General features: G+C 71.4%; 97 protein-coding genes, 1 tRNA gene and 1 pseudogene (2 of these 99 only partly in view). 32 read left to right on the top strand and 67 right to left on the bottom strand.

Going from position 1 to position 115,343, the window contains the following annotated elements; all coding sequences use genetic code 11:
• The 7 genes from cobT to ACH4FH_RS21800 form a co-directional block, all read right to left on the bottom strand.
• Positions 1-4,060, bottom strand: the 5' portion of a protein-coding gene (gene cobT, locus ACH4FH_RS21770) for a nicotinate-nucleotide--dimethylbenzimidazole phosphoribosyltransferase (protein ID WP_398557518.1). Its footprint begins 218 nt before the window's first position; the window shows 4,060 of its 4,278 coding nt (coding positions 1-4,060); it begins with the start codon at positions 4,058-4,060; its stop codon lies off the left edge, out of view.
• Between the two features lie 235 nt (positions 4,061-4,295).
• Positions 4,296-5,516, bottom strand: a complete 1,221-nt coding sequence (gene cbiE / locus ACH4FH_RS21775; protein WP_398557519.1) for a precorrin-6y C5,15-methyltransferase (decarboxylating) subunit CbiE — start codon at positions 5,514-5,516, stop codon at positions 4,296-4,298.
• Between the two features lie 141 nt (positions 5,517-5,657).
• Complete coding sequence (locus tag ACH4FH_RS21780) at positions 5,658-6,293, bottom strand: GNAT family N-acetyltransferase (protein ID WP_398557520.1); 636 nt, start codon at positions 6,291-6,293, stop codon at positions 5,658-5,660.
• A 222-nt stretch (positions 6,294-6,515) separates the two neighbouring features.
• Complete coding sequence (locus tag ACH4FH_RS21785) at positions 6,516-7,370, bottom strand: MetQ/NlpA family ABC transporter substrate-binding protein (protein WP_398557521.1); 855 nt, start codon at positions 7,368-7,370, stop codon at positions 6,516-6,518.
• A 114-nt stretch (positions 7,371-7,484) separates the two neighbouring features.
• Positions 7,485-8,225 carry a methionine ABC transporter permease gene (locus ACH4FH_RS21790; RefSeq protein ID WP_398557522.1) on the bottom strand — a complete coding sequence of 247 codons (741 nt, stop codon included), beginning with the start codon at positions 8,223-8,225 and terminating at the stop codon, positions 7,485-7,487.
• Complete coding sequence (locus ACH4FH_RS21795) at positions 8,222-9,334, bottom strand: methionine ABC transporter ATP-binding protein (protein WP_398557523.1); 1,113 nt, start codon at positions 9,332-9,334, stop codon at positions 8,222-8,224. The genes ACH4FH_RS21790 and ACH4FH_RS21795 overlap by 4 nt, the downstream gene beginning before the upstream one ends.
• A gap of 388 nt (positions 9,335-9,722) precedes the next feature.
• Positions 9,723-10,370, bottom strand: coding sequence for an HAD family hydrolase (locus ACH4FH_RS21800; RefSeq protein WP_398557524.1), 648 nt, complete (start codon positions 10,368-10,370; stop codon positions 9,723-9,725).
• A 117-nt stretch (positions 10,371-10,487) separates the two neighbouring features.
• On the opposite strand from ACH4FH_RS21800, the gene ACH4FH_RS21805 reads away from it, so the two are divergent.
• Both ACH4FH_RS21805 and ACH4FH_RS21810 read left to right on the top strand, forming a co-directional pair.
• Positions 10,488-10,856 (top strand): hypothetical protein, encoded by a 369-nt coding sequence (locus ACH4FH_RS21805; RefSeq protein ID WP_398557525.1) that lies wholly within the window; start codon positions 10,488-10,490, stop codon positions 10,854-10,856.
• Positions 10,849-11,295 carry a hypothetical protein gene (locus tag ACH4FH_RS21810; RefSeq protein ID WP_398557526.1) on the top strand — a complete coding sequence of 149 codons (447 nt, stop codon included), beginning with the start codon at positions 10,849-10,851 and terminating at the stop codon, positions 11,293-11,295. The genes ACH4FH_RS21805 and ACH4FH_RS21810 overlap by 8 nt, the downstream gene beginning before the upstream one ends.
• Before the next feature lie 70 nt (positions 11,296-11,365).
• On the opposite strand, the gene ACH4FH_RS21815 is transcribed toward ACH4FH_RS21810, so the two are convergent.
• Together ACH4FH_RS21815 and ACH4FH_RS21820 are read right to left on the bottom strand one after the other, a co-directional pair.
• Positions 11,366-11,881: a GNAT family N-acetyltransferase gene (locus tag ACH4FH_RS21815; protein WP_398557527.1), complete on the bottom strand. Its 516-nt coding sequence runs from the start codon at positions 11,879-11,881 to the stop codon at positions 11,366-11,368.
• Between the two features lie 314 nt (positions 11,882-12,195).
• Positions 12,196-13,332, bottom strand: coding sequence for a glycerophosphodiester phosphodiesterase (locus tag ACH4FH_RS21820; RefSeq protein WP_398557528.1), 1,137 nt, complete (start codon positions 13,330-13,332; stop codon positions 12,196-12,198).
• A gap of 282 nt (positions 13,333-13,614) precedes the next feature.
• Between ACH4FH_RS21820 and ACH4FH_RS21825 the strand changes: the two genes are divergently transcribed.
• Complete coding sequence (locus ACH4FH_RS21825; protein ID WP_398557529.1) at positions 13,615-14,286, top strand: lysophospholipid acyltransferase family protein; 672 nt, start codon at positions 13,615-13,617, stop codon at positions 14,284-14,286.
• Between the two features lie 75 nt (positions 14,287-14,361).
• On the opposite strand, the gene ACH4FH_RS21830 is transcribed toward ACH4FH_RS21825, so the two are convergent.
• From ACH4FH_RS21830 to ACH4FH_RS21855, 6 genes are all read right to left on the bottom strand, one after another.
• A complete protein-coding gene (locus tag ACH4FH_RS21830) occupies positions 14,362-16,335 on the bottom strand; it encodes a bifunctional metallophosphatase/5'-nucleotidase (RefSeq protein ID WP_398557530.1) in 1,974 nt (657 codons plus the stop codon).
• 323 nt (positions 16,336-16,658) lie between these two features.
• Positions 16,659-18,284, bottom strand: a complete 1,626-nt coding sequence (locus ACH4FH_RS21835) for an MFS transporter (RefSeq protein WP_398557531.1) — start codon at positions 18,282-18,284, stop codon at positions 16,659-16,661.
• Positions 18,281-18,832 (bottom strand): TetR/AcrR family transcriptional regulator, encoded by a 552-nt coding sequence (locus ACH4FH_RS21840; protein WP_398557532.1) that lies wholly within the window; start codon positions 18,830-18,832, stop codon positions 18,281-18,283. The genes ACH4FH_RS21835 and ACH4FH_RS21840 overlap by 4 nt, the downstream gene beginning before the upstream one ends.
• A gap of 122 nt (positions 18,833-18,954) precedes the next feature.
• Positions 18,955-20,403: an argininosuccinate lyase gene (gene argH / locus ACH4FH_RS21845; RefSeq protein WP_398557533.1), complete on the bottom strand. Its 1,449-nt coding sequence runs from the start codon at positions 20,401-20,403 to the stop codon at positions 18,955-18,957.
• A 115-nt stretch (positions 20,404-20,518) separates the two neighbouring features.
• On the bottom strand, positions 20,519-21,712 hold the full coding sequence (locus ACH4FH_RS21850) for an argininosuccinate synthase (protein ID WP_398557534.1): 1,194 nt from the start codon (positions 21,710-21,712) through the stop codon (positions 20,519-20,521).
• A gap of 117 nt (positions 21,713-21,829) precedes the next feature.
• A complete protein-coding gene (locus tag ACH4FH_RS21855) occupies positions 21,830-22,204 on the bottom strand; it encodes a DUF488 domain-containing protein (protein WP_398557535.1) in 375 nt (124 codons plus the stop codon).
• A 143-nt stretch (positions 22,205-22,347) separates the two neighbouring features.
• Here ACH4FH_RS21855 and ACH4FH_RS21860 point away from each other — a divergent pair.
• Positions 22,348-22,421 (top strand) — tRNA-Pro (locus ACH4FH_RS21860).
• Positions 22,422-22,548: 127 nt separating this feature from the next.
• Here the strand turns inward: ACH4FH_RS21860 and ACH4FH_RS21865 are convergent.
• The 6 genes from ACH4FH_RS21865 to ACH4FH_RS21890 form a co-directional block, all read right to left on the bottom strand.
• A complete protein-coding gene (locus ACH4FH_RS21865) occupies positions 22,549-23,091 on the bottom strand; it encodes an arginine repressor (protein WP_398557536.1) in 543 nt (180 codons plus the stop codon).
• 8 nt (positions 23,092-23,099) lie between these two features.
• Entirely contained in the window at positions 23,100-24,317 is a 1,218-nt protein-coding gene (locus ACH4FH_RS21870; protein WP_398557537.1) for an acetylornithine transaminase, read from the bottom strand.
• Complete coding sequence (gene argB / locus ACH4FH_RS21875; RefSeq protein WP_398557538.1) at positions 24,314-25,231, bottom strand: acetylglutamate kinase; 918 nt, start codon at positions 25,229-25,231, stop codon at positions 24,314-24,316. The genes ACH4FH_RS21870 and argB overlap by 4 nt, the downstream gene beginning before the upstream one ends.
• Entirely contained in the window at positions 25,228-26,406 is a 1,179-nt protein-coding gene (argJ, locus tag ACH4FH_RS21880) for a bifunctional glutamate N-acetyltransferase/amino-acid acetyltransferase ArgJ (protein ID WP_398557539.1), read from the bottom strand. Before argJ ends, argB begins: the two co-directional genes overlap by 4 nt.
• Positions 26,407-26,491: 85 nt before the next feature.
• Positions 26,492-27,520 (bottom strand): N-acetyl-gamma-glutamyl-phosphate reductase, encoded by a 1,029-nt coding sequence (argC, locus tag ACH4FH_RS21885; protein ID WP_398557540.1) that lies wholly within the window; start codon positions 27,518-27,520, stop codon positions 26,492-26,494.
• 109 nt (positions 27,521-27,629) lie between these two features.
• Entirely contained in the window at positions 27,630-27,821 is a 192-nt protein-coding gene (locus ACH4FH_RS21890) for a DUF1059 domain-containing protein (protein WP_398557541.1), read from the bottom strand.
• 411 nt (positions 27,822-28,232) lie between these two features.
• Here ACH4FH_RS21890 and ACH4FH_RS21895 point away from each other — a divergent pair, with 411 nt between their 5' ends.
• The 3 genes from ACH4FH_RS21895 (at position 28,233) to ACH4FH_RS21905 (ending at position 30,496) form a co-directional block, all read left to right on the top strand.
• On the top strand, positions 28,233-28,979 hold the full coding sequence (locus ACH4FH_RS21895; protein ID WP_398557542.1) for a LuxR C-terminal-related transcriptional regulator: 747 nt from the start codon (positions 28,233-28,235) through the stop codon (positions 28,977-28,979).
• A 154-nt stretch (positions 28,980-29,133) separates the two neighbouring features.
• Positions 29,134-29,604 (top strand): YybH family protein, encoded by a 471-nt coding sequence (locus tag ACH4FH_RS21900; RefSeq protein ID WP_398557543.1) that lies wholly within the window; start codon positions 29,134-29,136, stop codon positions 29,602-29,604.
• 121 nt (positions 29,605-29,725) lie between these two features.
• Positions 29,726-30,496, top strand: a complete 771-nt coding sequence (locus ACH4FH_RS21905) for a hypothetical protein (RefSeq protein WP_398557544.1) — start codon at positions 29,726-29,728, stop codon at positions 30,494-30,496.
• A 25-nt stretch (positions 30,497-30,521) separates the two neighbouring features.
• Here the strand turns inward: ACH4FH_RS21905 and ACH4FH_RS21910 are convergent, their stop codons facing one another.
• The 4 genes from ACH4FH_RS21910 to ACH4FH_RS21925 form a co-directional block, all read right to left on the bottom strand.
• Positions 30,522-31,370 (bottom strand): hypothetical protein, encoded by an 849-nt coding sequence (locus tag ACH4FH_RS21910; protein WP_398557545.1) that lies wholly within the window; start codon positions 31,368-31,370, stop codon positions 30,522-30,524.
• Positions 31,371-31,640: 270 nt separating this feature from the next.
• A complete protein-coding gene (locus ACH4FH_RS21915; protein WP_398557546.1) occupies positions 31,641-32,210 on the bottom strand; it encodes a histidine phosphatase family protein in 570 nt (189 codons plus the stop codon).
• Between the two features lie 43 nt (positions 32,211-32,253).
• Positions 32,254-32,706 (bottom strand): GNAT family N-acetyltransferase, encoded by a 453-nt coding sequence (locus ACH4FH_RS21920; RefSeq protein WP_398557547.1) that lies wholly within the window; start codon positions 32,704-32,706, stop codon positions 32,254-32,256.
• A 90-nt stretch (positions 32,707-32,796) separates the two neighbouring features.
• Positions 32,797-34,296, bottom strand: coding sequence for a PLP-dependent aminotransferase family protein (locus tag ACH4FH_RS21925; protein WP_398557548.1), 1,500 nt, complete (start codon positions 34,294-34,296; stop codon positions 32,797-32,799).
• Between ACH4FH_RS21925 and ACH4FH_RS21930 the strand changes: the two genes are divergently transcribed.
• On the top strand, positions 34,295-35,269 hold the full coding sequence (locus ACH4FH_RS21930; protein ID WP_398557549.1) for a DMT family transporter: 975 nt from the start codon (positions 34,295-34,297) through the stop codon (positions 35,267-35,269). The genes ACH4FH_RS21925 and ACH4FH_RS21930 overlap by 2 nt on opposite strands.
• Before the next feature lie 208 nt (positions 35,270-35,477).
• On the top strand, positions 35,478-35,687 hold the full coding sequence (locus ACH4FH_RS21935; protein ID WP_393894295.1) for a DUF1918 domain-containing protein: 210 nt from the start codon (positions 35,478-35,480) through the stop codon (positions 35,685-35,687).
• Positions 35,688-35,726: 39 nt separating this feature from the next.
• On the opposite strand, the gene ACH4FH_RS21940 is transcribed toward ACH4FH_RS21935, so the two are convergent.
• Positions 35,727-37,001 carry a glycoside hydrolase family 10 protein gene (locus ACH4FH_RS21940; protein ID WP_398557550.1) on the bottom strand — a complete coding sequence of 425 codons (1,275 nt, stop codon included), beginning with the start codon at positions 36,999-37,001 and terminating at the stop codon, positions 35,727-35,729.
• A gap of 159 nt (positions 37,002-37,160) precedes the next feature.
• Between ACH4FH_RS21940 and ACH4FH_RS21945 the strand changes: the two genes are divergently transcribed.
• A complete protein-coding gene (locus ACH4FH_RS21945) occupies positions 37,161-38,018 on the top strand; it encodes a 3-hydroxybutyryl-CoA dehydrogenase (protein ID WP_398557551.1) in 858 nt (285 codons plus the stop codon).
• 507 nt (positions 38,019-38,525) lie between these two features.
• Here ACH4FH_RS21945 and ACH4FH_RS21950 read toward each other — a convergent pair.
• A pseudogene (locus ACH4FH_RS21950) lies at positions 38,526-39,219 on the bottom strand (hypothetical protein); the annotation flags it as partial.
• Positions 39,220-39,616: 397 nt separating this feature from the next.
• Between ACH4FH_RS21950 and ACH4FH_RS21955 the strand changes: the two are divergent.
• The 5 genes from ACH4FH_RS21955 to ACH4FH_RS21975 all read left to right on the top strand — a co-directional run bounded on the left by ACH4FH_RS21955 (position 39,617) and on the right by ACH4FH_RS21975 (position 50,492).
• Positions 39,617-40,087: a hypothetical protein gene (locus tag ACH4FH_RS21955; protein ID WP_398557552.1), complete on the top strand. Its 471-nt coding sequence runs from the start codon at positions 39,617-39,619 to the stop codon at positions 40,085-40,087.
• Positions 40,088-40,314: 227 nt separating this feature from the next.
• Positions 40,315-40,626, top strand: coding sequence for a hypothetical protein (locus tag ACH4FH_RS21960; protein ID WP_398557553.1), 312 nt, complete (start codon positions 40,315-40,317; stop codon positions 40,624-40,626).
• Positions 40,627-40,901: 275 nt separating this feature from the next.
• A complete protein-coding gene (locus ACH4FH_RS21965; RefSeq protein WP_398557554.1) occupies positions 40,902-47,663 on the top strand; it encodes a toxin glutamine deamidase domain-containing protein in 6,762 nt (2,253 codons plus the stop codon).
• A 12-nt stretch (positions 47,664-47,675) separates the two neighbouring features.
• Positions 47,676-47,963, top strand: a complete 288-nt coding sequence (locus tag ACH4FH_RS21970; protein WP_398557555.1) for a hypothetical protein — start codon at positions 47,676-47,678, stop codon at positions 47,961-47,963.
• 306 nt (positions 47,964-48,269) lie between these two features.
• The gene (locus ACH4FH_RS21975; protein WP_398557556.1) at positions 48,270-50,492 is read left to right on the top strand and encodes an SUKH-4 family immunity protein; all 2,223 of its coding nucleotides are present in this window, start codon (positions 48,270-48,272) and stop codon (positions 50,490-50,492) included.
• A gap of 30 nt (positions 50,493-50,522) precedes the next feature.
• On the opposite strand, the gene ACH4FH_RS21980 is transcribed toward ACH4FH_RS21975, so the two are convergent.
• From ACH4FH_RS21980 to infC, 12 genes are all read right to left on the bottom strand, one after another.
• Positions 50,523-52,736: a hypothetical protein gene (locus ACH4FH_RS21980; protein ID WP_398557557.1), complete on the bottom strand. Its 2,214-nt coding sequence runs from the start codon at positions 52,734-52,736 to the stop codon at positions 50,523-50,525.
• 46 nt (positions 52,737-52,782) lie between these two features.
• Positions 52,783-53,055: a DUF6406 domain-containing protein gene (locus ACH4FH_RS21985; RefSeq protein WP_398557558.1), complete on the bottom strand. Its 273-nt coding sequence runs from the start codon at positions 53,053-53,055 to the stop codon at positions 52,783-52,785.
• 28 nt (positions 53,056-53,083) lie between these two features.
• Positions 53,084-54,403 (bottom strand): SUKH-4 family immunity protein, encoded by a 1,320-nt coding sequence (locus tag ACH4FH_RS21990; RefSeq protein ID WP_398557559.1) that lies wholly within the window; start codon positions 54,401-54,403, stop codon positions 53,084-53,086.
• Between the two features lie 174 nt (positions 54,404-54,577).
• Positions 54,578-56,728, bottom strand: coding sequence for an ATP-binding protein (locus ACH4FH_RS21995; RefSeq protein WP_398557560.1), 2,151 nt, complete (start codon positions 56,726-56,728; stop codon positions 54,578-54,580).
• A gap of 499 nt (positions 56,729-57,227) precedes the next feature.
• Positions 57,228-58,478 (bottom strand): PP2C family protein-serine/threonine phosphatase, encoded by a 1,251-nt coding sequence (locus tag ACH4FH_RS22000; protein WP_398557561.1) that lies wholly within the window; start codon positions 58,476-58,478, stop codon positions 57,228-57,230.
• 294 nt (positions 58,479-58,772) lie between these two features.
• Positions 58,773-61,298 carry a phenylalanine--tRNA ligase subunit beta gene (pheT, locus tag ACH4FH_RS22005; protein ID WP_398557562.1) on the bottom strand — a complete coding sequence of 842 codons (2,526 nt, stop codon included), beginning with the start codon at positions 61,296-61,298 and terminating at the stop codon, positions 58,773-58,775.
• Complete coding sequence (gene pheS, locus ACH4FH_RS22010) at positions 61,298-62,422, bottom strand: phenylalanine--tRNA ligase subunit alpha (RefSeq protein WP_398557563.1); 1,125 nt, start codon at positions 62,420-62,422, stop codon at positions 61,298-61,300. Before pheS ends, pheT begins: the two co-directional genes overlap by 1 nt.
• A gap of 189 nt (positions 62,423-62,611) precedes the next feature.
• Positions 62,612-63,772: an ATP-binding protein gene (locus tag ACH4FH_RS22015; protein WP_398557564.1), complete on the bottom strand. Its 1,161-nt coding sequence runs from the start codon at positions 63,770-63,772 to the stop codon at positions 62,612-62,614.
• Between the two features lie 82 nt (positions 63,773-63,854).
• The gene (locus ACH4FH_RS22020) at positions 63,855-64,709 is read right to left on the bottom strand and encodes a TrmH family RNA methyltransferase (protein ID WP_398557565.1); all 855 of its coding nucleotides are present in this window, start codon (positions 64,707-64,709) and stop codon (positions 63,855-63,857) included.
• Positions 64,710-64,838: 129 nt separating this feature from the next.
• Positions 64,839-65,222, bottom strand: a complete 384-nt coding sequence (gene rplT / locus ACH4FH_RS22025) for a 50S ribosomal protein L20 (RefSeq protein ID WP_329152794.1) — start codon at positions 65,220-65,222, stop codon at positions 64,839-64,841.
• Positions 65,223-65,326: 104 nt separating this feature from the next.
• Positions 65,327-65,521, bottom strand: a complete 195-nt coding sequence (gene rpmI / locus ACH4FH_RS22030) for a 50S ribosomal protein L35 (protein ID WP_398557566.1) — start codon at positions 65,519-65,521, stop codon at positions 65,327-65,329.
• 124 nt (positions 65,522-65,645) lie between these two features.
• Positions 65,646-66,368, bottom strand: coding sequence for a translation initiation factor IF-3 (gene infC, locus ACH4FH_RS22035; RefSeq protein ID WP_398557630.1), 723 nt, complete (start codon positions 66,366-66,368; stop codon positions 65,646-65,648).
• A 328-nt stretch (positions 66,369-66,696) separates the two neighbouring features.
• Here infC and ACH4FH_RS22040 point away from each other — a divergent pair, with 328 nt between their 5' ends.
• Positions 66,697-67,089 carry a DUF1844 domain-containing protein gene (locus tag ACH4FH_RS22040; RefSeq protein WP_398557567.1) on the top strand — a complete coding sequence of 131 codons (393 nt, stop codon included), beginning with the start codon at positions 66,697-66,699 and terminating at the stop codon, positions 67,087-67,089.
• 123 nt (positions 67,090-67,212) lie between these two features.
• Here ACH4FH_RS22040 and ACH4FH_RS22045 read toward each other — a convergent pair whose 3' ends face one another.
• From ACH4FH_RS22045 to ACH4FH_RS22060, 4 genes are all read right to left on the bottom strand, one after another.
• A complete protein-coding gene (locus ACH4FH_RS22045; RefSeq protein WP_398557568.1) occupies positions 67,213-67,962 on the bottom strand; it encodes an aquaporin in 750 nt (249 codons plus the stop codon).
• A 117-nt stretch (positions 67,963-68,079) separates the two neighbouring features.
• Entirely contained in the window at positions 68,080-68,811 is a 732-nt protein-coding gene (locus tag ACH4FH_RS22050; RefSeq protein WP_398557569.1) for an SseB family protein, read from the bottom strand.
• 9 nt (positions 68,812-68,820) lie between these two features.
• Positions 68,821-70,026, bottom strand: coding sequence for a type VII secretion-associated serine protease mycosin (gene mycP, locus ACH4FH_RS22055; protein ID WP_398557570.1), 1,206 nt, complete (start codon positions 70,024-70,026; stop codon positions 68,821-68,823).
• Positions 70,023-71,381, bottom strand: coding sequence for a hypothetical protein (locus ACH4FH_RS22060; RefSeq protein WP_398557571.1), 1,359 nt, complete (start codon positions 71,379-71,381; stop codon positions 70,023-70,025). Before ACH4FH_RS22060 ends, mycP begins: the two co-directional genes overlap by 4 nt.
• Positions 71,382-71,583: 202 nt before the next feature.
• Between ACH4FH_RS22060 and ACH4FH_RS22065 the strand changes: the two genes are divergently transcribed.
• Entirely contained in the window at positions 71,584-72,816 is a 1,233-nt protein-coding gene (locus ACH4FH_RS22065; RefSeq protein WP_398557572.1) for an amino acid deaminase/aldolase, read from the top strand.
• 43 nt (positions 72,817-72,859) lie between these two features.
• Here ACH4FH_RS22065 and ACH4FH_RS22070 read toward each other — a convergent pair whose 3' ends face one another.
• From ACH4FH_RS22070 to ACH4FH_RS22085, 4 genes are all read right to left on the bottom strand, one after another.
• Complete coding sequence (locus ACH4FH_RS22070; RefSeq protein WP_398557573.1) at positions 72,860-74,176, bottom strand: haloacid dehalogenase-like hydrolase; 1,317 nt, start codon at positions 74,174-74,176, stop codon at positions 72,860-72,862.
• A 161-nt stretch (positions 74,177-74,337) separates the two neighbouring features.
• Entirely contained in the window at positions 74,338-75,150 is an 813-nt protein-coding gene (locus ACH4FH_RS22075) for a 3-oxoacyl-ACP reductase (RefSeq protein ID WP_398557574.1), read from the bottom strand.
• A 1-nt stretch (position 75,151) separates the two neighbouring features.
• Complete coding sequence (locus ACH4FH_RS22080; RefSeq protein WP_398557575.1) at positions 75,152-76,528, bottom strand: aldehyde dehydrogenase family protein; 1,377 nt, start codon at positions 76,526-76,528, stop codon at positions 75,152-75,154.
• 10 nt (positions 76,529-76,538) lie between these two features.
• Entirely contained in the window at positions 76,539-77,906 is a 1,368-nt protein-coding gene (locus ACH4FH_RS22085) for a glutamine synthetase family protein (protein ID WP_398557576.1), read from the bottom strand.
• Positions 77,907-77,979: 73 nt separating this feature from the next.
• Between ACH4FH_RS22085 and ACH4FH_RS22090 the strand changes: the two genes are divergently transcribed.
• The 4 genes from ACH4FH_RS22090 (at position 77,980) to ACH4FH_RS22105 (ending at position 82,109) form a co-directional block, all read left to right on the top strand.
• Positions 77,980-78,711 (top strand): FadR/GntR family transcriptional regulator, encoded by a 732-nt coding sequence (locus ACH4FH_RS22090; RefSeq protein WP_398557577.1) that lies wholly within the window; start codon positions 77,980-77,982, stop codon positions 78,709-78,711.
• 100 nt (positions 78,712-78,811) lie between these two features.
• On the top strand, positions 78,812-80,284 hold the full coding sequence (eat, locus tag ACH4FH_RS22095; protein ID WP_398557578.1) for an ethanolamine permease: 1,473 nt from the start codon (positions 78,812-78,814) through the stop codon (positions 80,282-80,284).
• A gap of 61 nt (positions 80,285-80,345) precedes the next feature.
• Positions 80,346-81,032: a gamma-glutamyl-gamma-aminobutyrate hydrolase family protein gene (locus tag ACH4FH_RS22100; protein WP_398557579.1), complete on the top strand. Its 687-nt coding sequence runs from the start codon at positions 80,346-80,348 to the stop codon at positions 81,030-81,032.
• 57 nt (positions 81,033-81,089) lie between these two features.
• Entirely contained in the window at positions 81,090-82,109 is a 1,020-nt protein-coding gene (locus ACH4FH_RS22105) for a methyltransferase (RefSeq protein WP_398557580.1), read from the top strand.
• 28 nt (positions 82,110-82,137) lie between these two features.
• Here ACH4FH_RS22105 and ACH4FH_RS22110 read toward each other — a convergent pair whose 3' ends face one another.
• Positions 82,138-82,716 (bottom strand): helix-turn-helix domain-containing protein, encoded by a 579-nt coding sequence (locus ACH4FH_RS22110; RefSeq protein ID WP_398557581.1) that lies wholly within the window; start codon positions 82,714-82,716, stop codon positions 82,138-82,140.
• A 97-nt stretch (positions 82,717-82,813) separates the two neighbouring features.
• On the opposite strand from ACH4FH_RS22110, the gene ACH4FH_RS22115 reads away from it, so the two are divergent.
• On the top strand, positions 82,814-83,935 hold the full coding sequence (locus tag ACH4FH_RS22115; RefSeq protein ID WP_398557582.1) for an arylsulfotransferase family protein: 1,122 nt from the start codon (positions 82,814-82,816) through the stop codon (positions 83,933-83,935).
• 3 nt (positions 83,936-83,938) lie between these two features.
• Positions 83,939-85,240 (top strand): uracil-xanthine permease family protein, encoded by a 1,302-nt coding sequence (locus tag ACH4FH_RS22120; protein ID WP_398557583.1) that lies wholly within the window; start codon positions 83,939-83,941, stop codon positions 85,238-85,240.
• A 62-nt stretch (positions 85,241-85,302) separates the two neighbouring features.
• Here ACH4FH_RS22120 and ACH4FH_RS22125 read toward each other — a convergent pair whose 3' ends face one another.
• Positions 85,303-86,331 (bottom strand): LysR family transcriptional regulator, encoded by a 1,029-nt coding sequence (locus tag ACH4FH_RS22125; RefSeq protein WP_398557584.1) that lies wholly within the window; start codon positions 86,329-86,331, stop codon positions 85,303-85,305.
• Positions 86,332-86,418: 87 nt separating this feature from the next.
• Here ACH4FH_RS22125 and ACH4FH_RS22130 point away from each other — a divergent pair, with 87 nt between their 5' ends.
• Positions 86,419-87,561: a TDT family transporter gene (locus tag ACH4FH_RS22130; RefSeq protein ID WP_398557585.1), complete on the top strand. Its 1,143-nt coding sequence runs from the start codon at positions 86,419-86,421 to the stop codon at positions 87,559-87,561.
• A gap of 12 nt (positions 87,562-87,573) precedes the next feature.
• On the opposite strand, the gene ACH4FH_RS22135 is transcribed toward ACH4FH_RS22130, so the two are convergent.
• Complete coding sequence (locus ACH4FH_RS22135; RefSeq protein WP_398557586.1) at positions 87,574-88,311, bottom strand: helical backbone metal receptor; 738 nt, start codon at positions 88,309-88,311, stop codon at positions 87,574-87,576.
• 83 nt (positions 88,312-88,394) lie between these two features.
• A complete protein-coding gene (locus ACH4FH_RS22140; RefSeq protein WP_398557587.1) occupies positions 88,395-88,829 on the bottom strand; it encodes a hypothetical protein in 435 nt (144 codons plus the stop codon).
• A 334-nt stretch (positions 88,830-89,163) separates the two neighbouring features.
• On the opposite strand from ACH4FH_RS22140, the gene ACH4FH_RS22145 reads away from it, so the two are divergent.
• Positions 89,164-90,390 (top strand): cation:proton antiporter, encoded by a 1,227-nt coding sequence (locus ACH4FH_RS22145; protein WP_398557588.1) that lies wholly within the window; start codon positions 89,164-89,166, stop codon positions 90,388-90,390.
• Positions 90,391-90,540: 150 nt separating this feature from the next.
• Here ACH4FH_RS22145 and ACH4FH_RS22150 read toward each other — a convergent pair whose 3' ends face one another.
• Both ACH4FH_RS22150 and ACH4FH_RS22155 read right to left on the bottom strand, forming a co-directional pair.
• Complete coding sequence (locus ACH4FH_RS22150) at positions 90,541-93,147, bottom strand: ABC transporter permease/substrate binding protein (RefSeq protein WP_398557589.1); 2,607 nt, start codon at positions 93,145-93,147, stop codon at positions 90,541-90,543.
• Positions 93,140-94,336 carry a glycine betaine/L-proline ABC transporter ATP-binding protein gene (locus tag ACH4FH_RS22155; protein ID WP_398557590.1) on the bottom strand — a complete coding sequence of 399 codons (1,197 nt, stop codon included), beginning with the start codon at positions 94,334-94,336 and terminating at the stop codon, positions 93,140-93,142. Before ACH4FH_RS22155 ends, ACH4FH_RS22150 begins: the two co-directional genes overlap by 8 nt.
• 227 nt (positions 94,337-94,563) lie before the next feature.
• On the opposite strand from ACH4FH_RS22155, the gene ACH4FH_RS22160 reads away from it, so the two are divergent.
• Both ACH4FH_RS22160 and ACH4FH_RS22165 read left to right on the top strand, forming a co-directional pair.
• The gene (locus ACH4FH_RS22160) at positions 94,564-95,478 is read left to right on the top strand and encodes a 5'-3' exonuclease H3TH domain-containing protein (RefSeq protein ID WP_398557631.1); all 915 of its coding nucleotides are present in this window, start codon (positions 94,564-94,566) and stop codon (positions 95,476-95,478) included.
• Positions 95,479-95,529: 51 nt separating this feature from the next.
• Positions 95,530-96,387: a siderophore-interacting protein gene (locus tag ACH4FH_RS22165; protein ID WP_398557591.1), complete on the top strand. Its 858-nt coding sequence runs from the start codon at positions 95,530-95,532 to the stop codon at positions 96,385-96,387.
• Positions 96,388-96,426: 39 nt separating this feature from the next.
• Here ACH4FH_RS22165 and ACH4FH_RS22170 read toward each other — a convergent pair whose 3' ends face one another.
• Positions 96,427-97,089: a MerR family transcriptional regulator gene (locus ACH4FH_RS22170; protein ID WP_398557592.1), complete on the bottom strand. Its 663-nt coding sequence runs from the start codon at positions 97,087-97,089 to the stop codon at positions 96,427-96,429.
• 191 nt (positions 97,090-97,280) lie between these two features.
• On the opposite strand from ACH4FH_RS22170, the gene ACH4FH_RS22175 reads away from it, so the two are divergent.
• The 3 genes from ACH4FH_RS22175 to ACH4FH_RS22185 all read left to right on the top strand — a co-directional run bounded on the left by ACH4FH_RS22175 (position 97,281) and on the right by ACH4FH_RS22185 (position 99,821).
• Positions 97,281-98,195 carry a hypothetical protein gene (locus ACH4FH_RS22175; RefSeq protein WP_398557632.1) on the top strand — a complete coding sequence of 305 codons (915 nt, stop codon included), beginning with the start codon at positions 97,281-97,283 and terminating at the stop codon, positions 98,193-98,195.
• Positions 98,192-98,653, top strand: a complete 462-nt coding sequence (locus tag ACH4FH_RS22180) for an ABA4-like family protein (RefSeq protein WP_398557593.1) — start codon at positions 98,192-98,194, stop codon at positions 98,651-98,653. The genes ACH4FH_RS22175 and ACH4FH_RS22180 overlap by 4 nt, the downstream gene beginning before the upstream one ends.
• A 235-nt stretch (positions 98,654-98,888) precedes the next feature.
• Positions 98,889-99,821, top strand: coding sequence for an ADP-ribosylglycohydrolase family protein (locus ACH4FH_RS22185; RefSeq protein ID WP_398557594.1), 933 nt, complete (start codon positions 98,889-98,891; stop codon positions 99,819-99,821).
• A gap of 24 nt (positions 99,822-99,845) precedes the next feature.
• On the opposite strand, the gene ACH4FH_RS22190 is transcribed toward ACH4FH_RS22185, so the two are convergent.
• Entirely contained in the window at positions 99,846-100,169 is a 324-nt protein-coding gene (locus ACH4FH_RS22190; protein ID WP_398557633.1) for an L-rhamnose mutarotase, read from the bottom strand.
• Positions 100,170-100,597: 428 nt separating this feature from the next.
• On the opposite strand from ACH4FH_RS22190, the gene ACH4FH_RS22195 reads away from it, so the two are divergent.
• Positions 100,598-101,758, top strand: a complete 1,161-nt coding sequence (locus tag ACH4FH_RS22195; protein WP_398557595.1) for an LLM class flavin-dependent oxidoreductase — start codon at positions 100,598-100,600, stop codon at positions 101,756-101,758.
• A gap of 66 nt (positions 101,759-101,824) precedes the next feature.
• Here the strand turns inward: ACH4FH_RS22195 and ACH4FH_RS22200 are convergent, their stop codons facing one another.
• The 12 genes from ACH4FH_RS22200 to ACH4FH_RS22255 all read right to left on the bottom strand — a co-directional run bounded on the left by ACH4FH_RS22200 (position 101,825) and on the right by ACH4FH_RS22255 (position 114,152).
• The gene (locus ACH4FH_RS22200; protein WP_398557596.1) at positions 101,825-104,641 is read right to left on the bottom strand and encodes a DEAD/DEAH box helicase; all 2,817 of its coding nucleotides are present in this window, start codon (positions 104,639-104,641) and stop codon (positions 101,825-101,827) included.
• A 119-nt stretch (positions 104,642-104,760) separates the two neighbouring features.
• Positions 104,761-105,657: a diacylglycerol kinase gene (locus tag ACH4FH_RS22205; RefSeq protein ID WP_398557597.1), complete on the bottom strand. Its 897-nt coding sequence runs from the start codon at positions 105,655-105,657 to the stop codon at positions 104,761-104,763.
• 123 nt (positions 105,658-105,780) lie between these two features.
• Positions 105,781-106,737 (bottom strand): twin-arginine translocase subunit TatC, encoded by a 957-nt coding sequence (gene tatC / locus ACH4FH_RS22210; protein WP_398557598.1) that lies wholly within the window; start codon positions 106,735-106,737, stop codon positions 105,781-105,783.
• Positions 106,738-106,801: 64 nt separating this feature from the next.
• The gene (tatA, locus tag ACH4FH_RS22215) at positions 106,802-107,089 is read right to left on the bottom strand and encodes a Sec-independent protein translocase subunit TatA (RefSeq protein WP_398557599.1); all 288 of its coding nucleotides are present in this window, start codon (positions 107,087-107,089) and stop codon (positions 106,802-106,804) included.
• Positions 107,090-107,293: 204 nt separating this feature from the next.
• Positions 107,294-107,497, bottom strand: a complete 204-nt coding sequence (locus tag ACH4FH_RS22220; protein ID WP_398557600.1) for a hypothetical protein — start codon at positions 107,495-107,497, stop codon at positions 107,294-107,296.
• A gap of 85 nt (positions 107,498-107,582) precedes the next feature.
• Positions 107,583-107,840: a hypothetical protein gene (locus ACH4FH_RS22225; RefSeq protein WP_398557601.1), complete on the bottom strand. Its 258-nt coding sequence runs from the start codon at positions 107,838-107,840 to the stop codon at positions 107,583-107,585.
• A gap of 39 nt (positions 107,841-107,879) precedes the next feature.
• Positions 107,880-108,830, bottom strand: coding sequence for a helix-turn-helix transcriptional regulator (locus ACH4FH_RS22230; RefSeq protein WP_398557602.1), 951 nt, complete (start codon positions 108,828-108,830; stop codon positions 107,880-107,882).
• Between the two features lie 17 nt (positions 108,831-108,847).
• Positions 108,848-109,813, bottom strand: coding sequence for a helix-turn-helix transcriptional regulator (locus ACH4FH_RS22235; protein ID WP_398557603.1), 966 nt, complete (start codon positions 109,811-109,813; stop codon positions 108,848-108,850).
• Positions 109,814-109,930: 117 nt separating this feature from the next.
• Positions 109,931-110,305, bottom strand: a complete 375-nt coding sequence (locus ACH4FH_RS22240; protein WP_393894342.1) for an FKBP-type peptidyl-prolyl cis-trans isomerase — start codon at positions 110,303-110,305, stop codon at positions 109,931-109,933.
• Between the two features lie 92 nt (positions 110,306-110,397).
• A complete protein-coding gene (locus ACH4FH_RS22245) occupies positions 110,398-111,387 on the bottom strand; it encodes an FKBP-type peptidyl-prolyl cis-trans isomerase (protein WP_398557604.1) in 990 nt (329 codons plus the stop codon).
• A 134-nt stretch (positions 111,388-111,521) separates the two neighbouring features.
• Complete coding sequence (gene pafA / locus ACH4FH_RS22250) at positions 111,522-112,883, bottom strand: Pup--protein ligase (protein ID WP_398557605.1); 1,362 nt, start codon at positions 112,881-112,883, stop codon at positions 111,522-111,524.
• Between the two features lie 9 nt (positions 112,884-112,892).
• Positions 112,893-114,152, bottom strand: coding sequence for an MFS transporter (locus ACH4FH_RS22255; RefSeq protein WP_398557606.1), 1,260 nt, complete (start codon positions 114,150-114,152; stop codon positions 112,893-112,895).
• Positions 114,153-114,276: 124 nt separating this feature from the next.
• Here ACH4FH_RS22255 and ACH4FH_RS22260 point away from each other — a divergent pair, with 124 nt between their 5' ends.
• On the top strand, positions 114,277-115,343 hold the 5' portion of the coding sequence (locus tag ACH4FH_RS22260) for a LacI family DNA-binding transcriptional regulator (RefSeq protein WP_398557607.1). The gene runs 64 nt beyond the window's last position; the window shows 1,067 of its 1,131 coding nt (coding positions 1-1,067); it begins with the start codon at positions 114,277-114,279; the stop codon falls past the right edge of the window.

Genomic DNA, 115,343 nt, shown 5'->3' on the forward strand with positions numbered 1-115,343 from the left:
GGGCGATGGCGCGGGCGACCAGCGCCGCGGCGCCGGCGCTGACGCCGTCCAGGATGACCGGGGTGCGCAGCGAGGCGCCACCGAGGATCAGACCGACGAGGGCGGCGTGCTCCAGGCCGCCGACCGCGGCGAGGACGCCGATGGGGTCGGCCGGGTCGGGCTGGTGGAGTTCCAGGGCGCGGCGGACCACATCGACCTTGCGGGCGTGCGTCTCGTCGTTGATGCCCGTGCCCCGGCCGGTGACCTCGACCGGGTCGACGCCGGTGTAGACCGCGATCAGCGCCGCCGAGGTGGTGGTGTTGGCGATGCCCATCTCGCCCGTCAGCAGCGCCTTGTTGCCGGCCGCGACGAGGTCACGGGCGGTGTCGATGCCGACCTCGATCGCCTTCAGCACGTCCTCGTGGGACATCGCCGGGCCGACGGTGAAGTCGTCGGTGCCGGGGCGGACCTTGCGCGGCAGCAGCCCCGGCGTCGCGGGGAGGTCACCCGCCACGCCGACGTCCACCACGCAGACCTCGGCGCCCACCTGGTTGGCGAAGGCGTTGCAGACAGCGCCGCCGCCGAGGAAGTTGGCGACCATCTGGCCGGTGACCTCCTGCGGCCACGGCGTCACGCCCTGGGCGTGCACCCCGTGGTCGCCGGCGAAGATCGCGACGGCGGCCGGCTCGGGGATCGGCGGCGGGCACTTGCGGGACAACCCGCTCAGCTGCGCGGAGATGATCTCCAGCATGCCCAGCGCCCCGGCGGGCTTGGTCATCCGCTTCTGCCGCTCCCACGCCTCGCCGAGCGCCTTGGCGTCCAGCGGGCGGATGCCCTGCAGGGTTTCCTGGAGCAGATCGTGCGGGGCCTCGCCGGGCAGCGCACGGCGTCCGTACGTCTCCTCGTGGACGACCCAGGACAGCGGGCGGCGCTTGGCCCAGCCGGCCTGCATCAGCTCCGGCTCGTCCGGGAACTCGTCGACGTAGCCGATGCAGAGGTAGGCGACGACTTCGAGGTGGTCGGGCAGGCCCAGTTCGCGGACCATCTCCCGCTCGTCGAAGAAGCTCACCCAGCCGACGCCCAGGCCCTCGGCGCGGGCCGCGAGCCAGAGGTTCTCCACGGCGAGCGCGGAGGAGTACGGGGCCATCTGCGGCTGGGTGTGCCGGCCGAGGGTGTGCCGGCCGCCGCGGGTGGAGTCGGCGGTGACGACGATGTTCACCGGCGTTTCGAGGATCGCCTCGATCTTCAGCTCGCGGAACTGCTTGGCGCGCGCCTTGGGCAGCGACTTGGCGTACGCCTCCCGCTGCGCCATGGCGAGCTGGTGCATCTTCTCGCGGGTCTCGTCCGAGCGGATGACGACGAAGTCCCAGGGCTGGGAGTGGCCGACGCTCGGCGCGGTGTGCGCCGCTTCCAGGACGCGCAGCAGTATGTCGTTGGGGATGGGGTCGCTGCGGAAGCCGTTGCGGATGTCACGGCGCTCGCGCATCACGCGGTGCACCGCGGCGCGCTCGGAGTCGTCATATCCGATGGCCGGAGCCGGGATCGGGAGACCGCTGGGGTCCGTGCCGTTGTCCACGAGCGAGCCGTCCTGGTGCTGGGGCTGGGTGGGAAGCAGAACCTGAACGGGGGTGCCGGGGGCACCGAACTCGTCGGAAGGGGCCGCGGGGTCGGCCGTGTCGGCGTCGGCGGGCTGCTGAGCGGCGGTCGCGGCCGCGCGGCCGTCCTGCTCGACTTCCCCGGGACGGTCCTGGTCCTGGGCGTCCTCGTAGCCCTCGCCGAGCTGGACGAGTTCGGCGCCGTCCTGGTCCCGGTGCGGCGCGTCGGCCGAAGTGTCGTCGGCCGGCTCGCCGGCCAGGACCTCCGTCTCGGTGACGGCCGGTTCCTGGACCGGGTCGGCGACGGGCTGCTCACCGGTGGCCTGGGCGGGGATGTGCACGACCACGGGCCGGACTTCGGCGGCCGGTTCGACGTCGACGGGCGCCGCGTCCGCGGTCTCGTCGGCCGGGGCCGTCACCTCGTCCGGGGCGGCCGGCAGCGGCTGCTCCTCGCCCGTCGGGTTCTGCGGCGCCGCCTGCTCCTCGGCGGCCGCGGGGGCCTGGTCGGCCGAGTTCTGCTGCCCTTCGGCGTCCTCGGGGGCGCCGGGCTGCGTACCGGCGTCCGGACGCTCCGCCTCGGGCTGCTCTATGACGACCTCGTCGGCGCCCTCCTGATCGGCGCCCTCCTGAGGGGCGGGCATCGCGACGGGGCCCTGAGGGGCTGCGGCGGGCATCGACGCGGGCTCCGGGGCGGACGCCGCGGGGTCCTCCGCGGCAGGGAGCTGCGCGGCTTCGACGGTCTCCGCGGGCGGGCCGGCCGGGCCGGTCTCGTCGGCCTGCCGGTCCTCCGGGGCGTCGGCGGGCTGCGCCTCGGCCACGGGCTGAGGCGGTTCAGCGGCCTGGGTGGCCGGGTCTGCCGCGGGCTGCGGCTCGTCGGCACCGTCCGCGTCCGGCTCGGCGACCTGATCGCCCTCCGAGGCGGCCTGCTGGTCCGCTGCGGGCTGCTCCACCGGGACGTCGGCGGCCGGGGCCTCGACGATGGGGGCATCGTCGGTCGCGGCCTCGACGGTCGGAGGCGCTGCCTCGGCCTCGGGAGCGGGGCTCTCTTCGACGGGCTGCTGCGGTGCCTCGGCGGACGCCTCGGGCTCCGGAGCGGCGGCGGCCTCGGGGGCCGGCGGGCTCACCGCATCAGGTGCGTCCGCGACCTGCGGGGCCTCCGGTGCCTCGGGTGTCTCGGGTGCCGGGGTGGCTTCAGGCGAGTGCTGCGCTTCCTGATTTACCTGCGTTTCCTGCGTTTCCTGCGCGTCGAGCGTTTCCTGCGTTTCGGGGGCTGCGGCGTCCGCTGCGTCCTGCGCGTCGGGGGCCTCCGGTGCGGGCGCTTCCTCTGCGGCCGAGCCGTCCGCATCCGCGATCACCGCGTCCGGAATTGCTTCCGTCACCGCGTCCTGCGGCTGAGCGGGGGCCTCCACCGGCGCCTCGTCTGCGGGCACCGTGTCGTTGTCCGGACCGGCGGTCGCGTCCTCCACGGCCGCCTCCGCCGCTCCCTCGGCCGGCAGCGGCTGGGGCTGTCCTGCGGGCAGCGGGGCGTCCTGAGGAGCGGGGGCGGCGAGCGCCTCGGGGGCGGCCGATTCCGCGACAGGTGCCGCCACGGCCTGCGCCGAGGCGTCGTTCCAGGCCGGAGCCTGCGACGGGATCTCGCCGAGCTGCGGGCCGGGCAACGGTCCCTGGCCCGCGGCGCCGTACGCCTGCTCGGCATAGGACTGCCCGCCGTAGGACGGTGCCGCGAAGGCCCGCTCGGCGTACGCCACGTCCTGGAAGGACGGGTCGGCGGAAGGCTGCGCCTCACCAGCGGCGAGGCCCTGCGAAGGGGCACCGGCGGGCTGCTCGCCCGCCGCGGAGCCCGCGGTCCGGTCGTCGAGGTACTCCGGGCCGGTGGCCGGCGGTCCTGCGTGCCGGGCGGCCGGCTGCGCGGGCGCGCCTGCCGGACCGCGGTCGGCGAGTGAGCGGACCACACCGCCGGTCGCGTCCGGGACGGGCGGGCCCATGTGGAGCGGCCGGCGTGGGGGCGTGGCCGGTGCGGCGGCCTGGGCGCGGTTCTGCTGGGGCGCGGCCGGCTGCGGGATGCGCACGGCACTGAGGTCGACGGAACCGGAGTCCCGGCCGCCGCTCTCGTGGTCGCCGGCCGGGGCGGGCATCGGCGCGAAGCCCGCGGCTGCCGGGTCGGCCTCGAAGGGCGCGCTCTGCTCCGGTGCGTTCGGCTGCGGCTGCGCGCCCTGGTGGGCCTCCTGCGGCTGCGGGAGAGGCTGCTGCGCCTGCTGCTCGCTCCACGCGCCCTGGGCGCCCGGCATCAGCAGCAGGTCGTCGTCCTCGGGGGCACTGTCTGCCGGGTCGAGGTAGGGGTACGTGTCCGGCGGCGTGACCATGCCCGGTTGCTCCATCGGTCCGGCGTCGGCAGGGGAGGAGGCGGCCGCCGGCTGCGGCTGCCTGGGATGTCCGCCTGCGTTCTCCGGCTGTCCCTCGCCCGGGACCTGGCCGGTGTCGGTCATGCGTACCCCTCGCCCATTGGTAGTGCTCCTTCCAACCGCTCGTGCGACGCGCTCGACCGGGGACGCGCCGACGCCCATAGCTAGAACGAGCGAGCACGTCTCGCGGCACGTCCGCCCTCTAGAGCTTCATATTCGGCCAAAACCACGGCATTTTCCGGATATTGACGTACGAAGCCGAACGCGGAACGGCGGCGCAACGATCCGCCAGCCTACCCTCCACGGGTTGCCGCACAGGTCAAGGGTGGGGAACGCGATAGCCGCTGAGCAGAAAGACGACGGAGCGTTCGCGTTCGACCCAGACGGATGTGTCCAGGTCCACCGACTGCAGCAGCGCGCACTCGACTTCGTAGCCGCCGTCGGCCAGTGCCTTGCCGATCGCCTCGGCCTCGTCGCGGGTCGCGGCGTGCGTCACGATGCGCTCCGGGCGGCGCGCCGCGCAGGCGGTGACGACCGCCGCTCCCCCGCTGCCGACCCGCACCACGTCGGGTTCCGGCAGGTCTTCGAGGATCTGCGGCGCGCGTCCGTGCACCACCTGGAGTTGGACGCCGTAGCGGCGGGCGACCGCGGCGGTGCGGCCACAGGCGTCCGGGTCGGCGTCCACCGCGATGACGGCGGCGCCGAACCGCGCGGCCTCCACCGCGGCGGCTCCGCTGCCGGCGCCGATGTCCCAGACCAGGTCGCCCACCCGCGGTCCGAGACGGGCGAGTTGGGCGGATCTCAGCTGGACCGACTCCCCCTCGCCCAGGGCGCCGCCGTACGCCCCGGCCGGAAGTCCCCAGCCGCGCGGACCCGTCGGATGCCCGACCTCGTGGGCGGCGATCCAGCCGGTCCCCTGAGCGGCTGCGCCGGCGTGCGAGCCGCCGACGACGATGACGACGTTGGGGTCGCGCCAGACGTGGTCGGCGGCCTTGTCGGATGTGAGGACTGTCACCTGCTCCCGGTCGGTGCCCAGCTCCTCGCAGATGACGAAGGTGCGGTGCACACCGCCAAGCAGCAGGGCGAGTTCGGCGGGCCCCGCACCGGGCGAGGTGAGCACCGCGACCTTGGTGTGCGCGCGGCAGACGTTCACCGCACGGCGCAGCTCGCGACTGTGGGCGACCACGATCTGGGCGTCGTCCCAGGGCATTCCGGCGCGCGCGAAGGCGGCGGCGACGGAGGAGACGGCGGGGACGACCTCGACTTCCAGCCCGTGTTCGGGGGCCCTGAGGGTGCGTACGACGCCGAAGAAGCCGGGGTCGCCGTCGGCGAGGACGACGGCGGTGCCGCGGTGCTGGGCGACCCGGCGGGCGGCCAGTGACACGCTGCCGAGCCGGATCCGCTCGGCGTTCGGCGGGACTTCGGGCAGGGCGAGGTGGTGGGCGGCTCCGGCCACCAGCGTCGCGGCGCCGAGGGCGGAGCGGGCGGCGGCGGTCAGCGGGGAGCCGTCCCATCCGATCACCGTGACCCGGTCGGCCATGCTCGTCAGTCTCCTGGGGCTGCTGTGGGTACGCGTGGGGACACACGGTCCGTGAGGTGTGGGGCGCCGGTCCTCGCCGGTGGCGAAGGGCGGCAGGCCGAGAGTACCTCGCGAGGTCCGGACCTGAGCGAGGGAGTGGGGTCAATTCCACCCGGGGTAGGTGAAACCGTTGGCGTCGGCCATCCGGGCGGGGAGGCCGTCGAGGTCCTCGGGCAGCAGGCTCCACACGATCAGATCCGTCCGGATGTCCGTCCAGCCGCCGTCCTCGGTGCGGCTGCGGGCTATCCAGGCGTTGCGCAGCACGCCCTCGCTGATGCAGCCGATCTTCTGGGCGACCTGCTGGGAGGCGGTGTTGTCGGCGGCCGTGCGCAACTCGACGCGCTCGAACTGCAGGTCCCGGAAGAGCCATTGCGCGACCGCGAGGACCGATTCGCAGGCGTAGCCCTCACCGCGTGCCCAGGGGGCGGTGACGTAGCGGATCTCGGTGCTGCGCACGCGCCAGTCGGTGCGGTCGACGTGGATGGTGCCGACCAGCCGCTGGGTGAGGAATTCGGTGACCGCCAGGGCGATGCCGCGGCCTTGGGTGCGGACGGCGGAGGCCTTGCGGGTGACCCAGGCGCGGGCGTCGTCGTGGGTGTACGGGTGCGGCAGGGTCGTCCAGGCGGTGACGAGTTCGTCGGTCATCATCTCGGCGAGGGCGGGCACGTCGGCCTCCTCGAAGGGGCGCAGCACCAACCGGTCCGTGCTGATGGAGATGTCCGGAAAGGTGGATGTCATGCCGCTGCTCCAACGCCGTTGACCATAGTGCTCCGGGAACGTCACGGGCCGTTCATTCCGTGAAGTCACGGGCCGCCCTGACCGTCTTGAGTGCACCAGCATGCAGCATCTGCCTGCGGATGTGCCACGCACAGGGGCCCCGGACGCGCACTGCACGTCCGGGGCCCACAATGCGGCGACGCGAAAGGCCGTCCTTCGACGGCCCGCGCGCGGGAGGAGGCGTCAGCTCTTGGCGGGGCCGAAGGCCGGGATGACCGAGCCGTCCTTGTACTGGTCCTGGAGGAACTTCTTGACCTCGGGGGAGTTCAGGAGCTTGGCGAGCTTCTTGATCCGCGGGTCGTCCTCGTTGCCCTTCTTGACGGCCAGGAAGTTGGCGTAGGGGTTGTTCTCCGCCTTCTCCAGGGCGAGCGCGTCGGTGGAGGGCTTGAGCTTGGCGCCGATGGCGAAGTTGCCGTTGATGATCGCGGCGTCGACGTCGTCGATGCGCGGCGCGGTCTGGGCGGCCTCCAGCTCGGTGATCTTGATGCCCTTGTCGTCCTTGACGTCCGTCAGCTTGGCGTCGGAGCCGACGCCGGGCTTGAGGGTGATCACGCCGTTGTCGGCGAGCAGCTTGAGCGCACGGCCCTCGTTGGAGGGGTCGTTGGGGACCGAGACGGTGCTGCCGGCCTTGAGCTCGGAGAGCTTGTCGAGCTTCTTGGAGTAGACGCCGAGCGGCTCGATGAGCACGTTCTGGACGGGCACGATGTGCGTGCCGTTCTCCTTGTTGAAGGTGTCGAGGAACGGCTTGTGCTGGAAGAAGTTGGCGTCGACCTGGCCGTCGTCGGTGACCTTGTTGGGGATCTTGTAGTCGTTGAACGGCTTGACGACCAGCTTCAGGCCGGCCTTGTCCGCCAGCTTGTTCTTGACGAAGTCGAGGATGGCGCCGTGCGGCGTGGGGCTGGCCGCGACGACGAGGGGCGCGTTCTTGTCACCCTTGTCGCCGGCGGTCGTGTCGGAGGGGGCGCTGCAGGCGCTCGCGCCCAGGGCGACGGCGGAGGCGGCGGCCACGGCCACGGAGATCTTTACGGTGTTGCGCACGAAGAGTGCCTCTTTCTTGTTCACGCGAGCGGAGTCGCGCGTGGTGTACACCCGGCAAAGGGTCCGGGCTCTTGGGTGATGCGGTGGTACGGGAACCGCGGGAGGTCCCGTGGGTCAGACGGTTTCCCCGGCGGCGAGGGCCGGCTCCTCGGTGACGCGCCGCGCGCGGCGCAGGCCGACGCGTGCGGGGCCGCGGGTGCCCCGGCCGGCGAGCCGCCGGACGACGAGGTCGCCGAGCAGCTGCACGAGGGTGACGAGGACGATCAGCTCCACGACGGTGGTGATCATCAGCGAGGTCTCGTACTGCTGGTAGCCGTAGGTGTAGGCCAGGTTGCCCAGGCCGCCGCCGCCGACCGCGCCGGCGATCGCGGAGTAGCCGATCAGCGTGATGACGGTGGTCGTGACCGCCGCCACCAGAGCCGGCAGGGCCTGCGGGAGCAGCACCTTGAACACGATGGTCCAGGTGCCGCCGCCCATGGCCTGCGCGGCCTCGACGAGGCCGTGGTCGACCTCGCGCAGCGCCGCTTCCACCAGCCGGGCGAAGAACGGGATGGCGGCGATGGCGAGGGGCACCACCGCGCCGGTCGGGCCGATGGAGACGCCGACGACGATCCGGGTGAAGGGGATCAGCACAACGATCAGGATCAGGAACGGGAAGGACCGTCCGATGTTCACGATCGCGCCGACGACCTTGTTCACCACGACGTTCTGCAGGACGGCCCCGCGGTCGGTCAGGTGCAGCAGCACACCGACCGGGATGCCGACGAGGACGGCCCAGAACGTCGACCACCACACCATGAAGAGGGTGTCGAGAGTGTTGTCGTACAGCAGCGGCTGCATGTCGGTCCAGCTCACTTGGCACCTTCCTTCAGCAGCGAGGCGGCGGGAGCCGGGATCGCACGGTCGTTGTCTGCGGTCGCCTCGGCACCCTCAGTCGCGTCAGTCGTGTCAGCCGCGTGGGCCACGTCGGCGACATCGACCTGGAGTCCCTGCTCACGCAGGAAGCCGATGGGCACGACGTTCTCCTCGAAGCGGCCCGGCAGCTCGATGCGCATCCGGCCCACCTGGTTGCCGCCGACGGTGTCCATGGCGGCACCGAGGATCGAGACGTCGACGTTGTAGGTGCGCGACAGCTCGGAGATCACCGGGCGGGTGGCGGCCGCGCCGTGGAACGTGACGTCGACGACCGTACGGTCCTCGGCGGACGGCTCGCCGCCCACCGGGAACAGCTCCCGGGCGAGTTCGGAGCCGGGGGTCGCCAGGAGGTCCGCGACGGTGCCCTGCTCGACGACGCGTCCGTCCCTCATCAGCGCGGCCGAGTCGCAGATCGTCTTGACGACGTCCATCTCGTGCGTGATGAGCACGACGGTCAGGCCCAGCTTGCGGTTGAGGTCGCGCAGCAGCTGGAGGATCGAGCGGGTGGTCTCGGGGTCCAGGGCGCTGGTGGCCTCGTCGGAGAGCAGCACCTTGGGGTCGCCGGCCAGCGCGCGGGCGATACCCACCCGCTGCTTCTGACCGCCGGAGAGCTGGGCGGGGTACGCCTTGGCCTTGTCGGCGAGGCCGACCAGGTCCAGCAGCTCCAGTGCCTTGCGGGACCGCTCGCGGCGGTCCACCTTGAGGATCTCCAGGGGCAGTTCGACGTTGTCCTGCACGGTGCGCGAGGACAGCAGGTTGAAGTGCTGGAACACCATGCCGATGTGGCTGCGCGCGGCACGCAGCGCGGCGTTGGCGCGCTTCTGGTTGCCGGCGAGCGCCGTGAGGTCCTGGCCGGCGACGGTGACCGTGCCGGAAGTGGGGCGCTCCAGGAGGTTGAGGCAGCGGATCAGGGTGGATTTACCGGCGCCGCTCTGGCCGATGACGCCGTACACCTCGCCCTCACGGACGTGCAGATCGACGCCGTCCAGGGCGGTGACTTCGCGGTCTCCTGAGCGGTAGACCTTGGTCAGGCCCGTTGTGGTGATCACAGGGAATTCCGTCACTGTCGTGTGCCCGGTGGCTCGCCCACCGGGCACGGGGCATTCTTGCGAGTGCGGCAGAGGAGAGACGCCGAAGGCAGCGGGCAGGGCCCGGCTCCGGGTTCCGGTGACGCGGGGCGGCCGGTTTTCGTCCTGGACGAAGACGCGGCACGAGGCAGGGTCTCGCTTCGGGGCGCGAGGCTCAGGCGGGGGCCCTCAGCGGTCACACATTCGACACAGGCAACGAGCACCGGGCGTCGTGAACGCCTCGGTCGCAGGGGTGCGGCTGCTCGTCGTGGTCATGGCGGCAAGTAAACCAGACAGGGGTACGGGCCGATCAACCGAGTCCGCATAGCGGACATGGCTGACCGGTCCGTGGACAGTGTCCCGTCCGCGCTCAGTCGGCGGTGGTGATCTCCAGCCCGCCATCCGCGGCCTGCACCGATACCGCGGACAGGTCGGGGACGACGACGTCCGCGGCCAGCTCGTCCGCACGGTGCGTTGTGGTCAACGCCACGGTCGTCATGCCGGCGGCGCGGCCCGCCTGGAGCCCGGCCGGCGCGTCCTCGAAGACCACACAGTGGGCCGGGTCCACACCGAGCCGCTGGGCGCCGAGCAGGAACGGCTCCGGGTCCGGCTTGCCGCGGGTGATGTCGTCGGCGGAGACCAGGTGCTTGGGACGCACCCCGACCTCGGCCAGCCGGGCCTCGGCCAGCCGGCCGGTGGCGGAGGTGACGACCGCCCACCGGTCCGCGGGCACGCTCTCCAGCAGGGCGCGGGTCCCGGGCAGCAGGACCACTCCGCCCGCGGCGTCCTCGATCTCCAGCTGCTCGATCCGGGCCAGCGCCTCCGGCACCCGCTCGGCCGGCAGCAGATCGGCAACGATCTCCGCCGCCGGTCGGCCGTGCAGCTCGACCGCCGCGAAGTCCTCCTCGGTGATGCCGTACTCCTTCGCCCACCGGGTCCAGCAGCGGTATACGGAGTCCATGGAGGAGATGAGGGTGCCGTCGTTGTCGAAAAGGAGTGCTTGCGCGGAGATCTTCATATTTCACCAGCGTAAGGGCGGCCACGGGGCCGGACGCAGCCGCCCTCCGGCCGCCGATTAAAGTCGCCCCATGCCCCTCTACTCCCCGGCGCCCAGCCACGCCGCACGGAGGTCCCGGTGATCGACGCACTGACGATGGTGGTCGGTGTGGCCGCTCTCGCCCTGGCCGCCTGGTGCGGCTTCGCCGCGTACCGCGACCAGCCGACGAAGGACTGGCACTTCATCGGCATGGCCGCCGTGTCACTGCTCGGCCTCGTCCAACTGGTCATCGCCGTCGTGCAGTTGGCGCGCGGCCAGTCGCCGGAGCAGGGCACCGCGATCTTCGTCGCCTATCTGCTCGGCGCCGCCGCGTGCGTGCCGGCGACCGGGTTCATGTCGCTCGCGGAGCGCACCCGCTGGGGTTCGGCCACCGTCGCGGCGGGCGCCGTGGTGCTGGCGGTGCTGGAAGTGCGGCTGTTCGACATCTGGGGAGGCGGCAGTGCCTGAGAACAACACCACCACCGCAACGGACGGCGCCGCGGGCACGGCCCCGGCGAAGCGTTCGCTCGGCACCGGCCCGGGACGGTTGCTGGTCACGCTCTACGGCGTCTTCACCGTCGCGGCCGCGTCCCGCTCGCTCTACCAGCTGATCGCGCAGTTCGACCGGGCGCCGCTTGCCTACAGCCTGTCCGCGGTGTCCGCGGTCGTCTACGGCTTCATCACGTTCTCGCTGGTACGCGGCGGCGAGGGGGCCCGCAAGGCGGCGTTCGCCTGCTGCGCGCTGGAGCTGCTCGGGGTGCTGGGCATCGGCACCTGGACGCTGCTCGACCGGTCCGCCTTCCCCGATGCCACCGTCTGGTCGGACTACGGCATGGGCTATCTCTTCATCCCGATCTTCCTGCCCGTCACCGGTCTGATCTGGCTGCGCCGGGCCCGGTCGGCGTAGCCGTTCCGCCCCACGGGGCGCGGGAGAGGCGGACGGGCCCGGCGGCACACCGCGGGCCCGTCGCTCGTCGCTACGCCCCGGCCACGTACACCTCGGCGGGCTCCTTCGCCACCAGCTCCTTCTCCAGGGTGATCACGCTCAGCCGGCGGGAGACCTGTTCCGTGCCGACCGGCGCGTAGCCGTGGCCGCGGTAGAGGCGCAGATTGCCCTCGCTGCGGTGGCCGGTGAAGAGGCGGAAGCGCTTGGCTGACCGCTCGGCCGTCAGCCGCTCCTCGACCGCGGCGAGCAGCCGGCCGCCCAGGCCGTGACGCTGCAGCCGGGGGTGCACGATGAGCTTGGCTATGGCGGCGGTGCCGTCCGCGTCGACGGTGCCGCGCACCGACCCGACCACTTCCTCGCCGAGCCTGGCCACCACGACGCAGCCCTCGCCGAGTTCGGCGCGCAGGGCGTCCAGGCCCTGGGTGAGCGGCTCGATGCCGTAGTCGTCGTACAGCGCGGCTTCCTGCTGGTAGCAGAGGTACTGGAGTTTGAGGATCTGCTCGGCGTCCTGGTCGGTCGCCGCAGAGATGGTCACGCTCGTGCCCATGCGCGTCTGCCTCCCCTTTTCGGTTCGCTGGTCCGGGCGCGTCGAGGGTGGAGGGGTGCCGCGCCCGGAGCTGTGTGCCCTGACCGACGGCGCCGTGGGGTACACGCCGCCGCCGTGGCAGGACTGACACTGCTTCTTCCGGAGTCCCCGGATTCGTGCAGCGGCAATCTTTGCCGCGAGCATTCTGCGCAGGCATTCGGGACAAGGGGAACGGACCGGCCCCCTGCTCTCCTGTGACATTCCCAACTCAGATGAGAAGACAGGGGAGCGGGCGCCGGTCCGGGAGCGGTGGGCTCTCGACGCGGTCGAGGTGGTCAGCCCCTGCGGAACTCCGCGGCCGCCAGCAGAGCGGTGTCGGGGTTGTCGGAGAAGAGGCCGTCGATGCCGGTGGCGAGGTAGGCCTTGAACACACCGAGAGCGTCGCCGTAGGCGTTCGGGTCGGTGCCGCGGCGGTAGTCGGCCGGCAGGAAGGTGTTCTCGTTGCGGACGGTGTAGGGGTGCAGCACCAGCCCGGCGGCATGCGCGTCGGCGACGACGGAGGTGGGCTCGCCCAGCTTGCCGTCCTTGTCGCGCGGGATGATCACGGTGAGGTCGGGGCCGATGCCCTGGGCGAAGCCGGCGATCCACCGCAGGCCCTCGGGCGTGACCAGATCGGCGACCTTGCGCGGGTCGCCGGCCTCGACGAAGTCCCAGGGCCGGCTGGTGAGCGTCGAGAGCAGGACGACCTTGGGGCAGTCGACCAGCCGGTCCAGCCGCTGAATGCTGCTGGGCTCGAAGGACTGGAGGAAGTTCGGGGAGTTCTTCTTGTGCCGGCCGTGGGCGCGCAGCGCCTTGGCCAGCCGCTCCTCCAGGCCCAGGCCCAGCTTGCGGAAGTAGGTGGGGTGCTTGGTCTCGATGTGCAGCCAGACACGGCGGCCCCGCTTGCGACCCTCGCGTTCGGCCCACTGCAGCACCTCCTCGAAGGAGGGGACCTCCCACCGGCCGTCGTAGAGGGTGTTGTGCTGCCGGGTGCCCGGAATGCGCTCCTTGGCCCGCAGGGTCTTGATCTCGGCGAGGGTGAAGTCCTCGGTGAACCAGCCGGTGAGCTGCACGCCGTCGACGCTCTTCGTCGTCCTGCGGTCCGCGAACTCGGGGTGCGCCGAGACATCGGTGGTGGCGGTGATGTCGTTCTCGTGGCGGCAGACCAGGTGCCCGTCCTTGGTGGGGACGAGGTCCTGTTCGATGACGTCCGCGCCCATGTCCAGGGCGAGTTGGTAGGAGCCGAAGGTGTGCTCGGGCCGATAGCCGCTGGCGCCTCGGTGGCCGACGACGAGCGGCACCGGCAGCTCGTGGCCCGCGCCGCCCCGCTCTCCGGCGCTCGCCCGCCCGGCTCCGCCCATTACCGCCGCGCCCGCGCCGAGGGCCGCTGCTCCCAGCACCGTGCGCCGCCCCGGCTGCTGCCGCTTCTGCATGCCCGTGCTCCTTGCTGTGAAGTGTCCGGGAGTATGTCCGGTGGTCCCAGGTGGTGGTACGTGTCCCGCACCTGTCAACGGGACGGGGTGATCGTAGGCACGGACGGGCCGCGTCGGGGAGACGCGGGACGACTTCCGGGAGAAGATGGAGGTAACACACGTCAACTCTGCGTATCGACCCTGTGAACCCGACGTGCGGGGCGGCATAACCCGCGAGTATCGTCCTGGGCTGCAGTAACTCTGCGCTTTCTTGACCTGACCAGCCACGACCCGGAGGGCCCGTTGTCCCGCATTGTGCTGAAGGCGATTCTCGGATTCGTCATGCGTGTCCTGTACCGCCCGAAGGTGGAGGGCATGGAGCGCATTCCGGGCAGTGGGCCGGTGATCCTCGCCGGCAACCACGTCACGTTCATCGACTCCCTCTTCCTCGGCCTGATCGTCAAGCGCCCGGTGTTCTTCATCGGCAAGGACGAGTACGTCACCGGCACCGGCCTCAAGGGCCGGCTGATGGCCTGGTTCTTCACCAGCTCCGGCATGATCCCGGTGGACCGCGACGGCGGGCACGGTGGCGTCGCGGCCCTGATGACCGGCCGCCGCATCCTGGAGGAGGGCCGGGTCTTCGGCATCTACCCCGAGGGCACCCGTTCCCCCGACGGCCGGCTCTACCGCGGCCGTACCGGCATCGCCCGGCTGGCGCTGATGACCGGCGCGCCGGTCGTGCCGTTCGCGATGATCGGCACGGACAAGGTGCAGCCCGGCGGCAAGGGCCTGCCGCGCATCGCCCCGGTGACGGTGCGCTTCGGCGAGGCTCTGGACTTCTCCCGCTACGACGGCATGGACCGCGACCGCTACGTCCTGCGGGCCGTCACCGACGAGGTGATGAGCGACGTCATGGAGCTGTCCGGTCAGGAGTACGTCGACATCTACGCCACCAAGGCCAGGGCCGCCGCCTGACCTCTCCTTCGCACAGCAGCCGGGCCCCGTCCGTTCGTCGGACGGGGCCCGGCCGCGTCATACCCGCGGTGGGGCTCAGCAGGGCACGCGGATGCCGCGGTGAGCGCGCTGCCCCTCGGGGCCGGCCGTCGAGGCGCGACGCAGTGCCGCCTCGGGACGCGGCACCTCGCTGCCGTCGGGCTGGAGCATCTGCAGCCGTTCGGTGACGGTGCCGATCCGCGCGCCGGGCGCGTCCGCGTTCTTGACCGCCACCCGGTTCAGCGGCGCGGGCGCCAGCTGCCGCTCGGCGCGGACGAACGCCACGAAGCTCTCGTAGTCACGCTGGTGCCTGACCGCAGCGGTGAAGCCGGTGAACGCACTGAAGCCGTCCTGGTTGATGAGGGTGTACGAGGGGGCGGCGAGGCGGTAGCGGCGGGCCGGGTCGAGTGCGGTGCCGTCGATGAACACATCGGCGGCGTCGACCCGCCGGCCGACCGGACCCGACGCGTCGAACGTATACCGGACGTTGGCGGAGACGGCCAGGGGCGCGAACCCGAACCCGCCGCCGGCAGTCGGCGCCCACTGCTCCTCCAGCGCGTCGTGGATCTGCGCACCGGTGACCGTCACGGTCAGGATCGGGTCGCCGAAGCCGACCGCGTGCCATGCCTGCCCGAGGGTGACGGTGCCCCCTGTCGCCCCGTCGTGGACGAGGTCCGCGGCGATCACGGCCTGGCCGACGCGCGGCGCGACCGCGATGACGGCGAGGTCGGCCGGGGCGCCAGCAGGATCGCCTCCGGGGTCGGCCATCGCATCGGCGGGCTGCCTGCCCGCCCACAGCGCCCAGTCGGCCACCAGGTCGCCCATGGTGCTCTCCCCCGCGGCGTTGCGCCGCCGGGTGAAGGAGGCCGTCTGCTTGCCGATCGGGGCGCGGGCGCGCCGGGTGGCGTAGCCCGCCCAGTAGTCGGCGATCGACCGGAGCCCGGCATGCTGCGTCACATCGCGGGTGTTGGGGTGGTTGGTCGCGGTGGTCAGAGGCCGGATGACCTCACCGGTGACGGGGTCGAGGCGCAGGTTGATCTCGTTGATGAGCTGGCCGTAGCAACCGGCCTCGACGAACGGGCGAGGGTTGCCCTTGGGGTCGGGCACCATCATCGTGAACGCCTTGTGCCAGTGGCCGGTGACGATCGCGTCGATGTCGGGGGTGACGCGCAGCGCGAGCTCGTAGGCGGGGCCTGAGGGGTTGCTGCCGCTGGTGAAGTCGCTGCCGGCGACCGCGCCGTCGTGCATGCTGAGCACGATCGCGTTGACGCCGCGTGACTTCAGTTCCGCGGCGCAGCGGTTGGCGGTCTCCAGTTCGTCCAGGGTGCGCAGGCCGGGCTGGTAGGAGCCGGGGAAGGACTCGCTGCCGATGGCGGTCAGATGGATGAACCCGATCGGCAGTCGGCGGCCGCCGCCGGCGTCCACGTACGCGATGTTGTACGGCGGTAGCACGGCCTTGCCGGTCGAGCGCCACACCATGTTGGCGCTGTAGTAGGGGAAGTCCGCGCCGTGGAAGCGGCGTCCGGTGGAGTCGGCGAAGGCATCGTCCCGGTCGACCACAGGGAAGGGTTCGCCCTCCTCCATGTGGGAGGTCAGGAAGGTCGCGGACTTGTCGAACTCGTGGTTTCCGGCCGACGCGAAATCCAGGCCCATGGCGTTGAGCGCCTCGATGGTGGGCTCGTCGGCGAAGGAGGAGGCGTCGAACTCCCAGCCGGAGAAGAGGTCTCCGGGGGCGAAGAAGAGGGAGTTGCGCCGGCCGGTCCGCAGCCGTTCCAGGTGGGTGGCCATGTAGGCCACCCCGCCCACGGTGTAGGACCGGCCGCCCGCCCCGGTGATGACCGAGTTGCCGCCGGGCGCGGCCTGGAGATAGCCGTGCAGGTCGGTGATGTTGAGCAGTTGGACATCGACGTATTCGTCGGCGGTGGCCGCGTCGCGGGCGTGTCCGGTGGCGTAGGCATTGCTGCCGATCGCGCTGGCGGTGGCCATGGCCCCCGCCGCGGTGAAGAAGAAGCGTCGTCCGATGTCGCGCACTGCGTCACTCTCCTGAGCGGGCCGGCCGAAGGGGGACGACGGGAGAGTCAAGCGCGCCGCGCGGGACGCCGGGTCACCGAGGCCGGTACCGGGCGTGAACGGACGGGGGACAGTCGCCCCCGGGGCGTGTCCCGTGGATCATGGCCGCTGCCCGCCATCTTGATCCACAGGACACGCCAGCTCGGGCTCAGCAGGCCGGCGCTGTCCCTCGTTCGCCCGGCAGGCAGCCGTACGGCAGGCGCGCGTCTTCGCCCCGAGGGGGCTGGTGCGGCGGTGCAGGGAGCGTCGGCGAGTGGTGCGGCGTTGGGCGTTCGCCGGGTCGGCTACGGGCGTTGCGAAGGGTCGCCGGCCGCGGAGCCGGACTCGGCCTGCGGTCCCGGCTCCGGCTTCCCCGCCGGCTTCGGCCGGCCGGTGCCCAGTTCCTGGCCGCGCAGCAGGAACCACGCCGCCACCGCGGCGGACAGCAGGATCGCCGCGCCCACGCCGGCCGCGATGTCCAGCCCGTCGACGAAGGAGTCCTGAGCGGCCTTGATCAGCATCTGGCCCTGGGCGCCGGAGAGGTCTTCGGCCTGCTCGAAGGCTCCGCCGAGCGACTCACGGGCGGCTTCCGTGGCCTCCGGGGACAGCCCCGGTGGCACCGTGAAGCCGCGGTAGATGCTGGTGACGATGGAGCCGAGCAGCGCGATGCCGAGCGCGGCGCCCAGCTCGTAGGCCGTCTCGGAGACCCCGGAGGCGGCGCCCGCCTCTTCCTTGGGGACGCTGGAGAGGATCACATCGGCGGTGACGGTGAAGGAGAATCCGGCGCCGATTCCGACGACGAAGAGGATCGTGCCCAGCGCGAAGGTGCCGGTGTCGGCGTGCAGGGTCATACAGCCGGCGAGGGAGAGGCCGACGACCGCGAGGCCGCCGGACACCACGATCCGCACGGACAGGCGCCGGGCGACATAGCCGGCGGCGAGGCCCGCTCCCACCGCGCCGACCGCGGCGGGAAGTTCGGTGAGCCCGGCGTCCAGCGGTGAGCGCAGCTGGACCATCTGGAGGAACTGGGAGAGGAAGAAGACCAGCCCGGAGAGGCCCAGGATGGTCAGCAGGTCGGCCAGGACCGCCCCGGAGAAGCCCCGGTGGTGGAAGAGCTTCATGTCCAGCAGCGGCGAGCTGAGCGTGAGCTGCCGGCGGACGAACCAGACGAGGGCCGCGACGCCGAGGACGGCCGACAGCGCGATGTCCCAGCGGTAGCCGTGGACGGCGACTTCCTTGATGGCGTAGACGACGGCGATGATGCCCACCAACGACAGCAGCACGCTGGGGATGTCCCAGGGGCCGGGATCGGACCTGCGGGACTCCGGGATGACCTTGGCACCGACGACCACCAGCAGCGCCATCACCGGCAGGTTGATCAGGAAGACCGAGCCCCACCAGAAGTGGCCCAGGAGGAAGCCGCCGAGGACCGGGCCGACGGCGGTGCCGGCCGAGGCCATCGCGCCCCAGATGCCGACCGCGAGGCTGCGTTCCTTGGGGTCGTGGAAGAGGTTGCGGATCAGCGCGAGGGTGGACGGCATGAGCGTCGCACCGGCCACGCCCAGCAGGGCGCGGGCGGCGATCATCATCTCCGGGCTGCTGGCGTAGGCGCACAGCACCGACACCGCGCCGAACGCGGTGGAGCCCACCAGCAGCAGCTTCTTGCGGCCGATCCGGTCGCCGAGACTGCCCATGGAGACCAGCAGCCCGGCGATGACGAAGGAGTAGATGTCACCGATCCACAGCAGCTGGGCCCCCGAGGGCTGCAGATCCTCGCTGAGGAACGGCGTGGCCAGACCGAGGACCGTGACGTCGACGCCGACCAGCAGGACGGCCAGGACGAGGACGGCGAGCGCGAGCCAGCGGCCCGGGCGCGGCTGATCGTCCACATGGCCCGAACCCACCGGTCCTGACGCTATGGTCTCGCTCATTTCTCCATGCTCCGTCGGATGCCGCCGAGCAGCAGCTCGGCGATCGAGTGGTTGAGGTCGTTGCGGGCGACGCGCCCTTCCTGCACGGCCCATGAGCCGGCGCCGATGAGGCCGTAGAACGCCTCGGTGAGCCAGGCCGAGCTGAGGTCGATGCGGAAGTCGCCCTCCTCCTGGCCGCGCCGGAAGAGGGCGGTGATCCTTGCGTCCAGCCGGGCCCAGCCGGCGTTGACCTCGGCGCCCTCGAAGAGCTGGTTCTCGGTGAAGAGGAAGGCCAGCACGGCGGCGACCGGTTCCGCCTCGGCGACCAGCCGGCGCAGGGCGTCGGAGGCGTTGCCCTCGTCGAGCCCCGCCGCGTCCATCGCTTGGGTGAACTGGGCGATCCCCAGCTCCTCCAGGGCCCGGATCAGCGCGTCCCTGCCGGCGAAGTGCCGGTGCAGGGTCGCGCGGCTGATACCGGCGGCTCGGGCGATGTCGTCCATCGGTGTCGTCGCCCTGCGGATCAGCAGGGCGGCGGCTTTTCTGAGCACCTGTTCCCGATCAACGGCCATGAGACACAGGCTAGCCGAATGAGACACACATGTCTCATATCCGTGGTCACGGCACCCATACGACGGCGGCCCCCACCCGTAACGGGTGGGGGCCGCCGGTCACCGCACGTCGGCGGTTCGCGTCACTTCTTGGCCGCTGCCCAGGTCTGCTGGGTCACCAGGTCGGCCCGCACCTCGGCGAGCTGTACGGCCACCGCCGAAGGGGCGGTGCCGCCGCGCCCGTCGCGCGAGGCCAGCGCGCCGGAGACGTTGAGGACCGTACGGACCTCGGGGGTCAGATGCGGCGAGATCTTGGCGAACTGCTCGTCGGTGAGCTGGTCCAGCTCGATGCCGTGCGCCTCGCACTCCTTGACGCACTCGCCCGCGACCTCGTGCGCCACCCGGAACGGCACACCCTGCTTGACCAGCCACTCCGCGATGTCGGTGGCCAGCGAGAAGCCGGCCGGGGCCAGCTCCTCCATGCGCTCGCGGTTGACGGTCAGCGTGGCCATCATGCCGGTGAACGCTGGGAGGAGGACCTCCAGTTGGTCACAGGAGTCGAAGACCGGCTCCTTGTCCTCCTGCAGGTCACGGTTGTACGCGAGCGGCAGCGCCTTGAGCGTGGCCATGAGGCCCGTCAAGTTGCCGATCAGACGGCCCGACTTGCCACGCGCCAGCTCGGCGATGTCCGGGTTCTTCTTCTGCGGCATGATCGACGAGCCGGTGGAGAAGGCGTCGTGCAGGGTCACGAAGGAGAACTCCTTCGTGTTCCAGATGATGACCTCCTCGGCGATCCGGGAGAGGTTGACGCCGATCATCGCGGTGATGAAGGCGAACTCCGCGGCGAAGTCACGGGAGGCCGTGCCGTCGATGGAGTTTCCGGCCGAGCCGCGCTCGAACCCGAGGTCCGCGGCGACCGCCTCCGGGTCGAGACCGAGCGAGGAGCCGGCCAGCGCGCCGGAGCCGTACGGCGAGACGGCGGTGCGCTCGTCCCACTGGCGCAGCCGCTCCGCGTCCCGCGACAGCGACTGCGCGTGCGCCAGGACGTGGTGGGCGAAGAGCACCGGCTGGGCGTGCTGGAGGTGGGTGCGGCCCGGCATCGCGACGTCCGGATGCGTCTCGGCGAGGCCGACGAGCGCCTCCTGGAGGTCGGCGATCAGCCCGCCGAGCATCCGGGCGTGGTCGCGCAGATACATCCGGAAGAGGGTGGCGACCTGGTCGTTGCGCGACCGGCCGGCCCGCAGCTTGCCTCCGAGGTCAGCGCCGAGCCGCTCCAGCAGACCGCGCTCCAGGGCGGTGTGCACGTCCTCGTCGGCGATGGTGCCCGTGAAGGAGCCGTCCGCCACATCGGCTTCGAGCTGGTCGAGGCCGGCCAGCATCCGCTCCAGCTCGTCGGCGGTGAGCAGACCGGCGGTGTGCAGCACGCGGGCGTGGGCGCGGGAGCCGGCGATGTCGTACGGCGCGAGCCGCCAGTCGAAGTGGACCGACGCCGACAGCTGGGCCAGCGCCTCGGCCGGTCCGTCGGCGAAACGGCCGCCCCAGAGCCGGACGTCGCCGGAACTCTTCTGCGTCGAATCGGCGCCGTTGCTCACTGCTGCTCCTCAAGGCTGTGACTGCGTCTTCCGGGGTGTCCCCGGACCTGCGCCGCCTCCCCGCCGCGAGGGCGGGGAGGCGGCGTTCGTACGTGAGGCTACCGAGCCTGAGGGCTCAGGCCTGGTCGCGCTTCGCCGCGATCTTGCTCGACATTCCGAAGAGCTCGATGAAGCCCTTGGAGAGCGACTGATCGAAGGTGTCGCCGGTGTCGTACGTCGCCAGGTTGAAGTCGTACAGCGACTTGTCGGACTTCCGGCCGGTGACGACCGCGCGACCGCCGTGCATGGTCATCCGGATGTCGCCGGTGACCTGCTGGTTGGCCTCGGCGATGAAGCCGTCCAGGGCGCGCTTGAGCGGCGAGAACCACAGGCCGTCGTAGACCAGCTCGCCCCAGCGCTGCTCGACCTGCCGCTTGTAGCGGGCCAGCTCGCGCTCGACGGTGACGTTCTCCAGCTCCTGGTGCGCGGTGATCAGCGCGATGGCGCCGGGCGCCTCGTACACCTCGCGGGACTTGATGCCGACCAGGCGGTCCTCGACCATGTCGATCCGGCCGATGCCCTGGGCGCCGGCGCGCTCGTTGAGCTGCTGGATGGCCTGCAGGACGGTGACGGGCTTGCCGTCGATGGCGACCGGGACACCCTCCTTGAAGGAGATGATGACCTCGTCGGCCTCCCGCGCGACGGCCGGGTTCTCGGTGTACTCGTAGACGTCCTCGATCGGCCCGTTCCAGATGTCCTCCAGGAAGCCGGTCTCGACGGCCCGCCCGAAGACGTTCTGGTCGATGGAGTACGGCGACTTCTTGGTGGTCGCGATCGGGAGGTTCTTCTCCTCGCAGAAGGCGATGGCCTTGTCCCGGGTCATCGCGTAGTCGCGGACCGGGGCGATGCACTTCAGGTCCGGGGCCAGGGAGGAGATGCCGGCCTCGAAGCGGACCTGGTCGTTGCCCTTGCCGGTGCAGCCGTGGGCGACGGTGGTGGCGCCGTGCTTCTTGGCCGCGGCCACCAGGTGCTTGACGATGGTCGGTCGCGACAGCGCGGAGACCAGCGGGTAGCGGTCCATGTAAAGGGCGTTGGCCTGGATCGCCGGGAGGCAGTACTCGTCGGCGAATTCGTCCTTGGCGTCCGCGACCTCGGCCTCGACGGCGCCGCAGGCGAGGGCGCGCTTGCGGATGACGTCCAGGTCCTCGCCGCCCTGGCCGACGTCCACGGCAACGGCGATGACCTCGGCGCCCGTCTCCTCGGCGATCCAGCCGATACAGACAGAGGTGTCCAGGCCGCCCGAGTAGGCGAGTACGACGCGCTCGGTCACGGGTTTCTCCTTACGATGCATACGCTGATGGGTATAAGTATGCACTCCACCGTATGATTCGTCAACGCCACCGGGAAGCCGCAGGTCAGCAGCGGTTCGACGGAGTGTCGCGCGCGCTCAGGAGTCTTCGCGCAGACCGTCGAGAAGGACGGACACATGGCTGTACGCCGTCTCCTTCGTCGCCGTCAGGAGCGTCAGCGGGCCGTCCGCCGCCCGCTTCCGCAGGCCGTCGAGCGCGGCCCGCGCCTGCGGCGCGGCCAGTTCCGCCCGGTAGCGCGCCGCGAATTCCTCGTATCGCTCCTCGCGGTGGTCGTACCAGCGGCGCAGCTCCGTGGAAGGAGCCACGTCCTTGCACCACTCGGTGAGCTGCGCGTCCGCCTTGGACAGCCCGCGCGGCCACAGCCGGTCGACGAGCACCCGGGCGCCGTCCGACGGCTCCGGGGAGTCGTACACCCGGCGCACCCGGGCATTCCCCTGGGACATATCGGCCATATCCTCATCGAAGCACGGAAGCGCGACCCCCGCCGCAGGACCGGGAAACGACCTCAGGGGGACCCGCTTTGGATTCAGGGGCCAGGACAGGGTATTTTTCTTCTGCACGCCCCGGCCGGGAGGATTCCGGTCGGTACGAGCACCGGGACGTGGCGCAGCTTGGTAGCGCACTTGACTGGGGGTCAAGGGGTCGCAGGTTCAAATCCTGTCGTCCCGACGGTGCGAAAAGCCCGCTGGCAGGGAGATGATTCTCCTGGTCAGCGGGCTTTTTCTGTGAGTGCGTGGCGGTCCGGCAGCGACCGGGCGGGCGGCGCACGATGTATACGCCGCTCCCCCGGCCCCGCTCAGTGCGCCTTCTGCGCCAGTCGCAGCAGATGATCCGCGAGCGCCTGGCCGCCCGCGGGGTCGCGGCTGATGAGCATCAGCGTGTCGTCGCCCGCGATGGTGCCGAGGATGTCGTGCAGTTCGGCCTGGTCGATGGCCGAGGCCAGGAACTGGGCGGCCCCCGGCGGGGTGCGCAGGACGACGAGGTTGGCCGATGCCTCGGCCGAGATGAGCAGCTCGCCGGAGAGCCGGCGCATCCGCTCCTCCTTGGCCGACTCCCCCAGCGGGGCCCGCGGCTTGCGGTCGCCGCCCTCGCTGGGCACCGCGTAGATCAGCTCACCGCCGGTGTTGCGGATCTTCACCGCGCCGAGTTCGTCCAGGTCCCGGGAGAGGGTCGCCTGGGTGACGGACAGCCCGTCGTCGGCGAGCAGCTTGGCGAGCTGGCTCTGGGAGCGGACCGCCTGCCGGTTGAGGATGTCCACGATCCGGCGGTGGCGGGCGGTGCGGGTCTGCGGTACGGCCTGGCCGCCGTTCAGCGACTCGGTCTCCTGCGGCTCGGTCATCGTTGTCGTCAGTCTCCGGATTGTTGTTCCCCGTGGGCCCCTTCGAGGGCCGTGTCGAGGACGGCGGGGAGCTTCCGGAGGAACGTGTCCGCCTCGTCGTCCGAGACGATCAGCGGCGGCGCGAGCCGGACGACGTCCGGCGCGACCGCGTTCACCAGGAGACCCGCGTCCTGAGCCGCCTGCTGCGCCCGGGGCGCGAGCGGCTCGGTCAAGACGATACCCAGGAGCAGTCCCGCGCCGCGGACATGGCCGACCAACGGGTGCCCGAGAGCCTCGATTCCGCTCCGCAGCCGCTCACCGACGCGCTTGACGTGATCGAGGAGACCGTCGGCCTCGATGGTGTCGAGGACGGCGAGGGCGCCGGCGCAGACGACCGGGTTGCCGCTGAACGTCGAGCCGTGCGAGCCGGGGGTGAGCAGGTCGGCGGCCGGGCCGAAGGCCAGCGTCGCGCCGATCGGGAGGCCACCGCCCAGGCCCTTGGCGAGGGTGATGATGTCGGCCTCGACGCCCTGGGCCTGCGACTCCAGCCAGTGCCCGGTCCTGCCGATGCCGGTCTGGATCTCGTCCAGGACCAGCAGCGTGCCGGTGGCCGCGGTGATCTCGCGAGCTGCCCGGAGGTAGCCGGGCGGCGGTACGACGACGCCGTTCTCGCCCTGCACGGGCTCCAGGATGACGAACGCGGTGTCGGTGGTGACGGCGGCGCGCAGGGCGTCGGTGTCCCCGTACGGGACATAGCTGACGTCGCCCGGCAGCGGGCTGAACGGTGCCTGCTTGGCGGGCTGCCCGGTCAGGGCGAGGGCGCCCATGGTGCGGCCGTGGAAGCCGCCCGCCGTGGAGACCATGTGCGTCCGGCCGGTCAGCCGGCCGATCTTGAAGACGGCTTCGTTGGCCTCGGCGCCGGAGTTGGAGAAGTACACCCGGCCGGGGCGTCCGGCCAGCGCGATCAGCCGCTCCGCCAGCGCCACGGTGGGCTCGGCGACGAAGAAGTTGGAGACATGGCCGAGGGTGGCCACCTGGTCGGAGACGGCACGTACCACCGCGGGGTGGGCGTGGCCGAGCGAATTGACCGCGATGCCGCCGAGGAAGTCGAGGTACTCGTTGCCGTCGGCGTCCCAGACCTTGGTGCCCTCGCCGCGCACCAGCGGGACGCGCGGGGTGCCGAAGTTGTCCATCATGGTGCCCTGCCAGCGCCCGCTGAGGCCCGCGTTGGTCATCGGCTCGCTCATGTCGCCCCCTCGATCGTGTTGCTGTCCGGCACGACCATCGTGCCGATTCCCTCGTCGGTGAAGATCTCCAGCAGGATGGAGTGCTGGACCCGTCCGTCGATCACGCGCGCGGTGTGCACGCCGTTGCGGACGGCGTGCAGACAGCCGCGCATCTTCGGCACCATGCCGCTGGCCAGGTCGGGCAGCAACTTCTCCAGTTCGGTGGCCGTCAGCCGGGAAATCACTTCGTCGCTGTGCGGCCAGTCCTCGTACAGCCCCTCGACGTCGGTGAGGACCATCAGCGTCTCGGCGCCCAGCGCGGCGGCCAGCGCGGCCGCCGCGGTGTCGGCGTTGACGTTGAAGACGCCGGAGGCGTCTCCCTCGTCGCTGCTGCGGGCGATGGAGGAGATGACCGGGATCCGGCCGTCGTCCAGGAGCGCGTGCACCGCGCCGGGGTCGATCGAGGTGATCTCACCGACCCGGCCGATGTCCACGCGTTCGCCGTCGATGTCGGCGTAGTGCTTGGTCGCCGTCATCAGGTGGGCGTCCTCGCCGGTCATCCCGACGGCGAGCGGGCCGTGCTCGTTGAGCAGCCCGACCAGTTCGCGCTGCACCTGGCCGGCGAGCACCATCCGGACGACGTTCATCGCCTCGGGCGTGGTGACCCGCAGGCCGGCCTTGAACTCCGATTCCAGGCCGAGCAGATCGAGCTGCGCGTTGATCTGCGGGCCGCCGCCGTGCACGACGACCGGGCGCAGCCCGGCGTGCCGCAGGAAGACGACGTCCTGTGCGAAGGCGCTCTTGAGCTCCTCGTCGACCATCGCGTTGCCGCCGAACTTGATGACGACGGTCTTGCCGTGATGGCGGGTCAGCCAGGGCAGCGCCTCGATGAGGGTGCGGGCCTTGGGGAGCGCCGTGTGCTTACGGGTACTCATGAGGAGTACGCGCTGTTCTCGTGGACGTAGTCGGCGGTGAGGTCGTTGGCCCAGATGACCGCGGACTCGGTGCCGACGGAGAGGTCGGCGGTGATCCGCACCTCCCGGTAGCGCATGTCGACCAGGTCGCGGTCCTCGCCCACGGAGCCGTTCTTGCAGACCCATACGTCGTTGATGGCGACGTTCAGCTGGTCGGGCTCGAAGACGGCGGAGGTGGTGCCGATGGCGGAGAGCACCCGGCCCCAGTTGGGGTCCTCACCGTGGATGGCGCACTTGAGCAGGTTGTTACGGGCGATGGAGCGGCCCACCTCGACGGCGTCGTCCTCGCTCGCGGCGCCCACGACCTCGATGCGGATGTCCTTGCTTGCGCCCTCGGCGTCGCCGATCAGCTGCCGGGCGAGGTCGTCGCAGACCGTGCGGACCGCTGCGGCGAACGCGGCGCCGTCCGGCACGACGCCGGAGGCGCCCGACGCGAGCAGCAGCACCGTGTCGTTCGTCGACATGCAGCCGTCGGAGTCGATCCGGTCGAAGGTGGTCCGGGTGGCCGCGCGCAGCGCCGCGTCGAGCTCGGCGGCCGGCACATCGGCGTCGGTCGTCAGCACCACGAGCATGGTGGCGAGGCCCGGTGCGAGCATGCCCGCGCCCTTGGCCATCCCGCCGACCGTCCAGCCGTCCTGGCCGGCGACTGCCGTCTTGTGCACGCTGTCGGTGGTCTTGATGGCGAGGGCGGCCTTCTCGCCGCCGTGCGCGTCGAGTTGGGCGACGGCCTTGTCGATGCCGGGCAGCAGCTTGTCCATCGGCAGCAGTTCGCCGATCAGGCCCGTCGAGCAGACGGCGACCGCACCGGCGCTGTGCCCGCCGGTCTCGTCGAGCCCCGCGGTGTTCAGCGAGGCGGCGGCCTTCTCCGCGGTGGCGTGCGTGTCCTGGAAGCCCTGCGGGCCCGTACAGGCGTTGGCGCCACCGGAGTTGAGGACGACGGCGGAGACCTGGCCGCCCTTGAGGACCTGCTCGGACCACAGCACCGGCGCGGCCTTGACCCGGTTGGAGGTGAAGACGCCGGCGGCGGCCAGGCGCGGCCCGTTGTTCACCACGACGGCGAGGTCCGGGTTGCCGTTCTCCTTGATTCCGGCGGCGATGCCCGACGCCGTGAATCCTTGTGCTGCCGTGACGCTCACTGCTTCTCCTCCGTCGCTACCCCGGCCGCGCCCCTCGTGGGCGTGCCGGCCTCCCCTTGCTGTCCGGGTCCGGTGTCCGTGCGGGTCACGGAGCGACCCCGGCCGTCGGCAGCCCCGTCCCCTCGGGGAGCCCGAGGGCGATGTTCATGCTCTGCACCGCGCCGCCCGCGGTGCCCTTGGTGAGGTTGTCGAGGGCGCAGATCACGATGATCCGGCCGGCCGCGGGGTCGAGCGTCACTTGAAGGTGCACGGCGTTGGAGCCGTACACGGCGCCGGTCGAGGGCCACTGTCCCTCGGGCAGCAGCCGGACGAACGGCTCGTCGGCGAACGCCTTCTCGTACGCGGTGCGCACCGCGTCGGCGTCCACGCCGGGCTTCGCCTTCGCCGAGCAGGTGGCGAGGATGCCGCGCGGCATGGGCGCGAGGGTCGGCGTGAAGGAGACCCCGACCCGCTCACCGGCGACCGCGCTCAGGTTCTGGATCATCTCGGGGGTGTGCCGGTGCCCGCCGCCGACGCCGTACGGGCTCATGGAGCCCATGACCTCGGACCCCAGCAGGTGCGGCTTGGCCGCCTTGCCCGCGCCGGAGGTGCCGGACGCCGCGACGATCACGGCCTCGGGCTCGGCGAGGCCGGCTCCGTACGCCGGGAACAGCGCGAGGGAGACGGCGGTGGGGTAGCAGCCGGGGACGGCGATGCGCCGGGTGCCCTGGAGGGCGGTGCGGCCACCGGGCAGTTCCGGGAGGCCGTACGGCCAGGTGCCGGCGTGGGGCGAGCCGTAGAACGCGTCCCAGTCCGCGGCGTCGGCCAGCCGGAAGTCCGCCCCGCAGTCGACGACGAGCACATCGGGCCCGAGTTCCTCGGCGACCGCCGCGGACTGGCCGTGCGGCAGGGCGAGAAAGACCACGTCGTGCCCGGCGAGCACCTCAGTCGAGGTCGGCTCCACCAGGCGGTCGGCGAGCGGGAGCAGGTGGGGCTGCAGGGAGCCCAGGCGCTGCCCCGCGTTGGAGTGCCCGGTCACCGCGCCGATCTCCACCTCGGGGTGGCTCAGAAGCAGGCGCAGGACCTCACCTCCCGCGTACCCACTCGCACCGGCCACTGCTGCACGTACCGCCATGGACCCTCCTCATCGATGGCATGACTATACGGATAGCGGCAGTTTTATGCAACGCTGTCATGCAGCGGAACGCCGCCCCGCATCGAGGGCGACGCCCGGCGGGCCGCGTTCAGGCGTGCTGCGGTACCTCGTCCTTGAGGGTGGACCGGATCTGCTCCCGCAGCTCCGGCGAGTCCGCGTGGCCGTGGACGGAGACCGCGTGCTCGCTTGCCGCGCGCACCACTTCCTCCTCCTCGCCCGCGATCACCAGGGTGCAGTTCATCTCGCTCGGGTAGTCCCGGCAGTCGACCATCTTGCGCATGACGCACCTCCTCTCCTTCCAGTGTCGACCCGCCCCCGGGCCGACGCATACGGCGAATTCCGTATGGCGCCCCGGCGCCGCGCCCTGCTGGAGTGGACAGCAGGAACGGGGCCTCCTTCTGCGCACGACGAGCACCACGAGGGGGCACCCTTTCGACTTTCGTCGCCTGCCCGGGCCCGCCCGCCCTCGCGCCGCACGGGCCCCGGGCAGGGGAACACCACGCGGTTGCGGAAGCGGTGCGCACCGTCGCCCGCACAGCCGGGCTCGCACCCCCGGCGGCTCGCCGCCGAGAGCCCGGCCCACCGCGTCCATGCCGTCGGCCGCTCACTGCGGCCGACGCCCCCGGCCGGTCTTCCCCCGGCCGGCCGGGCGGCCCTTGACTCCCCTCGCCGCGCTCGCCACGCTGAGGACATGAACGCGGCCGGGGAGGTCGGCCTGCGACGCGTACTGGCCGTCGTGGACCTCCTGATCGACGCCGTCGACGAGGACAGCCTGGTCCCGGCGCTCCTTCCGTTGCTGCTCCGCGCCGTACCGGGCGACAGCCTCGTCTGGACGCCCCGCCCTGACCCGGCCGAGCGGATGCTCACCCTGCCGGAGGACCTGCTGGACCGCGCCGCCCTGGAGGCGTTCGCGCGCCACGCGGCGGCCGACGCGCTGGTCACCCACACCACCACCGGCACCGGCGCCCCGATGCGCCGCTCGACCCTGCAGGCCGGTGGCGAATACCGCGCCCTGGCCACCTACGCCGACGTCTACCGTCCGATCGGGGCCGAGCATCAGCTGGCGATGGCCTTCCCCGGCGGCTACGCGGACGGCACACCGCGCAGCGTGTGTCTGGCGGTGAACCGCAGCGGCAGCGACTTCACCGACGACGATGTGGCGGTGGCCGCCCTGCTGCGCCCCCGGCTCGGCCGCGTCCTGAACCGGCTCGCCCCGCCGATGCCCGGTCCGGATCTCGTCACCGGCCGCGAGTCCGCCGTACTCGGCCTGTTGGCCCACGGCTTGACCAACCAGCAGATCGCGCACCGCCTGGCGATCAGCCCCCGCACCGTCGACAAGCACCTGGAACACGCCTACGCCAAGCTGCACGTCGGTGGCCGGGTCGAGGCGGCGAACGCGTGGCTGACCCGCGGGGCGCCGATGCGGATGGGGCCGTAGCCGGCACCGCGGGCGTGCTCTTCCTGATCTCCCGGCCCGCTGTGGCCTCAGCCCGGCCGGGGCCCGCGGTCACCGATGAGTCGCGCCGCCCGCCGACGTCTACCCGTCTGACAGCGACGGGGAGCGCTCCGGCGCCGGACGACGGGAGAGACCCATGACCACGGACACCGAGACGACCGAGGACACCGGGCGGACGGCCGACGAGGCCGCGCTACGGGCGCTGTTGGAGGACCGGGTGGCCGCGACGGCGGCACGCGACGCGCGGCGGTTTCTCGCACCCTGCGCGCCGGACGTCGTGCAGTTCGACCTGGCCCCTCCGCTGCAGCTCAAGGGCGCCGAGGCGCTGGACCGCGAAGCCGTCGAGACCTGGTACGCGACGTGGGACGGCACCATCGAGATCACGCTCACCGAGGTCGGGATCACGGTCGGCGACGACGTCGCCTTCAGCCACAGCCTCAACCGGATGCACGGAACGAAGTCCGACGGCTCTCAGGTGGAGCTGTGGAGCCGGGCGACCGTCGGCTTCCGCAAAACCGGCGGCAGTTGGCGCATCACCCACACCCATGACTCGGTGCCCTTCCTGATGGACGGGTCGGGGTTGGCCGCCCTGGATCTCACGCCGTAGCGGTAGCGGGCGGTCGAGCCGCGCGGGGCGCGGGGCGCGGGCGGGCCGGAACATGGCGGACGGCCGGGGCCAGGACCTGAAACCGCTGGTGGCGTCCGGTGCGCCCTGACACTATCGGCCCATGATCGAGCCGTGTGCACCGCCGAAGTCCGCCGACCGTGACCGATGGGTGCGGATCGCCGCCCGGAACAACGCCGCCTGGTGCGACGCCGTTTGCCGGGCGCACGGCGTCCCGGGATCCTTCGATGACCGCGCCTGGGCCGGCGCACGCCGGACACCGCCGCTCTACCCGGACGCCGTCACGCTGACGCCCGAGGCTTCGGCCGCGGACGTCCTGCCCCGCGTCGACACTCGCTCCCCCGGCTGCTCGGTCAAGGACAGCTTCGCGTGCCTGGATCTGGCCTCCGCCGGATTCGAGGTGCTCTTCGAGGCACAGTGGATCCACCGGCCGGCGGGCACCCCGGCGCCGGTGGCGGACGTCCACTGGGACGTGGTCCACGACGGCGATGAGCTGGCGGCCTGGACGGCCGCCTGGCGCGGAGAGCCGGCAGCGGACGGGCAGGACGGGAACGGGGAGCGGGGGGCGGACGACGGGCCCTTTCGGAGCGGACTGCTCGCCGACGCGGGGACGTCCTTCCTGTGGGGGCGGCGCGGTGACGCGGTGGTCGCCGGCGCGGTCGCGAGCCGGGAAGGGTCGGTGGTGGGCCTGTCCAATGTGTTCGCGGCCGACGGCGATCCGCGCGGCGCGTGGGCGGGCGCCCTCGCCACCGTCGCCTCACGGTGGGCCGGGCCGGCCGTCGTCGGATACGAGTCGGGCGCCGACCTGGAGGCCGCGGTCAGCCACGGCTGCCTGCCCATCGGCCCGTTGCGGGTGTGGTGGCGGGCCGGCTGATTCGGCCGCCGGCGGGTCAGCGCCGTCAGCGCGCGCCGGCCCGGCCGCGCCGCCGGTGGAGGACGACTCCCCAGGTGACCGCACCGGCCAGCAGTGCGCCGCCGAGCACCGTGGTGCCCGTGCTCACACCGGAACCGCCGCCCATGCCGGTGTGTGAACCGCCGCTGGGGACGTGGCCGCCGGCCTTGGCGGCGACCGTCATGGTCCCGGTGAGCGTCAGCCGCCCGTCACCGTGCCCCTTGCCGGGCTCGCCCCCAGGATCCGTGCCGGGCTCGCTCCCGGAGTCCGGTCCGGGCTCGTTCCCGGGCTCCGTTCCGGGCTCGTTCCCTGCATCCATTCCGGGCTCGTCGCCGAGCTCCTGCTCTTCGGCGGGGCCGTCGTCGCTGCCCGCCTGGGCGGGTTGCTCGACATCGGCCTCGGCATGGCCCTCGCCGTGCTCCTCACCGCCCTCTTCGCCGCCCTCTTCGCCGCGCTCCTTGTCGTGCCCGTTGCCGTGCTCGTTGCCGTGCTCGTTGCCGTGCTCGTTGCCATGCCCCTGGGCGCCGTCCTTCCCGCAGACCAGCGTCACGGTGTAGGTACCGGGCCGGGTCGTCTCCGGCACCCTGCCGGTGCCGCCGACCTGGTTGCGCAGCATGGACAGCTTCATCTCCGGGATGCCCGCACCGTCGAACGTCGCGACGCCGGTCTCGCCGGGGCAGTTGCCGCCGTCGAAGACGGAGAACTCACCGCCCGGAGCCACCGGATCGGGCTCGATGATCACCTTTTTGCTGTCCACCGGGGCGGTCGCGGCGGCGGCGCCGGAACCGACCGACGCGGCGGACGTCAGGAGGGCACCGGCCGCGGCGGCATGGCGAAGGATGTGGCGTATGTGCATATCCAGAGCGAAACGCCCGGCCGGTCGGAACGCACCTCGATGACCGGCGCCGGACGGGCCGCCTCCTGGGCGCGCCCGCCCCGACGCTGCCTTTTCCGCAGGTCACACGGTTGCGCCGCGCCCCGTACGGCGGAACGGGCCGAATGGGCCTTCCGGGTGGCACGGATCACTCTCCGTCACCGCCCACCGACCCGGCGTCCCTCGCGTGGAGGCAGCCTTCACGGGGTTCACGGCGTTCACGGCGTTCGATTCGCCCTACCGGCGCGCGGCTCACCCTCCCAGGCGGAGGCTCCACATGCCGGCCCGCCCGGTGAGCGTGGTCACCGACAGCGGCTGGACGTCGATGTGCCAGTACGAGTGCGGCGGCGCCTGGAGCGCGTAGACCAGGGCGGCGCGCACCACGCCGGGATCGGCGACCGCCAGCAGCCCGGAGCCCTCCTCGACGGGACGCGTGTCGAGCCACTCGCCGACCCGGGTGATGAAGGCCAGCAACGACTCCCCGCCGTGCGGCGCGGAGCGCGGATCGGCGAGCCAGGCGTCCACCGCGCGCGGCTCGGCGACGGTCACCTCCCCCAGCGTCCGGCCCCGCCAGCGCCCCATGTCGCAGTCGCGCAACGCCGGCTGGGCGAGCGGGCTGAGGCCGAGGGCGTCTCCGGTCTCCCGGCAGCGCTCCGACGGCGAGCGGTAGCGCAGCTCGGCGGCGGCGAGCCGGCACAGCACGGGGGCGGCACGCTCGGCCTCGTGCCATCCGGCGGCACCGAGGGGGCGGTCGTCGTCGAACCGGGTCTCCAGCAGCGAGGAACTGCGGGCCGCGGCGAGCAACGTGAGGCGAACATGCATTCGCTGATGGTAAGAGCAGCGCCGCCCGGATCAACCCCTTTGATCAGAGGTTGATGGGTCCGGGATCGACCAGCCCGAGCGTCATCCACTGTTCCGGCGCCACCAGTCTCCGGAAGCCGATCTTCTCGTAGACCCCGTGGGCGTCCTTGGTGGCGAGCGTGATCCGGGTCAGCCCGCAGGGCGTCAGGTGGTCGGCGACAGCCTCGACGAGGGCGGTGCCCAGCCCCTTGCCCCGGTCGTCGCGGCGGACGTAGACGTCGCAGAGCCAGGCGAAGGTGGCGTGGTCGGTGACCACTCGGGCGTACGCGACCTGCTCGCCCGAGACGGAGTCGTACAGGCCGAAGTTGAGCGAGCCCGCGACGGCGCGGTCGTGCAGGTCACGGGGGCGGTCCAAGGCCCAGTAGGCGTCGGTGGACAGCCACCGGTGGACGAGGCCCGCGTCCAGGCGGGCCGGGTCGGTGGAGAGGTGGTACCCGTCGAGGGCGTGATCGTTCATGCCGGGAGGTTGGCAGAACCGCGGGGCGGCGTCGAGCCGGTTACGGACGGCCGCGGGATCCGGCCGTGCGGAGCGCGCCGCACGGCCGGGTCATCCGGTCTCCAGGCCCAGCTCCGTGCAGGCGGCGCGCAGCCGGCGAACGCCCTCGACGAGTTCGCCGGTACCGGCCGCGGACGCGAAGCTCAGGCGCAGATGCGGGGCCGGCGGCTCGGCGGCGAAGTAGGGCCGGCCGGCCGCGACGGCGACGCCCGCCCGCGACGCGGCGGAGATCAGGGCCGCTTCGTCGGTACCGTCCGGCAGGCGCAGCCACAGGTGGTAGCCGCCGGGCGGGACGTGCAGCCCGCCGTCCCGCGAGCGGCCGAGGCCCTCCGCCCGGCCCGGTCGGTCGACGAGTGCGGGCAGCTGCTGGTGCAGGGCGGTGACCAGCGCGTCCCTGCGGACGGTCAGCTCGCCGGCGATCAGCCGCAGATGCCGGGTCCAGGCGGGCGAGCCGACGAGTTCCAGGGCGGTCTCCTGGAGCGGCCCCGGCACGAAGAAACTGTCGACGACCTGGATGGCGCGCAGCCGGTCGAGGACCGGGCCCCGTGCGGCCAGCGCACCCACCCGCAGGCTGGGCGAAGTGGCCTTGGTCAAGGAGCAGACGTGCACGACCGTGCCGTCCGGGTCGTCCGCCATGAGGGTCGGCGGGAGCGCGGGGGCGTCGTCGTGCACCAGCCGTCGGGCGAAGTCGTCCTCGACCACGAACGCGCCCGCCGCGCGGGCGACCCGCAGCACCTCACGCCGCCGCTCCCCCGCGAGCACCGCGCCCGTCGGGTTCTGGAACAGCGGCTGGCTGACGAAGAGGCGGGAGCCGCTTGCCCGAAAGGCGTCGGCGAGCAGATCGGTGCGCACGCCGTCCGCGTCCATCGGCACCGGGACCGGCCGCAGCCCCGAGGCGCGCGCGACGGCCAGCATGCCGGGGTAGGTGGGGGACTCGACGAGCACCGGCGCACCGGGGGGTGCCAGCGCGCGCAGGGCGGCGGTCAGCGCACTCTGGCCGCCCGCGGTGACCAGGACGTCGCTGGCGGCCAGCACCCCGCCGGGACCGCCGATCTCCCTGGCGAACCAGGCACGCAGTTCCGGGACGCCTTCGACCGGGGGCCGCCCCCAGGCGCCGGGCCGCCGCCCGGCGCGCGCGAGGGCCGCGGCCAGTGCGCGTTCCGGTTGCAGGTCCGGGTGCAGATAGCCGCCGTTGAGTTCGATGACGCCGGGCGCCGGTACGGCGAGGGTGGCCAGCACGCCCGAGGCGTCGACGCTGCGCGGCACCTGGTCGCCGGCCGGTTCCGCGCTCAGCGCGATCTCCTGCCAGGAGGTGTCGGCCGGCCGGGGCGCCTCGGCGCGTGGCTCCGCCCGGAACGCGCCGGCGCCGGGCCGGGTCACCACCAGCCCCTCCGCGACCAGCTGGGCCAGCGCCCTGGAGACGGTCACCGGGCTGACGCGGTGCCGCTCTACCAGCGCGCGACTCGACGGCAGCTTCTCACCCGGAGAGTAGCGGTTCAGCCCGCCACGGAGGATCGCGGCCAGCTCACCGACACTGCTACGCTCATGCATGAGAGACAACGATACCGCTATCGCCTCGGCCGCGATAGCGGTCACCGCCCCGGAAGAGTCCGGCACCCGTGACCTCACCGGCGACGCCACCACTCCGCCGGCCCCCAGCGGCGTTCCCGTCGGCCGTGGCGCGCTCCTCGCCGCGCTCGGCGTCGCCGCGTTCTCCCTCACCTTTCCCGCGACAGCCTGGGCCCTGGAAGGCATGGGCCCGTGGACCGTGGTGATGCTGCGCAGCGTGCTGGCCGCGGCGATCGCCATCAGCTGCCTCGCCGCCTTCCGCGTCCGGGTCCCCGAGCGGCGCCACTGGGCGGGCATCGCGGTCGTGGCGGGGGGCGTCGTGCTGGGCTTCCCCCTGCTCACCACCCTCGCCCTGCAGACCTCCACCACCTCCCACGCGGCAGTCGTCGTCGGACTGCTGCCGCTGACCACCGCCGCCTGCTCGGCACTGCGGACCGGCGCGCGCCCCTCCCGCACCTTCTGGGTCGCCTCGTTGATCGGCGCCGCCGTCGTCATCGGCTTCGCGGTGCAGCAGAGCGGCGGGGCGCCGAGCTCCGGCGACCTCTTCCTGTTCGCCGCGCTGCTGGTGTGCGCGGCCGGTTACACCGAGGGCGGCCGCCTGGCCCGCCATCTGCCGGGCTGGCAGGTGATCGGCTGGGCGCTGGTGGCGGCCCTGCCGGTGACGGTGGCCGGTGCGGCGGTGGCGCTGTCCACCGAGCCGCTGCACCTGACGGCACACGCCGTCGGGGGCCTGCTGTGGCTCGCGATCGGCTCGCAGTTCCTCGGCCTGGTCGTCTGGTACCGCGGAATGGCCGCCATCGGCGTGTCCAAGGCGAGCCAGCTGCAACTCGCCCAGCCCCTGCTGACCCTGGTGTGGTCCGTGCTGCTGCTGGGAGAGCAGCTGCCGCCCGCGGCACCCGCGGCGGCCCTGGCGGTACTGGTGTGTATCGCGGTCACCCAGCGCACGCGCGGCTGACCTCACCGGACGCCGGCCGGCCGCCGCTCCGCGGACACCGGCCGGCCGCTGCGCACCGGGTGCGACAGCCGCCCCCGGACGTAAACTTGCCGCGACGGCAGATGACGCCGTCCGGGCCGCTCGGGCCCGTATCCGTTGGCCGTTCCACCGCTCGGCCGCTGCTGTACGGCCGCACCGGTAGCGGCCGCCCGAAGCGGGAGGAACTCTGATGCACGCGAACACGGGCGACCGGCTGCTGGTGCACGGCAGAACCGTCGGGCATCACGATCGAGTCGTAGAGATCATCGAGGTACTGGGCACGAACGGCGATCCGCCCTACCGCGTCCGCGCCGAGGACGGGCACGAGGCCATCATGTCGCCCGGTCCGGACTGCGTCGTCCAGCACGGAAAGTCCGTCGACGTCGGCCCCGCCCGCTAGCGGAACCGACAACCGGCCGACCGGGCCGACGGGCCGCCACTACGGCCGCGCGGCGCTGCCGTAGTGGTCGCGGACGACTCGCGCCAGGGCACCGATCCGGTCCGCGGACACCTCCTTCGCCGAGAAGAACACATGGCCGCCGACCTGCGGGTGCTTCCGTGCCAGGGTGAGGTGGCGGGAGAGTTCCGCCGGGTCCCGCCAAGCGGCCGGCTGCGCCGGGTCGCCCGCCTTGTAGAGCGCTTCGCCGATATAGAGGTCCACGTCGGTGCCCGAGACGGTCCGTGACCACCAGGACACCAGTTCCGCGTAGTCGGCGCCCGCCGCTCCGATGTTCCAGTAGACCTGCGGAACGATGTGGTCGATCCAGCCCTCCCGCACCCAGCGCCGGGTGTCGGCGTACAGATCGTCGTAGGTCTCCACCCCGGCCCGGGTGGCGGAGCCCTCCGGGTCGGTCGCGTGATTGCGCCAGACCGCGAACGGGCTGATGCCGAACCGCACCCGTCGTCCCGCCCGCCGCCCGGCTCCTTCGACCTGCTGGGCGGTCTCCCGCACCAGCCGGTCGATGTTGTCCCGCCGCCACTCCGCTCGGTTCGCGAAGCCCTTGCCGTGTGCGGCGTAGGCCGCGTCGTCGGGGAAGGTCTCGCCCGCGACCGGATACGGGTAGAAGTAGTCGTCGAAGTGCACCCCGTCGACGGGGTAGCGCCGCACCGCGTCGAGCATGGCTTCCTGGACGAAGCGGCGGACTTCCGGCAGCCCCGGGTTGTAGTAGAGCTTTCCGCCGTACGGAACCGCCCAGTCGGGATGCACACGTGCGGGGTGGGTGGCGGCCAGCCGACGGGGGTCGACGTGGTTGGCCACCCGGTACGGGTTGAACCAGGCGTGCAGCTCCAGACCGCGCCGGTGCGCCTCGCGGACGGCGAAGCCCAGCGGGTCCCACCCCGGGTCGCGGCCCTGCACACCGGTCAGGCACTCCGCCCACGGCTCGTGCGGGGACGGCCACAGGGCGTCGGCGGTCGGCCGGACCTGGAAGATCACCGTATTCAGCCGGCTCTTGACGGCCTCATCGAAGTGGGCGAGAAGTTCCTGCTGTTGGTGTGCGGCGGTCCGCCCGGGGGTGGAGGGCCAGTCCCGGTTGCCGATCGTCGCCAGCCACATGCCGCGCATCTCGTGCCGGGAGCGGCCGGAATCGACCGTCCGGTCTCCGGCCGGGGCGCCCGCCGGGCCGTCCGCGGTCGCCGCCGCTCCAGCGGCGAGCACGGACGAAGCCGCGCCCAGCACGGTCACGGCGAACCCTCTTCGTGTGATCCGTCTCATGAATAACCCTCAGATTGTCTGTTTCGTCCCGTTCTGAGGGCTCAGAATGCCCGCCCCGGCACCTTTAGCACAGCACCGTCCGGAGTAACGTCGGGGTCGAGGCGGTGGCCGGACCCTTACGGCACACCGCCAGTCCTGAAGATCAGCGAAAGGCACGATGTGACCGACATCGAACGCGTCGGAGTGGTCGGCTGCGGCCAGATGGGCGCAGGCATCGCCGAGGTGTGCGCCCGCGCCGGGCTGGACGTCATGGTCGCCGAGACCACCGGCGAAGCCCTGGAGCTGGGTCGTACCCGCTTGACCAACTCGCTCGGCAAGGCCGCGGAACGCGGCAAGATCACTGCCGCTGAACGCGACGCGACGCTCGGCCGGCTCAGCTTCACCACCGACCTCGGGGAGTTCGCCGACCGCGACCTCGTCATAGAGGCGGTCGTGGAGAACGAGCAGGTGAAGACCGAGATCTTTCAGGTCCTCGACCAGGTCATCACGCGCCCCGACGCGATCCTGGCGTCCAACACCTCGTCGATCCCCCTGGTGAAGCTGGCGGTGGCGACCTCCCGCCCCGACCAGGTCATCGGCATCCACTTCTTCAACCCGGCACCGGTGCAGAATCTCGTCGAGCTGATCCCCGCCCTGACCACCGGCGAGGACACCATCAAGCGCTCCGAGGCGCTGGTGCAGGACGTCCTGGGCAAGCACGCGATCCGCGCCCAGGACCGCTCGGGCTTCGTCGTCAACGCGCTGCTCATCCCCTACCTGCTCTCCGCGATCCGGATGTTCGAGTCGGGCATGGCCAGCCGCGAGGACATCGACAACGGCATGGAGCTGGGCTGCGCCCACCCGATGGGCCCGCTGAAGCTGTCCGACCTGATCGGCCTGGACACCGTGGCCTCGGTCGCCGCTTCGATGTACGAGGAGTACAAGGAGCCCCTGTACGCCTCTCCCCCGCTGCTCGCGCGCATGGTCGACGCGGGCCGGCTGGGCCGCAAGGCCGGTTCCGGTTTCTACTCGTACTAGCGAGTGCGGTGGCGCCGTCAAGGGGCGCTGTCCAAGGCGAGTTCACCTGGAGCAGCGCCGACGGCGGCGCTGCGGTTGGGTGGCTCTCGCGGTGCCCACCAGGCCCTCATCCGCAATCTCGCCCAGCCAACGGGGAATGCGCGGGGCCCGGCCTGGTGAGCGCCATCGACCGACAGGCAATTGACCCTGACCTGGGGATTTGTGTCTTTCGAATCTGTCAGGGCCTTCCCCGCTCACGCAGCGGAAAGGCCCGGGAAAGTCCCTGGGACGGAGCTGAAAGTCCCTGGAAACTCCCTGGTTCGGGCGCCCTACCAGCGCCTTAGAACTGGGCAACGGCATCACCGGTGACAGGCTCCGAACCTGAGACCCACGACCTACGCATCACGAGGTGATGCAAGGTCGTGACGGGTGATGATCCGTGATCAGACTCGGCCCGGTCTCGCCTGGTCAAAGACTTGTCGGACGCACCGGCGTGATGCCCGATCCATCGAGTGCCGTCCCGGCCGCTCACGCATCGCTCACGCATGCGGCGCGTCTGGCCGGGAGCTCCGGAGACGGCCACCGAACCGCCGGCTCACTCGCCGCAGGCAGGGTTTGATCCCGCACTGGCAGCAGAAATGCGGCGAACAGCCCCACCACGGGAAGCGACATCCGCTCGGTAGCCGCCCGCGCGGCCCCGTCTGCCTGCGAGATCCTGCGCCGCCGTATGGCCCGCGCCTTCCCACGTGGTGCCAGGGGCTGGTGCGGGTGAGTTGTGCGACGTGCAGGGCGTGGCGCGGCTTGCCGGCCGCCCAGCCCTGCGCTGTCGCGATGGCCTGTGTGAGGGCCTGTTGGACTCCGGCGCGACCGCGAGCGATGACCGTCAGGTCCAGGACGAGGCTGAGGGTGTGCCGCATCTCGCGACGCCGCCGCTCCGCCTGCTTGCGGACGCTCATGTCGGGGACCAAGAACAGCACCACCGCCAGGGCCGGCAAGCCGGCCGGCGGCACCCACCACCCCGTTGCGACGTCCGTACCCAGGCGCAGCAGCAGGACCGTGGCCCAGGGGGCGATGAGCCCCGTGGTTCGCGCAGACCGCCTTGCCCACCAGGTACTTGTCCTCGTCTGTGCCGCAGACGACCAGGTCCACGCGCAGCGAGGAGGTGGGAAATCCAATCGCGCACCAGCGGTACGGCGCACCGCCCCGGCCTGGTATCCCACTCCGTTCTCCTCCTGTATGGGTGGACACCGGGGTTGAGCCCAGGGCCGGATACGGACCAAGGGCCCGTGCCCACGGGAGGCTAGGGCCGTCTCGCCGGCGCACCGCCTACCGGCGAACGATGGGGAGGCCCTCGAAATGGCCCGCCCTCTCTTCGGTCCCACCGGGCCTGACGCACGCCCGGACGCCGTTGCGGCTGCGCGAATTCGACATCGGCCGACTACCCCGAACACTTGCGATCGCTCTGTCTCGGAAGGCGTATCGGCCGGACGCTCCCGGGGACAGCACTGTGACACCCAGGGGTTGAGGGCTTGTCAGTACCTCTGGGTACGCTGGCACCGACATGAAACGGACGTGAACCGGCAGCTCGGTGACGCCGGTTGGTGAACGGGGGCGCAGTCATGGGCGACGGGTTCCAGAGCAATCCGGAGATGCTGAAGGCCGAGGGGAAGAGCTTCTCCGAGATCGGCAGGGATTTCTACCAGGCGACCGCCAAGCTGAAGAACGGCCTGGCCGCGCAGGGTGACGGTGGAGGCGGCGGAGGCGAAGCGCCGAAGGAGACGACGTTCTCGAGTGTCGCCCAGGACGCCTGGAAGGGCCTGACCACCTTCAGCGACAAGGCAGGCACCCCACCGTGGGGTGACGACGAGCTCGGCGAGAAGTTCGGCGTGGTCTACGAAGGCCTGCGCGACGGCATGACGGACTCGATGGATCACCTCGCCACCAAGCTCAACGAAATCGGCAAGGCGTTGGAGCGGATGGCGAAGAACCACGAGGAGAACGAGGACTTCACCAACGCTCTGATCAAGGAGCAGAAGCCGGAGAACCAGTTCGGCGGCGATGTACGGATTCTGAAGTCCACAAGCACGTGACACGGCCCGCACCACGGAGGCGTGTGACGACCGTACAGCGGGGTTGCAGTGCCGCCGCAGCAGCACGGTTGCGGCATCCAGGGTCGAGTGGTTGCGCCGTATCGTCTTCGGCATCGGCTCGACTCAGGCTCGACGCGTTGACGGCCAACTGCCCCGCGCCAAGCCCGAGTTCAATCGCATGACCGCGCCTGACCCACAGCCTGCCCTTCACTGATAGGAGAGAGTCCGTGTCGCATCCCGACGCGCCGGAACCGGTACAGCCCATCCCCACCACCGCCGAAGAGGCATTGGCTGCCGCTCGCGCCCGATTCGAAGTACTGGATCCGGAAGGAAACCCGGCGCCGTTGTACGTGGCGGAGTTCGACATCGGCTTCCTCGTCCACGCCGTCATGCCCCCACCGCCGCCCGGCACTCAGGCGCCGTTGGGTGGCAGTCACATGGTGATCTCCAAAAGCGACGGAGCCGTCACCTATGTCCCCAACTTTCCGCCGGACTCCGCGATCGAGCTGTACCGCAGCCTGCGCCGGCCCAACGGCTAGGGCTGCCGTCTGAGGGCTGGACGGCCTTGGACCGGATGTCTACTACAGCACTGTGACACAAGAGAGTTGAGGGATCAGAAGGGCCGTTGAGTAGGCTCTGGCATGGGCATGGCTTCGCCGACGCAAGCCGGTTGAGCACTCACGAGGCTCCGAATGGCGCCTCCGGCAGCAGCAGAGAAGCAGGGGCCCTTCCGCCGTCGGTGAGGTGGATGGGGGCAGTCGGCCACGGGGCCGGGACAACACGAATTGCATGGGCGACAACGGGGGTCTTCGTCATGGCTTTGATGCTGCCGAACGCACTTGAGTGGGTTCTCGAGATGTGTGGCTTCGAATGGCCCACAGGCGACGAAGACAAGATGATGGAGTGCGCCAACACCTGGCGCCAGTTCGCCGCTGATGTGGAGAGCCTCCAGGCCCGTGGCACGAGCGCCGCCGGCAACGTCCTCGCCGAGAGCGCCGGCGACTCCATCGAGGGCTTCAACAAGACCTGGGAGAAGTTCTCCGGCGGCTCGGGCTACTTCGACGACGCCCGCCAGGGCGCCGAGCTGATCGCCATATGCATGGACGCCGCGGCGATGCTCATCATCGGGCTAAAAGTGGCGGTGATCGCCCAGTTGATCATCCTGGCGATCGAGATAGCCGCGGCCCAGGCCGCCGCTCCATTCACCCTGGGTCTGTCCGAACTCGGCGCGGTGGGCGCGGCCGCCGCCACGCGGCTGATCCTGAGAAAACTTCTCAAGGAGATAGCCCAACAGATCTTGCAGGCGGTGTTGGAGACCGCCAAGGAACCCTTTGTCTCCGCTCTGGAAGCCATGGTCTCCGACCTGGTCGCCCAGACTGTCGAGCAGAACTTCGGCAAGCAGTCGGGCTACGACCTGGGCCGCACCGCCAAGAAGGGTTACGAAGAGGGCAAGGATGCCCTGAAGAACTCCGGTTCCACCTTCGGCGAGTCCCTGCGCGACGGCGCCGGCTCCCGCGCGGGGCGTGGCGCCCGCGACGGACTGACCAACAGCGGAAGCGACGGCGGCGACGGCTCGTCGGACTCCGGCAACGACAGCTCGTCGAACTCCAACGATTCGTCGTCGAACGACAGCAGTTCCAACGACTCTCCGTCCAACGACAGCAGTTCGTCCAACAACTCCCCCAGCTCCTCCAATTCGTCGAACCCACCGAGCTCATCCAACTCGTCATCGAGCGACGGCAGTTCGTCGAGCAACTCCCCGAGTTCCAGTGGTTCGCCGAGTTCGAGCAGCGGCGACTCCGGACGCAGGGCACCGGACATCGGCGGTCCGTCGTCCTCGTCTCCGTCGAGCGGTTCGGACAGCTCTTCGCCGAGCCCGTCCTCGTCGTCGAGCCCGTCCTCGTCGTCCGATGGCCCGTCGGCTTCGAGTTCGCCCTCCTCTCCCACGAGTACGCCGTCCAACGGCAGCACGGACAGCACCGGCAGCCCGGACTCGTCGAACCCCTCGTCGTCCTCGTCCTCACCAAGCCGTGGCTCCGACTCGCCCAGCCCCTTCGACGTGGGCACTCAGGCCTACAACGAGAGCATCGGTCGTCCTCCGGGCGACGATTCGTCCACCCCCGACTCGTCTCCGGACTCGTCCACGCCGTCCACCACGACGAGGCCGGACGTCGAGGGCGGACCGGCCCCGGACACCACCCCTGACTCCGCCCGTCCGGACAGCACACCGGACGCCCCACCGAGCACGGCACCGGGCAACGAACCGTCCATGCCCTCCAACTCCTCGCCCGTCGAGGGCCCGGGCACCACGCCGGATGCCGATGGCTCCCCGGCGCAGGACACCACTCCGGACAGCGCTCGCCCGAGCCGCCCGGACGGCGTCGACCTCCACACCCCGGAGCAGGGCGCGTCGATCCCTGACCCGCGCAACACCGAGCCCGCGCCCATGCCGTCCACGCCGCCGGAGACGGACCGCCCCGAGGCCGCACCGGCCCCGGCTCCCGACAACTCCCGCCCCGAACCGGGCGTGCACCAGGCCGACAGCGACTCGGTCACCACCATGCCCGCACCGGCCCAGGGCCCCATGCCCGGCGACTCCAACGACGGCAACAACAACGACCAGAACCAGGGCAGCGGCCGCGGCTCCATACCGAGCGGCGCCATGCCCGGCAACACGCCCACCGCACACGCCAGCCCTGGTCAGGGCCACGCGCCGACACCGTCAACACCTACCCCGCAAGACCCGGACGACGACAACATGGGCCTCATGGGCAACGTCGCCACGGCGGCACCCCCGGCGTCCGGTACACAGCCCGGTGAGGCGGGCAGCCCGCAGCAGGCGGCCCCGTCGTCCGCGACGCCCTCAACGTCGACCCCGGGTGCCATGCCACCACCGGCGGTCGGCCCCATCCCGACGCAGGCGCCGGCGGCAGGCAATCCCACGACGACACCGCGGGCCACCACTCCCAGCGCCACGACGCCGCGTACGGCACAGCCGAGCACCAGGCCCACGACGCCGTCACGGGACACCCAGCAGAACCGTCCCGCATCGCCGCCGCGCGCTGGGACGCCGCGCAGCGAGACACCGAGCCGCTCGACCACACAGCCGCGCACTGACACACCGCGTACCGAAACGCCCAGCCGCCCCACCACACCACCACGCACTGACACACCACGCACTGACCCGCCGCGTGCCGAGACTCCGCGCACCGAGACGCCTGGGCGCCCGACCACGCCGCCCCGCGGTGAGCAGCCGACGAACCGTCCGACGGACAACCGTCCCACGAACCAGCAGGCACCAGCCGAGTCCCCCACTCCCACGCCGAACGACCAGGGGATGCCGGCACCGGACAACCAACAGCCGGACCATCAGCAGCCGGACGCCACCAATCAGACGCCCGATCAGAACCAGCAGCAGCCCCCCGCTGACGACAGCGCGCCCGAGCAACCCACGGCGCCTCCGCCTCCGCCTCCGCCCCAGGCAGACAACCTTTCGGACATCCGTAACGACCTGAACCTCCCGTTCGAAGGCCTGACCACACCCGAGCCCGCCCATCAGCAGGACCTCGAGAACGCCCACCCGAGGAACCCCGACGGCACCCCGCAGGTGTACGCGGACCCGCGGCAAGGAAACTGGGCCGGTCTGCAGAACGACGGCGGCCCGGGGGTGCCCGGCCGGTCCAATAACTGCGCCGACTGCACCCGCTCGTTCCTCGAGACATGGTTCGGTCGCCCGACGGTGTCCGCCCCGCGCACGTTGGACCAAAATGCGGACGGCAGCCTGAACACCTTCTCCGCGGAGCGCGATTCGGTCGACAACCAGGCACGTTGGGCCGGCGCACCCAGCGCGTACGCGGGCAACGACCATCCCAACCCGTACGCACGAATAGCCCACGAGCTGTCGCAGGCCGGGCATGGCTCGGCAGCCGTGATCGGCGTCAACTGGCCCGGCGGTGGCGGCCATGCCTTCGCCGCGGTCAACCACAACGGCCAGGTCCTGTTCGTCGACGCGCAAACAGGCGTCGTCAGCGAGAATCCGATCCACCTGGGCGCCCAAGAGGTCTTCTACACCCCGCTGGACGCCAACCGGAATCCGATCACTCCGTACTTCCTGACCCCGTCGACGCCGCAACCGTCCACGGAGAACACCCCGGACACCAACAACAGCTCGGACCCCGACTCGTCGACGGATCAGTCAACTCCCGACGCTCAGTCGGACGGTTCTTCCAACACCTCGCCGTCCACTGAACCGTCCACGGACGAGACACCCTCCACCAACGACGATTCGCCCGCCGAACAGAACGCGAACGAGGGCGGCACCAACACAGCACCGCCGTCGACGACCCCGGAATCCTCCACAACGCCGGAGACGACGCCGGCCCCCGACATGACGCCGACCCCGGAGACGACAGCACCGCAGAACGAGGACATCTCTCCGGACACGAACACCACCCAGGAGTCCAACCCGAACCAGGTATCCGAAACCACCCCGGACACGGACTCCACCACGGACCGGGACTCGGAAACGCCCCAGAACTCGGACGCGACGGACCAGGACAGCCCCCAGCCCGACAACGCGCGGGACACGCAGGACACGCAGGACAGCCAGGAATCCCAAGCCCCTCAGGATTCTCCGGACACCCACGACACCCAGGAAACCCAGACCCCTCAAGACACCGACCAACAAGCGGAGTCGAGGGAACCGGTCTTCCCGTCCACCGCCACGCGTCCCTCCGGCCCGCCGGATGGCTACGACGACCCCACCGACGCCGACAACCGCGCACAGCAGGAACGATTCCCGCGCAACGAGGACGGCTCGTTCCAGCAGGCCCCTGACCCGCGCGAGGGCACCTGGGTCGACGACATCCGCGGCCAGAACCCGGACGACTCCGGTCGCGACATCAACTGCCCCGACGGGGCACTGGCGTTCGCCGATTCGTACGCGGGCAGTCCCACGGTCGCCGCCCGCCGCAGCCCGAGCGAGGACGGCACCCCCGCCGACACTCCCGAGCCGGGTGGCCGCGACCGTATCGAGAACACCCTGGGCGCCGAGTTCGACGATTTCGGCGACGGCCGCGACGCGTACAACAACCTGGAGACCACCCTCCTCAACGAGGGCCACGGCTCACAGGCCGTGATCATCACCCAGAACGCCGACGGCCGTGCCCACGCCTGGAACGTGGTCAACCACAACGGCCAGATCGTCTACGCCGACCCGCAGACGGGCCAGAGCAGCACCACCCCGCTCCACAGCGGCAACAACGGCGTCTTCGCGATCCCGCTGGACGCCAACCGTCGACCCATCGACACCACCAACCAGCCCGCCGCCCACACCCAGAGCCCGACCGCCCCGGCCGCGACCGACCGCCCGTCGCCGCAGGGCCCGGCCGGCACCACTGATCCGTCCGAGAGCCAACGCGGCGCCGAAGCAACTCGCGAGCAGCGAAACCAGAGCCTCCCCGACCCGGAAGCCCCGGACCAGCAGCACGCGAACCTCCCTCCGGATCAATCACAGCAGGATCTCCGGCGGGAGCACGAGGTACGACGGATTGATCTGACGCCGGTCCAGCAGCAGATGCGGGCCTGGGCCGAGCCTCAGGGCAGCCCGCCCACCTCCCCCTTGCGCAATCTGCTGCAGGAGTCCCTGGACCGACGGCAGCATCATGCGGAGTCCGCACAGCACGTCCGCGACGCCAAGCAGGCTCTTGACGACGCCAAGAAGGAGACCGACAGCGCCAAGAGGGCGCTGAAGAAGGCCGATCCGACGGAGCGGGCGGCTGCCGAGCAGAGACTGAACGACGCCAAGAACGCCTTGGCGCAAGCTAAGCAGGAGCACAAGGAGACGCTGCGGGCGCACCGGGACAACGTCTCGATGCCGGCGACCAACTTCACGGACAGCGATCTGCGCCGTCATCTCGACCCGGCGTGGTCGCAGATGAACGACGGTGACCGGTACGCCGCGCTCGCGACCTTGGGCCGGATGAGCCACTCCTTCCACGCGAACAACGCGGTAGGCGCGAGCCCGGAACCCGCGCCCAACAACGACCCCTACGCCGACGCCCCGCCCAAGAAGCGTCAGAAGATCGACCCGGCGCACGACCATCACGAGTCCGTGGCATCCACCCGACGGGAAGCCTCGTCTCGCCCCAAGGACGACGCCCCGCAGGACCTCAGGGATCTGTTGGACGAGACGGAGCGCAACTCCCCGGACTTCTCCGACAAGAACTACGCGGTGGTGGAGGTCGTCGACGAGCGCGGCGAGAGCCACTACATCATCGACTCCTCGGTCCCGGCCGCCTCGGATGCCGTGCGACCACGGCACTCCGAAGGTCACATCCTGGAGTGGGTCGACCAGCTCAACAACAGCAGGGAAGCCGAGGGGCGCCCCCCGTACAAGGTCGCCGGCTTGTACACCGAGCGGGAGCCTTGCGGCCTGCGCAAGGACATGTCCGGGCATGCGGACTGCTCCAAGACCATTCGCGACTCCGACGCGATGGACGGGGTGCCCGTGTACTACAGCACGACGTACCGGGTCGACCCTCAGCGCAAGGAGTTGCTGGAGCAGGAGCGCGCCGCCCTGCGGGACCAGGGGTTGTCCGATGCCGAGGCCAAGAAGGCGACGGAGGGCTTCAAGACGCCCAACCGCCAACTCATGGACCGGGAAATCCACCAGCACCTGGACTTCGTCGACGACCTCCTTTCGACGATGAACGACCAGGGCCAGGCTCCCCCCACCACCACGGACCCCAACCGCACCCCACCGGCCGACCCGGCAGGCGCAGACCGCAGGCCCCCGGCGGACCCGGCAGGCACGAGTACGACACCGTCGGCAGCGGGCCCACCGCCGGGTACGAATACCTTGCCCGGCGATGCCGCCCACTCCCCTGAGGGCCCGGAGACCGGAAGCGCCTCGGACCAGGACAACGAGGCTTCCACGGCCGAAGGCTCGGACCCCTTGGAGTCAGAGGAAGGGGAAGGTTCCGGAGATGTAACCTCCGATCAGCCAATCGCTGCTCCCTTGGACCCAGAATTCGTCGACGCCCACATCAAGGGGCTCGATGAAGTACAGGGAGGCGAGGGACACGCTCCGGGGCGCCACCTGTATCCCAACAACCAGGCACTGCAAGACCGGCTTGGCACCCCGAAACTCGACGCACAGGGAAACCCTGTCGTGTACGGCGCGAACTCCGTGAACAGCGGTCTAGTAAAGTCGGAGAACAACATCGACCCCATGACCGGAACCACCACGGATTACGTGTCCGGGAATGCACACAGGGTCGGTCCCTACGCAACACGCTTCGACGCTCCCGAGGACATGGTAAGAGCAGACCAATACCTACGTGCTCGAGTCATCAACGACGGCGAACCCCCGGACGCCGAGGTACCTATCGCGGACATCTTCGACGCCGAGGGCCACGAGCGGTTCACTGGTTTCTATCGAGACCCATCCGACCTCAACGAGTTCCTTCCTGTCGATTTCGAAGGTGGGACCATCAAGCCCGTGTATCGACTCGTCGATGGCGATTGGAAGTTGGTTACCATGTACGCAAACCCAGCCCCCGGCCGCCACCCGTAGTAAGGACCGTTCGTGAACAGGGAACTCGAAAAATTCATCAAGGTCTACCTCGACTACGACCAGGCCTACGACACCAGCGGAACCCTGCGTCCAACGCTGCACGCATTCAAGCCGGAATACGTTGAGCGTGTACGGGAGGGACTGGAAACCGTACTCAGAGACCGCCAAATCTCGACGTCCGAGTACGAAATGCTCACGGACATCGAGTTCGACGGCGAGGAAGCACTGTATTCCTATCTGCAGGAAATGTTTCGCTACCTGTTCGAGGGCGGCATAGAGCAGCCCATGCCCCCCGAGTAGCCTGAATGCCAAATAACGACTGGACAGAGGACTCGATCACTCACGATCGCGCGCCCTCCTGATGCGCGATTATCTGCGCAAGTCTGCTCAGTGGGCCTAGCATTGCCAATGCCGAGAGCGCCTGGCGTTTATTTGATACCGCTGAACACGTCCGCACGTGGATCCCGCGCATCGGCGGGTAGTTGGGGTCAGATAGCAGTTCTGGTGACGGCGTGACACCCTTGCTGCCTCGGGAGGTACGTGATACTCGCGTCCGTGAACCCGTCTCCAGCTGCAAAGAATCGACACTAGCCAGGGAGGGGCATCGTGCCCGAGCCAACCGCCGACACCCCCGGAATCCCCGAGGAAGAGGTCGCCGGTCGCATCGGCGCATGGTGGCGTGAGGGTGGGCACGGCGGCCAAGTGGCCTATCTTGTCCCTACGGACGGCCATAACGCCTCGGCCGTCATGGGGGAGACACACGAGCACGTGCCCGGCAGTGTTGTCGTCGATGCCACCGGTCTCACCGCCGAACAGGTCATGCACCAGGCTCTCATAGCGCTCGGAGTTGATCTGTCCGCGGGCAAGCGGGACGACTGGCGGTTCGCGCTAGGTTCGTGGAGCGAAGAGCGGTTGTTGGTGCTCGTCAACACCCCCCGCGCCGGGCTAACTCGGCGGTCGTACGAAGCGGAGCGGCTGATCCGCAGCACCATCCCCTGGCTGACACGCGGGAAGTTGGCCGTGCTGACCGATACCGACCCTGAGTTCCTGCCGCGAGGCGTGCCTCCCGAGGCCGTCTTCCGCCTGGCCGAGCCCGCCGGTGTCGCACCCACTCCCGACGTGCCGGCCGCCCTGCGCGCCCTCGCACTGGCGGAGCCGCGCATCGTGCCCATGCCCGTGTGGGCGCAGCTTGTCGTCGCCTTGACCGGCGAGACCATGTCGCCGGACGAACTCACCGAGTTGGCTCGGGAGCATTCAGACGTTCTGCTGGTGGGTCCACTTGGGGTTTCCTTCGCTGAGGAGGCTGTGGCCGAAGCCCTGCGACGCCAAGTCGATTCCGAGGAACATGTGTGCGTCAGTCGGCACTTGGTCGACTGGCTGCTGCGTACGTCCGCCGATTTCCGTCATCCGGAGGGGTGGGCCAAGGCCGGAGCCGTCGGGCTGTACGCCGCCGCCGGGCTAGCCATGCACGCCGTGCAGGCGGGGACGTACGAAGAACTTCTGCGCGATGGGCGTACGGTGGCCCATCTCCCGCAGACCGCACTCATGGACTCGGCGCGAAGCCTCAGCTTCGTCATCCCCGGAAACAGCCCGGCCGGCGATGCAATTCATCTGTGGGGGTGGGGAGTTGTACCGCGAAGTCAGGGTGAGTGGGCTTCCTGGCTGCATTTGATGGCCTGGTCGCGCGACGATCGCGAATTCGCGTCGTCCGTGGCTTCGTCCGGTGTCTCGCTTCCCTGGCGTACGAAGTGGGCCCACTGGCGGCCGCCGGGTGGATACCATGCGCGTTTCCTCGAAGCGGGCAGGTTCGTCAGGCTGGCGGAAGTGCGCCGGCAGGGGCGGTCCGCCATTGCCGGGTTGCAGCAGCGTACGGTGGATGGATCGCCGCAACCGTATGTCTCCGTCCGGGACTTGGAGACGGGTGAGCTCGTCGCAGGTCCCTGGGAACAGGGTGAGATTCCGCAGGAACATCGCACGGACCTGGCCTTGCCCCCGGCGACTACGACACCGACCCCATCGGCCTCACAGCCCGGCGAGAGTTCCGGGCATCCCACACGGCTCCGCGAGCTGTTCGACTCGTCGTCCGCTCCTCGAAGCAAAGGCGCGTTCCTGCTTCCCTGCGCCCCACTAACCGTGGGCGATGTCGTCGTGTTCGGGGGCGACCTGGGGCTGATCGCCATCCAGTCAGCGGACGGCGTGGCCCCCTCGGACACCTTCGGCTCCCGGCAACGGCCCCTGTCCTGGGATTACGCGGACGCGGGCCCCAGCCGCCCTGTTGATGCCACGCCCCCGAACCACAGAGACCTGATCGCCCTTTTCGGCGAGGACGACATCTACAAGGCCGAACCCGAGGAACTTCCCGAGGAGTTGACCCATCAGCCGACTCGCGAGCTCTGCACCGAGTTCGGCCTGCCGGACATGAACGAGGGCGCCATGGCGCTACTGCCGTACGGGAATTGGGAAGTCGACCTCTTCGACGAGGTGGACTGGCCGGATGATGCCGAACCCGTGACGGAACGCGGGCCCTTCTTCCAGATCGGCAAGTGGATGGGGGGTGAAATCGTCATCGACGGGCCCACCGGACACATCCTGCGCGTCCCGGCCGGGCCCGACGAGGAATATCTGGCCGGGCTTCCCGCTGCACGCGGCCTGGAGAGCTTCCTCACCATGGTCGCGCTGTGGGTCACCGGGCTCCGCACCCGTGCCCTCCTTCCCCCGGGCAACTCCGAGCGGGGGCAGATCACTTATTGGGTCCTGGGAGCGCTGGCCGAAGTCGACGAGACGGGCGGCGAGCAGCCCGCCTGGTCGTACGTCCTCCACAACGAGTGACACAACAAGTGACACATCGGAGTCGGTGCATCAGCCGGAGAGGCGACCGACGAGACGCCTCAGCCCCTCCTGGCAGTTGACCCCCGTCTGAAGCACCTTCCAGGCCTGGGCGGCCTGTGGCTCGGACAGGTCGGGCAGGGTCTCGTCGATCCGTGTGCGCAGGTCAGGCATGGGCCTGGTGCCGATCAGGTCCTGGGGGCGCATCGTGGCCATCAGGGCTTCGACCGCCGGCCGGTCGGCCTGGATCGGAAGGTCGGCCAGGACCAGCGCGGCCACGTCCACGGCCGCGAACTCCCGCCCCGCCGCCTCGTCCTTGAGCAGCTCGTCGACGACCCCGCCGACGTGCACGAAAGGGGCGAGTACGCGCACGAGCCCGTTCAGGTCGAGGCCTGCGCGAAGGCGTGCGCGTTGGCGGTCCAGCCAGGCGTGCAGCGCCTCACGGCCCAACGGCGTGCGGCAGATGCCGGGGGTGTTCTGCCAGCTGTTGTGTTCGGAGGCGCGATGCGGGCGGTAGTGATGGTGGTACGAGATCCCTGCCTCCGGCAGCCCCACCAGCTCGAGTTCGGCGTCGAGCGCGTTGCGCAGCTCGCGGGCGAAGCGCGGGTCGGCGAGCAGCCGGGTCAGGTGCGGGCGCCGGTGGACGAGCATGTTGGCGGCGCCCGGGCCGCCCAGTCTCGGCGGAGGGTCGGCCAACGGAACCCCGTGTTCGAGGAGTTCGTCCGCCAGGTCGAGCGGGATGAGGGCCCGCATGCGGCCGGACTCGGGATCGGGGTCGGGACAGGGCAGGCGCACCGGGACGGCATCCGCCGCCAGGCGCGGGGCGAGGCGCACCGCCAGGTCGTACAGGTCATCACTGCGCACACGCGACGTCGGCTCGCTCGCCAGCCAGTTGTGCAGCAGGCGGGCGGCCTCGCCGGCGGGGAGCCCCGGGCGCTCGCCCGTCAACTGCGCCAGGGCGCCACTCCGTTGGACCAGTGACAGCCACACCTCCGCACTGTTCGCGTCGTCGGGGACCAGCCGCAGTACGTCGTGCACCGTCTCCGGGCGCCGCTCGACCAGCAGCTCCAGGGCCTTTCCCTTCAGGGCGTCGGCCCAGAATTTGTTCACGTCACCCGCGCACAGCCCGATCGTCGGCACGATGTCCTCAAGCAGTGCGGCCACCTCTGCCTCGGGATTCGCTCCCGCCGCCCGGGCCACCTTGCGCAGGTCCGCGGCCATGCCCGGATACAGGTCGTGGGGCGTGTGGACGCGTCGTACCAGTACGTCGCGGAATCGCCTGAGCTGGTCCGGTGAGACCACCGCGCCTCGGGGGGCCAGTTCCTTGGCACGCGCGCGTACCGCCCCGCCGGCCAGCGCTCCATGGTCCGCGAAGGTGGCGTAGCGGGCGTCGAGCCATCGTGCGTCGGGCTTGGTGTGCTGCTCACGTTCGGCGTTCCTTGCGCGCGTGAAGTACCCGGTGGCGTACTGCTTGTGCTTTCCGCCCTCCTTCAGGCACAGGTCGGCGAGTTCGTCGAGGACCGCGGGGAGGAACCTCGGTGCCGTCGCGGCCAGGTCCTCCACATCGTTGTCCAGGAGGGGCTTGTAGAGACTTGGGCTGCCCCAGAGGCTCCAGCCGAAGGCGTAGGCCGCTTCCAGGGCCTCCTGTTCCTGGCCGGGGTGCGCCGCCATCAGCCGCTCGGGGAAGGAGAGTTCACTGTCCCCGGCGCTCCCGGCGCTCCCGGTGTCCCCGGTGTCCCCCGGAGCCCGGATGCCGGTCGCGAACGTGTCCGTCAGCGCCCATTCCTCCCGCGACGCCAGCAGCGCGTCCCAGTGGCGTGCGAAGGGGGTGTTCAGAAGGAGCGTCATGGTGTGGTCGTCGGGGTGGACGTACGTCCGCGCGATCAGCGTCGTCTCGTCGGCATCCGGCGCGGGCGGGTCTGCCACCGGTTCCACCCCGGCGTCGTCGAGTGCCTCGCGCCACACGATGTCGGACTCGGCGAGGGCCACGGGCACGCGCGTGCCCGCGCCGGCCCAGGATTCGGCCAGCACGCGCGCCTGCCCGCGGTGTTCCTTCAGCGCCCGGCGCAGCCGGTACAGCCGGCGTGCGCTTTGGCTGTCCACGAGCCAGTCGGGTACCTGCTGAAGCCTCTTACCGCGTGGATTGCGATAGACGACCCCGAGGTCGTCGTCCAACTCGACGGTGTAACCGTCCACTTCGTAGCGCCGACCCATGGTCCGGTACTGCCTCCCCGTCCTGACCGTCACGGCCGTACTCGTCCGCGTACCCCTGTACCGCCTTCGTGTAATCCTCTCAGGTTGGGGACGTCGCGACGCGGCGGAGCATCACGAGCCAGTCGTCCTCGCTCGGCCAACCCCTCAAGTCGGTGAGCTGCCATGTCTCGGCGCCCACGGGGAAGGTCTCCCCAACGCGGAGGGTGTGGATCCGCTCTTCCGACGCCTCGGTCACGAGCCGGACCCTGACCGAGGCGTCGGACTCCCTGTAGATGTCGTTCACCGAGAAGCCGGCGTGCTCGAGATTTCGCTGAATCCCGTGCCAGAGACCCACCGTGTCGGCACTGCTCACTTCGCATCCTCCGGGCAGAGGGGGTCGATCAGAACAACCCGTGCCACATCTGCTCGACGATCACCGACCACCAGTTCCTCGGGTCGTCCAGGGCCGTCGCGTCGATGGCGACGAGCTGTTCCTGGAAGTCCGCAACGGCGCTGCCCGCCATGATCGGGTCGAGCGCGATCATCTCCTCGCGCGTGGTGTGCAGGAGCGCGAGAGAGCGGGCGAAGGCGGACACCGAGGCGTTGACGCGGCGGCCCGCGCCGCTTTCCGGAGTAACGGCCCAGAGCTGGCCGACCGGCTCACCCTCCAGATCGGACCCCGTGCACTGGACGGTGATCAGTGCGACCCCGTCGGTGCCGATCCTGACGTGACCCTCCAGGAACGCGAGGGACTCGGCGCTCGCCTGGGAGCCGACCTCGCGCAGATGCGCGGCGGCATTGCCGAGCAGGCCGGCCGGAAGCTCCACCTCCGGGCTGTCGGCCGTGAAGAAGAACGGGATGTCGGTCGGCAGCCCGGCCCATGTCAGCGTGGCCTTGGTGGCCTCGGGGAGCGGGGTGCCCGCCACGTCGTCGGCGTCGTAGCGACGTACGCCGTCAGCGCCGAAGGCCTCCGCCAGCTCGCGGCCCAGGGCAACATCGCGGAGTGGCTCGGCCGGCTCGACGTCGGTCGGCACCGGCGCGCGGTGAGGCCGTGGCGGCGACTGCTGTCCCGCGATCTGGTGCATCATCTCGACGTGCTGGAGCAGCCCGGCGATCGCCTCGGCGCGCTCCTCGCCCCGCACGCCGTACTCCTGCGTGCAAGAGAACCGGGCGTTGGGGTAGACACGGCCGATCAGCCGGCCCGGGTACCCGCCGGGGAGCAGGCTGGAGCTGAGGTCCGTGTGGATCGCGACCACGTTCTGCGCGGGGACGCCGAGGCTCTGGATCTCCGCCATGGCCTGGAACTCGGAGTGCGGCAGACCGGGGGCGGAGTTCTTGAAGAGGCTCGTCTCCTCGCCGGTGCGCGGGTCGACGTAGGTGATGACCGTGGTGTTGCCGGGGCCGGTGACCGGCGGCTGCGCGGGCGGCGCGGCCTCCTGGCCGCCGCCGTGCTTTTGCTGATACATCCGCACGACCTCCTCGACCGGCACGGACGGCCAGGTGCTCAGCTCGCCGGTGCGGCGGTCGACCACACCGCAGGAGTGGCCGATCGTGGCCGGCGGCCGGCGCTTGCCCGTGACCGGGTCACGCTCGATCGGCGGGGCCGCGGCCCACACCACCCAGCCCAGATCGAACTCCTGCGTCCGCACCTCACGGCGCTCCTGTCCCTCGGGGTTGAGCCACCCCTCGGCGGTCGCGAGCGCCTGCTCCTGGCTGATCACGGGATCTCCCTTCGAGTCTTCGGGCGGACGGGGCCGGTGCGGCCGGGGTCGGTGCCGGGCGAGCTCCGCGGCCCTCGTCCGAGTGGGCCTGAGTGCAGGCGGTCTGATGCGGGCGCCTTCGAGAAGCTTGGGGCGTTTGAGCCTTCGAGCCTAACGGTCTGCGGTGGGTGGGTGTCAGGCGGTCGGGTGGGCATCGGGCCCGGGGGCTTGTGGAGCCTGTGCGGCTTCCGGCTTGAGCCCGGGGGCCTGTGCGGGCTCGGGCTCGGCTTCCCGGGGGTCGGGTACGGAGCGCCGAGCGGTCGTGGCATTGGGCTGCGCCGGGCGGATCTGCAGCGCCTTCACACCTCTTTCCGTGGCGACAAGGAGGATGCCGTCCGGGGAAAGGTCGGTTCCCGTGAAGGGCGTGGCGGAGACCAGGGCCGTGACGATCTTCTCGTCGCCCTTCCGCTCGCCGCGACGCCAGACGCGTACATAGTCGGCGCCGCGGCTGAACCCGAGCGGCCCCGTGGCGCGCTCGTCATCCGAGGGGCGCAGGATCCGGGTCGGGTCGGCATCAATGACGGAGCCGGTGGCGAGGTCCTGCACCAGCACGGCGGGGGCCTCGGGATCGTCGGCCTTCAACGGGCTCGAACCCGGGGTGCCTTGAGGCACCACGCTTACGGCAACCGCGCGCGGGGCCGACTCCGGAGGCTCCTGCTCCGCAGGAGGCTCCGCGGCGCTGTCCGACGCGGCCGCGGACGGGGGCAGTTTGCCTACGGTCACGGCGTCGACCCCGGCGACCGGCATGCTCCACAGGGTGTGCCAGGGAAGCTCGGGCACCGTGCGGCGCAACACCGCCGCGTACTCCGGCAGTCCGTCTTCGACGAACGCGGTCTCCAGGAGCGCCGCTCGAAGGATGGCGGGAGCCTGGGTGCGGGTGAGCAGCGGGGCCGTACGCAGATATGTGCGCGCCGGTGCGTCCAACTGCTCCGGGGGTACGGCCTCCACCGCGGCGCGCAACCGCACCGGCTCGGCGTGGGCGAACAGGCCGGGGTCGGTGAGGAGCCGGGGGAGCAAGCCGGCCTCCAGGGTGTGTCCGGCGATGTGGTCGCGAACGTACGCCCCTGCCTTCGCCCAGTCCTGATCGGATACGGTCTCCAGCAGCTCCATGGCGATACGCGCCTGAGCGCCCGCAACATCCGGGATGCCTGCCCGAACGGCCTCGCCGATGCCCGGGTGCTGCAATCCGAGGAGCGTCCGCTCGTCCTCGGGGATGTCTTCGCCGGCCCTCTCGATGGGGCGGATGAAGGGGGCGACGAGCAGCATGCCCCGCGCCATGTCCTCGCCCATGTCCCGCTCGGCGACTGCGGAGGCGAGCGGGGTCAGCAGGTGCACGGGCAGGCCTTCGCCCTCGGCAAGGGCGAGGGGCGCGAGGATCTGTCGCAGGATGCGTGGGTGGGTGTCAAGTCGCTGGGCGTGCCGATCGAGCACTTCACCGACGCTGCCCGGCAGTTGGCTCGCATCCGCCGGGTCGAACCCCTCCGGGTGCATCAGGATCGACCGCACGGCGAGGTTCACGGTCAGGCGGCTGCCCGCGCCGTCTCCCGCGTGCCGGGCGATCGCCTCGGCGAGCGCGCGTCGAGCGTCAGGCTCTGTCGTGAATGGCAGCTCCGGGGCGCCGAATTGGGGATTGAGCAGCGCCTCGGCCTGCAGCACAAGCCCTTCGGGGTCGGCCCACTCGGGTGCGTCGAGGTCGATGATCCGGGCCACGCCGGGCGGCAGGCCCTCGGCGAGCTCGACGGCGAACTCCCGGGGCACGTCGGCGAGAAGACGTAGGGAATCGACGGCGGCGAGGGGCTTCAGCGCGTCCCGCACCACGCGCGCGGGCTCACCCGTCCCCCGCACCGGGCCGGCCCGATCCACATCCGGCACAACGATCGTCACCGGCCGCCCGGACAACGGGAGTTGACCTAGTTCGGAGAAGATGTCGGCGGTGCGGGTCGCGGACAACTCGTAGTGATCGGCGAGCAGCCACAGGGTCTGCGCTGCCGTCAGCCCGGCGACGCTCGGCACCGCGGGTGCGGGCAGGTCCAAAGGCACGGTCGCCGGATCGAGCGCGTCCAGCTCGATCCCCTTGCGATACTCCGGGTCGCAGAGCATCAGGAACCCCGTGAGCAGCCGCGAACACCCGGTACCCGGGCTTCCGGTCAGGATGACGACCCGGGGCGTGCCCGGCCGCTCCGTCCGCCACGCGGTGAGCGCGCGCAGCGCGGCATTGCGCCCCCCGATGTAGGGGTGGGGCTCATGGCTTTTGGTCTGTTCTGGGGCCTGGGTCGGGCTGGTCATTGTCTCCCCGTTGTCCTGTCCGTCCGGCACCGTCAAGTCGTGTCGACCGTACGCCGCTCATCCTAGGTGCGTCGCGCGAGGGGAATCGCCCCCCGACCGCCGCTTGTTACCCAGGCGTGGCGTGCGCTGGTCACCCACGTGTGGCGCGGCGCCGACGGGGCGAACTCGTACACCGAAGTGGCGCCGACGTCGCCGTTCGGCAGGCGCGATGGGAATGTGCGCAGGCGCCCTCACGGGGTGCCTGCGATCACCCCGTGAAATCTTCGTACCCGCATCATGCCGCACCCCACTGACAACGCCCCTGACCTGCCCTGATTCCCCTAAGGGCCTTCATGAGCAGCCCCATCGCGGCGAGTGGGAGCAACAGCACGACCATGTTGGCGACGCTCGGGGACTTCCACCCATGCCGTCGTGGACCGTTCTGCCTTCGTGGACCGTTCGGCCTTCGTCGTCCTTGGCGGTTCGGGTCGGGGTACAGACGGCTGGTGGGCAGGCGCCGCTACTCCGGGTGCCCCGCCTCCACGCAACCCGGCACGGCCAGCGAGGCCGTGGGCCCCTGAGGCGGCACCCGCACCCGGTCGTTGCACATCATCAGCAGCGCGACATCGTCGGTCAATCGCCCGCCCGCATGCCGCAGCAACGCCTCCCGGACGTCCTCCACCACGCCCGTCGGCGAGGGACCGGGCTGCGCCGCGCTCGACCCGACGCCGATCGACTCGACACTGCTGCGCAGCTCCTGGGTCAGCGGGAAGAACTCCCCCGCGGCGTCCCGGGCGTCGGCCGCGCCGTCGGTGTGCAGGAAGAGTCCCTCACCGGGCCGCAGCCTTCCGCAGCGGACCGCCGTCAGCTCCTCGGGCAGCGGAAAGAGACCCAGCGGCGGCATCGGCTCGGCGGGTGAGACGGGCGCCACCGCCCGGCAGCCGACGCGGTACGGCCAGGGGTGCCCGCAGTTCAGCGCCGTGACCGAGCCGTCCCCGGCGACCTCCAGCAGCAGCACCGTCACGAATTCCTCCGCGAGAGGGCTCACCGGCTCGCAGCCGCCGGCCGACGGATGCTCGGCCCGCGCCCGCTCCCGCAGATGCCGCTGGTGCGAGCGCTCCAACCGGCGCAGCACACCGGTCAGTTCCGGCTCGTCGTGCGCCACCTCGCGGAAGCTGCCCAGCATCGCCGCGACCGTGCCGATCGCCTCCAGGCCGTGGCCGCGCACATCCCCGATCACCGCCCGGACGCCGTGCCGGGTCCCCACCACCTCGTACAGGTCACCGCCGACGGCGGCGCCCTCGCTCGCGGAGAGGTGGTCGGCGGCCAGGGCCATCCCATCAATCCGCGCCGGCAACGGCCGCAGCAGCACCCGCTGCGCGGCGGCCGCGACCTCCTGGGCCCGCTCCAGCTCCCGCAGCAACCGAAGCCGCCGCCCTGCGGTCAGATAGCTGGCACAGACCACCGCGAGGATCGCGAGGCAAGCGGTCACCCGCACACCCGGCCCGGCCGCCGGCTCCATCTCGCCGAGCGGGACCAGCGCGAGCAGCGCGCACAGACCGCCGAGCACCACGCACTGGCGCCGGCCGGTGCCCGCGCAGGCGATGGCCGGGGCGGCGGCGAGAAGCTGGAGCAGTTGGCCACTGGTGGGGCGGCAGAGCTCCCAGACCACCACACCGAGCACCCACAGGCCGGGCAGGACGAAGACGAAGGCGCGCTGCGCGCGAGCGGCACCCGCGCGTGCTCCGCCTCTCGCCCAGGTTCGGATCATGCCGATGGTCCCCCTAGCCGGTGGTCCCCTTAGCAGGCAACGAGGCGGTCGGCCGGCCCCTCCGCGCGGTCGCGCAGGCTGCACCGACCGGATCGATTGTCACCACGGTGTGTGTACACGTGGCGACGATCCGTGCCGTACCACCCGATTGAGTGATGGTGTGCGGATATCCCCGGCTTCCTCGGCGTGCCGCGGGGACAGTCCCGCGGGCCGGCGGGCGGAAAGGGGTGAGGGCGTGGACCGCACCAGGTGCCGTCCACGCCCTCATCTCTCCTGCCGTCAGGGCAGCGCCCGCTAGCCGCGCAGCGCCGCTCCGGTGCGCTCCTGCGCCGCCGCGACCGCCGCGTCACGGGCCGCAGAGGCTTCCTCGGCGGTCAGCGTGCGGTCGGCGGCACGGAAACGCAGCGCGTACGCCAGGGACTTCTTGCCCTCGCCGACCTGCTCGCCGGTGAAGACGTCGAACAGGCGCAGCGACTCCAGGAGTTGCCCCGCGCCCTCGCGCAGCGCGGCCTCGACATCGGCCGCCGGGACCGTGTCGTCGACGATGAGCGCGACGTCCTGGGTCGCGACCGGGAAGGTCGAGATCCGCGGCGCCCGCATCGGTCCGTCGGCGGCCCGCTCGACGCGGTCCAGGTCGATCTCCATCGCGCTGGTGCGCTCCGGCAGGCCGAGCGTCTTGATGACGCGCGGGTGCAGCTCACCGGCGTTACCGACGAGGATCTCCTCACCGTCGACGACGGCGAGCAGCGCCGCGCACCGGCCCGGGTGCCACGGGGCGTGCTGGTCCTGGCGGACGATCAGCTCGACACCCGCCTCCCGGGCGACCGTACGGCCCGCCTCGACGGCGTCCGCCCAGCCGGCGGGACGTGCGGCGCCCCACCAGCCGTCCTGCTCACGCGCTCCGGCGAGCACCACGGCGACGCGCCGCGGCTGCTGCGGGAGGGACGCGTTCAGGGTGGCGATCTCCTCGTCGGTCGGCCGGCGGTCGACCGGCAGCCGGGCGGCCGGCTTCTCGTCGCCGGTCGGCCGGAAGACCAGGCCGGTCTCGAAGAGCGCCAGGTCGTGGGTGCCCCGGCCGGCGTTCCTGCGCAGCGCGTGGAGCAGCCCCGGGATGAGCGTCGTGCGGAGGTCGGGCTCCTCGTCGGAGAGCGGGTTGACGAGGGTGACGGCACGGCGGCGCGGGTCGTCCGGCTCGATGCCGAGCTGGTCGAGGATCGCCGAACCCGTGAACGGGTAGTTCAGCGCCTCGACATAGCCGGCCCCCGCGAGTGCGCGGCCGACCCTGCGGTGCAGCCGCTGACGCTCGGTCAGGCCACGGCCGGCCGGCGGCCGCGGGAGGGTGGAGGGCAGGTTCTCGTAACCCTCCAGCCGGATGACCTCTTCCGCGAGGTCGTTGGGCTCGCTCAGGTCGGGGCGCCAGGACGGCACGGTGACGACCAGCTCGTCCTGCCCGTAGACATCGCAGCCGACCTGCTGGAGGCGGCGTACGACGGTCTCCCGGCCGTAGTCGACGCCGGCGACCTTGTCCGGGTGGTTCGCCGACAGGGTGATCGTGCGCGGCCCGCTGGGCGCGACGAACTCGGTGACGCCGGGTTCCGCCTTGCCGCCCGCGAGCAGCACCAGCAGATCGACGGTCCGCTGTGCGGCGGCGGACGTGGCTTCCGGGTCCACGCCCCGTTCGAAGCGCTTGGACGCCTCCGAGGAGAGCTTGTGGCGGCGAGCCGTACGGGCGATGGAGAGCGCGTCGAAGTGCGCGGCCTCCACGACGACCTCGGTGGTGCCGCCGAGCCGGCCGGACTCGGGGTCGGCGACCGCGTCCGCGATCTCGGTGTGCGCGCCGCCCATGACGCCCGCGAGGCCGATGGGGCCGCGGTCGTCGGTGATGACCAGGTCCTCGCCGTCCAGCACGCGCTTGGCGCCGTCCAGGGTGGTCAGCTTCTCGCCGGGCGTGGCCCTGCGGACGCCGATCGGACCGTCCACGCTGGAGCGGTCGTAGGCGTGCAGCGGCTGGCCGATCTCCAGCATGACGTAATTGGTGATGTCGACGGCCAGCGAGATCGGGCGCATGCCGGCCTTCTGCAGCCTGCGCTGCATCCAGATCGGGGTACGCGCCTCGGGCTCCAGGCCGCTGACCGTCCGGGCGGTGAAGCGGCTGCAGCCGACCGGGTCGGAGACCTTGACCGGGTAGCCGTCGGCGTTCGGCGGCGGGACGTCGAGCAGCGCCGGATCGCGCAGCGGCAGACCGTAGGCGGTGCCCGTCTCACGGGCGACGCCACGCATCGACAGGCAGTAGCCGCGGTCGGGCGTGACGGCGATGTCCAGCACCTCGTCGACGAGTTCGAGGAGCTCGATGGCGTCGGTGCCCACCTCGTGCCCGGGCGGCAGCACGATGATGCCCCCCGAGCCGTCATCGCCCATGCCCAGCTCGTCGCCGGAGCAGATCATGCCGTGCGAGGTCTTGCCGTACGTCTTGCGCGCGGCGATCTTGAAGTCGCCGGGCAGCACGGCGCCCGGCAGCACCACGACGACCTTGTCGCCGACGGCGAAGTTGCGGGCGCCGCAGACGATCTCCTGCGGCTCGCCGGTGCCGTTGGCGGTACCGACGTCGACGGTGCAGAAGCGGATCGGCTTCTTGAAGCCCTCCAGCTCCTCGATGGTCAGCACCTGACCGACGACGAGCGGGCCCTTGAGGCCGTCGCCCACGCGCTCGACGGTCTCGACCTCCAGGCCGACCTCGATGAGCTTGGCCTGTACGTCACGGCCGGTCTCCGTCGCCGGCAGGTCGACGTACTCCCGCAGCCAAGAAAGCGGGACCCGCATCAGATCTCCATCCCGAACGGCCGGGTGAACCGGACGTCACCCTCGACCATGTCTCGCATGTCTTCGACGTTGTGGCGGAACATCAGCATCCGCTCGATGCCGAACCCGAAGGCGAATCCGCTGTACTTCTCCGGGTCGACGCCGCAGGCGACGAGCACCTTCGGGTTGACCATGCCGCAGCCGCCCAGCTCGATCCAGCCCTCGCTGCCGCAGGTGCGGCAGGGCCGGTCCGCGTTGCCGACGGACTCGCCACGGCAGACGTAGCAGAGCATGTCCATCTCGGCGGACGGCTCGGTGAAGGGGAAGAAGTTGGGGCGCAGCCGGGTCTTCATGTCCGGCCCGAAGAGCGCCTGCACCATGTGGTCCAGGGTGCCCTTGAGGTCCGCCATGGTCAGGCCCTCGTCGATGGCGAGCAGCTCGATCTGGTGGAAGACCGGGGTGTGCGTGGCGTCCAGCTCGTCGGTGCGGTAGACCCGCCCCGGGCAGACGACGTAGACCGGCGGTTCGCGGTCGACGAGCGTACGCGCCTGGACCGGCGAGGTGTGGGTGCGCAGCACGACACCGGACTCGTCGCCCTCGGTGCCCTCACCCTGGATGAAGAAGGTGTCCTGCATCTGGCGCGCCGGGTGGTCCGGGACGAAGTTGAGCGCGTCGAAGTTGAACCACTCCGCCTCGACCTCGGGGCCCTCGGCGATCTCGTAGCCCATCGCGACGAAGACGTCCGCGACCCGCTCCATGAAAGTGGTCAGCGGGTGCCGGGCGCCGGCGGGGACGCGGTCGTAGGGCAGCGTGACATCCACCGCCTCCTCGACGAGCACCCGCGCGTCGCGCTCCGCCTCCAGCTCTTCCTGGCGGACCTTGAGCGCCTGGTTCACCCGGCCGCGGGCCTGGCCGACGCGCTTTCCGGCGTCCGCCTTGGCGTGCGGGGGCAGGGCGCCGATCTCCCGGTTGGCGAGGGCGAGCGGGGAGCGGTCGCCGGTGTGCGCGACCTTCACCTCGTGCAGCTCCTCGAGATCGGCCGCGGCGGCGACGGCGGCCAGCGCCTCGTCGGTCCGCCGGGCGACCTCTTCCGGTTTCAGGGCTTCGACCTCGACAGGGTCGTAGGACTTATTGGGTGCGGACATCTCTTCCCGTGCTTCCGGTGGACTGGCTTGGCTTGGCTCGCTTCGCCTCGGCTCTTCGATCACAAACGTCGGATGCCGAGCCCGCTCTGTGCCCGCGATGCTTGTGCGCCAAAGGTGCCAAAGGTCAAGTCTAAGGGGCGGGCCCACCACGGCGGGCCCGTGCCCCTGCGGGGCGCCCGCCGCTTCCTCTCAGGCCATGAAGGCCGGGGCCGCGACGGGCAGGCTAAATCGGAACTCCGCGCCGCCGGCCGGGGCCCGGCCGACCGTGATCGTGCCGCCGTGTGCCTCGACGATGCCCTTGACGATGTAGAGGCCCAGGCCGGTGCCGCCGCGCTTGCTGCCCCGCCAGAAGCGGGTGAAGACGCGGCTCATCGACTCCTCGGGAATGCCGGGGCCCTCGTCGCTCACGGTGACGGTCGTCCCTTCCGCGCTGGTCGCATCCGGTGCTGGTCCGACCTCGATGGTGACGGTTCCCTCGCCGTGGCGCACGGCATTTTCCAGTAGGTTCCCCAGCACCTGGTCCACCTTGTCCGGGTCTGCCCACAGATCGGGCAGGGGTTCGCACATCCGGATCAGGAAGCGGTCGGGCGGCTGGCCGGCGGTCGTCTGCGCCTGGACGTGCCGGCGCACCGCGGCGATCATGTCGACCCGCTGCCGCCGCACCTCCAGCCGCCCGGAGTCGATGCGGGAGATGTCGAGCAGCTCGGCGATGAGGCGGGTGACGCGGTTGGCGTCGGCGTCCACGGTCTCCAGCATCAGCCGCTTCTGGTCGTCGGTGAAGCGTTCCCACTTCTGCAGGAGGGTGGCCGTGAAGCCCTTGACGGAGGTCAGCGGCGAGCGCAGTTCATGGGCGACGGTGGCGATCAGCTCGGCGTGGCTCAGCTCCGTACGGCGCCGGGCCTCGGTGCCGCGCAGCGTGATGACCAGCTGCTGTACGGGCCCGGTGGGCCGGCTGCGGACGTAGCGTGCGGAGACCAGCACCTCGCGGCCGCCCAGCAGCAGATTGCGCTCCGGCTGGCCGCGCCGGATGGCGAGCCCGCCGTAGGGGTCGGTCAGCTGCCACCAGCGGCGCCCCTCGATGTCCTGCAGCGGCAGGGCGTCTTCCAGCGGGATCCCGAGGGCGTCCTGCGGGGAGATGTCGGTCAGCCTGGCCGCCGCGGCGTTGAAGCAGACCACCCGGCCGCCGGCATCGGCGACGATCAGGCCGTCGGGGAGGTCGTCGGGGTCGAGCCCGAGTCCCGTGCCGAAGGCGGCCGGTGCCACGGTGGTGGCGGGCGACGACCCGCGCACGGGTCCGTCGGACAGGTGGCTGTCAGCAGCGACGGTGCTGCCGGAAGTCCTCACACTCATCCCCGATACCCCCTTCCGGGCCCCGAGCACGCCACACTACTAGCTCGGTTCGGATGCGCCGCGAAGATCCGCGGGACGCCCCTCAGGCGGGTGACACGGAGCGGCAGCCGCCGGCGGTGCGCTGGGCGCGCGCCGAGGCGTAGAGGCAGACCGCGGCGGCCGTCGCGAGGTTCAGGCTCTCGGCCTTGCCGTGGATGGGGACCCGGACCACCGCGTCCGCCAGCGCACGGGTCTCCTCGGGCAGCCCCCACGCCTCGTTGCCGAAGACCCAGGCGGTGGGCCCGCCCATGGCGCCCGCGTCCAGCTCGCCGTCCAGATCGCGGTCGCCCGCCCCGTCGGCGGCCAGGAGACGTACCCCGGTGGCCCGGAGTCCGTCCATCACCCGCTCGACCGGGACGCCCACCGCGACCGGAAGGTGGAAGAGCGAACCGACCGAGGCCCGGACGGATTTGGGGTTGTAGAGGTCGACGGAGGCGTCGGTCAGGACGACGGCGTCCGCGCCCGCGGCGTCGGCGCAGCGCAGGACCGTACCGGCGTTGCCGGGGTCACGGACGTTGGCGAGCACCGCGATCAGCTGGGGGCGCGCGGCGAGGATCTCCTCGAACGGCGAGTCCAGGAACCGGCAGACCCCGAGCAGGCCCTGCGGGGTGACCGTCTGGGAGATGTCGGCGACCGTCCGGTCGTCGGCGTGGTGGACGCGCACCCCGGCCGCGCGGGCCGCCTCGACGATCTCCGTGTGGCGCTCGGCGGCCTCGACGGTCGCGAAGAGCTCGAGGAGCGTGGGCTCGCCGTCGACGCGGTGCGCGATGGCCTCCCGTACGGCCTGCGGGCCCTCGGCGATGAACCGGCGTTCCTTGCCGCGGAAGGCGCGGCGGGCCAGCCGCCGGGCGGCGGCGACTCGCGGTGAACGCGGGGAGATCAGCTCGGGGGTGCCCATGGGCGGCGGCTCGCTTCTTTCGTGTCGTGCGTGGGGACCGCGCCGGGTCAGGCCCGCGGTCCGGCAAACGGCGGCGGACCCGCAGGCCGGGGCCTGCGGGTCCGCGTCAGCACGTCGTCAGGCCGGGGTTCAGGCGGCCTTCGGGGCGTTGACGTCGCTCGGAAGCGCCTTCTGGGCGACCTCGATGAGCGCGGCGAACGCGTTGGCGTCCGTCACCGCGAGGTCAGCCAGGATCTTGCGGTCCACCTCGACGTTGGCGGCCTTCAGACCCTGGATGAAGCGGTTGTACGTCATGCCGTTGGCGCGGGCAGCGGCGTTGATGCGCTGGATCCACAGCTGACGGAAGTCGCCCTTGCGCTTCTTGCGGTCGTTGTAGTTGTAGACGAGGGAGTGGGTGACCTGCTCCTTCGCCTTGCGGTAGAGGCGCGAGCGCTGGCCACGGTAGCCGCTGGCCTGCTCGAGGATCGCCCGGCGCTTCTTGTGGGCGTTGACCGCCCGCTTGACGCGTGCCACTTGTTAACTCCTTGTAGCGGGGCCGCGGTTGTCCTCACGCGGCCCGGTTCGATTGGGTCCCGGTCTTGAGTCCTGCGCCCCGGCCGTCGGCGGGGCGCCGGGACTCACTTGCCGAGAAGCTTCTTGATCTTCGCGGCGTCGCCCGGGGCCATCTCGGCGTTGCCGCTGAGGCGACGCGTCACGCGGGACGACTTGTGCTCGAGCAGGTGGCGCTTGCCGGCGCGCTCGCGCATCACCTTGCCGGAGCCAGTGATCTTGAAACGCTTGCTGGCACCGCTGTGCGTCTTGTTCTTCGGCATGCGCCGTTCTCTCCTCGTCAGTGGCGCCCCCACCGGCCGGGCCGGGAAGCGGGAGCGTCAGATGTTTCGGTTGGTGTCCGGGGCGGGATGCCCGGACGTGAATCCGGGGCTCACGCCTCGGGGATCACGCCTGGGCGTGCTCCTCGGTGGGCTCCTCGGCGGGCTCCTCCACGGACTGCTCCGCGGGAACTCCACCCTGGCGCTCCGCCTTGCGGGCGGCCTGCGCCTCACGGGCCTCGGCCATCGCCTCGGTCTTCTTCTTGTGCGGACCGAGGACCATGATCATGTTTCGGCCGTCCTGCTTCGGATTCGACTCGATGAAGCCGAGCTCCTCCACGTCGGACGCGAGCCGCTGCAGCAGTCGGAAGCCCAGCTCGGGGCGGGACTGCTCGCGACCACGGAACATGATCGTGATCTTGACCTTGTCACCCTGCTTGAGGAACCGAACGACGTGACCCTTCTTGGTGTCATAGTCGTGCGGGTCGATCTTCGGCCGGAGCTTCATCTCCTTGATGACCGTGTGCGCCTGGTTCTTGCGCGCCTCACGGGCCTTCATGGCCGACTCGTACTTGAACTTTCCGTAGTCCATGAGCTTGCAGACCGGCGGACGTGCCGTCGCGGCCACCTCGACCAGGTCGAGGTCGTACTCCTGCGCAAGCTCCAGGGCCTTGGCAAGCGGCACAATGCCGACCTGCTCGCCGCTGGGACCGACGAGTCGCACCTCAGGGACGCGAATCCGGTCGTTGATGCGGGGCTCGGCGCTGATGGATCCTCCTCGGTAGCACCACGCGACGGCCTGGCGGACTGCCGCGTAACGTCTGTTTCGGTGTGACCTACCGCGCCGGATACATGAAAAACGCCCCGGACGGGACACAGGCGGGGCTCCGTGAATGGACTCAGGAGCACCGCCGCGAATGTCTCCGCGGGGCGCAGCCGGACCGTTGACCCGCCAACCCTGAGGTCGGTCGGGTGGGAGATCGGAGCCTCCACTTGCGGGCCGGTCACATGAGTGTCCGGCCGGTCGGAACACCAGAATACACGAGTCCAGGGGCGATACCCACTCGTGTGCCGTGGGGAAGCCGGTCCGTACGGGGCCGTACTCCCGGGCGCGGGGCCGAGAGGCGCGGGCCATAGTCTGGACGTGACCCCCTCAGCAGGAAGTGAAGCCCGAAGACATGAGCGACCAGACCCCGCAGCAGCCGGAGCAGCAGCCCGACGCCTCGAACCCGGCGGACCCGGACTTCGACGCCATGACCCGTGACATCGCGGATGTGCCGGCGGTCGAGGTGATCACGACGGTCGCGGTGCACCTGATGAGCTCGGCGGCGGTCAACCTCGGTCTCGCCGAGGAGGGTGAGGCGCACAAGGACCTGGACGAGGCGCGCAAGCTCATCCACGCACTGGCGGGGCTGGTCACGGCCAGCGCCACCGAGATCGGTTCGTACCACGCGGCGCCGCTGCGGGACGGGCTGAAGTCCCTGCAGCTGGCCTTCCGCGAGGCATCCGTCGTTCCCGACGAGCCGGGCCAGGGCCCCGGTGAGAAGTACACCGGGCCCGTCTACGGCTGATCCGCCGACGTCGCACCCCGCGAGGAGCCCCGGCCGCCACGGCCGGGGCTCCTCGTATGCGGGCACCTGGGCGCCGGCCGAAGGCAGCCGCCCTGCCGGGCCGCCGGGCCCGCATCGGGCCCGTCAGACCCGTGCGCCGGGCTGCGGCTCGTCGGGTGACGCCTGGTCGGCGACGACGCGGGGCTCCAGCGGCGGATGGGTGATCTGGTGCACCACGGCCGCCAGCGCGCCGCCGATCAGCGGCGCGACGATGAACAGCCACAGCTGGGTGATGGCCGCTCCGCCCGCGAAGAACGCCGGGCCGATGCTTCGCGCCGGGTTCACCGAGGTGCCGTCCAGCGGGATGCCGAAGAGGTGGACGGTGGCCAGTGCCAGGCCGATGGGCAGACCGTCGAAGCCGATGACGGCCACCTTGTGTGTCACCGCCAGCACGACGAAGACGAACACGAAGGTCATCACGATCTCCGCGACGAACGCGCCGCCGAGGTTGATGTGCACGGCGGAGCGGTCGCCCCAGCCGTTCGTGCCGAAAGCGCCGTCGGTGGCCAGACCGGGCACCTGCTTGGCGATCAGGAAGAGCACGGCGGCGCCGACGATGCCGCCGACCACCTGCGCGATCCAGTACCCCACGGCGGTGCGGAGCGTGATGCGGTGGGCCAGCAGCATGCCGAGGGTCACCGCGGGATTGATGTGACAACCCGAGATCGGGCCGAGGGCATAGGCAAGTGCCAGCATGGTGAAGCCGAAGGCCAGGGCGATGCCGAAGGTGCCGATGTACTCGCCGGCCAGCACTGCCGAGCCGACGGCGAACAGCACCAGGAGCAGCGTGCCGAGGAATTCCGTGACGAGCGTGCGGGTCTCGGTGGTCTCCATAGGGGGCTCTCCTCGCGTGGATCTTGAGCTCTCCTCGAAATTGTGCGGCCGAGGAGGCGAACGCGCCCGTTGGCGAGGAGGGCCCTGCGGGGAGAGCCGCGAGCGGGGGCGGGGGCGTCAGCGGCGGTAGAGGGGCTCCCCCGCCGTGCCGGCGCCGGGCGGCAGAAGTGCCAGGTCCAGGCCGCGGACGAGGCGCTCGCGCAGCACCTCGTCGTCGGCCAGTGACTGCGCCAGACGCTGGGCGACCTCGCCGGTGGGGGCGTCGGGGGCGAGGCCGAGGGCGAGGGTGGCGTCGGTTTCGTCGGACGGGGCGAGATGGGCGACAACGACTCCGGGCTCGGCGGCGAGCAGGGCCCGCAGCGCGTCGGCGACGGCCGGGTCGGTGAGCGGATCCGCGCTGGTCCGGCCCTCGGCGAGGGCCCGCAGGGCGGCGCCGGTGAGCTGGTAGGTCACCGGTCCCGCGAGGTCGAGGACGACCGTGTCGGCCTTCTCGTGGGACGCGGCGAGCAGTGCCTGCTGGAGGGGTACGGCCACCGGGCGGGCGTCCGGGCGCCAGCGCTGGAGGGTCTCCATGGAGGTGAAGGCGGGCAGTGCGCGGCGGCCGTCCGGGGCCTGGAGGGTGGGGACGGCCATGTCACTGGTCTTCTCGCGCCGCAGGCCGTCCGGCCCGGTCTCGGTCTCTCCCAGCACGGCCACCACCGGCACGAGCACGCGCGCACCGGCCAGGGCCGACAGCAGCTGCGGCTCGGCGCCGCGGTCGGTGGCGTAGGCCGTCAGAGCCGCGGCGAGCGCGGGATCCGCGGAGCCGTCGTCGTCGGAGAAGCCGGGGTCGGGGATGTTCTTCTGCACCGGTCGAGCCTATCTTCCCGGCCCTGGACGGACGGCTGGAGGTGCCGAGGTCCGGTGGCGGCTGCGCCAGAGGACCGTGGCGGCGGCCACGAGGGCGATCCCCGCGGCTCCGGCGGTCAAGGGGAGCCAGGGGATGCTGCCGGTGTCCTCGGATTCGGCGGTGGGGCCGGGCCCGAAATAGCGGTGTGTGTAGGCGGCGGCCGCCGGCTTCTGGGGGGTGGGCTTGATGCTTTGACCGGCCTTGATGGCGGCGGCCGGGTCGATCAGGCCGGCACCGAAGTCGTCGTCGCGTCCGCCTTCGGGGGCGTTCTGCGCGGTGTCCGTGAGCAACTGGCGGATCTGTGCCGGGCTCAGGTCCGGGTGCGCGGAGCGGATCAGGGCGACCGCGCCCGAGACGAAGGCGGCCGCCGCGCTGGTGCCCCAGCCCTCGTAATACGTGCGGTCCGGGTTGGCGATGACGATCAGCCTGCCGGGCGCGGCGACCGTTGCGTACCAGTGGCGGGTGGAGAACGGAGCGCGGGCACCCCGGCTGTCGACTGCGGTGACCGCGATGACGCCCGGGTAGGCGGCGGGGTACGAGGCGCGGGAGCCGTGTTTGCCGCCGTTGCCCGCGGAGGCGACGACGGGTACGCCCTTGCCCAGCGCGTACTGGATGGCGGCGTCCTCGCGCGGTTCGGGGTGGGCGGACTCGCTGTCGTCGCCCAGGGAGAGGTTGATGACGTCGGCGCCGTGGTCGGCGGCCCAGCGGATGCCGTCGGCGAGCGCCCCCGCCTTCTCCGTGCGGGCCCGGTTGCGCTGCGGGTCGCTGTCTTCGAGGATCACCCGGACCGGCAGGATCTTCGCCTCCGGGGCGATGCCGAGAACGCCGTCCGCGCGGCCGGCACCATGGCCGTGACCTGCGATGATGCTGGACATGCCGGTGCCGTGCTGCGCCCAGGACCGGTCGCCAGGCCCGGCGCCGAAGCCGACGAGGTCGGTCTCCGGCAGCACCTGCCCCTTGAGGTCGGGGTGGTTGGCGTCGACGCCGGTGTCCAGTACGGCGACTGTGATCCCGTCGCCCTTGGTGGTGCGCCAGGCGTCCTGGGCGTGTACGGCCTCCAGGGCCCACTCCTGGGCGCGGATGCCGTCGGCGGCACGGGCTGGGACGGCGGGCAGCACGGTGAGCCCGGCGGAGGCCAGCGCGAGTGCGGTGCCGCGCAGCAGGGCCTTGGTCACGGCGACTCCTCCGTTGCCTGTGCGGGGACGCCCGCCGCCTTGCGGAAGGCCGCCTCCACGAGGTCCGCGATGTTCTTGGCGTCGTGACCGAGCCCGGATTCGCCGGGGGCGCTCGTGACCCCTTCGCGGACCGCCTCTTCGGCGGGCTGCGGGTCGGTGAACGCGCGGCCGTCGGCGAAGCCGGAGACGGCATAGACGACGACGGGGACGTCGGTGAGGATCCGCACCGTCCAACTGGTGCGCTGGGCGGGCCCGAAGTCCGCGGCGGGGGTGCCCTTGGCGGCGTACGGCAGGGGCATCAGATCGGTACGGCTGCCCAGGCCGCCGGTGCTGAAGCGGGTGTTGAGGGCCAGCATGGCGCTCTGGTCGGCCTTGGTGGTCACCGCGCCGACGGTGATGACGTGGGTGTGGGTGGCGTCGACGTAGGTGGCGCGCAGCAGGCGGCCGCAGCCCGCCGGGGCGAGGGCCTTGGCCAGCAGCGGGTCGAAGCCGGCCGTGCAGCCGCTGTCGGGGGCGATGGCGATCCGGGTCCAGCGTCGGTCGGCGCCGCCGGGGCCGACGCCGAGGCCGTTGAGGACGCGGGGGAAGAGCGTGTCGACGGGGGTGGAGTGCCAGACGTCGTGGCCCTTGTCGAACGCGGCCTCCGCGGTGGGGGGTGCGTCGGAGCCCTCGGTGAGCCAACTCCCGGCGGCCGCACCGCAGATGAGGCCGATGCCGAGCACGAGACAGGCGGCCGAGGCGAGCACGCGCCCGCCGGGCCTGCGGCCCGCGGACGGCCGTCCCGGGGGCGCGACGGGCATGCCGGGGATGGGGGCAACTCCCTGGGGAGGGAGAGGTGTTCGGGGCCAGGGCGCCTCGGCGGGGCGCCGGGAGGTGGGGGGCGGCGGAGTGCCGGCGGGTGCGGCGGGCGGGGTGGCGGCGCGCGGGGAGGCGGGCCGCGGGTCCGCGGCGGCGCGGGAGTCGCGGCCGCCACTCCACAGTTCCTGACTGTGGGCCAGGTGGAAGGCGGCGGTGTCCCGGAAGGAGGCGGGGCGGCCCGTCGGGGCCTGCGGCGCGGCGGGCTGCGCCGCGGGCTCCGCTCGGGGGCGGGGCGGCACGGGCGGCGGCATGGTGGGGCGCGGCGGGGTGGCGCGGGCGTCAGCCGGAGGGGCCGGCGGGGGTGCGGCCGGCGTGGGCGGCGCGGAAGCGGGGGGTGCGGCCGGCGGCGGGGGGACGGACGGGTCGGCGGGCACCGGGCGCAGGACCGTGGTCTGCGGGTCCTCGTCGGGGAGGGCGGCCACGGCGGGCCGCCGGGGTGGCTGCGGGGGTATGGGCGGGACGCGATGCGCGTCGGCGTAATCAGCGTCGGTGCTCACCCGCGCTCCCCCTCGCGCCGTGTCCCCGCCGCGATCCGCAATGGGGGCAGGGTGGTTCGTATCCGGACATCACGCCACTGACCTGCTGGTTGTGACGTCCGGCCACTCTACGGGCAGGTGCGGCCGCTCCTCCAACCCTGTGTCCACTCTGTCGCGATCCCTCCCCCTACCCAGTGGTAGGCGTCTCTGGCAGGCTGCGGCCATGCCCCAGTACACCGCCGATGCTTATGACGACAAAGCCCGTTACGACCGGGCCACCGTCCATCTCGACGCGCCGCTGGCAGTCGTCGACCTGCAGGCATTCGACGCCAACGCCGACGACCTGGTGCGCCGTTCGAAGGGCAAGCCGATCCGGGTGGCGAGCAAATCGGTGCGCTGCCGGGCGCTGTTGGAGCGGGTGCTGGCACGGGACGGCTTCGCGGGAATCATGAGTTTCACGCTCGGAGAGTCGCTGTGGCTGGCGCGCTCGGGCTTCACCGACATCCTGCTGGCCTACCCGTCGGCGGACCGGTCCGGATACGCCGAACTGACCGCCGATCCGAAGCTCGCCGGGGCGGTGACGGTGATGGTCGACGACCCGGCGCAGCTGGACCTGATCGACGCGGCCCGGCCGGCCGGCGGCCGCGGCGGCGGCGGCGGCGAGGAGGTGCGGGTCTGTCTGGAACTGGACACCTCCTACCGCGTGCTGGGCGGAAAGGTGCGGGTGGGTGCCCGGCGCTCACCCCTGCGCGCTCCCGCCCAACTCGCCGCGTTGGCCCGTGCCGTGGTGCGCCGCCCCGGCTTCCGGCTGGTGGGCCTGATGGCGTACGAGGGTCATGTGGCGGGTGTGGGCGACGAGGTTGCCGGCAAGCCGGTCTTCTCGCGAGCCATCCGGGTGATGCAGGCGGCGGCCCGCAAGGAGCTGGCACAGCGGCGCTGGGAGGCCGTGCGGGCGGTGCGGGCGGTGGCGCCGCGGCTGGAGTTCGTCAACGGCGGCGGCACCGGCAGCGTGCAGCACACGGCGGCGGAGGCGGCGGTCACCGAGATCGCGGCCGGATCCGGACTCTACGTACCGCGTCTTTTCGACAACTTCCGCTCGTTCAGCGGGCGTCCGGCAGCGCTGTTCGCCCAGCCGGTGGTGCGCAGGCCGGGGCCGGGCGTGGTGACCGTACTGGGCGGCGGGTACCCGGCGTCGGGGGCCGCGGGGGCCGACCGGCTGCCGGTGCCGTACCTCCCGGCGGGGCTGTCATACGACCCGCAGGAGGGGCCCGGCGAGGTGCAGACCCCGCTGCTGGGGACGGCCGCCGACACGCTGCGGATCGGCGACAAGGTGTGGTTCCGGCACGCGAAGGCCGGGGAGCTGTGCGAGCGCTTCGCCGCACTGCAACTGATCGACGGGGACCGGGTGGTGGAGACGGTGCCGACGTACCGCGGCGAGGGGCACACATTCCTGTGAGCGGCCGGGCCGCGCCGGTCGTTGCCGGCGCGGCCCGTCGCCGTCAGCCGTGGATGCGGTCGCGCTGGTCGGGCACGACGGTGCCGTCGGGGCGGCGGACCGGGCCGAGGACGCCGTCGGTGTTGATGTAGGCGGCCGTGGCGCAGGGGTAGCCGCCGGACTTGCGAGGCAGCGGCTCGATGAACATCGGGTTGACCACCCAGCGGTCGTCGGCGTTGTCGTAGCCGCGGCACATCAGTTCGTTCTTGTTGCGATTGATGGCCAGGTGGGCGGCGGTGGCGTCGTTCACGAAGGTCACATCGGTGTCGGCGTCACCGCCGCCGAGCGCGATGCGGTGCGCGGGGTCCTGCAGACGCCATGCCTCGGCGCCCTTGATGTGGAAGATCTCCTGGTTGATCCAGCAGCGCTTGCCGTCGATGTACGGGATCGCGTCGCCCTGGGACTCGGGGACGTCGCCGCAGCCCTGCATACCGTAAGTGATCTTTCCGTGGTCGAGCAGGCTGCGGATCGCGATGGTGTGGTCGCGGTCGAAGCCGACGGACTGCGACCACACCTCGGTGACCGGCTCGGACCCGGCGGAGACGATGTAGACGTCGAAGCCGGCTCGCCGCAGGGTGCGCACCAGGTCCTTCTGCTGGTCGTAGTAGCGCACGTAGGCGGGCTGGGTGTGGGTGCCGATCTTCTGGGTGCTGCCCACCGGCGCGGCGAGCGCGGCCTTGCGTCCCGCGGCGGCGTAGGAGCGGAGCTCGGCTTCGGTGTGACCGGCGAACAGCTGCGGTACCCAGGCGTATTCGGGCACCGTACGCCGGTGGTTCCAGGTGCCCGCGAAGGCTTCCTCGCCGCCCATGGTCCTCGCCTCGGCGCGGATCTCCAGGATCTCGTCGGCGCAGTCGGTGTCGGTGGCGGTGGGCAGCGGTGCGCCGACCGGTACGGAGGTGCCGCAGGCCGTGGTCAGCGCGCGGTCGGCCGCCGGGGTCAGCCACTTGCTGGTGTCGCTCCAGTGCGCGGGGCGAAGGATCTTGTCGTGCAGCAGGGACCAGTCGATCGTCGCGTCGGTGACGTCGTTCTTGGTCATGGTGTTGTCCCAGTCGAACGCGGCGACGGGGGCACGTCCGTGGCCGCCGGCGAGGCCGGGGTTGCTGCAGGTGCCGCGCTCGTCGATGGCGCGTTGCAGCTTGGCCCGGTTGTGGCCGTACCAGGTCAGGTCCTTCGAGAGCTGCGGGCAGTGCGTGGCGTTCCGGGCCGCGGGGGTGCCCTGGGCGGGCGCCGCGCGGTGCGAGGCGGCCGCGGTCGCCGGCACGCTGCCGGCGAGGAGCGCGGTCACGGTGAGGCCCAGGGCGAGGGCGTGCCTGTTGCGCATGGGTGCTCCGATGTCCGGGGGCGGTCAACAGCGGGAAGCGGCGGGACCGGCACCCTTCGGCGCCGGTCCCGTCATGCGTGGTGCTGTTGTGCGGTGGTGCGGTCGTACGTGGTGCGTGGTGCGTGTGGTGTGGCGCGTCGGGTGACTTTACCGAGCGAGCGCTACACGGGCGTCACATATGCTCCGGCGATCCCGCCGTCGACCAGGAATTCGGCCGCGTTGACGAAGGAGGAGTCGTCGCTGGCGAGGAAGGCGACGGCGGCGGCGATCTCCTCGGGCTCGGCGAACCGGCCGACCGGGACGTGCACCAGGCGGCGGGCGGCCCGCTCCGGGTCCTTGGCGAACAGCTCCTTCAGCAACGGGGTGTTGACCGGCCCGGGGCACAGGGCGTTGACCCGGATGCCCTCGCGGGCGAACTGCACGCCCAGTTCGCGGGACATCGACAGCACGCCGCCCTTGGAGGCGGTGTAGCTGATCTGCGAGGTGGCGGCGCCCATCACGGCGACGAACGAGGCGGTGTTGATGATGGAGCCGCGTCGCTGGTCGCGCATGTAGGGCAGGGCGTACTTGCAGCAGAGGTAGACCGAGGTGAGGTTGACCTCCTGGACCCGCTTCCAGGCGTCCAGGCCGGTGGTGAGGATCGAGTCGTCGTCGGCGGGCGAGATGCCGGCGTTGTTGAAGGCGATGTCGACCGAGCCGTAGGTGTCGAAGGCGGTCCGGTAGAGCGCCTCGACCTGCTCGGCGTCGGTCACGTCGACCTGGACGAAGGTGCCGCCGACCTCGTCCGCGGCCGCTTTGCCGGCCGTGTCGTCGATGTCGGCGCAGACGATGTTCGCGCCTTCGGAGGCGAGCCGACGGGCGGTGGCCAGGCCGATCCCGCTGCCGGCTCCGGTGATCACTGCGGTGCGGCCGACCAGGCGGCGGCACACGGGGGCCGTCTCGGCCGAGGGCGCGGGGAGGGTCGGGTCGGTCACTTCAGTGCTCCTCGGTGCTGATGAAGACGTTCTTCGTCTCGGTGAAGGCGGACAGTGCGTCCGGGCCCAGCTCACGGCCGAGTCCGGACTGCTTGAACCCGCCGAAGGGGGTCCAATAGCGCACGCTGCTGTGGGAGTTGACGGAGAGGTTGCCGGCCGCGACGGCACGCGAGACGCGGATCGCGCGGCTGACGTCGCGGGTCCACAGGGAGCCGGAGAGGCCGTAGTCGGTGGCGTTGGCGATCCGGATCGCGTCGGCCTCGTCGTCGAAGGGGATGACGACGGCGACCGGCCCGAAGATCTCCTCGATGGCCGTACGGTCCTCGGGCCGCCCCTCCAGGACGGTGGCCGGGTACCAGAAGCCCTTGCCGCCGGGCGCCTCGCCGCGGATGGCGGCGGGGGCGTCCTCGGGGACGTAGGACCGCACGCGCTCGCGCTGGGCCGAGGAGATCAGCGGCCCCATCTGGGTCGCGGGGTCCGCCGGGTCGCCGACCACGAACGCCTTGACCGCTGGTTCGAGCAGCTCCATGTAGCGGTCGTAGACCTGGCGCTGGACGAGGATGCGGCTGCGGGCGCAGCAGTCCTGGCCCGTGTTGTCGAGGAAGGAGCCGGGTGTGGCGGCAGCGGCGGCCTCGATGTCGGCGTCGGCGAAGACGATGTTGGGGCTCTTGCCGCCGAGTTCCAGCGTCAGCCGCTTGGTCTGCTCCGCGCAGCGGGCGGCGATGCCTCGGCCGGTGGCGGTGGAGCCGGTGAAGACGATCTTGGCGACGCCCGGGTGGTCGACGAGCGCGGTGCCGGTGACCGGCCCCTCTCCCGGCAGGACCTGGAAGAGACCTTCGGGGAGCCCGGCGTCCAGCGCGTATTGGGCGAGCCGGAGGGCGGTGAGCGGTGTGGTCTCGGCGGGCTTGAGCAGGACGGCGTTACCGGCCGCGAGCGCGGGGGCGGTGCCCCAGGCGGCGATCGGCATCGGGAAGTTCCAGGGGGCGATGACGCCGACGACGCCCAGCGGCTCCTGGAGGGTGATGTTCAGTCCGCCCGCGACCGGGATCTGGGTGCCGGTCAGGCGCTCCACTCCCCCTGCGGCGTAGTGCAGCAGGTCGCGGACGTTGCCCGCCTCCCACTCGGCGTTGCCCAGCGGGTGGCCGGCCTCCTGGAGTTCCAGTTCGGCCAGCGGGCGGATGTTGGCCTCGACGACGTCGGCGAACCGGCGCAGGATCCGGGCCCGTTCGCCGGGCGCGAGGGCCGCCCATTTCGGCTGGGCGGCGGTGGCCCGCCGGACCGCGGCGTCGACCTCGGCGGGGGAGGTGGTGGGGACGGTGGCCACCACCTCCTCGGTCGCCGGGTTGATGATGTTCAGCTCGTGCAGACCATCGGACACGTGTGGTTCCTTACATGCGCTCGAAGGAGCGGAAGCGCTCCCAGTCCGTGACGGCCGCGTCGTAGGCGTTCTGCTCTACACGGGCCATGTGCCGGTAGTGGTCGACGACCTCGTCGCCGAAGGCCGCACGGGCGATCGGGCTGTTCTCCCACAGTTCGGCGGCCTCACGCAGCGTGGTGGGCACGTGCGCGGCGTCGCCGGTGTAGGCGTTGCCGGTGGTCGCCTCGGGGAGCTCCAGCTCGTGTTCTATTCCGTACAGGCCGGCCGCGATCATCGCGGCCACCGCGAGATAGGGATTCACGTCGCCGCCGGGCAGGCGGTTCTCCAGGCGGTGCGAGCGGCCGTGGCCGATGACGCGCAGCGCGCAGGTGCGGTTGTCCGGGCCCCAGGCGACCGCCGTGGGCGCGAAGGAGCCGGGGCGGAAACGCTTGTAGGAGTTGATGTTGGGGGCGTAGAAGAGCGTGAAGTCCCGCATCGCGGCGACCTGGCCGGCGAGGAAGTGCCGCATGGTCTGCGACATGCCGTACGGGCCGTCGTCGTCGGCCAGGACCGGCCGGCCTTCCTCGTCCTGGAGGGAGAGGTGGATATGACAGGAGTTGCCCTCCCGCTCGTCGTACTTCGCCATGAAGGTGAGCGACATGCCCTCCTGCGCGGCGATCTCCTTGGCCCCGGTCTTGTAGATGCTGTGCTGGTCGCAGGTGGTGAGCGCCTCGTCGTAGACGAACACGATCTCGTGCTGGCCGAGGTTGCACTCGCCCTTGGCGGACTCGACGGTCATGCCGGCCGCGCCCATCTCGTTGCGGATGCGGCGCAGCAGGGGCTCGACGCGGCCGGTGCCCAGGACGGAGTAGTCGGCGTTGTACTGGTTGGCGGGGTGCATGCCGCGGTAGCCGCGCGACCAGCCGTCCTCGTAGGTGTCCTTGAAGAGCATGAATTCGAGTTCGGTGCCGGCGTGGGCGCTCCAGCCGCGCTCGGCGAGGCGGTCGAGCTGGCGGCGGAGGATCTGCCGCGGCGAGGCGGCGACCGGCGAACGGTCGTGCCAGGCCAGGTCGGCGGTGATCAGGGCGGTGCCCGGGTTCCAGGGGGTGCGGCGCAGGGTGGCGGTGTCGCCGTGCATCGCGAAGTCGCCGTAGCCGCGCTCCCAGGAGGACATCTCGTAGCCCTCGACGGTGTTGAGGTCCACGTCCACGGCGAGGAGGTAGTTGCACCCCTCGGTGCCGTGTTCCAGGACGGTGTCGAGGAAGTAGCGGGCGGCGAACCGCTTGCCCTGGAGCCTGCCTTGCATGTCGGTGAAGGCGAGGACGACAGTGTCGATCTCCCCGGCGTCGACGAGGACTCTCAGTTCCTCGACGGAGAGTGGGGGCGTGCGGTCTGCCACGGTGTTGCCTCCTGTCACTGCATCCGGAGGTCATAAGGTAGGCACACGAACCATTGATTGGGAAGGGGTTCCGATGGACGGTGCGGCGGACCGGCTGGCGCCGGTGCTGCGACCCGTGCGGGCCGGCAACGGATTCGAGGAGGCCCTGGAGCAGATACTCCAGATCGTCCGGCTCGGTCTGGTGCCGCAGGGGGAACGGCTGCCCGCGGAGCGGGAATTGGCCGAGCGCCTCCAGATCAGCCGGGTGACGCTGCGCGAGGTGCTCAAGGTGCTCCAGGACGAGGGCCTGGTGGAGAGCCGGCGCGGTCGCTACGGCGGCACGTTCGTACGGGTCCGCACGGAGAACCCGGGCGAGGCCGAGCTGCGGCGCCGGATCGGGAAGATCGACGTCGAGGACACCCTCAGGTTCCGGGAGGTGCTGGAGGTCGGGGCGGCCGGGCTGTGCGCCGCGCACGGCCTGTCCACGGAACAGGCCGACCGGTTGCGGTCGGCGCTCGCGGCGACGAACGACGCACCGCTGGCCGACTACCGCAGACGCGACACCCTGCTGCATCTGACCCTCGCCGAGCTGTCCGGCTCACCCTCGCTCGCGGCCCAGTACGCGGCGGTACGGGCAGGCGTGAACGACCTGCTGGACTGCATCCCGCTGCTGGTGCGCAATCTGGAGCACTCCCAGACACAGCACGCCGCGCTGGTGGAGGCGGTGCTGGAGGGCGATGCGGACGGTGCCCGCGAGGTGATGCGCGAGCACTGCTGCGGCACCGCCGCCCTGCTGCGAGGATTCCTCACGGCGCCCGCGACGTAACAAGTCTTTTACGCAGAGGTCTTGCGCCGACGCGGCAGGGCAGCAAAGGTATGCGGCTAAACCTTTACTTGGGATTCCTTCGGCGAGGCAGGAGCGGCTCATGGCCGACAGCACCGACGCGCACACCGCACCGCCCGACCCCTCCCCGGTCGGCTCGGCGCCGCCCGGGGACGCCTACCTGGAGCGACGGACCCTGCGGCGCGGCAGCGCGGGCCCACTGCTGCTGACCGGCCTGGGTGTCGCCTATGTCGTCTCCGGCGACTTCTCGGGCTGGAACAACGGCCTGGCACAGGGCGGCTTCGGCGGCCTGGCCATCGCCGCCGTGCTGATGGGCCTGATGTACACCTGCCTGGTCTTCGCGCTGGCGGAGCTGGCCTCGATCCTGCCGACGGCGGGCGGCGGCTACGGCTTCGCCCGGCGCGCCCTGGGCACCTGGGGCGGCTTCCTCACCGGGACCGCCATCCTGATCGAATACGTGCTGGCGCCCGCCGCGATCTCCATCTTCATCGGGGACTACGTCGAGTCGCTCGGCCTGTTCGGCCTGCACTCCAGCTGGCCGGTCTACCTCGCCTGCTTCGTGATCTTCATCGGGATCCATCTGTGGGGCGTGGGCGAGGCACTGCGCTTCAGCCTGATCGTCACCGCCATCGCGGTGGCCGCTCTCGTCGTCTTCGCCCTGGCCGCCTTCACCGACTTCCATGTGGACACCCTCAACGACATACCGGTCGAGGCCGGTGCCTTCGGTGCCAACTCCTGGCTGCCGTTCGGCATCCTGGGCATCTGGGCGGCCTTCCCGTTCGGCATGTGGTTCTTCCTCGGCATCGAGGGCGTGCCGCTGGCCGCGGAGGAGACCAAGGACCCGGCCCGGGTCCTGCCGAAGGCCATGGCCGCCGCGATGGGCGTGCTGCTGCTGCTCGCGCTGATCACCTTCGTCGCCGCGACGGGGGCCCGCGGGTCCGCCGCGATCCAGTCCGTGGGCGACCCGCTGGTGCAGGCGCTGCAGCCGCAGGGGAAGCCGACCACCATCAGCCGAATCGTCAACTACGCCGGTCTCGCCGGCCTGGTGGCGTCCTTCTTCTCGCTGATCTTCGCCGGCTCCCGGCAGCTCTTCGCGCTCTCCCGGGCCGGCTACCTCCCCCGCTTCCTATCCCTCACCAGCCGCCGCAAGGCTCCCTACCTCGGCCTGCTGGTCCCCGGCGCGCTGGGCTTCGGGCTCGCCGCGGCGACCGGCGACGGCGCCCGGATGCTCAATGTCGCGGTCTTCGGCGCCACCATCTCCTACGCCCTGATGTCGCTCTCGCACCTCGTGCTGCGCCGCCGCGAGCCCGGCCTGCACCGCCCGTACCGCACCCCCGGCGGCAGCCTGACCTCGTCCGTCGCGTTCGTCCTGGCCTGCTCCGCGCTGGTGGCGACGTTCCTGGTCGACAAGGAAGCCGCCTTCATCGCCCTCGGCGTGTACGCCGTGGCCATCGCCTACTTCGCCTTCTACTCGCGGCACCGTCTGGTGGCGGCGGCGCCCGAGGAGGAGTTCGCGGCGCTGGCGGCGGCCGAGGCGGAACTCGCACGCGACTGACACCGGCCGGCCGCGGCGGCCGCCCGGTCCCGACCATGTACGCACGCACGGAGGACCACCGATGTCCCAGCCCCTCATCGGCATCAGCACCTACCAGGAAGAGGCCCGGTGGGGGGTGTGGACGCTGCCCGCGGCGGTGCTGCCCGCCGGGTACCACCGGCTGGTGCAGCGCTCGGGCGGGCTGGCGGCGCTGCTGCCGCCCGACGCCCCCGCCACCGCCGCGGCGGCCGTCGCCCGGCTGGACGCCCTGGTGATCGCCGGCGGCGCGGACGTCGAACCGGCACGCTACGGCGCGGAGCCGCACCCCAGGACCGGGCCGCCCGCGGTGGAACGCGATGCCTGGGAACTGGCGCTGATCGACGCCGCCCTGGCGCGGGAGCTGCCGCTGCTGGGCATCTGCCGCGGGCTCCAGCTGCTGAACGTGGCGCGGGGCGGAACCCTCCTCCAGCACCTGGAAGGACACACCGGCCCGCCCGGCGTCTTCGGCCGGCACGACATCGAACCGGTCGCCGGGACACAGCTGAGCAAGGCACTGCCCGAGCCGGTGTCCGTGCCGACGTACCACCATCAGGCGATCGACCGGCTCGGTGACGGGCTGATCCCGTCGGCGTACGCGCCGGACGGCACCATCGAGGCGGTGGAGCTGCCGCCGGAGGCGCACGGCTTCGCCCTCGCCGTGCAGTGGCACCCGGAGGCCGGGGACGACACGCGGGTGATGGACGCACTGGTGACGGCGGCGCGCGGCTGATCCACTGGGGCCGGGGCACGGCCGTCGGCGGCGTGCCCAGGATTTTGAGGAGCCCCGATGCCGCACCACCGGTCACCGAAGCGCCTGATGGAGATCACCACCGGGGTGTGGGCCGCCAAGGCGCTCGCCGAGGCGACCCGGCTGGACCTGTTCTCCCAGCTGTCGGCGGCGCCGGGCGCCACCGCCGGTGAGGTCGCCGCCCGCAACGGTCTCGCCGAGCGCCCGGCCGAGCTGCTGCTCACCGCCTGCGCGGCGCTCGGCCTGCTGCGCCGCGCGGGCGACGGCTACGCCAACACCCCGGAGGCGGAGGAGTATCTGGTGCGCGGCCGGCCGGACTACTTCGGCGACGCCGTGCTCTCCCTGGACCGCCGTTACGCAGGCTGGATGCGGCTGGAGGAGGCGCTGCGCACCGACTCCCCCACCAACTTCGACCCCGCGGCGAAGGAGTCGATGTTCGATCCGGAGGACACGGCGCTGACCGCGACCTTCTGGAAGAGCATGTACGCCCTCTCCGCCACCAGTGCCCGCGCGCTCGCCGCGGCGTACGACTTCTCCCCGGTGCGCCTGCTGCTGGACGTCGGCGGCGGCGGGGCGGCGTACGACATCGAGCTGTGCCGCGCCCACCCCGACCTCCGCTGCACCGTCCTGGACCTGCCGTTCGTCTGCGAGCTGACGGGCGAGGGGGTGGCCGCTGCCGGGCTCGCGGACCGTATCGCCTGCATGCCGGGCGACTTCCTGCGCGACGCCGAACTGCCCGGCGGACACGACGCGGTGCTGCTCTCGCAGATCCTGCACGACTGGGACGAGGCGACCAACCGGCTGATCCTCGACAAGTGCTTCGCCGCGCTGCCCTCCGGGGGCCGGATCCTGATCAGCGAACTGCTCGTCGCCGACAGCAAGGACGGGCCGCTGCTGCCGGCGCTGATGAGCCTGAACATGCTGGTGAGCACCTGGGGGCGGAATTACACGGCGGCGGAGTACGGCCGGTGGCTCGCCGCCGCCGGGTTCGTCGACGTCACGACCGTGCGCTTCGAGGGTCCCGGCGCGGACGGTGCGGTGGTCGCGGTCAAACCGTGACGGCGGGCCCGGCCCCACCGGCGGTCGCTCAGCCGCGGAAGTCGTCCGCGACCCCGACCAGCAGGACCCGGCTCTCGGGCACCAGGGACCGCCAGCGGTGGGTGACGCCACCGGAGCAGTAGAGGGTGTCGCCCGGCCCCAGCCGGTGGCGGTCGCCGTCCGCCTCCGCCTCCACCGCACCCTCGATGACGTACATCAACTCGTCGTGCGGGTGCCGGAATGCGCGCTGCCAGTCGTGCCGCCCGGTGAACTCCAGGGCGTGCAGCTGCTGTCGGCCGCGCACCAGGGGCCGCACCCTGCCCCGGTCGCCGTCCTCGGGCACGGACGCCGAGTCGGCTCGGACCACATCGACCGTGCGCGGCCCGTCGGAGGCGGCGAGCAGCTGTACCGCGGTGGTGCCGAGGGCGTCGGCGATCCGCTGGAGGGAACGCATGCTCGGGCGGGCCCGGTCGTTCTCGACCTGGCTGAGGAAGGGCGCCGACAGACCGGTCGCGCCGGCGAGCGCGGCCAGCGTCAGGTCCAGGGCGCGGCGCCGCCTGCGCACCTCCGCACCGACCCGGGGCGCCTGCCCCGCTCCGTCCTGCGGATTGTCCTCCGGTCCACTCATCCGTCACTCCTTATTGCTCCGTTCACAGGGCTGCAACACCACGTTCCTAGCGTCTAGGCTGTTTGATCCCATCAAACAAAGTTTGACAAGGGGAATGATGACCACAGTCGATCAAAACACACGCCGCCGCCGGGGCACCGGCCTGATCGCGCTCGACGAGCAGGCCGGATACGGCGGTTACACCCTCTACGCACCGCTGACCGGCGGCGGCGAGGTCCTGCTCATCGATGTGCGCGGCACCGTCGCGCACCGCTGGCAGCTGCCGCACCGCCCCGGCCGGCACGCCCGCATCCTGCCGAACGGCAACCTCGCCTACAACGCCACCCTCCCGGACCAGGACGCCCTGTTCCCGATGTGGCACAAGTACCGGGGCGGGCTGATGCAGGAGATCGCCCCCGACGGCACGGTGCTGCGCGCCTTCACCGACCCGCTCCAGCACCACGACGCCCACCACTACGGCGACGGCCGCATCCTCTACACCGCCCTGGAGCCGCTGACCGGCGGGCGGGCGGCGGCGGTGCGCGGCGGCGTCCCCGGCTCCGAGCCGGGCGGCACCGTTTACGCCGACACCGTCCGCGAGGTCGACGCCGACGGCCGGTTGCTGTGGTCCTGGCGGGCGAGCGACCACCTGGATCCGGAGGAGTACGCCCTGCACCCGGACTACTCCCGCGAGCACTGGCCGCTGATCAACTCGGTGTTCCCTCTGGCCGACGGCAATGTCCTCGCCAGTCTGCGCAGTGTCTCGGCCGTGATCGTCATCAGCCGGGAGACGGGCGAGGTCCTCTGGCGGAGCGAACCAGGACTGGTCTCCCAGCAGCACCACCCCACCGAGCTGCCCAACGGCAACATCCTGATCTTCGACAACGGCGTCTTCCGGCCCGGTGTGGACGTCCCCTACTCCCGTGTCATCGAGGTCGAGCGGCCGTCGGGGAAGGTGGTGTGGGAGTACCACGACCCGGCGCGGGAGGCGTTCTTCGCGCCGTTCATGGGCGGCGCGCAGCGGCTGCCCAACGGCAACACCCTCATCACCGACTCCCCCGCCGGCCGGATCTTCGAGGTGACCACGCAGGGCACGCTCTGCTGGGAGTACGTCGTCCCGCAGTTCGGCAGCTATCGCGAGCCGGAGATCGGCGCGCTCTTCCCGTCCCTGAACAACGCGGTCTTCCGCGCCTACCGCTACGACGCCGGGCAACTTCCCTGGCTGAAGCGGCAGGTGTGAGCCATGGGCGCGCCCGAGCGCGGACCTGACGTCGCCCCGGTGGACCAGCTGCCGCCGCCGAGCCGGCTGCTGCCGCTCGCCGCGCAGCACGTCCTGGCGATGATCGCCGCACCCGTCTCCACGGTGTTCCTGATCTCCGCCGGGCTGCGGCTGTCCGCCGACCGCACCGCATCGCTGCTCACCGCGACCCTGGTGCTGTGCGGAGCGGGGGCGTTGCTGCAGTCCCTCGGCGTGCTGCGCACCGGCGCCCGGCTGCCGTTCATGATGCTGCCGGGCGGTGCGGCGGTCGCCATCTTCCTGCAGACGGCCCAGGAACACGGCGCGGCCACCGCCTCGGGCTCCGTCCTCCTCGCGGCGGCGCTGCTGCTGGCCGTACTGCCGGCGTACGGGCGGCTCGTACGGTTCTTCCCGCCTCTGGTGATGGGCACGACGGTGCTGGTCATCGGCATCACCATGATGCATGTCGCCGCCCCGATGGCGGTCGGCGGCAGCCGGCTCGCGCTGGTCACCATCGCCGCCACCACCCTGAGCTTCCTGCTGTTGCGCGGCGTCCGGCGGCAGCTGTCGGTGCTCATCGGTATCGCCGTCGGTACCGCGACCGCCGCGCTCACCGGCAGCCCCTTTCGCAGCGTCCCCGGCGAGTCGCTGTTCTCGCTGCCCCGCCTTCTGCCCTACGGCACCCCGCACTTCGACCTGCTCGCCGCCCTCCCGCTGATGCTCTTCGCCCTCGCCTCGCTGGCCGAGGCGACCGGTCAGACCGTCCTCAACTGCGAGACGGTGGGCCGCACCCCCGACCCGGCGCGCGATGTGCCGCGCACCGCCCGCGCGGACGCCGTCATCTCGCTCGGCGCCGGGCTGCTCGGCGGGTCGGTGATGGTGACCAGCGCGGAGAACATCGGCATCGTCCAACTGACGGGTGTGCGCAGCCGGTTCGTGACCGCCGCCGCCGGTGTGCTGCTCATCCTGTGCGGTGTGTTCGCCCCCGCCACCCGGCTCCTCGCCGCCCTGCCGCCTGCTGTGGTGGGCGGCGCGGCCCTGGTGATCTACGCGGTGATCGCCGCGATGGGCCTCGACATGCTCCGCCGCACCCACCTCGCCGACCGTGCCGCCTCGACGGTCGTCGCCCTCGCCCTGCTGGCGGGCCTCCTGCCGCTCCTGGCCCCGCAGTTGTACGCGCCGCTGCCGGGCTGGGCCCGCACCCTCGTCGGCAGCGGGGTGCCGGCGGCGGCCCTGACGGCCATCGCGCTGTCGGCGCTCTTCGGGCGGCTGGGCCCGCGGCCCGCGGTGGCATCCGAGACGAGCTGAGCCGCCCGCTACCGTAAGGCGGTCGATCGGCCGGTCGCCCGACCCGCGCCCGACCGGCAGCATCACGCCCCCCGCGTCAGCCCCAGCAGTTGCCTTGCCGGGCCCGCCGGACGCTGCCCGGACGGCCAGACGGCACGCAGATCGCGTCCCAGACGAAGGTCGCGGACCGGGATCTCCACCAGCCGGCGGGCGCTCAGCTCCTCGCCGACGGCGAGTTCGCTGAGCACCGAGGGTGCCGCCTCGCTGACGACGGCGGACTTCACGGCGGTGGTGGAGGCGAGTTCGAGCAGCGGCTCGGCCAGGCCGCCGTGCCGGGCGAGCGCCGCGTCCAGCACCTCGCGGGTGCCGGAGCCGCGCTCACGCAGAATCAGCGGGGTCGCGGCGAGTTCGGCCGCGGTCAACTCCGTACGCCGCCGGGACCAGGGGTGGGACGGCGCCGCGACCACGATCAGCCGGTCGTGGCCGATGACCGTGCCGTCCAGGCCCTCCGGCACCCGCAAGCCCTCGACGAACCCGAGGTCCGCCGCGCCCGTCAGCAGTCGCTCGGCGACCACGCTGGAGTTGCCCGCGAGCAGCGAGACGGCGGTGCCCGGACGCTGGGCGCGCAGCGCGATCAGCCAGCCGGGCAGCAGATATTCGGCGATGGTCATGCTGGCGGCGACCCGCAGCCGGGAGTCGCGCCGTCCGCGCAGCGCCTGCGCCCCCGCGTCGAACGCCTCGGCGGCCTCCACGACCCGCCGCGCCCAGTCGGTGACCAGCGCGCCCGCGTCGGTGAGCCGGGATCCTCGGGGCGAGCGTTCCACCAGCGCCACGCCCAGCTGCCGCTCCATGGAGCGGATCCGGCTGCTGGCAGCGGGCTGGGTGATCCCGGTCGCGCGGGCGGCCCGCCCGAGGCTGCCGAGCCGGGCCACGGCGAGCAGCAGCTCCAGCGCCCCGAGGTCCGGCACCCGGTGCGCCAACGGTCCTGCGAGCTCCGGCGCCCGGCCGTCCCGCGCGCCGGCCGGCTCCGCTCCGGGGCGCGGCTGCCCTCTGCCACCGCCCCGGGTCGTCTCCTCGCGTGCGGCCTCCCGGCCGTCCCCGTCACCACCCATAAGACCCACTACACATAACCTCAGCTTATGCCCTCATAGACACGACGTCCCTGGTGGCGGTCGACGAGGGCGAGGACGCTGATGTTCATGGCACTCCTCGCGCAAGCACCTTCGCGGCCCCCGGCCGCCCCCGACCACGGCGCCATCGAGCGCGCCTCCTCGCTCCGCCATCTCGGGCCGAACTGGTACGCCGCCGTGATGGGCACCTCGATCGTCGCCGCTGCGGGTGCGGCCCTGCCGCTCTCCGGACCCGGCCTGCGCGGCGTCTGGGAGGCCGTCTGGGTCCTGTCCGCGCTGATGCTGGTGACCCTGCTGGCCGCCCGGACCGTGCACTGGGTACGCCACGGCGACCAGGCCAGGCGCCATCTGCTGGATCCGGCGGTCGCGCCGTTCTACGGCTGCCTTGCGATGGCGCTGCTCGCGGTCGGCGGCGGTGCGCTCGCGGTCGGCCCCGGCGTGATCGGACACCGCGCGGCACTCGCCGTCGATGTGGTCCTGTGGAGCGTGGGCACCGCGGCCGGCCTGGCCGCCGCCGTGACCGTCCCGTATCTCATGGTGACCAGGCACCGCATCGCGGCGGACAGCGCCTCACCGGTGTGGCTGCTGCCGCTGGTCGCACCGATGGTCTCGGCCGCACTGGGCCCGGCCCTGGTGCCGGCACTGCCGCCCGGGCAGTGGCAGCGGGTGATGCTGCTGGGCTGCTTCGCGCTGTTCGGGATGTCGCTGCTCGCGACGCTGATCGTGCTGCCGCTCGTGATGGCACGGCTGTTCCGGCACGGCCCGCTGCCGCTCACGCTGACCCCGGCCCTGTTCCTCGTGCTCGGGCCGCTGGGCCAGTCCACCACCGCCGTCGGTCACCTCGCCGACGCCGCCCCCGGGGTGGTGGACGCCTCCGTGGCGCAGGCGATGGGTGCCTTCGCGGTGCTCTACGGCGTCCCGGTGATGGGCTTCGCGCTGCTGTGGCTGGCGCTCGCCACCGCGATGGTGGTGCGCGCGTTCCGCGACGGTATGCCCTTCGCCATGACGTGGTGGGGCTTCACCTTCCCCCTCGGCACCTGCGTCACCGGCGCCGCGGGCCTCGCCGGGCACACCGGCCTGGCCGCATTCGACTGGCTCGCGACCGCCCTGTTCGCCGTCCTGCTGACGGCCGTGGCGGTGACGGGCACCCGCACCGTCCTGGGTCTCGCGCGCGGCCAACTCCTCGCCCCTCCGCAGCCGGTGACCCGTTGACGGCCGGCGCCCTCACCGTGCCGCGGCCAGCGCCGCCGTCAGGGTGGCCGGGGCGGTGACCAGCGACGGGCCGTACCAGGTGACGTCACGCCCGCTGACGAGCGCGGCCGGGAGGCCGGGGAACGCCTCGGGGCCGTCGTCGGCGGTGAAGCGGTACGGCTCGTCCGGCAGCACGACGAGGTCGGCGGCCCGGTTGTTCAACTCCTCGACGGGGATCCGCGGATAGCGTTCGGCGTGCCGCCCGTAGAGATTGCGTACGCCCAGGCGCACGAGCAGATCGCCGGCGAAGGTGTCCCGGCCCAGCACCATCCACGGCCGCCGCCAGATCGGCACCACGGCCCCGAACTCCGGCCGCCTGGGCAGCAGATCCCGCCAGGCGGCCTCCGCCGCTTCCAGCCAGTCGGGCCTGGGCAGACCGCAGCCGTGCACCAGTACCCGCGTCAGCTCGCGCAGCGCCTGGTCCAGGGTCCGGATCTCCGTGACCTGGACGGCCACGCCGGCGGAGCGCAGCGCGGCGATGTCCTGCGGGCGGTTCTCCTCCTCATTGGCGATCACGAGGTCGGGGGCCAGGGCGATGATCCGGGCGGTGTCGGGGTTCTTCGTCCCGCCGATGCGGGTGACGTCGAGTCCGGTGGGGTGGCTGCACCAGTCGGTGGCGCCGACCAGCAGTTCGGGGGCGCAGGCCGCCACCGCCTCGGTGAGCGAGGGGACCAGGGAGACCACGCGCCGGACGGCGCCGCGAGAGGACATCGCTCCACCTTATGCGTCCGCCGCCGGACCGGGCGGGCCACAGGTGCCCGCGCCCGGGGCGACGTGGGGTGCGAAGTCGCGGGTCAGGAGCGGGCGTTGACGCCGCGGCGGAGCAGATAGGCGGCACCACCGGCCAGCGCGAGCAGGGCAAGGCCGCCCGCCGCCTGGCTCGCGTTCACCCCGTCGACCCGGCCCCCGCGCACGGTGACGGTCTCGGTGAACCGCCCGCCGCCCGTCCCGCACTCGATGGTGACCTGGTAGCGGCCTGGCGTGGCGCCCACGGCGACCATGGCCTCGGCTGCCATCCCGTGCTCGCCCGGCTGGAGGACCACCGAGCCGAAGAGCGTCGAATCCGCCCTGGCGCCGCCGGCCGCGTCGCACCTCTTGCCGTCGCTGATGGTCACCCGCTGACCGGCCGCCATCGGATCCGGATCGACCTGCGCCGACGCCGGGGGCGCGGCGGCGGCCAGGGTGGCGGCGCTGATCAGGGCGACGGCGGCTATGCGCGCAGGGTTCACGGTGGTCTCCTGCGCCGGCCGCGGCCGCGGCGGTCGCGAGGGATGACCGGCACCCTAGGAGCGAACCACCGATCCGGAGGCGTCGCGACGCGGGCGCCGCCGGTCGGTGGGCGCCGTGCTCCATCGGAGCGACCCCGCCCGCGTCCCGGCGGAAGACGGCCCCGGGACGGCCGCGGCCCGGCCCCGCAACGGCAGGACCGCCCACTGCCACCTTTTACAGGACGCCGGACAGCTGCGACTTGCCGGCCACCGGCGCGCTCTCCCGGCGGGTCCGAAGCACCGCTCTAAGCTGCGCACATCGGGAAAGGTGCCCAGCCGGAAAGCGCAGGAAGCCATGCTTGCCTTCACCGTCATCGCGGGCATTCTGTTCCTCTGGGTCGTCCTCTCCCGCCGGCTGGCGCGATGGAGCATCACCGCCCCGATCGCCATGATGGCGACCGGTATCGCCCTGACCAGCGGTTCACACCCCCCGCTGGAATTCGACCTCGACACCCCCGACTTCGAACACGCGGTGGAAGTCGTGCTGGCGCTGCTTCTCTTCATCGACGCCACCGAGGTCCCCAAGGGGGTCATCAAAAGGGAGAAGGGGCTCGTCATCCGCCTCCTCGGCGGTGCGCTGCCGCTGGCCCTCGGCGTTGCCTTCCTGACCGCCTACGCCTTCTTCCCCGAGCGGCCCGGATGGATCCTGGCGGTCCTGGCGACCGTCGTCGTCCCCATGGACCTGGCCCCCACCTCGGCCGTCGTACGGGACACGAGGATCCCGGCGCGGCTGCGCGAGGTCCTCAATGTCGAAGGGGGCCTCAACCACGGGATCATCTCGCCGGTGTTCCTCCTGTGCATCGCCGCCGCTGTCGAATCCCGCACCAGGAGCGCCGATTACGCCGAGGCCCTGCTGGACGCGGTCGGCTCGGCGGCCTGGGCCGTCGGCGTCGGCTCGGTCATCGGCTACGGGGCCGGGTGGCTGCTGCGCCGTTCCTGGGCGAGGGGCTGGACGCAGCTGTCGGCGACAAGGCTCGGTGTCCTGGCCGTTCCGGTGGCCGCCTTCACACTGTCCTCCGCGGCCGACGGCAACGGCTTCGTCGCGGCCTTCGTCGCCGGCGTCTGCATCGCACCGGCGATGCGCCACCTCCCGGACGACGCGGTGAACATGACCGACGACCTGGCCGCCCTGATGTCCCTCGCGTTGTGGTTCGTGTTCGGGCAGCTCGTGAACGACGAGTTCTGGGACGGGTTCCACCTCTCGGTGATCCTTTACGCGCTCGTCGCCGTCACCCTGGTGCGTACGCTCCCCGTGCTGCTCGTGCTCGCGCGTACGGGACTGCCGCTTTCCGACAAGTTGTTCCTGGGATGGCTGGGCCCCAGGGGCGTGACGTCGATCGTCTTCGGGCTCCTCGCGGCCGACGAATTGCCCCATCACAGCGGCGATTTCCTGGTCCGGGTGATGGTGATGACCGTCATGATCAGCATCGTGCTGCACGGGCTGAGCTCCGAACCGATCGGTCGGGCCTACGCCCGCAGCACGCGTTCCCGGACGGATACCCCCGCCCCGCCGGGGACCTGACCGGCCGCCCGGCCGCTGACCCACATGGTCACGCGCCGGTGGACCCGACGTCCGCAAAAAAGCGGCGAGCCCCGCCTCCGGTCTGCTGCCGGAGGCGGGGCTCGCCGTGCCGCGATGCGTGCCCGGGGTACGGGGCACGCGGTGCGGCGGCTACTTCACCGGGGCCATCTTGTCGACGATGCCCGGGTGGGCGTCGATCCACTTCTCGACACCCTTGTCCTCGTTGCCCTTGCCGGCGTCCTGGATCGCCTTCTCCAGGCTGCCGAGCTGGTCGGCGCTCATCTTCCAGTTCTTCAACCAGCCGTTGAACTCCGGGAACTTCTTCGGGAAGCTCTTGTTGCCGATCGACTTGATCTGGTTGTTCGCGCCCCAGGTGCCCTTGGGATCGGCGAGCTTGGTGAGCTTGTACTTGCTGTACGCCCAGTGCGGGGACCACAGCACGACCGCGATGGGCTCCTTCTTGGCGTAGGCCCGGTCCAGCTCGGCGAGCATCGCGCTGGTGCCGGCCTCGGTGACCTGGAAGTCGTCGAAGCCGTACTCGGGTGCGACGACGCTCTTGAGGCGCTTCATCTCGCCGGTGCCCGGCTCGATGCCGATGATCTTGCCCTTGAACTCGTCCTTGTGCTCGCGCAGGTCGTCGAGGGTCTTCACGCCCTTGACGTAGGACGGCACCGAGATCTCCAGGGACGTCTTGTCGTACCAGGCACCGACGTCGACGAGATCCTTCTTGTACTTGTCCCAGTACTGCTTCTGCGCGACCGGCAGCCAGGCATCGGTCTCCACGTCGATCTGGCCGGTGGACAGGCCCGTCCACATGGGGCCGACGTCGAGATTGCGGATGCGGGGCTTGTAGCCGCGCTTCTCCAGGACGTTCTTCCACAGGTAGGTGGTGGCGATGCCCTCGTCCCACGCCGGGTAGCCGATGTTCGGGGCCTTGCCCGCGTCCTTGCCCTTGGCGTAGGCGGCGTTGGCGGACGGGGCGAGCTTGTCGACCAGCCCCGGGTGCTGCTTGAGCCAGGCGCGCACACCGTCCTGCTCGTGGCCCACGCCGGCCTTCTTGATCTCGTTCTCCAGGCTGGTGAGCTGCTTCTCGTCCATGTGGAAGTTCTTCATCCACTTGGCGACCTGCGGCTCGTCCTTCGCGAAGCCCTTGCGGCCGAGCATGTGCAGGCTGTCACTCGCGCCGAAGGAGCCCTTGGGGTCCTTGAGCTTGGTCAGCTTGTACTTGTCGTACGCCCAGTGCGGGGACCACAGCGTGACGGCGATCGGCTTCTTCTCGTGGATCTTGCGGTCCAGCTCGCTGAGCATCGAGGAGGTGGAGGACTCCTGCACCTTGTACTCGCCGTCCAGACCGTAGTCCTTCAGGACCTTGTCCTTGAGGATCTTCATCTCGCCGGCGCCCGGCTCGATGCCGGTGATCTTGCCGCCCAGCTCGCCGGACTTGCCCTTGAGGTCGTCCAGGGTCTTGACGTCCTTCATGTAGGACGGGACCGCGATCTCCAGGGAGGTCTTGTCGTACCAGGTGCCGAGGTCCTCCAGCTTGTCCTTGTACTTCTTCCAGTACGACGCGTGGGTCGTCGGCAGCCAGGCGTTGCTCTGGACGTCGATGTCACCACGGGCCTGGCCGGCGAAGAGCGGACCGGCCTCCAGGGCCTGGACCTTGGGCTTGTAGCCGCGCTGTTCGAGGATTTCCTTCCACAGGTACGTGGTGGCCTTGCCCTCGTCCCAGTTGACGTAGCCCAGGCTGACCGGCCGGCCGTTGCCGTCCGTGGTGCCCTTGGCGCCGCCGTCCTTGCCGAGGAAACCCATGCCGCCGGCGAGCAGCGCGAGGACGACCACACCGACCATCGCGACCGAGGTGGCCGGCTTCCACTGGAGAAACTTCATCCCGCCGAGTGCGGCCTGCGCCTTGGCCAGTGCGCGGCGGCCCAGCGGGGAGACCCGCTGGTTGAGCGCACCGGTCATCCGGTCCAGGTACATGGCGAGGATGACGACCGCGAGACCGGCCTCGGCACCCAGCGCCACATCGACGGAGCTGATCGAGTTGTAGACCGAGCCGCCCAGTCCGCCGCCGCCGACCATGCCCGCGATGACGACCATGGACAGCGCCAGCATGATGACCTGGTTGATACCGGCCATGATCGTCGGCAGTGCGAGCGGCAGCTGCACCCGGAAGAGGGTGCGCCGCGGGTGCGTACCGAATGCCTCGGCGGCCTCGACCAGTTCCTCGTCGACCTGCCGGATGCCCAGCTCCGTCATGCGGACGGCGGGCGGCATGGAGAAGACGATCGTCGACACGATGCCGGGGACGACACCGAGGCCGAAGAAGAGGATGCCGGGGATGAGGTAGACCATCGCGGGCATCGTCTGCATCAGGTCGAGGACCGGACGCAGCGCGCCGCCGACGACCCGGCTGCGGGCCGCCAGGATGCCGAGCGGGATGGCGACCGCGACCGTGATGAGGCAGGCCACCAGCACCAGGGACAGCGACGACACCGTCTCGTCCCACTGCTCGATCGAATCGATCAGGGCGAAGCCGATGAAGGTGAGCAACGCGGCGGGCAGTCCGCGCAGCCACCAGGCGATGACCGCGAGGATCCCCGCGAGGATCAGCGGCTCGGGGCCGGCGAGAACCGTGTGGATCGCGTTGTAGAGCGTGGTGAGCACGCTGGTGACGAAGTCGAAGAGCCAGGCGAGGTTGTCGCGCAGCCAGTCGACGGCGGCACTGACCCAGCTGCCTATCTGAACTCTAGGCACCGGTGATCACCTTGTCCTCGGGCTGGTTGTCGTCGGAGGCGCCGTCGGCCTGCTTGCTCACGGAGGCGTCCTGGTGGCCGGCCGGCGTCTTGGGGTCGACGGCGTCGGCCTGCGCGGGCACGGCCGGGGCGCTGTCCTGCGGCGCGGGCTCACCGAGGACGGCGAGCAGCCGTTCGGCCGGGACGGCGCCGACGAGCTTGCCCGCCGCGTCGGTCACCGCGACCGGGACGGAGCTGGTGGAACAGGGGGTGAACAGCTCGACGAGGGGGGTGTCGAGCCCGACCGTGGCGGACGCGGCGGCGCGGAACTCGTCGGCGCCGGCGAACTTCTCGCCCAGCACGGTGTCGACCTCGACCATGATGGCGCCGGCGGTCAGCACCCGGGTGCGGTCCACGTCCTGGGTGAAGGAGGCGACATAGTCGTTGGCCGGCGTGACCAGGATGTCCTCGGCGCTGCCGACCTGCACGATCCGGCCGTCACGCATGACGGCGATCCGGTCGCCGAGGCGCATCGCCTCGTTGAGGTCGTGGGTGATGAAGACGATGGTCTTCTTGAGGGTCTTCTGCAGCTCCAGCAGCTGGTCCTGCATGTCACGGCGGATCAGCGGGTCGAGCGCGCTGAAGGACTCGTCCATCAGGAGCAGATCGGCGTCGGTGGCCAGGGCGCGGGCGAGGCCCACACGCTGCTGCATACCGCCGGAGAGCTCGTCGGGCCAGGACTTCTCCCAGCCCTTGAGGCCGGTGAGCTCCAGCGCCTCGGTGGCGCGCCGGGTCCGCTCGGCGCGGGGCACGCCCTGCACCTCGAGGCCGTAGGCGGCGTTCTCCAGCACACTGCGGTGGGGGAAGAGCGCGAAGTGCTGGAAGACCATGGAGATCTTCTCGGAGCGGACCTTGCGCAGTTCCTTGTCGCTGAGCGAGGTGAGGTCCTGGCCGTCGAACCGGACGGTCCCGGCGGTCGGCTCCAGCAGCCCGTTGAGCGTGCGCAGCAGCGTGGACTTGCCGGACCCCGACAGGCCCATGACGACGAAGATCTGGCCTTCGTCCACCTCGATCGACGCATCGATCACCGCGGCCGTGGTGCCTTCGGCCCGCAGATCGTCGCGGCTCACGCCGTCCTCGAGCCGTCGCACCGCGTCCTCGGGTCGTCTGCCGAACACTTTGTACAGGTGCTCGGCTTGCAGCCTGGACACATGAACCTCTCTTGTCGAACGGGGACGACCTGCCACCCCCGCAGGCAGGTCGTGGAGCGAGACGGGTTCGGCCCGCCTTTACCGATAGAAAAGTTGAAATTCATACCGGGTTCGTTCCGGGTGCGCACCTGCCCTGGCGTGATCGGCTCAAACGCGACCGTGTTCCAGCTCACATCGGGTTGACGTTTGGCGTGTACGGCATCATGCGGGATGTGACTCGACGCCTGATGCTTCTCGATACCGCCTCGCTCTACTTCCGCGCCTACTTCGGCGTACCGGAATCGGTCAGGGCCCCGGACGGCACCCCGGTCAATGCGGTGCGCGGCCTGCTGGACTTCATCGCCCGGCTCGTCCAGGACCACCACCCCGACGATCTCGTCGCCTGCATGGACTTCGACTGGCGCCCCCAGTGGCGGGTCGACCTGATCCCGTCCTACAAGGCCCACCGGGTCGCCGAGGAGGCTCCCGAGGGCTCCCCGGAACCGGACGAGGAAGAGATTCCGGACACCCTGTCGCCGCAGGTTCCGGTCATCGAGGACGTGCTCGACGCCCTCGGCATCGCCCGCATCGGCGCCGCGGGCTACGAGGCCGACGACATCATCGGCACGCTGGCCGGCCGGGCGCGCGGCCCGGTGGATATCGTCACCGGCGACCGCGACCTCTTCCAGCTGGTCGACGACCGGCGCGGCATCCGCATCCTGTATCCGCTCAAGGGCGTCGGCACGCTCCAGGTCACCGACGAGGCGCTGCTACGGGAGAAGTACGGCGTGGACGGACCGGGCTATGTCGATCTGGCCCTGCTGCGCGGCGACCCCAGCGACGGCCTGCCGGGCGTGCCGGGGATCGGCGAGAAGACCGCGGCCAAGCTGCTGGACGCGTACGGGGACCTGGCGGGCATCATCGCCGCGGCCGACGACCCGTCATCGAAGGTGACGCCCGCGCAGCGCAAGCGGCTCGTCGAGGCGCGTCCCTACCTCGCGGTCGCCCCGACGGTCGTCAAGGTGGCCACCGACGTTCCGGTGCCGGACACCGACCCCGCGCTGCCCTCGGAACCGGCCGATCCCGAGCGCCTGGACGCGCTGGCCACGCAGTGGGGCTTGGGCGGATCTTTGCACCGGCTGCTCCTCACGCTCCAGCGGTGAGCTGTTAAGTTAGGTAAACCTAATTAACCGAAGCGCCCTGGGGAGAACGCCGTGGCAGCAGACCGTCCGGCCCGTAAGAAGCCCGCACTGCACCGCGGGCGGGTACTGCGCACCGAGCAGCTCACCCCGCACATGGTCCGGGTGGTGCTCGGCGGCGAAGGACTCGCGGAGTTCACCGCGGGCGAGCACTCCGACCACTACGTCAAGCTGGTCTTCCCGCTGCCCGGCGTCAGCTACCCCGAGCCGTTCGACATGACCCGGATCCGCGCCGACTTCCCGCGCGACCAGTGGCCCAGGACCCGTACGTACACGGTGCGCTCCTGGGACGCCACGGCCCGCGAACTGACCGTCGACTTCGTGGTGCACGGCGACGAGGGGCTGGCCGGGCCGTGGGCGGCGGCGGCGAAGCCGGGCGAGGAGATCCACTTCCTCGGCCCCGGCGGCGCCTACCACCCCGAGGCCGACGCCGACTGGCATCTGCTGGCGGGCGACGAGAGCGCGCTCCCGGCCATCGCGGCCTCCCTGGCCCGGGTGCCCGAGGGCGCGCGGGTGCACGCCTTCATCGAGGTGGCCGGCCCGGAGGAGCGCCAGGAACTCACCGTTCCGGCCGGCGCCGAGATCACCTGGCTGCACCGCGAGGGCGCCCCGGTGGGCCGCGAACTGGTCGCGGCCGTCCGGGAATTGACCTTCCCGGACGGCCGGGTCCAGGCGTTCGTACACGGCGAGGCGGGGTTCGTGAAGGAGCTGCGCCGACTGCTGCGGGTCGAACGGGGCATCCCGCGCGAGGACCTGTCGATCTCCGGCTACTGGCGCGCCGGCCACGACGAGGACGGCTGGCAGGCCTCCAAGCAGGACTGGAACCAGCAGGTGGAAGCCGAGCAGGAGTCCGTCCGGGCGGTCGCCTCCTGACCCGCACCACCATCCGTCACACCCGCACGAGGGCGCCCGTCACTCAGGCGTGTCCGCTTCCCCGGACCCGCCGGGGGCGCCCTCGTCGTATCTGCGGGCCGAGCTGTCCACGTGTGCGAGCCGGCGCATCCCGCTGAGCACGGCGTCCCCCAGAACGGTCCCCACCACCACACCTTCGACGATGCCGTCCACCTCCACGTGGCGCCCCGCGAAGTCGAGGTCCGCGGCGGCGACCTGCTCGCACGCGTCGGCGTAATCGTCCAGCACCTCCTCGAACGCGCCGTGGCCGATGCCCCGGAAGGTCGCCAGCGCGACGGCGATCGTCTCGATGGACGGATGGTCGGGCCCCACCCGCCAACCGCGCCGCCGGACCAGCTCGGTGACCGTGTGCCTGGCCTCCGCCAGCCCATCCGGCTCGCCCGCGGAGGGCGGCGTGATCGCGTGCTGCGCCGCGCCCAGCACCTTGTGCACCGGCTCCTCCGGTGAGTCCACGGCGGCCAGCACCTCGCGCACGGCCGAGACCGACAGCCCGCCGACGTCCATCAGCCCGCGGATCAGCCGCAGCCTGCGGGAGTGCGTGTCGTCGTAGCGCGCCTGGTTGGGGCTGGTCAGCCGGCCCGGGGGCAGCAGCCCCTCACGGACGTAGTACTTGATCGTCGGGACCGCCACGCCCGTCTCCCGACTCAGTTCCCCGATACGCATCTGCTGCCTCTTCCGTCCGGACCCGCGTCCCGGCCCCTCGCACACCCGGGTGTCCCTCGCGCTTCCCGGCCTTGCCAATCGACTCCCCATCATAGATAGTCCTGCTATCAGATAGCGGTAAGCGCCACTATCTATTCTGTAGGGGGATTCGCATGTCCAGATACCGTTCGCTGCTGGCCTTCTCCTGGGGGATGGCGGCGCTCGCCGTCGCCTGTGCGGTCGGCCTGATCGTCGACGACCGGGTCCTGGTCGGCGCGCCGATCTGGTGGAAGCCGTTCAAGTTCGCCGTGTCCTTCGCCGTCTACGGCCTCACCCTCGCCTGGATGCTGTCCCGGCAGACCACCGCGAGCCGGACCGCACGGTGGGCCGCGCACGCCGTCGTCGTCTCCGGGCTGACGGAAATGGTCATCATCGCGGCACAGGCCCTGCGCGGCCGCCGCAGCCACTTCAACGTCGAAACCCCGCTGGACCAGCTCCTGTTCAGCATCATGGGCATCACCATCGCGGTCCTGTGGGTGGCCACCTTCGTCATCGCGGTCATCCTGTGGCGCGCGCGACTCGGCGACCGGGCCACCGATTGGGCGATCCGGCTCGGCCTGCTGATCGCGCTGGCGGGTCTGCTGCTCGGCGGCCTGATGGTGGGGCCCACTGCGGAGCAGCAGGCCGCGGGCGATCTCGGCACCGTCGTCGGCGCCCACAGCGTGGGCGTCCCGGACGGCGGTCCGGCCATGCCGCTCACCGGCTGGAGCGCCACCGGCGGTGATCTGCGCATCCCGCACTTCCTCGGCATGCACGCCCTACAGGCCATCCCGCTGTTCCTCTACGCCCTCGAGGCGCTTGCCGGACGCTTCACCCGGCTGCGGGACGAGTCGGTACGACTGCGGCTGGTGCAGGTCGCGGCCGGGTGCGTCGCCGCCCTGGTCGCGCTGGTGACCTGGCAGGCGCTGCGCGGTGAGCCACTGCTCCAGCCGGACGCGGCGACTCTCGGCGCCCTCGGGGTCCTCGCCCTGGCCACGGCGGCCGGGACGTACACGGCCGTGCGGCGACGCCCTGCGACCACCGGCGACAACGCCCTGCCCCTGCCCCTCGACAAGGAACTGACATGAGCGACAGCGCCCTCTTCGACCTGGCCTTCTACCTGGCGGCGCCGTTCTGGGCGCTGCTGATCCTCGCCCCGGGCCGGCGGTGGACCGACCGGATCGCCGCCTCCCCGCTGCCGATGGTGCCGGTCATCGCCGTCTATCTCGCGCTGGCACTCCCGGTGTTCCCGCACCTGTGGGCCGCCGTCAGCCGCCCCGACCTGGCCGGATTCCAGGAACTGCTGGCCCTGGGCGGCGGCGCAGGTGCCATCTGGGCCCAGGTCATCGCCTGGGACCTGTTCCTGGGCCAGTGGATGTACCGCGAGGCGCGCACCCTCGGCATCCACCCCCTGGTGATGGGGCCACTGCTGCTCCTGACCGTGGTCCTCTCCCCCATCGGCGTACTGCTCTTCCTCGGCCTTCGCGGGGGCCTGCGGATACGGGCACGGCGGCGCGCGGCGCACGGTGAACCCGTCCTCGGATGAGGGGAGTTCGGGTGGGATGGCGGCGGCGGGCCCGTATCTGCGGTCGGCCGTCGCCACCGGCAGTACGAGCCGGGCCCTGGCCACGAGCTGACGAGGCGCCACCCCGGCGCCCCCATAACGAGGTTCGCCCGCCCCACCGCCGTCGGCCCGGCGGCACTCCGTCCGCCCCCACACCGGCTGACGGCGGCCGATAGCCTGCGGCCCAACACACACGAGGCCATACATGGGGGAACCAATGGACCGTGGCGAGCGGGCAATCGGTGCCGTCGTCGGCACTGCCGTGGGCGACGCGCTCGGGGCGCCCTTCGAATTCGGGCCGGCCGGTTGCTACACAGCACGATTCCCGGACGGGCGGGGGGAGATGCACGCGGGCGGCGGCTGGGACCTCGGCGAGGCCACGGACGACACACAGATGGCCGTGCTCACCGCCCAATCGCTGCTGGAGCGCGGCGACCTGGACCTCCACGATATCTTCCGCCGCTTCCAACGCTGGGCCGCGGCCGGTCCGAAGGACATCGGACTGCAGACCGAGGCCGTCCTCGGCAGCGGACTGCCCTGGGACCGCGCCGCGGACGCGCACTTCGCGACCAACGCGCGCGCGGCGGGCAACGGCGCCCTGATGCGCGCGGCCCCGCCCGCCGTGTACTTCGCCCGGCAGGGCACCGCCGCGACCATGGACGCCGCCCGCCGACTGGCCTCGCTCACCCACGGCGACCCAGCGGCGTGGGAGGGCAGTGCCCTCTTCCACGAACTGCTCCGCGTCGCCCTCGACGGCGGTGATCCGCTCGCCGCGGTGCCCGACGCGCTCGCCGCCGTCCACCCCGACCACCGTGAGCGCTGGGCCGTCATCCTGGCACCCGACTGGCACCCGTCGGCGGCCACCGAGTTCAACGGTGCGGTCTGGCCGTGCCTGGGATCCGCGCTCTGGGCTCTGCGCACCACCGGCTCCTTCGCCGACGCGCTGGGCGCCGCGATCGACCTCGGCGGGGACACCGACACCGTCGCGGCCGTCACCGGCGGGCTCGCCGGCGCGGTCCATGGAGCGGCCGCGATCCCGGACCGCTGGACGCGCCCCCTGCACGTCCCGCTGCCCGGCTTCGGCGACACCCCCCTCAGGGCCGACGACCTCACGCTGCTCGCCGGGCGGCTGCTGCGAACGGCCGCCTGAAGCGGGGCCTGCCCGGGGCCCGGTTCAGTCGTGGTGGAAGACCTCCCGCATCGGCGTCCACCACTCCCCCGGTACGGCACCATCGGTCTGCTCCTGGCAGGGGTCGGTGTGTCGCCACCACTCCTGGGTCACCGGGTCGGCGGCCATCCGGGCCATGTCGGCGGCGTAGTCGTCGCCGACGTACTCGACGTAGGAGAACAGCACCTCGCCCTGGAGAAAGATCGAGTAGTTGCGGAGGTTGCAGGCGGTGATCGTCGCCAGCACCTCCGGCCACGCCTCGGCATGCAGCCGCAGGTACTCCTCCCGGTGCTCCGGCCGCAGCCGGATGACCTTTCCGAAGCGCCGCACCGGGGCGCCGTCCCGGCCGCTCCCGGGCCGACCGCCGTCCGCCCTGGGGGCACCTTCCCCACCCGCCGGCTCCGTCACCGCACCCTCCCTCTCGCCGCGCGCACCGGCTGATCGCCCTGCGCTCTCCCGCCCGTCTCCCTCATACGGGAATCGTGCACCGGCGGCCCCTGCCCGTACACCCCGTTCGGGGCCGGCGCGCCGTCCGACCCGAACCCGCCGCTTCGCACCAGGACTTGGTTGACGTGGCCGCCAGCTCCTGTTCCACTGACCTCATGCCTCCTCAGCAGCGGCTGGTCACCCGCGACCACATCGACTTCGGTCGCGTGTGGTCGGCTTCCTGTTGCCGCTGACTTCTCCGTAGCGCACCACCCGCCCCGTACGGCGCTCACGTACGCATGCCTGACCTACGAGAAGACGAGGCCCTACCCATGCCTGTCGAGTTCCTCGGCATTGCCGCGACCAACGACGGTTCCGAAGTCACCCCCCGCTCCGGCGCGTCCTTCGACAAGGACTACACGCTCAAGCTGGCCCGCGCCCACGAGGACCACGGCTGGGACCGGGTGCTGTTCGCCTACGGCTCCGGCTCACCGGACCCGTCCCCCGCCGCCGCCTACATCGCCGCGCGTACCGAGACCCTGCAACTGCTGGTGGCGCACCGCCCCAACGTCTCGTACCCGACGTTCGCGGCGAAGACCTTCGCGACGCTGGACCACATCAGCGACGGCAGGCTGGCCGTGCACTTCATCACCGGCGGCAACGACCACGAGCAGCGCCGTGAGGGCGACACCCTCACCAAGGACGAGCGCTACGACCGCACCCGCGAATACCTCCGCGTGGTCAAGAAGATCTGGACCACCCACGAGCCCTTCGACCACGAAGGCACGCACTACCGCTTCCACGACTTCGTCTCCGACACCTTCCCCGTCCAACAGCCGCATCCGCAGGTGTCGTTCGGCGGCTCCTCGCCCGCGGCGTACGCGGCCGGCGGCGCCGAGGCGGACATCTACTGCCTGTGGGGCGAGCCGCTGGCGCAGACCGCCGAGCAGATCGCCTCGGTCAAGGCGGCCGCGCGGGCCGCGGGCCGCACCGACGCCCCCAGGATCCAGGTCGCCTTCCGGCCGATCATCGCGCCCACCGAAGAACTGGCCTGGGAGAAGGCCCATCGCACCCTGGAGCGCATCAGGACACGCAAGGCCGGCGGGCCGCTCAGCCGTCGGCATCCCCTGACGGCACCGCAGAACGCCGGATCCCAGCGGCTGCTCGCGGTGGCCGCGGACGGCGAGCGCCACGACCGGGCGCTGTGGACACCGACCGCCGCCGAGACCGGGGGGGCCGGCAACTCCACCGCTCTGGTCGGCACCCCGGAGACGGTCGCGCAGGCCCTGCTGGACTACTACGACCTGGGCGTGGACATCCTCTCCGCCCGCGGCTACGACCTGCTCGACGACGCGATCGACTTCGGCCGCCATGTCATCCCGCTCGTCCGCGAGGAGGTCGCCAAGCGGGACGCGGCACGGAACGCCGTCCGGGGCACCGACAGGAACCCCGACGAGAACGCCGACGGGGCCGCGGCCCGACGCGCTTCGTAGAAAACGGCGAGGGCGCCCGCCTCCCGCACACGGGAAGCGGGCGCCCTCGCCGGGTCCTGCGGCTGCTCAGCCCACCGACGAATACGCCACGACGCCGCGCAGCACGCCGTCCACCGCCTTGCGGGCGGTGCGCGCCACCGAGCCACCGGGCGGGGCCGCCGCCGCGATCTGCCCGAGGACGTCGATCAGCTGCTTGCACCAGCGGACGAAGTCGCCGGCCGGCATGTCCGCCTCCCGGAGGACGTCGTCGAGGCCGAAGCCGGACGCCCAGCGGTACGCGGCCCAGGCGAAGCCGAGGTCCGGCTCGCGCTGGCCGACGCCCTCCGCCTGATTGATCTTGTGATCCTCTTCCAGGGCGTCCAGCCGCCCCCAGATGCGCACCGTCTCCGCCAGCGCGTCACGGGCCCGGCCGGCCGGCAGCTTGGGTGCCACCGCGTCGTCCGCCTGGCGCGACTCGTAGACCAGCGCCGAGGCGCAGGCCGCCAGCTCCGCAGGGCCGAGCCCCTCCCAGACGCCGTCCCGCAGGCATTCGCTCGCCAGCAGGTCCAGCTCACCGTAGAGCCGGGCCAGCCGACGGCCCTCGTCGGTGACGGTGTCGCCTTCGAGGTAGTCCAGCTCGGTCAGCAGCGCGCAGATCCGGTCGAAGGTGCGCGCGATGGTGTTCGTGCGCCCCTCGATCCTGCGCTCCAACTGGCGGGTGTCCCGCAGCAGCCGGTGATAGCGCTCGGCCCAGCGGGCGTGGTCCTCCCGCTCGTCACAGCCATGGCAGGGGTGGGCGCGGATCTCCGTGCGCAGCCGGGAGATCTCCCGGTCGTCGGCGGCCTCGGCCCGCGGCTTGCGGTGCCGCGAGGGCACCACATGGCCGGCCTTGGTGCGCAGCGCGGACGCCAGGTCGCGACGCGACTGCGGGCTGCGGGCGTTGAAGGACTTGGGGATCCGCATCCGGTCCAACGCCGAGACGGGCACCGGGAAATCCATCGACGCCAGTCGCTTGACCTGCCGCTCCGCGGTCAGCACCAGCGGCCGCGGGCCGTCCTGCGTTTCGAAGCCGCGGTGGCCGTTCGTCCGCCCCGAGGGCATCCCGGGGTCGAGCACCAGCGCGAGACCGGCGTACTTTCCCGTCGGGACGTGGATGATGTCGCCCGGCTTGAGCTTCTCCAGCGCCGCCGCGGCCGCGACCCGGCGCTGTGCGGCGCCCTGCTTGGCCAGCTCCGTCTCACGGTCCTTCAACTCGCGGCGCAGCCGGGAGTATTCCTCGAAGTCACCGAGGTGACAGGTCATCGAGGAGCGGTAACCACCCAGGCCCTCCTCGTTCTTCTGCACCTGCCGCGAGATCCCGACCACCGACTTGTCGGCCTGGAACTGCGCGAAGGACATCTCCAGCAGCTCCCGCGAACGGTGCCTGCCGAACTGCGAGACGAGGTTGACCGCCATGTTGTACGACGGCTTGAAGGAGGAGCGCAGCGGATAGGTACGGGTGCCGGCCAGGCCGGCCAGCGCGCCCGGGTCCATGCCGCGCTGCCACAGGACCACGGCGTGGCCCTCGACGTCGATGCCCCGGCGCCCGGCCCGGCCGGTGAGCTGGGTGTACTCGCCGGGGGTGATGTCGGCGTGCTGCTCGCCGTTCCACTTGACGAGCTTCTCCAACACCACGGACCGCGCGGGCATGTTGATGCCCAGGGCCAGGGTCTCGGTGGCGAAGACGGCCTTGACCAGGCCCTGCACGAACAGCTCCTCGACGACCTCCTTGAAGGTCGGCAGCATGCCGGCGTGGTGGGCGGCGATGCCCCGCTCCAGACCCTCCAGCCACTCGAAGTAGCCGAGCACATGGAGGTCGTCGTCCGGGATGCCGGCCGTCCGTGCCTCCACGATGCGGCGGACCTTCTCGCGGCCCTCCTGGTCGTTGAGCCGCAGACCCGAGTGCAGGCACTGCTGGACGGCCGCCTCGCAGGCGGCGCGGCTGAAGATGAAGGTGATGGCGGGCAGCAGGCCTTCGTTGTCGAGGCGGTCGATCACCTCGGGCCGGCTCGGTGTCCAGATCCGGCTGCGCTGGCGACGCTCCCGCTCGCGGTCCGCCTCGCGCACGTTGCGCCCGCGGCGCTTGTCGCGGCCGAAGGTGGGCCGGCTGTTCTCCATCCGCGCCAGCCGCTCCAGGTCCGGGTTGACCTCGCGCCGGCCACCACCACCCTGATTCCGCTCCTCGAACAGGTCGTACATCCGCCGGCCCGCGAGGACGTGCTGCCACAGCGGCACCGGCCGGTGTTCCGAGACGATCACCTCGGTGTCGCCACGGACCGTGTCCAGCCAGTCACCGAACTCCTCGGCGTTGGAGACGGTGGCCGACAGCGACACCAGGGTCACCGACTCCGGGAGATGGATGATCACCTCTTCCCAGACGGCACCACGGAAGCGGTCGGAGAGGTAGTGCACCTCGTCCATGACCACATAGCCGAGGCCGACCAGCGACCGGGAGCCGGAATAGAGCATGTTCCGCAGCACCTCGGTGGTCATCACGACCACCGGCGCATCGGAGTTGACACTGTTGTCGCCGGTCAACAGGCCGACCTTGTCGGCGCCGTAACGGCGGACCAGGTCCTGGAACTTCTGGTTGGACAGCGCCTTGATGGGCGTGGTGTAGAAGCATTTTCGGCCCTGCTCCAGGGCCAGGTGGACGGCGAATTCGCCGACGATCGTCTTACCGGATCCGGTGGGGGCCGCGACCAGCACACCCTTGCCGGCCTCCAGGGCCTTGCACGCCTCGATCTGGAACGGATCCAGGTCGAATTCGTACATGTCGCGGAAAGGGGCGAGTGCGGTGGCCTGCTCGGCCGCCCTGAGCTTGGCGGCGGCATAGCGCTCAGCAGGGGACATGTCCTCGGTCATCGTGCTTACGAGCCTACCGGCCACCTCTGACAACGACCCGATCTTTACGGAGGCAATGCCCGCGACCCCCGCCGGCCCGCCGCACAGCGCCCCCGAGGCCCTCCTCTTCGGCCCCTCCCCTACCGACCGGCACCCAGCAGCCGGACGGCCCCCGGCACGGACCGCGCGGTCAGCGGCAGCGCTCCCAGCGGCTCCCCGTCCGCGTACCCGGTCACCCCCGCCGCCTCCAGCGTCACCCGCGCCGCCCGGTGCACCGAGACCTTGGGATGGGTCAGGTGCGCTCCCCGGTAGACGCGCGGAAAGACCCTCAGCAGCTCGCCCCGTCCGCAGGCGCCGACCACGGTGACGTCGAAGAGCCCGTCGTCCAGCCGCGCGTCCGGGCAGATCCGCATGCCGCCGCCGTACGAACCGCCGTTGCCCACCGCGACCAGCGTCGCCTCGACCTCGTGCACCGGCCCGTCGTCCAGCCGTATCCGGTACGGGATCGGGCGCAGCGCCGCCAGCTCCGCGAGCAGCGCCAGGTCGTAGGTGAGCCGCCCGCGCGGCCCCCGCATCCGGTTGGCGCGGTCGGTGACCCGCGAGTCGAAGCCGGAGGCCAGCACCGTCCCGAAGTACGTCTCCCCGACCTGCCCGAGGTCGACGGGCCGGCCGCCGTCCTCCTTGAGCGCGTGGGCGATCCGGGCGGCCGCCGCCGCCGGAGCGCGCACCGGCATCCCGGTGGCGCGGGCGAAGTCGTTGCCGGTCCCCACGGCCACCACGCCCAGCGGGGTGTCGGTCCCGGCCACCGCCTGCAGCGCGAGCGAGACCAGCCCGTCGCCGCCGACGGCGACCAGGGCGCCGGTGCCGGCAGCCACCGCGGCGCGGGCCCGGCGCAGCGCGTCCGCCGCGTCCTCGCCGAGCACCGTACGCACCGCGAAGCCCGCTTCCCGCAGGGTCCTGGCAGCCGGTTGGGTCTCCCGTGCGCCCCGGCCGCGCCCCGCCCGCGGGTTGACGAAGAGAGTGATGTCGCAGGTCACGCGCGGACCATAACCCGACGCAAAGGCGCCGGGCGAGCGAACGGCCCCCGCCTCCTGGAGGCGGGGGCCGTCAGCTGCGGCAGGTGTCCGCTCCGGGCCGGAGGCCGGGCGGAGCGGGAGCGATCAGGTCACGTCGTCGTAGCCGCGGCGGGTCGGCTCGTCGGCACCGCCGCTCGCCTGCTCGGGAAGCATCCGGCTGGAGCCGACCGGCTCGATCTCGCCGACACCGGCCGGGGTGAGGTCCAGCTCGGAGGCCTCGTCGTCGTCCAGCTCCGCGTCCGGGTTGGACCGCTTGCGGCGGCGGTCGTTGATCAGGCAGATGCCGGCGGCACCGAATGACAGCACCACGATCGGCGTGGCCAGCAGGCCCATCGTCAGCGGGTCACCGGTCGGGGTGGCGAGCGCGGCGAAGACCGTGATGCCCAGCACCATGAACCGCCACCAGCCCATGATCCGTTGTCCGGTGAGCACACCGCCGAAGTTCAGCAGCACCAGCAGCAGCGGCAGCTCGAACGCGACACCGAAGACGACGACCATGCGCGTGACGATGTCGAGGAACTCATCGGCCGGGAAGAGGTTGGCCCAGTCGCTGGGGGTCAGTCCGACCAGCGCGCCGGCCGTGGTGGGCAGCACCGCGTAGGCGAGGTAGGCGCCGGCGAGGAAGAGCGGCACGCCCGCGCCGACGAAGCTCAGCGCGTACTTCTTCTCGTGCCTGTGCAGGCCCGGGGCGAGGAAGGCCCAGAGCTGGTAGAGCCAGACCGGGCTGGCGGCGACCACACCGGTGGTGAGGGAGAGCTTGAGCAGGATCGTGAACGGTGCCAGCAGACCGTTGGCGGTGATCTCGGCGCACGGATGCGCGCGGCCACCGGCGGTGGCGCCGCCCTTCGGGCAGCCGACCGCGTCGATGACGGGACCCGTGATGAAGTGCGCGAGGGGTTCGTACTGCCACATCGCGATGACGGTGACCACACCGATCGCGAGCACCGATTTCAGCAGCCGGTTGCGCAGCTCACGCAGATGCGCCGCGAGCGGCATCCGCCCCTCGGGGTCCTTCTCCTGCTTGCGGGCAGACTTGGGCAACCCACTTCCTCGTCTCGTACATCAGCCGCCCCGACCGGGTCGGAGCGACGGGATCGGGTCGGGTTCAGCTCTTGTTGGTGCGGTTCGGCTCGGCCACCGGGCGCGAGCTGTTCACATCTCCGGGAGCTGCCTGAATCGTACGAGGAGCCTGCTGCGCGGCGTCGGCAGGAGCTTCGGACGCGGCGCCGCCCTCCGCCTCGCCTTCCTTCTTCATCGCCTTGGCCTCGCTCTTGAGGATGCGAGCGGACTTGCCGAGGGAGCGCGCCATGTCCGGGAGCTTCTTCGCGCCGAACAGCAGCACAATGATGACGAGAATCAGAATGATCTCGGGGGCCCTCAGGTTGCTGAACATGTGCGACTACCTTCTCGCCGGGGCGGCGTCTGCTGTGGTGCCTGCCGATGGGGTCGGACTGGCGTCCTGGTGCTACCTCGATCGTAACGTTCGGTCGTTAACGCTGGGCAATCCCCTTGCATACTCCGGATTGCCTCCCCCTGCCGTGCGGTCCGGGCCGTTGCAGCGTACCTCTCGGATCACCGGCGCATCAGGGGTCGGCCGCTACCGCCTGCCGACGTCGTGCGCGTGGGACGCCAGCGGCGTCGCGGCACGCTCGAGGTCCTCGGCGGCCCGCTGGATCCGCTCGGACGCCGTACCGACCTGACGGGCCAGCCGGCGCACTTCGACGAAGACGCGCACGGCCAGCACGCCGAGCACGGCGATGCCGAGGAAGCCGAGAGCGATAGCGATCATGGGCCAGAGCATGGGGCGAGCCTAACGGGCGGGCGGCGGGAGTCGGGCGGTCTCCCACGGGCCGGGGAACGTCTGCCGGCCCGTGGCGGCGGAGCCGTCAGCCGGAGTGCAGCCGCAGCGTGCGGACCCCGCCGCCGGTGAGCAGCTCGATGATCCGCTCGCCGGCCGGCCTGCGCACCGCACGGCCACAGTCGGGACAGGTGAATGAGTAGAAGGTGGTGCGGCGGCTGCCGCCGATGGCCAGCCGGAACGCCTCCGAGGCCAGTTCGAAATGGCCGCGGCAGTCCGGGCAGGCCGCCTTGAAGAGCACCGGAGCGGTCGTGGTCGCCATGGGGGTCGCCATCGTCGTCGTCATCCCTCTGCCTCCTCCGTCACGGGGCTTCGTACGCCGTGCTCACTCGCCGTACGCCGCGAGGGCCTGACCGGCGGCCTGCCGCGCAGTGTCCGCGAGCGCCTGGGGGGAGACGATCCGGCCGTCCCCGCCCAGCCGCAGCGCGAGCCGGCGCAGCGACGCGGGATCGGGGGTGCGCAGGGTGATGCGCAGGCCGCCGTCGGGAAGCTCCTCGGCGCTGTCGTGCGGGTAGTACTCGGCGACCCAGCGGCCGCCGGGCCCGACCTCGATGGACACCTCGGGGTCCTCGGCCGCGGGCTGCACCAGGCCCTCCGACAGGTCCCGCAGCTCGACGGGCGGCGGGTCGGAGGGCGCGTCCAGCAGCTTGATCTCGGCAACGCGGTCGAGCCGGAAGGTCCGCCGGGCCTCCGAGAGGCGGCACCACGCCTCGACGTAGGTGTGGCCGACGGCGAACAGCCGGATCGGGTCCACCTCGCGCTCGGTCAGCTCGTCACGCGCCGGGGAGTAGTAGCGCAGCCACAGCCGGCGCCGTTCGGCGATGGCGCGGTCCACATCGGCGAAGACGCCGCCCTCGGACTCGAAGGTCACCGAGAGCCGGGCGCTGGCACCGGCCGCCTCGCCGGCCGCCGCCTCCAGCTTCGCGGTGGCGCGCAGCAGTGCCTGCCGGTCGCCCTCCCGCAGCCCGGGGAGGGTCGCCACGGCGCGGGCCGCGACCAGCAGCGCGGTCGCCTCGTCGGCGGCCAGCCGCAGCGGTTCGGCGACGTCGTCGGGGTTGTGCCACCAGATGCGGTCGCCGTCGGTGTCGATGTCCAGGAGGTCGCCGCCGCGGAAGCTCGTGCCGCACATCGGCAGCACGTCGAGGTCGGCGATGAGTTCGTCCTCGGTGATGCCGAAGGCGCGGGCGACGTCTCCGACGCGCGCACCCGGGCGCTCGCGCAGGTAGGTCACCAACGACAGCATCCGGCGGGTCTGGTCGATCGCGTTCGTCGCCATGGGTTCTTGTGTCCCTCTCAGCCCTTGGCCACGGCGCGCAGCCGGTCCACGACATCGGCCCGCAGTTCCGCGGGTTCCAGTACGACCACATCGGGCCCGAACTCCACGAGCCAGGCGTCGAGTCCGTGGCCGCTGGGGATCTCCAGCTCGTCCCAGCCGTCGCCCAGGCCCCGGACGGAGAGCGCGCGGGCGCGCAGTGGATAGCCGTGCTCGGCGCGGAGCTTGATCCTGGCCGTGCCGGTGGCGGTCTCCCCGGCCCAGCTCTCGACCGTCTCGCGGACGGTGACGTGATCGGGCACCGGAGCGGTGAACGCCCCTTGCCGGGAGCGGACCTTGCCGGTGATCCGGGAGAGCCGGAAGACCCGCTCGGCCTTGCGTTCACGGTCCCAGCCGGCGACGTACCAGTGGCCGCGCCAGCACTCCAGGATCCACGGCTCGACCTGCCGCTGCTCGGGGCGGGCGGCGTTGGACTTGCGGTAGTCGAAGACGACCGGCCGGCGGTCGCGGCAGGCCAGCATCAGCGGCTCGAAGGCGGCTTCGTGGGCCGGGATGCGCGGTTCGAGGGCGCTGTGCGGCTGGCCGGCGTCGAAGTCGTCGTCCGCGGCGAGCGGCATCCCGGCCGCCCGCAGCTTCTGCAGTGCGCCGCTGGCGGCACCGGCGAGACGCGCCTGCTGCCAGATCTTGGCGGCCAGCCCCAGGGCGGCGGCCTCCTCGGCGTCGAGCGTGATCGGGGGCAGGCGGTTGCTGTCCCGGCGGGCGAGGTAGCCGACGTCCGCGTCGATGCCGTCGACGGTCTCGATCACCAGGCCCAGCTCGCGCAGATCGTCCTTGTCCCGCTCGAACATGCGGTTGAAGGAGTCGTCGCTGCCCGCCTCGATGTAGGCCTCGATGGACGACCTGAGTTCGCGCTTGGTCAGCGGGCGACGGGTCCCCAGCAGACACAGCGCCAGGTTCATCAGCCGCTCGGCCTTGGCAATCGCCATCGACGCCCTTTCTCGTTGAACTCCCGACCGTTGACCGTACCGCTCGGGGTGCCCACGGCAAAGCCGAGGGCCCATGCCGGTCGGCATGGGCCCTCGGTGCTGTCGTCAGCCGTGGTCTCAGACGGAGACCAGGTCGCAGACGAAGATCAGCGTCTCGCCCGGGGCGATCCGGCCACCGCCGGCGCCACGCTCGCCGTAGGCGAGGTGCGAGGGGATGGTCAGCCGGCGACGGCCGCCGACCTTCATGCCCTGCACGCCCTGGTCCCAGCCGGCGATGACCTGGCCGGCGCCCAGCTGGAACTGCAGCGGGGTGCCGCGGTTCCAGCTCGCGTCGAACTCCTCGCCGGTGCTGAACGCGACGCCGACGTAGTGGACGGAGACGGTGTCCCCGGCCTTGGCGACCGGCCCGTCACCCTCCTTCAGGTCCACGATCTCGAGCTCGGTGGGAGCCGGGCCCTCAGGAAAGTCGATCTCGGGCTTGTCGATGCTCACGAATGTGCTCCTACTTACGAATCTTTACGATTACGGCGCCAGTCTTGCAGATCTTGGCGGCCGTGCCGTGTTGCCGGTCGGGAGACGGGCGATCAGACCGTGCCGACGATGTCGACCGAGAAGACCAGGGTGTTCTTCGCCAGCTCGTGCTGCGGGCTCGCGCCGTAGCCCAGCTTCGGCGGGATCACGATCTCCACCCGGTCACCGACGTTCTTGCCGACCAGCGCCTTGTCCCAGCCCTGGACGACCTGGCCGGTGCCGATCTGGAAAGCGGTCGCGCCACCGTGGTCCCAGGAGGAGTCGAACTTCTTGCCGTCCTCCCACTTCACCCCGGTGTACTGCGCGATCAGCCCGTCGCCGGTCTTCACCTTGGGGCCCTTGCCCTTGATGAGGACCTGCTCCTTCAGGCCGCTCGGCGCCTTCTCGCCCTTGGGGACGGTGATGGTCGCGGCCTTCTCACCCTCCGCCTTCACCTCGGGCAGCCCGTCCTCCGGCGCCGCCTGCTCGCCCTCGGCCTTCGCCTTCTTGTCCACCTTCTTCGCGCCGACCACGTCGACGACCCAGACCAGGCCGTCCCCGGGCTTGATGCCCGACTGCGGGTTCAGGCCCTCGCCGATCAGCGCCTTCGCGGTGCCCTCGACCTCGAAGCGGCTGCCGACCTTCTGCCCGGCCACCGCGGACATCACCTTCGGCGGGAGCATCTGCTGCGTCATCTGGTCGGTGACCTCGCTGACGACCTGGGTCCGCGGCGCACCGGGCTTGGAGCCGGGCTGCGGCGTCCAGCTGCTGCCGAGGTTCTGGCCCTTCATCGACTGCGCGGAGAAGTCCAGCCGGACAAGATCACCCTTCTTGACGACCGCGCCCTTGCCCTCGACGAGCGTCTTGGTGACGGCCTTGTCGGCGGGCTTGGCGTCCTTGGGTACGGTGATCTTGGGCTTGGCGCCCGCCGCACCCTCCACCTTGACGACGGCGTCGTCGGACGCGCCCTTGTCGTCGTCGGACCCGCACGCGGCGGTGAACAGCAGGATGGGCACGGTCAGCGCTGAGGCAGCAGCGCGACGGGTGTTCTTCGTGAGGTTCATCAGTCCAACTCGGGCTCGTGGGGTGATGGGGCAATGCCCGCCACTCTACGACCTGTCCCCCGAGGCGATTCCCGGCGCAACACAGCTATGTGCCGGGAGCAATCACTCCCGGCACATAGCTGTGTACACGGCGGTCACATCCCGGCGATGAGCTTCTCCACTCTGTCGTCCACCGACCGGAACGGGTCCTTGCACAGGACCGTGCGCTGCGCCTGGTCATTGAGCTTGAGATGCACCCAGTCGACCGTGAAATCACGGCGTTGCTCCTGAGCACGGCGAATGAAGTCGCCCCGCAGTCTCGCGCGGGTGGTCTGTGGCGGCACCGACTTGCCTTCGAAGATCTTCAAGTCGTTGCAGATCCTGGCGGCTTGCCCCTTGCGTTCCAGGAGGTAGTAGAGCCCCCGGCGGCGATGGATGTCGTGATAGGCGAGGTCTATCTGCGCCACCCGCGGATGCGACATGGTGATGTTGTTCTTTGCGCGGTACCGCTCGATGAGCTGATGTTTCATCACCCAGTCGATCTCGGTGGAGATCCGGTCGAGATCCTCGTCCCGGATCGCCTCCAGAGTGCGGCCCCACAGCTCCAGAACCCGCTCGACGGTGCCCGTACGGATTCCGCGGCGCTCGCAGAAGTCGACGGCCTTCTCGTAGTACTCCTGCTGGACCTCCAGGGCGGAGGCCTCCCGGCCGCTGGCCAGGCGCACCTTGCGCTGTCCGGTGATGTCGTGGCTGACCTCACGGATCGCCCTGATCGGGTTCTCCAGCGTCAGGTCGCGCATGACCGTGCCCGCCTCGATCATGCGCAGCACGAGGTCGGTGGCACCGACCTTGAGCAGCATGGTCGTCTCGGACATGTTGGAGTCACCGACGATGACATGCAGACGGCGATAGCGCTCGGCGTCGGCATGCGGCTCGTCGCGGGTGTTGATGATCGGACGGGAGCGGGTCGTCGCGGAGGAGACGCCCTCCCAGATGTGCTCCGCGCGCTGACTGACGCAGTAGACGGCGCCCCGCGGAGTCTGGAGCACCTTGCCCGCGCCGCACAACAGCTGGCGGGTGACGAGGAAAGGGATGAGGATGTCCGCGAGCCGGGAGAACTCCCCGTGGCGGGCGACGAGATAGTTCTCGTGGCAGCCGTAGGAGTTTCCCGCCGAATCGGTGTTGTTCTTGAAGAGATAGACGTCGCCCGCGATTCCCTCCTCGTGCAGGCGGCGTTCGGCGTCGACGAGCAGGCCCTCGAGAATGCGCTCGCCTGCCTTGTCGTGGGTGACCAGCTCGGTCACGTTGTCGCACTCGGGAGTTGCGTATTCCGGATGCGATCCCACGTCGAGGTACAGGCGGGCGCCGTTCCGCAGGAAGACATTGCTGCTGCGGCCCCATGACACAACACGGCGGAAGAGGTATCGCGCCACTTCGTCAGGTGACAGTCGGCGCTGTCCCCTGAACGTGCACGTGACGCCGTACTCGTTCTCCAGCCCGAAAATGCGGCGGTCCATGACTGAACATTACGCCTGACGGCCTGCTCTGAAACCGGGTTCGACAGCCCCGTTTCGATCATTTTCCGCCGGGACCGCTTCGCTCTTACGCCGCACGGGATCCCCGAGGAATCGCTTCGTCGACAAAAGCACCACCAGCGCGGCGACGCCACCGGCGCCGGCCACCGCGAACCCCGCCGCGGAACCGCCGCTTTCCACCGCCGGGCCCACCACCGAGGCCCCGACCGCCGAACCGACACCGAACGTCGTCACCAGCCACGAAAAGGCCTCGGTCACCGTCCCCTTGGGAGCGTGCCGGTCGACGACGACGAACGCACAGGCCAGCGCGGGAGCCAGGAAGACGCCGGCGACACCGGTCAGCACCGTCATCCCGACGACGCCGGGCACCAGCATCAGTGGCAGATAACCCAGCGCCAGCAGGACGATGAGCAGCCGCAGCCGGCTCTCCGGCCGTCCCGGCCACTCGCGCGCGCCGTAGGCAATGCCACCGACCAGCGCGCCGAACCCGAGAGCGGAGAGCAGGGAGCTGGAGATCATGCCTCCGCCGTGCTCGTCGGCGTACGCCACCGCCGCGACCGCGATGGACCCCAGCGCCAGCCCGACGAAGAAGAAGGCCCCGATCAGCACCAGCATCCCGCCCGAGCGCAGGGCGCCCAGCCAGTGCGCCTCTCGCGGCTCGCTGCGCCACTGCCTGGAGGGCTCGGAGACCACGACGGAGAGCGCGCCGAGCACCCCGATCAGATTGATCACCAGCAGCGCGGCCCGCTCCGACCAGGCCGCCACGCACAGCGTCACCAGCAACGGCCCCACGGCGAACATGACTTCCTGCGCGACCGCGTCCAGTGCGTAGGCGGCGTGCACCCGGTCCTGACGCTTGAGGACTCCCGGCCACAGCGCCCGCAGACCGCCCTCCAGGGGCGGGGTGAAGAGACCTGCGATGACCATGGCGACGTAGGCGAGCCACAGCACGTTCAGGCCGACGGCCGCGAGCAGCGCCATCCCGAGGGCGGAGAGCACCGCGGCGGGCAGCATCACCCGTGGCTGGCCGCGAAGGTCCACGGCCCGGCCGAGGAGCGGCTGACCGATCGCGGTGCAGACGCCGTAGACCGCGGAGAGCACGCCGGCGAGCGCATAGCTGCCACCCTCCGCGCGGACGAAGAGGACCACGGCCAGCGGCGCGGTGGCATTCGGCAGCCTGCCGACCAGGGTCCCCGTCAGGAGCCGGGCCGCGTGCCGGGTCCTGAGCAGCTCCGCATATCCCGCGGCCATCCCCGCCCCTTTCCCTCCGGGCGCGGCCCGGAAGTGTTACGTATAACCTGCGGCGTCATACGTACCATGACGGCAACCCACGGGTCCAGCCCACCGCGGCCGAGCGCAAGGAGTGAGAGCACCGGTGACCAGCAACGAGGCCACGACGCCGACCCGCCGTGAGGCGCCCGGGCCGGCCGTCGCGCCCGGCGGCGCGCGCACCACCAGCCGGGACGTCGCCCGTGCCGCCGGGGTCTCGCAGGCCGCGGTCTCCCTCGTGCTGGGCGAGAAGTGGCGCGGACGGGTCTCCCCCGGCAAGGCCGAGGCGGTGCGCACCGCGGCCCGTGAACTGGGCTACCGGCCCAACCTCGCCGCCCGCACTCTGCGCACCGGCCGCACCCGCACCGTGCTCCTCGTGGTCCCGGCCCTGACCACGGAGTTCTTCGCGCGTGTCTACACCGGCGCTGCCCGGCTCGCCGCCGACCACGGCTTCGGCGTGGTGCTCTACCCCTCCCCCGAGGGCATCGGCCCGGCCCGCGACCCCTTCGACTCCGCGGCGGCCACCCTGGACGGCGTGATCGCCTCATCCATGGCCGCGGACGCGCTCACCGCACTGCGCGACGCCGGTCTGCCCCTGGTGATGCTGGACAGCGACCCGGACGACGACCGTCCGGCAGCCGCCGTCAACCTCGATATCGCCGACGGTGTACGGCAGTTGGTGGACCACTTGGTGGGCCTCGGCCACCGCCGCATCACCCACCTCGCGGCGGACGTGGACTCCTGGACCTTCGAGCTGCGCGCCCGCGCCCTGACCGACGCGCTGGAGGGGCTGCCCGGCACCCACCTGCGCCGGCAGCCCACCGCGCTGAGCGTCGACGCCGGACTGCACGCCGCGCACGCCGCGCTGACCGGAACGGGTCCGCGCCCCACCGCCCTGCTCTGCGACGACGACATCGTCGCCGCGGGCGCCTGCAAGGCCGTGCGCCGGCTGGGCCTGCGGGTCCCCGAGGACGTCTCCGTCACCGGCTTCGACGACCTGGCCCTCGCGGTCGCGGTCGAGCCGGAGCTGACGACCGTACGGCTCCCCGCCGAGGAGTTCGGTGAGGCGGGGATGCGGGCTCTGCTGGCGGTGCTCGACGGCCGCGGCACCGAGGCGCCCACACTGCCGGTCCAGCTGATCACCCGCGGCTCGACCGCCGCACCCCCGGACGG

This window comes from Streptomyces sp. NPDC017993 (assembly GCF_044328065.1).
Classification (GTDB): Bacteria; Actinomycetota; Actinomycetes; order Streptomycetales; family Streptomycetaceae; genus Streptomyces.

Bases quoted from the DNA above. Each gene is read 5' to 3' on its own strand.
- cbiE (WP_398557519.1), bottom strand. From the start codon at position 5,516: ATGGCCGACCGGGTCACGGTGATCGGATGGGACGGCTCCCCGCTGACC.
- ACH4FH_RS21780 (WP_398557520.1), bottom strand. From the start codon at position 6,293: ATGACATCCACCTTTCCGGACATCTCCATCAGCACGGACCGGTTGGTG.
- ACH4FH_RS21800 (WP_398557524.1), bottom strand. From the start codon at position 10,370: ATGAAGATCTCCGCGCAAGCACTCCTTTTCGACAACGACGGCACCCTC.
- ACH4FH_RS21815 (WP_398557527.1), bottom strand. From the start codon at position 11,881: ATGGGCACGAGCGTGACCATCTCTGCGGCGACCGACCAGGACGCCGAG.
- ACH4FH_RS21820 (WP_398557528.1), bottom strand. From the start codon at position 13,332: ATGCAGAAGCGGCAGCAGCCGGGGCGGCGCACGGTGCTGGGAGCAGCG.
- ACH4FH_RS21835 (WP_398557531.1), bottom strand. From the start codon at position 18,284: ATGAGCGAGACCATAGCGTCAGGACCGGTGGGTTCGGGCCATGTGGAC.
- ACH4FH_RS21840 (WP_398557532.1), bottom strand. From the start codon at position 18,832: ATGGCCGTTGATCGGGAACAGGTGCTCAGAAAAGCCGCCGCCCTGCTG.
- ACH4FH_RS21855 (WP_398557535.1), bottom strand. From the start codon at position 22,204: ATGGCCGATATGTCCCAGGGGAATGCCCGGGTGCGCCGGGTGTACGAC.
- ACH4FH_RS21865 (WP_398557536.1), bottom strand. From the start codon at position 23,091: ATGACCGAGCCGCAGGAGACCGAGTCGCTGAACGGCGGCCAGGCCGTA.
- ACH4FH_RS21870 (WP_398557537.1), bottom strand. From the start codon at position 24,317: ATGAGCGAGCCGATGACCAACGCGGGCCTCAGCGGGCGCTGGCAGGGC.
- argB (WP_398557538.1), bottom strand. From the start codon at position 25,231: ATGAGTACCCGTAAGCACACGGCGCTCCCCAAGGCCCGCACCCTCATC.
- argC (WP_398557540.1), bottom strand. From the start codon at position 27,520: ATGGCGGTACGTGCAGCAGTGGCCGGTGCGAGTGGGTACGCGGGAGGT.
- ACH4FH_RS21890 (WP_398557541.1), bottom strand. From the start codon at position 27,821: ATGCGCAAGATGGTCGACTGCCGGGACTACCCGAGCGAGATGAACTGC.
- ACH4FH_RS21895 (WP_398557542.1), top strand. From the start codon at position 28,233: ATGAACGCGGCCGGGGAGGTCGGCCTGCGACGCGTACTGGCCGTCGTG.
- ACH4FH_RS21900 (WP_398557543.1), top strand. From the start codon at position 29,134: ATGACCACGGACACCGAGACGACCGAGGACACCGGGCGGACGGCCGAC.
- ACH4FH_RS21905 (WP_398557544.1), top strand. From the start codon at position 29,726: ATGATCGAGCCGTGTGCACCGCCGAAGTCCGCCGACCGTGACCGATGG.
- ACH4FH_RS21910 (WP_398557545.1), bottom strand. From the start codon at position 31,370: ATGCACATACGCCACATCCTTCGCCATGCCGCCGCGGCCGGTGCCCTC.
- ACH4FH_RS21915 (WP_398557546.1), bottom strand. From the start codon at position 32,210: ATGCATGTTCGCCTCACGTTGCTCGCCGCGGCCCGCAGTTCCTCGCTG.
- ACH4FH_RS21920 (WP_398557547.1), bottom strand. From the start codon at position 32,706: ATGAACGATCACGCCCTCGACGGGTACCACCTCTCCACCGACCCGGCC.
- ACH4FH_RS21930 (WP_398557549.1), top strand. From the start codon at position 34,295: ATGAGAGACAACGATACCGCTATCGCCTCGGCCGCGATAGCGGTCACC.
- ACH4FH_RS21925 (WP_398557548.1), bottom strand. From the start codon at position 34,296: ATGCATGAGCGTAGCAGTGTCGGTGAGCTGGCCGCGATCCTCCGTGGC.
- ACH4FH_RS21935 (WP_393894295.1), top strand. From the start codon at position 35,478: ATGCACGCGAACACGGGCGACCGGCTGCTGGTGCACGGCAGAACCGTC.
- ACH4FH_RS21940 (WP_398557550.1), bottom strand. From the start codon at position 37,001: ATGAGACGGATCACACGAAGAGGGTTCGCCGTGACCGTGCTGGGCGCG.
- ACH4FH_RS21955 (WP_398557552.1), top strand. From the start codon at position 39,617: ATGGGCGACGGGTTCCAGAGCAATCCGGAGATGCTGAAGGCCGAGGGG.
- ACH4FH_RS21965 (WP_398557554.1), top strand. From the start codon at position 40,902: ATGGCTTTGATGCTGCCGAACGCACTTGAGTGGGTTCTCGAGATGTGT.
- ACH4FH_RS21995 (WP_398557560.1), bottom strand. From the start codon at position 56,728: ATGACCAGCCCGACCCAGGCCCCAGAACAGACCAAAAGCCATGAGCCC.
- ACH4FH_RS22000 (WP_398557561.1), bottom strand. From the start codon at position 58,478: ATGATCCGAACCTGGGCGAGAGGCGGAGCACGCGCGGGTGCCGCTCGC.
- pheT (WP_398557562.1), bottom strand. From the start codon at position 61,298: ATGCGGGTCCCGCTTTCTTGGCTGCGGGAGTACGTCGACCTGCCGGCG.
- pheS (WP_398557563.1), bottom strand. From the start codon at position 62,422: ATGTCCGCACCCAATAAGTCCTACGACCCTGTCGAGGTCGAAGCCCTG.
- ACH4FH_RS22015 (WP_398557564.1), bottom strand. From the start codon at position 63,772: ATGAGTGTGAGGACTTCCGGCAGCACCGTCGCTGCTGACAGCCACCTG.
- ACH4FH_RS22020 (WP_398557565.1), bottom strand. From the start codon at position 64,709: ATGGGCACCCCCGAGCTGATCTCCCCGCGTTCACCGCGAGTCGCCGCC.
- rpmI (WP_398557566.1), bottom strand. From the start codon at position 65,521: ATGCCGAAGAACAAGACGCACAGCGGTGCCAGCAAGCGTTTCAAGATC.
- ACH4FH_RS22040 (WP_398557567.1), top strand. From the start codon at position 66,697: ATGAGCGACCAGACCCCGCAGCAGCCGGAGCAGCAGCCCGACGCCTCG.
- ACH4FH_RS22045 (WP_398557568.1), bottom strand. From the start codon at position 67,962: ATGGAGACCACCGAGACCCGCACGCTCGTCACGGAATTCCTCGGCACG.
- ACH4FH_RS22065 (WP_398557572.1), top strand. From the start codon at position 71,584: ATGCCCCAGTACACCGCCGATGCTTATGACGACAAAGCCCGTTACGAC.
- ACH4FH_RS22070 (WP_398557573.1), bottom strand. From the start codon at position 74,176: ATGCGCAACAGGCACGCCCTCGCCCTGGGCCTCACCGTGACCGCGCTC.
- ACH4FH_RS22090 (WP_398557577.1), top strand. From the start codon at position 77,980: ATGGACGGTGCGGCGGACCGGCTGGCGCCGGTGCTGCGACCCGTGCGG.
- eat (WP_398557578.1), top strand. From the start codon at position 78,812: ATGGCCGACAGCACCGACGCGCACACCGCACCGCCCGACCCCTCCCCG.
- ACH4FH_RS22100 (WP_398557579.1), top strand. From the start codon at position 80,346: ATGTCCCAGCCCCTCATCGGCATCAGCACCTACCAGGAAGAGGCCCGG.
- ACH4FH_RS22105 (WP_398557580.1), top strand. From the start codon at position 81,090: ATGCCGCACCACCGGTCACCGAAGCGCCTGATGGAGATCACCACCGGG.
- ACH4FH_RS22110 (WP_398557581.1), bottom strand. From the start codon at position 82,716: ATGAGTGGACCGGAGGACAATCCGCAGGACGGAGCGGGGCAGGCGCCC.
- ACH4FH_RS22115 (WP_398557582.1), top strand. From the start codon at position 82,814: ATGACCACAGTCGATCAAAACACACGCCGCCGCCGGGGCACCGGCCTG.
- ACH4FH_RS22120 (WP_398557583.1), top strand. From the start codon at position 83,939: ATGGGCGCGCCCGAGCGCGGACCTGACGTCGCCCCGGTGGACCAGCTG.
- ACH4FH_RS22125 (WP_398557584.1), bottom strand. From the start codon at position 86,331: ATGGGTGGTGACGGGGACGGCCGGGAGGCCGCACGCGAGGAGACGACC.
- ACH4FH_RS22130 (WP_398557585.1), top strand. From the start codon at position 86,419: ATGGCACTCCTCGCGCAAGCACCTTCGCGGCCCCCGGCCGCCCCCGAC.
- ACH4FH_RS22135 (WP_398557586.1), bottom strand. From the start codon at position 88,311: ATGTCCTCTCGCGGCGCCGTCCGGCGCGTGGTCTCCCTGGTCCCCTCG.
- ACH4FH_RS22145 (WP_398557588.1), top strand. From the start codon at position 89,164: ATGCTTGCCTTCACCGTCATCGCGGGCATTCTGTTCCTCTGGGTCGTC.
- ACH4FH_RS22160 (WP_398557631.1), top strand. From the start codon at position 94,564: ATGCTTCTCGATACCGCCTCGCTCTACTTCCGCGCCTACTTCGGCGTA.
- ACH4FH_RS22170 (WP_398557592.1), bottom strand. From the start codon at position 97,089: ATGCGTATCGGGGAACTGAGTCGGGAGACGGGCGTGGCGGTCCCGACG.
- ACH4FH_RS22175 (WP_398557632.1), top strand. From the start codon at position 97,281: ATGGCGGCGCTCGCCGTCGCCTGTGCGGTCGGCCTGATCGTCGACGAC.
- ACH4FH_RS22180 (WP_398557593.1), top strand. From the start codon at position 98,192: ATGAGCGACAGCGCCCTCTTCGACCTGGCCTTCTACCTGGCGGCGCCG.
- ACH4FH_RS22185 (WP_398557594.1), top strand. From the start codon at position 98,889: ATGGACCGTGGCGAGCGGGCAATCGGTGCCGTCGTCGGCACTGCCGTG.
- ACH4FH_RS22195 (WP_398557595.1), top strand. From the start codon at position 100,598: ATGCCTGTCGAGTTCCTCGGCATTGCCGCGACCAACGACGGTTCCGAA.
- ACH4FH_RS22200 (WP_398557596.1), bottom strand. From the start codon at position 104,641: ATGACCGAGGACATGTCCCCTGCTGAGCGCTATGCCGCCGCCAAGCTC.
- tatA (WP_398557599.1), bottom strand. From the start codon at position 107,089: ATGTTCAGCAACCTGAGGGCCCCCGAGATCATTCTGATTCTCGTCATC.
- ACH4FH_RS22220 (WP_398557600.1), bottom strand. From the start codon at position 107,497: ATGCTCTGGCCCATGATCGCTATCGCTCTCGGCTTCCTCGGCATCGCC.
- ACH4FH_RS22225 (WP_398557601.1), bottom strand. From the start codon at position 107,840: ATGACGACGACGATGGCGACCCCCATGGCGACCACGACCGCTCCGGTG.
- ACH4FH_RS22230 (WP_398557602.1), bottom strand. From the start codon at position 108,830: ATGGCGACGAACGCGATCGACCAGACCCGCCGGATGCTGTCGTTGGTG.
- ACH4FH_RS22235 (WP_398557603.1), bottom strand. From the start codon at position 109,813: ATGGCGATTGCCAAGGCCGAGCGGCTGATGAACCTGGCGCTGTGTCTG.
- ACH4FH_RS22245 (WP_398557604.1), bottom strand. From the start codon at position 111,387: ATGAACCTCACGAAGAACACCCGTCGCGCTGCTGCCTCAGCGCTGACC.
- pafA (WP_398557605.1), bottom strand. From the start codon at position 112,883: ATGGACCGCCGCATTTTCGGGCTGGAGAACGAGTACGGCGTCACGTGC.
- ACH4FH_RS22255 (WP_398557606.1), bottom strand. From the start codon at position 114,152: ATGGCCGCGGGATATGCGGAGCTGCTCAGGACCCGGCACGCGGCCCGG.